Source organism: Henriciella marina, from assembly GCF_027213945.1.
Lineage (GTDB): Bacteria > Pseudomonadota > Alphaproteobacteria > Caulobacterales > Hyphomonadaceae > Henriciella > Henriciella marina_A.
In genome coordinates this window covers 55,923-166,640 of sequence record NZ_JAPWGW010000004.1, presented here as the reverse complement: position 1 = coordinate 166,640, position 110,718 = coordinate 55,923, and the positions used below count along the sequence as shown (strand labels likewise).

The 110,718-nt window shown below is 59.4% G+C and carries 115 protein-coding genes (2 of these 115 running past the window's edge); 62 read left to right on the top strand and 53 right to left on the bottom strand.

Features of this window, described 5'->3' with window-relative positions:
- Positions 1 to 1,017, top strand: partial view of a DEAD/DEAH box helicase gene (locus O4G74_RS12785; protein ID WP_269403000.1) — the 3' portion only. It extends 525 nt beyond the left edge of the window; 1,017 of the gene's 1,542 nt are visible here — the last part of the coding sequence; its start codon lies off the left edge, out of view; its stop codon occupies positions 1,015 to 1,017.
- Between the two features lie 6 nt (positions 1,018 to 1,023).
- On the opposite strand, the gene O4G74_RS12780 is transcribed toward O4G74_RS12785, so the two are convergent.
- Positions 1,024 to 2,130, bottom strand: coding sequence for a sensor histidine kinase (locus tag O4G74_RS12780; RefSeq protein WP_269402999.1), 1,107 nt, complete (start codon positions 2,128 to 2,130; stop codon positions 1,024 to 1,026).
- Between the two features lie 142 nt (positions 2,131 to 2,272).
- Complete coding sequence (locus O4G74_RS12775) at positions 2,273 to 3,706, bottom strand: coniferyl aldehyde dehydrogenase (protein WP_269402998.1); 1,434 nt, start codon at positions 3,704 to 3,706, stop codon at positions 2,273 to 2,275.
- Between the two features lie 141 nt (positions 3,707 to 3,847).
- Between O4G74_RS12775 and O4G74_RS12770 the strand changes: the two genes are divergently transcribed.
- The gene (locus O4G74_RS12770) at positions 3,848 to 4,636 is read left to right on the top strand and encodes an enoyl-CoA hydratase/isomerase (protein WP_269402997.1); all 789 of its coding nucleotides are present in this window, start codon (positions 3,848 to 3,850) and stop codon (positions 4,634 to 4,636) included.
- A gap of 7 nt (positions 4,637 to 4,643) precedes the next feature.
- Here O4G74_RS12770 and O4G74_RS12765 read toward each other — a convergent pair whose 3' ends face one another.
- Genes O4G74_RS12765 through O4G74_RS12755 form a run of 3 tightly spaced genes read right to left on the bottom strand, consistent with a single transcriptional unit; the run spans position 4,644 to position 7,349 of the window.
- Entirely contained in the window at positions 4,644 to 4,919 is a 276-nt protein-coding gene (locus O4G74_RS12765; RefSeq protein WP_269402996.1) for a DUF3253 domain-containing protein, read from the bottom strand.
- Positions 4,916 to 6,154 (bottom strand): serine hydrolase domain-containing protein, encoded by a 1,239-nt coding sequence (locus O4G74_RS12760; protein ID WP_269402995.1) that lies wholly within the window; start codon positions 6,152 to 6,154, stop codon positions 4,916 to 4,918. The genes O4G74_RS12765 and O4G74_RS12760 overlap by 4 nt, the downstream gene beginning before the upstream one ends.
- 34 nt (positions 6,155 to 6,188) lie before the next feature.
- On the bottom strand, positions 6,189 to 7,349 hold the full coding sequence (locus O4G74_RS12755; RefSeq protein WP_269402994.1) for an acyl-CoA dehydrogenase family protein: 1,161 nt from the start codon (positions 7,347 to 7,349) through the stop codon (positions 6,189 to 6,191).
- A 134-nt stretch (positions 7,350 to 7,483) separates the two neighbouring features.
- Between O4G74_RS12755 and O4G74_RS12750 the strand changes: the two genes are divergently transcribed.
- Complete coding sequence (locus O4G74_RS12750; RefSeq protein WP_269402993.1) at positions 7,484 to 7,918, top strand: PaaI family thioesterase; 435 nt, start codon at positions 7,484 to 7,486, stop codon at positions 7,916 to 7,918.
- On the opposite strand, the gene O4G74_RS12745 is transcribed toward O4G74_RS12750, so the two are convergent.
- Together O4G74_RS12745 and O4G74_RS12740 are read right to left on the bottom strand one after the other, a co-directional pair.
- The gene (locus tag O4G74_RS12745; RefSeq protein ID WP_269402992.1) at positions 7,912 to 9,084 is read right to left on the bottom strand and encodes an acyl-CoA dehydrogenase family protein; all 1,173 of its coding nucleotides are present in this window, start codon (positions 9,082 to 9,084) and stop codon (positions 7,912 to 7,914) included. The two genes, O4G74_RS12750 and O4G74_RS12745, sit on opposite strands and share 7 nt — an antisense overlap.
- Positions 9,085 to 9,157: 73 nt before the next feature.
- Positions 9,158 to 10,225 (bottom strand): FAD-dependent oxidoreductase, encoded by a 1,068-nt coding sequence (locus O4G74_RS12740; RefSeq protein ID WP_269402991.1) that lies wholly within the window; start codon positions 10,223 to 10,225, stop codon positions 9,158 to 9,160.
- A gap of 135 nt (positions 10,226 to 10,360) precedes the next feature.
- On the opposite strand from O4G74_RS12740, the gene O4G74_RS12735 reads away from it, so the two are divergent.
- The 5 genes from O4G74_RS12735 to O4G74_RS12715 all read left to right on the top strand — a co-directional run bounded on the left by O4G74_RS12735 (position 10,361) and on the right by O4G74_RS12715 (position 16,427).
- A complete protein-coding gene (locus tag O4G74_RS12735) occupies positions 10,361 to 11,476 on the top strand; it encodes an extracellular solute-binding protein (RefSeq protein WP_269402990.1) in 1,116 nt (371 codons plus the stop codon).
- A gap of 9 nt (positions 11,477 to 11,485) precedes the next feature.
- The gene (locus O4G74_RS12730; protein WP_269402989.1) at positions 11,486 to 13,108 is read left to right on the top strand and encodes an ABC transporter permease; all 1,623 of its coding nucleotides are present in this window, start codon (positions 11,486 to 11,488) and stop codon (positions 13,106 to 13,108) included.
- Positions 13,105 to 14,109, top strand: a complete 1,005-nt coding sequence (locus O4G74_RS12725; RefSeq protein ID WP_269402988.1) for an ABC transporter ATP-binding protein — start codon at positions 13,105 to 13,107, stop codon at positions 14,107 to 14,109. Before O4G74_RS12730 ends, O4G74_RS12725 begins: the two co-directional genes overlap by 4 nt.
- A gap of 99 nt (positions 14,110 to 14,208) precedes the next feature.
- Positions 14,209 to 15,570, top strand: a complete 1,362-nt coding sequence (locus tag O4G74_RS12720; RefSeq protein ID WP_269402987.1) for a M48 family metalloprotease — start codon at positions 14,209 to 14,211, stop codon at positions 15,568 to 15,570.
- Between the two features lie 107 nt (positions 15,571 to 15,677).
- Positions 15,678 to 16,427 (top strand): thioredoxin domain-containing protein, encoded by a 750-nt coding sequence (locus O4G74_RS12715; RefSeq protein WP_269402986.1) that lies wholly within the window; start codon positions 15,678 to 15,680, stop codon positions 16,425 to 16,427.
- A gap of 1 nt (position 16,428) precedes the next feature.
- Here the strand turns inward: O4G74_RS12715 and O4G74_RS12710 are convergent, their stop codons facing one another.
- From O4G74_RS12710 to thiS, 3 genes are all read right to left on the bottom strand, one after another.
- Positions 16,429 to 17,202 carry a thiazole synthase gene (locus tag O4G74_RS12710; protein WP_269402985.1) on the bottom strand — a complete coding sequence of 258 codons (774 nt, stop codon included), beginning with the start codon at positions 17,200 to 17,202 and terminating at the stop codon, positions 16,429 to 16,431.
- A gap of 66 nt (positions 17,203 to 17,268) precedes the next feature.
- Entirely contained in the window at positions 17,269 to 17,766 is a 498-nt protein-coding gene (locus O4G74_RS12705; RefSeq protein WP_269402984.1) for an SRPBCC family protein, read from the bottom strand.
- Positions 17,767 to 17,841: 75 nt separating this feature from the next.
- On the bottom strand, positions 17,842 to 18,042 hold the full coding sequence (thiS, locus tag O4G74_RS12700; protein ID WP_269402983.1) for a sulfur carrier protein ThiS: 201 nt from the start codon (positions 18,040 to 18,042) through the stop codon (positions 17,842 to 17,844).
- 63 nt (positions 18,043 to 18,105) lie between these two features.
- Here thiS and O4G74_RS12695 point away from each other — a divergent pair, with 63 nt between their 5' ends.
- From O4G74_RS12695 to aat, 4 genes are read left to right on the top strand one after another with little or no spacing between them, the layout of a single operon-like run.
- Entirely contained in the window at positions 18,106 to 18,537 is a 432-nt protein-coding gene (locus O4G74_RS12695) for a type II 3-dehydroquinate dehydratase (RefSeq protein ID WP_269402982.1), read from the top strand.
- A gap of 14 nt (positions 18,538 to 18,551) precedes the next feature.
- Positions 18,552 to 19,022 carry an acetyl-CoA carboxylase biotin carboxyl carrier protein gene (gene accB / locus O4G74_RS12690; protein WP_269402981.1) on the top strand — a complete coding sequence of 157 codons (471 nt, stop codon included), beginning with the start codon at positions 18,552 to 18,554 and terminating at the stop codon, positions 19,020 to 19,022.
- Between the two features lie 10 nt (positions 19,023 to 19,032).
- Positions 19,033 to 20,373, top strand: a complete 1,341-nt coding sequence (gene accC / locus O4G74_RS12685) for an acetyl-CoA carboxylase biotin carboxylase subunit (RefSeq protein ID WP_269402980.1) — start codon at positions 19,033 to 19,035, stop codon at positions 20,371 to 20,373.
- 24 nt (positions 20,374 to 20,397) lie between these two features.
- A complete protein-coding gene (gene aat / locus O4G74_RS12680; protein WP_269402979.1) occupies positions 20,398 to 21,066 on the top strand; it encodes a leucyl/phenylalanyl-tRNA--protein transferase in 669 nt (222 codons plus the stop codon).
- On the opposite strand, the gene O4G74_RS12675 is transcribed toward aat, so the two are convergent.
- Genes O4G74_RS12675 through O4G74_RS12665 form a run of 3 tightly spaced genes read right to left on the bottom strand, consistent with a single transcriptional unit; the run spans position 20,991 to position 22,607 of the window.
- Entirely contained in the window at positions 20,991 to 21,596 is a 606-nt protein-coding gene (locus O4G74_RS12675; protein ID WP_269402978.1) for a DUF2155 domain-containing protein, read from the bottom strand. The two genes, aat and O4G74_RS12675, sit on opposite strands and share 76 nt — an antisense overlap.
- The gene (locus O4G74_RS12670; RefSeq protein WP_269402977.1) at positions 21,593 to 22,225 is read right to left on the bottom strand and encodes an MlaD family protein; all 633 of its coding nucleotides are present in this window, start codon (positions 22,223 to 22,225) and stop codon (positions 21,593 to 21,595) included. The genes O4G74_RS12675 and O4G74_RS12670 overlap by 4 nt, the downstream gene beginning before the upstream one ends.
- Complete coding sequence (locus O4G74_RS12665; protein WP_269402976.1) at positions 22,218 to 22,607, bottom strand: NADH:ubiquinone oxidoreductase subunit NDUFA12; 390 nt, start codon at positions 22,605 to 22,607, stop codon at positions 22,218 to 22,220. The genes O4G74_RS12670 and O4G74_RS12665 overlap by 8 nt, the downstream gene beginning before the upstream one ends.
- Positions 22,608 to 22,773: 166 nt before the next feature.
- Here O4G74_RS12665 and O4G74_RS12660 point away from each other — a divergent pair, with 166 nt between their 5' ends.
- The 3 genes from O4G74_RS12660 (at position 22,774) to O4G74_RS12650 (ending at position 26,471) form a co-directional block, all read left to right on the top strand.
- Positions 22,774 to 25,053 (top strand): hypothetical protein, encoded by a 2,280-nt coding sequence (locus O4G74_RS12660; protein ID WP_269402975.1) that lies wholly within the window; start codon positions 22,774 to 22,776, stop codon positions 25,051 to 25,053.
- Between the two features lie 68 nt (positions 25,054 to 25,121).
- Positions 25,122 to 25,610 carry a pentapeptide repeat-containing protein gene (locus tag O4G74_RS12655; RefSeq protein ID WP_269402974.1) on the top strand — a complete coding sequence of 163 codons (489 nt, stop codon included), beginning with the start codon at positions 25,122 to 25,124 and terminating at the stop codon, positions 25,608 to 25,610.
- Between the two features lie 234 nt (positions 25,611 to 25,844).
- Positions 25,845 to 26,471, top strand: coding sequence for a pentapeptide repeat-containing protein (locus O4G74_RS12650; RefSeq protein WP_269402973.1), 627 nt, complete (start codon positions 25,845 to 25,847; stop codon positions 26,469 to 26,471).
- 64 nt (positions 26,472 to 26,535) lie between these two features.
- Here O4G74_RS12650 and aspS read toward each other — a convergent pair whose 3' ends face one another.
- Positions 26,536 to 28,371, bottom strand: a complete 1,836-nt coding sequence (gene aspS, locus O4G74_RS12645; RefSeq protein ID WP_269402972.1) for an aspartate--tRNA ligase — start codon at positions 28,369 to 28,371, stop codon at positions 26,536 to 26,538.
- 88 nt (positions 28,372 to 28,459) lie between these two features.
- Between aspS and rnd the strand changes: the two genes are divergently transcribed.
- Positions 28,460 to 29,632, top strand: coding sequence for a ribonuclease D (rnd, locus tag O4G74_RS12640; protein WP_269402971.1), 1,173 nt, complete (start codon positions 28,460 to 28,462; stop codon positions 29,630 to 29,632).
- Between the two features lie 6 nt (positions 29,633 to 29,638).
- Here rnd and O4G74_RS12635 read toward each other — a convergent pair whose 3' ends face one another.
- The 4 genes from O4G74_RS12635 to O4G74_RS12620 are packed head-to-tail and all read right to left on the bottom strand — an operon-like array spanning position 29,639 to position 35,102.
- Positions 29,639 to 31,147: a Ppx/GppA phosphatase family protein gene (locus O4G74_RS12635; RefSeq protein ID WP_269402970.1), complete on the bottom strand. Its 1,509-nt coding sequence runs from the start codon at positions 31,145 to 31,147 to the stop codon at positions 29,639 to 29,641.
- Positions 31,144 to 33,342 carry an RNA degradosome polyphosphate kinase gene (locus O4G74_RS12630; protein WP_269402969.1) on the bottom strand — a complete coding sequence of 733 codons (2,199 nt, stop codon included), beginning with the start codon at positions 33,340 to 33,342 and terminating at the stop codon, positions 31,144 to 31,146. The genes O4G74_RS12635 and O4G74_RS12630 overlap by 4 nt, the downstream gene beginning before the upstream one ends.
- A gap of 27 nt (positions 33,343 to 33,369) precedes the next feature.
- Positions 33,370 to 34,080 carry an HdaA/DnaA family protein gene (locus O4G74_RS12625; protein ID WP_269402968.1) on the bottom strand — a complete coding sequence of 237 codons (711 nt, stop codon included), beginning with the start codon at positions 34,078 to 34,080 and terminating at the stop codon, positions 33,370 to 33,372.
- A 5-nt stretch (positions 34,081 to 34,085) separates the two neighbouring features.
- On the bottom strand, positions 34,086 to 35,102 hold the full coding sequence (locus O4G74_RS12620; RefSeq protein ID WP_269402967.1) for a hypothetical protein: 1,017 nt from the start codon (positions 35,100 to 35,102) through the stop codon (positions 34,086 to 34,088).
- Positions 35,103 to 35,213: 111 nt separating this feature from the next.
- Between O4G74_RS12620 and purM the strand changes: the two genes are divergently transcribed.
- Both purM and purN read left to right on the top strand, forming a co-directional pair.
- Positions 35,214 to 36,239: a phosphoribosylformylglycinamidine cyclo-ligase gene (purM, locus tag O4G74_RS12615; RefSeq protein WP_269402966.1), complete on the top strand. Its 1,026-nt coding sequence runs from the start codon at positions 35,214 to 35,216 to the stop codon at positions 36,237 to 36,239.
- The gene (gene purN / locus O4G74_RS12610; RefSeq protein ID WP_269402965.1) at positions 36,236 to 36,829 is read left to right on the top strand and encodes a phosphoribosylglycinamide formyltransferase; all 594 of its coding nucleotides are present in this window, start codon (positions 36,236 to 36,238) and stop codon (positions 36,827 to 36,829) included. The genes purM and purN overlap by 4 nt, the downstream gene beginning before the upstream one ends.
- On the opposite strand, the gene O4G74_RS12605 is transcribed toward purN, so the two are convergent.
- Together O4G74_RS12605 and ndk are read right to left on the bottom strand one after the other, a co-directional pair.
- On the bottom strand, positions 36,807 to 37,247 hold the full coding sequence (locus O4G74_RS12605; RefSeq protein ID WP_269402964.1) for a BLUF domain-containing protein: 441 nt from the start codon (positions 37,245 to 37,247) through the stop codon (positions 36,807 to 36,809). The two genes, purN and O4G74_RS12605, sit on opposite strands and share 23 nt — an antisense overlap.
- A gap of 128 nt (positions 37,248 to 37,375) precedes the next feature.
- A complete protein-coding gene (ndk, locus tag O4G74_RS12600) occupies positions 37,376 to 37,798 on the bottom strand; it encodes a nucleoside-diphosphate kinase (protein ID WP_269402963.1) in 423 nt (140 codons plus the stop codon).
- A gap of 147 nt (positions 37,799 to 37,945) precedes the next feature.
- Here ndk and O4G74_RS12595 point away from each other — a divergent pair, with 147 nt between their 5' ends.
- Positions 37,946 to 38,134, top strand: coding sequence for a hypothetical protein (locus tag O4G74_RS12595; protein WP_147371859.1), 189 nt, complete (start codon positions 37,946 to 37,948; stop codon positions 38,132 to 38,134).
- On the opposite strand, the gene O4G74_RS12590 is transcribed toward O4G74_RS12595, so the two are convergent.
- Together O4G74_RS12590 and O4G74_RS12585 are read right to left on the bottom strand one after the other, a co-directional pair.
- On the bottom strand, positions 38,131 to 38,601 hold the full coding sequence (locus O4G74_RS12590; RefSeq protein WP_269402962.1) for a DNA polymerase III subunit chi: 471 nt from the start codon (positions 38,599 to 38,601) through the stop codon (positions 38,131 to 38,133). The two genes, O4G74_RS12595 and O4G74_RS12590, sit on opposite strands and share 4 nt — an antisense overlap.
- 2 nt (positions 38,602 to 38,603) lie before the next feature.
- Positions 38,604 to 40,070 carry a leucyl aminopeptidase gene (locus tag O4G74_RS12585; protein WP_269402961.1) on the bottom strand — a complete coding sequence of 489 codons (1,467 nt, stop codon included), beginning with the start codon at positions 40,068 to 40,070 and terminating at the stop codon, positions 38,604 to 38,606.
- Positions 40,071 to 40,167: 97 nt separating this feature from the next.
- On the opposite strand from O4G74_RS12585, the gene O4G74_RS12580 reads away from it, so the two are divergent.
- The 8 genes from O4G74_RS12580 to O4G74_RS12545 all read left to right on the top strand — a co-directional run bounded on the left by O4G74_RS12580 (position 40,168) and on the right by O4G74_RS12545 (position 49,213).
- A complete protein-coding gene (locus tag O4G74_RS12580; protein WP_269402960.1) occupies positions 40,168 to 41,283 on the top strand; it encodes an LptF/LptG family permease in 1,116 nt (371 codons plus the stop codon).
- A complete protein-coding gene (gene lptG / locus O4G74_RS12575) occupies positions 41,283 to 42,401 on the top strand; it encodes an LPS export ABC transporter permease LptG (RefSeq protein WP_269402959.1) in 1,119 nt (372 codons plus the stop codon). Before O4G74_RS12580 ends, lptG begins: the two co-directional genes overlap by 1 nt.
- A 70-nt stretch (positions 42,402 to 42,471) precedes the next feature.
- Positions 42,472 to 45,054, top strand: a complete 2,583-nt coding sequence (gene topA, locus O4G74_RS12570) for a type I DNA topoisomerase (protein ID WP_269402958.1) — start codon at positions 42,472 to 42,474, stop codon at positions 45,052 to 45,054.
- Between the two features lie 104 nt (positions 45,055 to 45,158).
- Positions 45,159 to 45,290, top strand: coding sequence for a hypothetical protein (locus tag O4G74_RS12565; protein WP_269402957.1), 132 nt, complete (start codon positions 45,159 to 45,161; stop codon positions 45,288 to 45,290).
- Positions 45,291 to 45,352: 62 nt separating this feature from the next.
- The gene (gene rnr, locus O4G74_RS12560) at positions 45,353 to 47,620 is read left to right on the top strand and encodes a ribonuclease R (RefSeq protein ID WP_269402956.1); all 2,268 of its coding nucleotides are present in this window, start codon (positions 45,353 to 45,355) and stop codon (positions 47,618 to 47,620) included.
- A complete protein-coding gene (locus O4G74_RS12555; protein ID WP_269402955.1) occupies positions 47,620 to 48,348 on the top strand; it encodes an NUDIX hydrolase in 729 nt (242 codons plus the stop codon). Before rnr ends, O4G74_RS12555 begins: the two co-directional genes overlap by 1 nt.
- A 103-nt stretch (positions 48,349 to 48,451) precedes the next feature.
- Positions 48,452 to 48,619, top strand: a complete 168-nt coding sequence (rpmG, locus tag O4G74_RS12550; RefSeq protein WP_269402954.1) for a 50S ribosomal protein L33 — start codon at positions 48,452 to 48,454, stop codon at positions 48,617 to 48,619.
- Positions 48,620 to 48,748: 129 nt separating this feature from the next.
- Positions 48,749 to 49,213: a universal stress protein gene (locus O4G74_RS12545; RefSeq protein WP_269402953.1), complete on the top strand. Its 465-nt coding sequence runs from the start codon at positions 48,749 to 48,751 to the stop codon at positions 49,211 to 49,213.
- 21 nt (positions 49,214 to 49,234) lie between these two features.
- On the opposite strand, the gene O4G74_RS12540 is transcribed toward O4G74_RS12545, so the two are convergent.
- Both O4G74_RS12540 and O4G74_RS12535 read right to left on the bottom strand, forming a co-directional pair.
- Positions 49,235 to 50,605: a PleD family two-component system response regulator gene (locus tag O4G74_RS12540; protein WP_269402952.1), complete on the bottom strand. Its 1,371-nt coding sequence runs from the start codon at positions 50,603 to 50,605 to the stop codon at positions 49,235 to 49,237.
- Positions 50,602 to 50,994 carry a response regulator gene (locus O4G74_RS12535; RefSeq protein WP_269402951.1) on the bottom strand — a complete coding sequence of 131 codons (393 nt, stop codon included), beginning with the start codon at positions 50,992 to 50,994 and terminating at the stop codon, positions 50,602 to 50,604. Before O4G74_RS12535 ends, O4G74_RS12540 begins: the two co-directional genes overlap by 4 nt.
- Before the next feature lie 110 nt (positions 50,995 to 51,104).
- Here O4G74_RS12535 and O4G74_RS12530 point away from each other — a divergent pair, with 110 nt between their 5' ends.
- The 6 genes from O4G74_RS12530 (at position 51,105) to O4G74_RS12505 (ending at position 55,850) form a co-directional block, all read left to right on the top strand.
- Positions 51,105 to 52,400 carry a DNA polymerase IV gene (locus O4G74_RS12530; protein WP_269402950.1) on the top strand — a complete coding sequence of 432 codons (1,296 nt, stop codon included), beginning with the start codon at positions 51,105 to 51,107 and terminating at the stop codon, positions 52,398 to 52,400.
- Positions 52,401 to 52,473: 73 nt separating this feature from the next.
- On the top strand, positions 52,474 to 52,935 hold the full coding sequence (locus tag O4G74_RS12525) for a RidA family protein (protein ID WP_269402949.1): 462 nt from the start codon (positions 52,474 to 52,476) through the stop codon (positions 52,933 to 52,935).
- Positions 52,936 to 52,943: 8 nt separating this feature from the next.
- Positions 52,944 to 53,669 (top strand): glycerophosphodiester phosphodiesterase family protein, encoded by a 726-nt coding sequence (locus tag O4G74_RS12520; protein ID WP_269402948.1) that lies wholly within the window; start codon positions 52,944 to 52,946, stop codon positions 53,667 to 53,669.
- Between the two features lie 15 nt (positions 53,670 to 53,684).
- Positions 53,685 to 54,848: a GNAT family N-acetyltransferase gene (locus tag O4G74_RS12515; protein ID WP_269402947.1), complete on the top strand. Its 1,164-nt coding sequence runs from the start codon at positions 53,685 to 53,687 to the stop codon at positions 54,846 to 54,848.
- A complete protein-coding gene (locus O4G74_RS12510; protein ID WP_269402946.1) occupies positions 54,845 to 55,441 on the top strand; it encodes a hypothetical protein in 597 nt (198 codons plus the stop codon). The genes O4G74_RS12515 and O4G74_RS12510 overlap by 4 nt, the downstream gene beginning before the upstream one ends.
- Positions 55,416 to 55,850: an HIT family protein gene (locus O4G74_RS12505; protein WP_269402945.1), complete on the top strand. Its 435-nt coding sequence runs from the start codon at positions 55,416 to 55,418 to the stop codon at positions 55,848 to 55,850. Before O4G74_RS12510 ends, O4G74_RS12505 begins: the two co-directional genes overlap by 26 nt.
- Before the next feature lie 159 nt (positions 55,851 to 56,009).
- Here the strand turns inward: O4G74_RS12505 and gatB are convergent, their stop codons facing one another.
- The 5 genes from gatB to gatA form a co-directional block, all read right to left on the bottom strand.
- Positions 56,010 to 57,521: an Asp-tRNA(Asn)/Glu-tRNA(Gln) amidotransferase subunit GatB gene (gatB, locus tag O4G74_RS12500; RefSeq protein WP_269402944.1), complete on the bottom strand. Its 1,512-nt coding sequence runs from the start codon at positions 57,519 to 57,521 to the stop codon at positions 56,010 to 56,012.
- A gap of 78 nt (positions 57,522 to 57,599) precedes the next feature.
- Positions 57,600 to 57,944, bottom strand: coding sequence for a hypothetical protein (locus O4G74_RS12495; RefSeq protein WP_269402943.1), 345 nt, complete (start codon positions 57,942 to 57,944; stop codon positions 57,600 to 57,602).
- A gap of 155 nt (positions 57,945 to 58,099) precedes the next feature.
- Positions 58,100 to 58,414: a hypothetical protein gene (locus O4G74_RS12490; RefSeq protein ID WP_269402942.1), complete on the bottom strand. Its 315-nt coding sequence runs from the start codon at positions 58,412 to 58,414 to the stop codon at positions 58,100 to 58,102.
- Positions 58,415 to 58,472: 58 nt separating this feature from the next.
- Entirely contained in the window at positions 58,473 to 58,730 is a 258-nt protein-coding gene (locus O4G74_RS12485; protein ID WP_269402941.1) for a hypothetical protein, read from the bottom strand.
- A gap of 10 nt (positions 58,731 to 58,740) precedes the next feature.
- Positions 58,741 to 60,213 carry an Asp-tRNA(Asn)/Glu-tRNA(Gln) amidotransferase subunit GatA gene (gene gatA / locus O4G74_RS12480; RefSeq protein ID WP_269402940.1) on the bottom strand — a complete coding sequence of 491 codons (1,473 nt, stop codon included), beginning with the start codon at positions 60,211 to 60,213 and terminating at the stop codon, positions 58,741 to 58,743.
- Positions 60,214 to 60,380: 167 nt separating this feature from the next.
- Between gatA and O4G74_RS12475 the strand changes: the two genes are divergently transcribed.
- On the top strand, positions 60,381 to 60,830 hold the full coding sequence (locus O4G74_RS12475; RefSeq protein WP_269402939.1) for a DUF6491 family protein: 450 nt from the start codon (positions 60,381 to 60,383) through the stop codon (positions 60,828 to 60,830).
- A 145-nt stretch (positions 60,831 to 60,975) separates the two neighbouring features.
- Entirely contained in the window at positions 60,976 to 61,416 is a 441-nt protein-coding gene (locus O4G74_RS12470; protein ID WP_269402938.1) for a DUF6491 family protein, read from the top strand.
- 58 nt (positions 61,417 to 61,474) lie between these two features.
- Here the strand turns inward: O4G74_RS12470 and gatC are convergent, their stop codons facing one another.
- Complete coding sequence (gene gatC, locus O4G74_RS12465; RefSeq protein ID WP_269402937.1) at positions 61,475 to 61,762, bottom strand: Asp-tRNA(Asn)/Glu-tRNA(Gln) amidotransferase subunit GatC; 288 nt, start codon at positions 61,760 to 61,762, stop codon at positions 61,475 to 61,477.
- Between the two features lie 79 nt (positions 61,763 to 61,841).
- Between gatC and ruvX the strand changes: the two genes are divergently transcribed.
- From ruvX to O4G74_RS12445, 4 genes are read left to right on the top strand one after another with little or no spacing between them, the layout of a single operon-like run.
- Positions 61,842 to 62,300, top strand: coding sequence for a Holliday junction resolvase RuvX (ruvX, locus tag O4G74_RS12460; protein WP_269402936.1), 459 nt, complete (start codon positions 61,842 to 61,844; stop codon positions 62,298 to 62,300).
- A complete protein-coding gene (locus O4G74_RS12455) occupies positions 62,297 to 63,223 on the top strand; it encodes an AEC family transporter (RefSeq protein WP_269402935.1) in 927 nt (308 codons plus the stop codon). Before ruvX ends, O4G74_RS12455 begins: the two co-directional genes overlap by 4 nt.
- Before the next feature lie 54 nt (positions 63,224 to 63,277).
- Positions 63,278 to 64,225: an aspartate carbamoyltransferase catalytic subunit gene (locus O4G74_RS12450; RefSeq protein ID WP_269402934.1), complete on the top strand. Its 948-nt coding sequence runs from the start codon at positions 63,278 to 63,280 to the stop codon at positions 64,223 to 64,225.
- Positions 64,222 to 65,493 (top strand): dihydroorotase, encoded by a 1,272-nt coding sequence (locus O4G74_RS12445; RefSeq protein WP_269402933.1) that lies wholly within the window; start codon positions 64,222 to 64,224, stop codon positions 65,491 to 65,493. Before O4G74_RS12450 ends, O4G74_RS12445 begins: the two co-directional genes overlap by 4 nt.
- Positions 65,494 to 65,496: 3 nt before the next feature.
- Here the strand turns inward: O4G74_RS12445 and O4G74_RS12440 are convergent, their stop codons facing one another.
- A complete protein-coding gene (locus O4G74_RS12440; RefSeq protein WP_269402932.1) occupies positions 65,497 to 66,075 on the bottom strand; it encodes a TetR/AcrR family transcriptional regulator in 579 nt (192 codons plus the stop codon).
- Between the two features lie 136 nt (positions 66,076 to 66,211).
- On the opposite strand from O4G74_RS12440, the gene plsY reads away from it, so the two are divergent.
- From plsY to rsmA, 6 genes are all read left to right on the top strand, one after another.
- On the top strand, positions 66,212 to 66,823 hold the full coding sequence (plsY, locus tag O4G74_RS12435) for a glycerol-3-phosphate 1-O-acyltransferase PlsY (RefSeq protein ID WP_269402931.1): 612 nt from the start codon (positions 66,212 to 66,214) through the stop codon (positions 66,821 to 66,823).
- On the top strand, positions 66,820 to 67,893 hold the full coding sequence (gene dprA / locus O4G74_RS12430) for a DNA-processing protein DprA (RefSeq protein ID WP_269402930.1): 1,074 nt from the start codon (positions 66,820 to 66,822) through the stop codon (positions 67,891 to 67,893). The genes plsY and dprA overlap by 4 nt, the downstream gene beginning before the upstream one ends.
- Before the next feature lie 132 nt (positions 67,894 to 68,025).
- Positions 68,026 to 70,233 carry an LPS-assembly protein LptD gene (locus O4G74_RS12425; protein WP_269402929.1) on the top strand — a complete coding sequence of 736 codons (2,208 nt, stop codon included), beginning with the start codon at positions 68,026 to 68,028 and terminating at the stop codon, positions 70,231 to 70,233.
- 120 nt (positions 70,234 to 70,353) lie between these two features.
- Positions 70,354 to 71,598: a peptidylprolyl isomerase gene (locus tag O4G74_RS12420; protein WP_269402928.1), complete on the top strand. Its 1,245-nt coding sequence runs from the start codon at positions 70,354 to 70,356 to the stop codon at positions 71,596 to 71,598.
- A gap of 15 nt (positions 71,599 to 71,613) precedes the next feature.
- On the top strand, positions 71,614 to 72,624 hold the full coding sequence (gene pdxA, locus O4G74_RS12415; RefSeq protein WP_269402927.1) for a 4-hydroxythreonine-4-phosphate dehydrogenase PdxA: 1,011 nt from the start codon (positions 71,614 to 71,616) through the stop codon (positions 72,622 to 72,624).
- The gene (rsmA, locus tag O4G74_RS12410) at positions 72,614 to 73,450 is read left to right on the top strand and encodes a 16S rRNA (adenine(1518)-N(6)/adenine(1519)-N(6))-dimethyltransferase RsmA (protein WP_269402926.1); all 837 of its coding nucleotides are present in this window, start codon (positions 72,614 to 72,616) and stop codon (positions 73,448 to 73,450) included. Before pdxA ends, rsmA begins: the two co-directional genes overlap by 11 nt.
- A 6-nt stretch (positions 73,451 to 73,456) precedes the next feature.
- Here rsmA and O4G74_RS12405 read toward each other — a convergent pair whose 3' ends face one another.
- The 8 genes from O4G74_RS12405 to fabD form a co-directional block, all read right to left on the bottom strand.
- Positions 73,457 to 74,383 (bottom strand): class 1 fructose-bisphosphatase, encoded by a 927-nt coding sequence (locus O4G74_RS12405; protein WP_269402925.1) that lies wholly within the window; start codon positions 74,381 to 74,383, stop codon positions 73,457 to 73,459.
- Positions 74,384 to 74,436: 53 nt separating this feature from the next.
- A complete protein-coding gene (gene gmk / locus O4G74_RS12400; protein ID WP_269402924.1) occupies positions 74,437 to 75,090 on the bottom strand; it encodes a guanylate kinase in 654 nt (217 codons plus the stop codon).
- Positions 75,080 to 75,946: a YicC/YloC family endoribonuclease gene (locus O4G74_RS12395; RefSeq protein WP_269402923.1), complete on the bottom strand. Its 867-nt coding sequence runs from the start codon at positions 75,944 to 75,946 to the stop codon at positions 75,080 to 75,082. Before O4G74_RS12395 ends, gmk begins: the two co-directional genes overlap by 11 nt.
- A gap of 17 nt (positions 75,947 to 75,963) precedes the next feature.
- On the bottom strand, positions 75,964 to 77,001 hold the full coding sequence (gene mltG, locus O4G74_RS12390; RefSeq protein ID WP_269402922.1) for an endolytic transglycosylase MltG: 1,038 nt from the start codon (positions 76,999 to 77,001) through the stop codon (positions 75,964 to 75,966).
- Positions 77,002 to 77,060: 59 nt separating this feature from the next.
- Complete coding sequence (gene fabF, locus O4G74_RS12385; RefSeq protein WP_269402921.1) at positions 77,061 to 78,350, bottom strand: beta-ketoacyl-ACP synthase II; 1,290 nt, start codon at positions 78,348 to 78,350, stop codon at positions 77,061 to 77,063.
- Between the two features lie 12 nt (positions 78,351 to 78,362).
- Positions 78,363 to 78,599, bottom strand: coding sequence for an acyl carrier protein (locus O4G74_RS12380; protein WP_119380175.1), 237 nt, complete (start codon positions 78,597 to 78,599; stop codon positions 78,363 to 78,365).
- Positions 78,600 to 78,706: 107 nt separating this feature from the next.
- Complete coding sequence (fabG, locus tag O4G74_RS12375; RefSeq protein WP_269402920.1) at positions 78,707 to 79,447, bottom strand: 3-oxoacyl-[acyl-carrier-protein] reductase; 741 nt, start codon at positions 79,445 to 79,447, stop codon at positions 78,707 to 78,709.
- Positions 79,448 to 79,510: 63 nt separating this feature from the next.
- Positions 79,511 to 80,455 carry an ACP S-malonyltransferase gene (gene fabD / locus O4G74_RS12370; protein ID WP_269402919.1) on the bottom strand — a complete coding sequence of 315 codons (945 nt, stop codon included), beginning with the start codon at positions 80,453 to 80,455 and terminating at the stop codon, positions 79,511 to 79,513.
- A 137-nt stretch (positions 80,456 to 80,592) separates the two neighbouring features.
- Here fabD and O4G74_RS12365 point away from each other — a divergent pair, with 137 nt between their 5' ends.
- The 8 genes from O4G74_RS12365 (at position 80,593) to O4G74_RS12330 (ending at position 87,220) form a co-directional block, all read left to right on the top strand.
- Complete coding sequence (locus tag O4G74_RS12365) at positions 80,593 to 81,417, top strand: isocitrate lyase/PEP mutase family protein (RefSeq protein WP_269402918.1); 825 nt, start codon at positions 80,593 to 80,595, stop codon at positions 81,415 to 81,417.
- 168 nt (positions 81,418 to 81,585) lie between these two features.
- Positions 81,586 to 81,921 (top strand): 30S ribosomal protein S6, encoded by a 336-nt coding sequence (rpsF, locus tag O4G74_RS12360; RefSeq protein WP_119454120.1) that lies wholly within the window; start codon positions 81,586 to 81,588, stop codon positions 81,919 to 81,921.
- Between the two features lie 12 nt (positions 81,922 to 81,933).
- A complete protein-coding gene (rpsR, locus tag O4G74_RS12355) occupies positions 81,934 to 82,206 on the top strand; it encodes a 30S ribosomal protein S18 (RefSeq protein WP_269402916.1) in 273 nt (90 codons plus the stop codon).
- A gap of 12 nt (positions 82,207 to 82,218) precedes the next feature.
- Positions 82,219 to 82,812: a 50S ribosomal protein L9 gene (gene rplI, locus O4G74_RS12350; protein WP_269402915.1), complete on the top strand. Its 594-nt coding sequence runs from the start codon at positions 82,219 to 82,221 to the stop codon at positions 82,810 to 82,812.
- A gap of 259 nt (positions 82,813 to 83,071) precedes the next feature.
- Positions 83,072 to 84,559: a replicative DNA helicase gene (locus O4G74_RS12345; protein WP_269402914.1), complete on the top strand. Its 1,488-nt coding sequence runs from the start codon at positions 83,072 to 83,074 to the stop codon at positions 84,557 to 84,559.
- A gap of 42 nt (positions 84,560 to 84,601) precedes the next feature.
- Positions 84,602 to 85,663, top strand: coding sequence for an alanine racemase (gene alr, locus O4G74_RS12340; protein WP_269402913.1), 1,062 nt, complete (start codon positions 84,602 to 84,604; stop codon positions 85,661 to 85,663).
- Positions 85,641 to 86,456, top strand: coding sequence for an MlaE family ABC transporter permease (locus O4G74_RS12335; RefSeq protein WP_269402912.1), 816 nt, complete (start codon positions 85,641 to 85,643; stop codon positions 86,454 to 86,456). Before alr ends, O4G74_RS12335 begins: the two co-directional genes overlap by 23 nt.
- Positions 86,456 to 87,220: an ABC transporter ATP-binding protein gene (locus tag O4G74_RS12330; protein WP_269402911.1), complete on the top strand. Its 765-nt coding sequence runs from the start codon at positions 86,456 to 86,458 to the stop codon at positions 87,218 to 87,220. The genes O4G74_RS12335 and O4G74_RS12330 overlap by 1 nt, the downstream gene beginning before the upstream one ends.
- Here the strand turns inward: O4G74_RS12330 and O4G74_RS12325 are convergent.
- Both O4G74_RS12325 and O4G74_RS12320 read right to left on the bottom strand, forming a co-directional pair.
- Complete coding sequence (locus O4G74_RS12325; RefSeq protein WP_269402910.1) at positions 87,217 to 88,413, bottom strand: TIGR03862 family flavoprotein; 1,197 nt, start codon at positions 88,411 to 88,413, stop codon at positions 87,217 to 87,219. The genes O4G74_RS12330 and O4G74_RS12325 overlap by 4 nt on opposite strands.
- Positions 88,414 to 88,537: 124 nt before the next feature.
- Positions 88,538 to 88,867: a UrcA family protein gene (locus O4G74_RS12320; RefSeq protein ID WP_269402909.1), complete on the bottom strand. Its 330-nt coding sequence runs from the start codon at positions 88,865 to 88,867 to the stop codon at positions 88,538 to 88,540.
- Positions 88,868 to 89,026: 159 nt separating this feature from the next.
- On the opposite strand from O4G74_RS12320, the gene radA reads away from it, so the two are divergent.
- Genes radA through O4G74_RS12300 form a run of 4 tightly spaced genes read left to right on the top strand, consistent with a single transcriptional unit; the run spans position 89,027 to position 93,145 of the window.
- On the top strand, positions 89,027 to 90,403 hold the full coding sequence (gene radA, locus O4G74_RS12315; protein ID WP_269402908.1) for a DNA repair protein RadA: 1,377 nt from the start codon (positions 89,027 to 89,029) through the stop codon (positions 90,401 to 90,403).
- Positions 90,400 to 90,924, top strand: a complete 525-nt coding sequence (locus tag O4G74_RS12310) for a CvpA family protein (protein WP_269402907.1) — start codon at positions 90,400 to 90,402, stop codon at positions 90,922 to 90,924. The genes radA and O4G74_RS12310 overlap by 4 nt, the downstream gene beginning before the upstream one ends.
- 53 nt (positions 90,925 to 90,977) lie before the next feature.
- The gene (gene purF / locus O4G74_RS12305; RefSeq protein ID WP_269402906.1) at positions 90,978 to 92,417 is read left to right on the top strand and encodes an amidophosphoribosyltransferase; all 1,440 of its coding nucleotides are present in this window, start codon (positions 90,978 to 90,980) and stop codon (positions 92,415 to 92,417) included.
- A 29-nt stretch (positions 92,418 to 92,446) separates the two neighbouring features.
- Positions 92,447 to 93,145, top strand: coding sequence for an SDR family NAD(P)-dependent oxidoreductase (locus O4G74_RS12300; RefSeq protein ID WP_269402905.1), 699 nt, complete (start codon positions 92,447 to 92,449; stop codon positions 93,143 to 93,145).
- A 6-nt stretch (positions 93,146 to 93,151) separates the two neighbouring features.
- Here the strand turns inward: O4G74_RS12300 and der are convergent, their stop codons facing one another.
- The 5 genes from der to O4G74_RS12275 all read right to left on the bottom strand — a co-directional run bounded on the left by der (position 93,152) and on the right by O4G74_RS12275 (position 98,518).
- The gene (gene der, locus O4G74_RS12295; protein ID WP_269402904.1) at positions 93,152 to 94,732 is read right to left on the bottom strand and encodes a ribosome biogenesis GTPase Der; all 1,581 of its coding nucleotides are present in this window, start codon (positions 94,730 to 94,732) and stop codon (positions 93,152 to 93,154) included.
- Between the two features lie 61 nt (positions 94,733 to 94,793).
- Positions 94,794 to 96,137 (bottom strand): PQQ-binding-like beta-propeller repeat protein, encoded by a 1,344-nt coding sequence (locus O4G74_RS12290; RefSeq protein WP_269402903.1) that lies wholly within the window; start codon positions 96,135 to 96,137, stop codon positions 94,794 to 94,796.
- Complete coding sequence (locus O4G74_RS12285) at positions 96,134 to 96,889, bottom strand: hypothetical protein (protein WP_269402902.1); 756 nt, start codon at positions 96,887 to 96,889, stop codon at positions 96,134 to 96,136. Before O4G74_RS12285 ends, O4G74_RS12290 begins: the two co-directional genes overlap by 4 nt.
- 89 nt (positions 96,890 to 96,978) lie before the next feature.
- Entirely contained in the window at positions 96,979 to 97,824 is an 846-nt protein-coding gene (panB, locus tag O4G74_RS12280) for a 3-methyl-2-oxobutanoate hydroxymethyltransferase (protein ID WP_269402901.1), read from the bottom strand.
- Positions 97,825 to 97,924: 100 nt separating this feature from the next.
- Positions 97,925 to 98,518 carry an NnrU family protein gene (locus tag O4G74_RS12275; RefSeq protein WP_269402900.1) on the bottom strand — a complete coding sequence of 198 codons (594 nt, stop codon included), beginning with the start codon at positions 98,516 to 98,518 and terminating at the stop codon, positions 97,925 to 97,927.
- A 127-nt stretch (positions 98,519 to 98,645) separates the two neighbouring features.
- Between O4G74_RS12275 and O4G74_RS12270 the strand changes: the two genes are divergently transcribed.
- Complete coding sequence (locus O4G74_RS12270; RefSeq protein ID WP_269402899.1) at positions 98,646 to 99,848, top strand: FAD-dependent monooxygenase; 1,203 nt, start codon at positions 98,646 to 98,648, stop codon at positions 99,846 to 99,848.
- Here O4G74_RS12270 and O4G74_RS12265 read toward each other — a convergent pair.
- Positions 99,829 to 100,827: an NADPH:quinone oxidoreductase family protein gene (locus tag O4G74_RS12265; protein WP_269402898.1), complete on the bottom strand. Its 999-nt coding sequence runs from the start codon at positions 100,825 to 100,827 to the stop codon at positions 99,829 to 99,831. The two genes, O4G74_RS12270 and O4G74_RS12265, sit on opposite strands and share 20 nt — an antisense overlap.
- A gap of 151 nt (positions 100,828 to 100,978) precedes the next feature.
- Here O4G74_RS12265 and O4G74_RS12260 point away from each other — a divergent pair, with 151 nt between their 5' ends.
- A complete protein-coding gene (locus O4G74_RS12260; protein WP_269402897.1) occupies positions 100,979 to 101,524 on the top strand; it encodes a prepilin peptidase in 546 nt (181 codons plus the stop codon).
- A 57-nt stretch (positions 101,525 to 101,581) separates the two neighbouring features.
- Here O4G74_RS12260 and O4G74_RS12255 read toward each other — a convergent pair whose 3' ends face one another.
- On the bottom strand, positions 101,582 to 103,642 hold the full coding sequence (locus O4G74_RS12255) for a catalase (protein WP_269402896.1): 2,061 nt from the start codon (positions 103,640 to 103,642) through the stop codon (positions 101,582 to 101,584).
- A 216-nt stretch (positions 103,643 to 103,858) separates the two neighbouring features.
- Here O4G74_RS12255 and O4G74_RS12250 point away from each other — a divergent pair, with 216 nt between their 5' ends.
- Positions 103,859 to 104,098 carry a hypothetical protein gene (locus tag O4G74_RS12250; RefSeq protein WP_269402895.1) on the top strand — a complete coding sequence of 80 codons (240 nt, stop codon included), beginning with the start codon at positions 103,859 to 103,861 and terminating at the stop codon, positions 104,096 to 104,098.
- 34 nt (positions 104,099 to 104,132) lie between these two features.
- Here O4G74_RS12250 and O4G74_RS12245 read toward each other — a convergent pair whose 3' ends face one another.
- Together O4G74_RS12245 and guaA are read right to left on the bottom strand one after the other, a co-directional pair.
- Positions 104,133 to 105,023 carry a formyltransferase family protein gene (locus O4G74_RS12245; RefSeq protein ID WP_269402894.1) on the bottom strand — a complete coding sequence of 297 codons (891 nt, stop codon included), beginning with the start codon at positions 105,021 to 105,023 and terminating at the stop codon, positions 104,133 to 104,135.
- A 50-nt stretch (positions 105,024 to 105,073) separates the two neighbouring features.
- Positions 105,074 to 106,657 carry a glutamine-hydrolyzing GMP synthase gene (gene guaA / locus O4G74_RS12240; protein WP_269402893.1) on the bottom strand — a complete coding sequence of 528 codons (1,584 nt, stop codon included), beginning with the start codon at positions 106,655 to 106,657 and terminating at the stop codon, positions 105,074 to 105,076.
- A gap of 76 nt (positions 106,658 to 106,733) precedes the next feature.
- Between guaA and O4G74_RS12235 the strand changes: the two genes are divergently transcribed.
- Both O4G74_RS12235 and O4G74_RS12230 read left to right on the top strand, forming a co-directional pair.
- The gene (locus O4G74_RS12235; protein ID WP_269402892.1) at positions 106,734 to 107,924 is read left to right on the top strand and encodes an aspartyl/asparaginyl beta-hydroxylase domain-containing protein; all 1,191 of its coding nucleotides are present in this window, start codon (positions 106,734 to 106,736) and stop codon (positions 107,922 to 107,924) included.
- A gap of 171 nt (positions 107,925 to 108,095) precedes the next feature.
- Complete coding sequence (locus tag O4G74_RS12230) at positions 108,096 to 109,058, top strand: hypothetical protein (protein ID WP_269402891.1); 963 nt, start codon at positions 108,096 to 108,098, stop codon at positions 109,056 to 109,058.
- Here O4G74_RS12230 and O4G74_RS12225 read toward each other — a convergent pair.
- The 3 genes in view from O4G74_RS12225 to O4G74_RS12215 are tightly spaced (at most 35 nt apart) and all read right to left on the bottom strand, a layout consistent with a single transcriptional unit that may run on beyond the window.
- The gene (locus tag O4G74_RS12225; protein WP_269402890.1) at positions 109,055 to 109,495 is read right to left on the bottom strand and encodes a hypothetical protein; all 441 of its coding nucleotides are present in this window, start codon (positions 109,493 to 109,495) and stop codon (positions 109,055 to 109,057) included. The genes O4G74_RS12230 and O4G74_RS12225 overlap by 4 nt on opposite strands.
- Positions 109,495 to 110,013, bottom strand: a complete 519-nt coding sequence (locus O4G74_RS12220; protein ID WP_269402889.1) for a hypothetical protein — start codon at positions 110,011 to 110,013, stop codon at positions 109,495 to 109,497. The genes O4G74_RS12225 and O4G74_RS12220 overlap by 1 nt, the downstream gene beginning before the upstream one ends.
- 35 nt (positions 110,014 to 110,048) lie before the next feature.
- Positions 110,049 to 110,718: the 3' portion of an RsmB/NOP family class I SAM-dependent RNA methyltransferase gene (locus O4G74_RS12215; RefSeq protein WP_269402888.1), read on the bottom strand. 638 nt of this gene lie beyond the right edge of the window; the window shows 670 of its 1,308 coding nt (coding positions 639-1,308); its start codon lies beyond the right edge, outside the window — the gene reads right to left on this strand; its stop codon occupies positions 110,049 to 110,051.

The window sequence follows — 110,718 nt, the reverse complement described above, 5'->3', positions numbered from 1 at the left end:
GACATCGAGAAAATCTGCGCGCTCTTGCCGCCGCGTCGCCAGACGCTCCTTTTCTCGGCGACCATGCCGCCTGAAATCAACAAGCTCGCCCAACGTTTCCAGAAAGACCCGATGAAGGTGGAAGTTGCGCGTCAGGCCCAGACGGCAGAGACGATCACGCAATACGTGGTGAAGCTCTCGCGTAATGATGACAAGGCAAAGCGCACGGCCCTGCGCCGCATTATCGAGGCGCGCGATGTGAAAAACGGCATCGTGTTCTGTAACCGCAAGCGCAATGTCGACATCGTAACGAAGTCTCTGAACAAGCACGGCTTCGATGCAGCCGCTATTCATGGCGACCTGCCACAAGCTTACCGGACCCAGACGCTGGACCGTTTCCGCGATGGTGATCTCAAGCTGCTTGTCGCTTCGGACGTTGCCGCACGCGGTCTCGACGTGCCGGCCGTCAGCCACGTCTTCAATTACGCGCCCCCTCCGAAAGATGAGGATTATGTGCACCGCATCGGTCGCACCGGCCGCGCCGGCCGCGAGGGCGAAAGCGTGACGATCGTGACGCCAGAGGATGAGCAGTCCTGGGAAGGCGTGCTGAAACTTATCGATCAGGAGGTCAAAGTTCTCGAACTGCCTGGTCTGGACGAAGAAATCGAAAATCTGCCTGAAGATGCGGGCGGCCGCAGCCGCGCTCGCGGACGTGGCAGAAGCCGCGATGGAAGCAGTGGACGTGGCGGCCGTAGCAGCGGTGGTCGCGGGCGTTCGCGCGGCGGCGACAAGTCGCAAGCCGAAGAGGCAGCGCCTGAGAAGCAGGAAGCCAAGAGCGATGCCGCGCCGGTAAAGAAAAGCGCACCGAAAGAAGAGCGCAAGGATGAGCGCCCAGTAAAGGAAGCCAAGCCGCGCAATTCGCGGTCATCGTCGCGCGGCGGCCGTTCGAACAAGACGGACAAGTCGGACAAGCTGCAACCCGCGTCCGACGGCGTGCGCGGCTTCGGCAACGATGTTCCGGATTTCCTGAAGCGCTAGACCGGCCTAAGCGAGGCGGTTTTTCTGCCAGTGATCGAGGGGATCGTTCTGCGGTGAGGCTGGCAGCCCTAGTGCGGAGCGCTTCCCCTCTTCGGCCCGCGCGAAACTGATTGTAAATCTAGTGCCAAGCGGTCCTGTTTCCCGCTCGACTGTTGCGTCGAGGCTATGGGTCAGGCTGCTCACGATCATGGTGCCGATACCATTGCGGCTATCGGGGTCTGTATCCTCCATGCCGATCCCGTCATCTTCCACGCTGACGAGCACGCGGTCGTCATCGCAGCATTCCATGACAAGGTTGATCCGCCCGGCAGCCCGGCCCTGGAACGCGTACTTGCAGGCATTGATCAAAAGCTCGGTAACAGCAAGACAAAGCGAAACTGCCTGGCTGACTGCAAGGATGACAACGCCTTTCTTGCGCGTTTTGAGGACAATGTTCTGCTGGGCCGAAAAGGTTTCGACAATCTGCTTGCAGAGATCTGGCAGAAGAAAGGAGCAATCCACCCAGTCATGAGTGCCGAGCTCGTACAGGCTGCGATGGGTTGCGGTGATGACGTCAATACGCCGGCGCGCGGCATCCAGAGCATCGCGTGCGTCAGGATCCTCCAGGGTGCGCATATGCATGGTGACCAGTGAGGAGACGACCTGAAGGCTGTTTCTCACGCGGTGATTGACCTCGTAAAGCAGCGTTTCCTTCACCTCCAGCGCTTCCTTGAGCTTGTGCTCGGCATGATAACGCGCCGTCTCGTCTCGCATTGTCAGAACGGACGCAACCTGATTGCCATCCTTGCCAAAGATCGGCTGGGCTGTACCAACGGCAATGACAATCGAGCCGTCAGGCCTGCGAACTTTCCATGGCGCATCTACGACCACGCGCGCCTCCTTAACCGCGAGGCTAAGAGGAAGCTTTTCAGGCGGATAGGGGTCCTCATCGAGCGTAAGCAGCGCGTAGCTGTCACTATAGTCGTCCGGAGAGACATCAAGTTCGCTGCGACCGTGAATTATTTCGGCTGCGCGGTTGACCAGAACGATCTTGCCGTCCTTGTCGGCGAGGATGATGCCCTCCCCGAGCTGATCAAGAACGGCGAGCCGGATTTTCTCTCGATTGTGCTCCAAGCGCCGGGATCCTTTTGCAAGTTCCGTGAAATAGAACAGCTTCCGGCACAAATGGAATAGCGAAACTACCTGAGCGCGCAAAAACAGGCCGGAATCCCTCATCCGGCCTATCTGAGCTTAATGTCAGGCCGTGGCGGCCAGGCTATTTCTTGAGACGTCCGGCGACCAGCTTGCGGTACTTTTCGCCATATGGCGGCCGTGCGATCGCCATCAGGTCGGGCCCGACCTGCGTGTAGACCGACTTGCGGTGGCTGAACTCACGGAAACCATCGACGCCATGATAGCTGCCCATGCCGGAGGGACCGACGCCGCCAAATGGAAGGTCTTCCTGAGCGACGTGGAAGATGACGTCATTTACCGTGACGCCACCTGATGTCGTGTTGTTCAGCACATGCTCACGTTCATCTGCGTCCTGACCGAAATAGTAGAGACCGAGTGGGCGCGGATGGGCATTGATGTAATCGACCGCTTCCTGGGTTGAGCCATAGGTCTTGATCGGCAGGATCGGCCCGAAGATTTCATCCTGCATGACCTTCATGTCGTCGGTTGGATCGACGATGATGGTCGGCGGAATCTTGTGATATGGCTGCTGGGTGAGGTCTTCCTGCTTGGGGTTGAGGTTGACGACTTCAGCGCCTTTGGAGCGCGCATCCTCAATATAGCCATTCAAGCGCTCAAAATGGCGCTGGTTTACGACCGACGTGTAGTCGTCATTGTCCTTGATGCCCGACGGGAACATGCTTTCGACCGAAGCGCTGGCCGCTTTGATGAAGTCTTGCGTCTTGTTCTTCGGCACAAAGGCATAGTCTGGCGCAAGGCAGATCTGCCCCGCGTTCAGCGTCTTGCCTGCCATGATCCGCTTGGCAGCCTTTTCGAGGTCAGCAGATTCGCCGAGAATGACGGGCGACTTGCCGCCCAACTCCAGCGTCAGCGGCACGAGATTGTCCGCAGCAGCCCGCATGACGTGGTAGGCGATGGAGGTCGCGCCAGTGAAGAGGAGATGGTCGAAAGCGAGCTTCGAGAAAGCGGCGCCAACATCCGGCCCACCAGTCACGACTGCAACTTCTTCTTCGGAGTAGTACTCAGCGAAGAGCTGTTTCATCAGTTCGGACGTGCGCTCGGTAAATTCCGACGGTTTGATCATTGTGCGGTTGCCAGCGGCGAAGACGCCAGCGAGCGGCGTGAATGTCAGGTTCACCGGGAAATTCCACGGGCTGATCACGCCGATCACGCCTTTTGGCTGATACTGGATGCGGGCTTTGGCGCCGAACAGGCCGAGGGGGAAGTCGGTCGAGCGCTTCTCGGGCTTCATCCAGGTTTTGACGTGCTTTTTCGCGTGCTTCAGCGCGCCTATGGAGCCCGCAATATCAGTGAAGTTCGACTGGTCGACCGAACGGTGGCCGAAGTCTTCGCGCATCGCCTCATTCAGCTTGTCGCCATGGGTCGCGAGAAGGTCGATCGACCGGTCGAGCCAGTCGATACGCTTTTCGAGCGAAGGGATACCATCGCGCAGGTGCGCGGCTTTCTGTTTTGCGAGGATCGTACCGAGTTCGCCTGCGCCGCCTTCAAGAGCCATGATTTCCTCCTAACCCAAGTGATTTGAATACAGTGTACCGGAAGTGGCGACCTTTCCAAAGATTGCCCCGGCGTCACGGTTTTTGCGGCTTTCACAGCGCGCTACAGTCGCCAGCAAATCTCTAGAGGAGGAAGAGTCGCGATGAGCTTTGAGAAGATCACCTACGAGGTCCAGGATGATATCGCGGTCATCGCGTTCAACGACCCGAAGACCATGAATGCTGCCGGCGTCGATACGATCGACGAATTGAGCCTGGCGCTGGAGAAGGCAGGCGATGAGGCACGCTGCACGATCATTACCGGCAATGGCCGCGGCTTTTGCTCAGGGGCGAACCTGTCGGGCAATATGGGCGGCGGAAAGTCCGAGCGAAAGCCCGATGCAGGCCGTGAACTGGACCGCGCTTATAACCCGTTCATCAAGGCAATCCGCACACATCCTCACCCGGTCATCACGGCTGTGAACGGCGCGGCAGCGGGCGTTGGATGCTCCATCGCGCTGGCTGGTGACTTCATTGTGGCGGCCGAGAGCGCCTATTTTCTCCAGGCCTTCCGCCGCATCGGCCTCGTGCCGGATGGTGGCTCTACCTATCTGCTGACCCGCGCCATCGGCCGGGCTCGCGCTATGGAGATGACGCTTTTTGGTGAGAAGATCCCTGCCGCGCAGGCCATGGAATGGGGCCTCGTAAATCGCGTGGTTTCCGACGACAGCCTGCTGGACGAAGCGAAAAAATACGCAAAGCAGCTTGCCGATGGCCCGACCACGGCGCTGGCCTTGATCCGCGATCTGGTCTGGCAGGCCGAAGACAATGACTTCGACAACCAGCTTCAGGCCGAACGTTTTGCACAGCGCACGGCTGGCCGCTCACCGGACTTTGCAGAGGGCGTGAAGGCCTTCCTGGAAAAGCGTCCGGCAGACTTCAAGAAAGTCTAGGCCGCCACTATTCCGTACCCGGAAATCCGAGCCGGTAGACACCCTTGAAGTCATGGGGGTCTACCGGCTTTCCTTTTCTGTAGATCGAGATCTGCCCTGCATCGGCGAGCTTTACCGCTCGCACGCGGATCTCGCCCATGAGTTGCTGCCAGTTCTCATCACGCTTGGCGCGTGCAACTTCTGACGGACAGACGGTTTTGTCTGCGCCGCGTTCATTCACCAGCTCGACGATCAGCTCATCGAGCGAGGCCTTCTGGCGCCGCTTGCGGTCGTCCTCGCTCACCACTCGATGGCTGCGTAGGCAAGCTGCTGGAATTGCGGACGCAAGGGATAGCAGCCTGACGGGATCATCTGGGTCGCCTGAATCGCGATCATTTCTTCTTCATAATCGATCCAGAAGAAGGTGTTGGCGAGACCGCCCCAGCTGAACGTACCGACAGAACCGGGCTGCATGGAATCAGCGACATTGACGATCGTGCTGCCGCCAAGGCCGAAACCGTTCCCTTCCATCCGGGCTTCGGAGAAGGTCTTGTCGCCCATCTGCTTGATTGTGCGATTGTCCGGAAGGTGGTTCATGCGCATGAACTCAACCGTCTTTGGACTGAGCAGCCGGGTGCCGTGCAAAGAGCCGCCGTGGAGCAGCATGAGACAGAACTGGTGATAGTCCCGCAACGTAGACACCAGCCCCCCGCCCGCATTTAGTAGCGGAGGCTGGTGCCGATAGGCGCGCGACGCCTCACCCTTGCCATCGCTTTCGCTGATCTTGCCTGTCTGCGGGTCGCGCGAATAACAGGCCATGAGGCGATGTATCTTCTCTTTCGGTACGAAAAAGTCGGTATCGGCCATGCCGAGCGGCTCGAATATCCGTTCACGGAAGAACTCATCGAGCTTCATTCCCGAGGCCACTTCGACCACGCGGCCGAGCACGTCAGTGGAGTGGCTATAGTTCCAGCGCGTGCCGGGCGAGAAGAGAAGTGGCAGCTTTGCCAGCCTCTTGCACATTTCTTCGAGGCTTTCATCTGGACGCGCAATCTTCTCACGCCGATAGAGAGCATCGACTTCATGCTGCATCAGGAAACCGTAGGTCAGGCCAGATGTGTGCGTGAAGAGATCCCGGATTTCCATGGGACGCAGCGGCTTGCGGGTCTCATAATCATCAATGGTCCCCTTCACCCACATCTCAGTGTCTGCGAATTCCGGGATGTAGTTGTGGACCGGTTGATCGAGACGGATCTTGCTTTCTTCGAACAGCATCATCGCCGCGACCGACGTGATCGGCTTCGTCATCGAATAGATGCGGAAGATGGTGTCGGGGCCAATTGGATCACCGCCACCGAGCTCATCGCGGCCGCGATACGCTTCGTGAACGATCTGACCATTGCGCGAGACCAGCGTCGCCACACAAGGCAACTTGCCGGTATCCAGATAATTGTCTGCGAAAAACTCCGGGATCCGGTTCAGCCGCACTTCGCTCAGGCCAACATCTGATGCCTGGATACCATCTTCATTCACTGACATTGTGTCCGCTTCCTTCTGGCGTTTGTGGCCGACCCTAGAGTTGGTCGGCCTGCGCTGCCCGTTTCAGCTCTCGCGCGATGATGATCTGCTGAATCTGGCTGGTGCCTTCGTACAGACGGAAAATGCGGGCGTCACGGTAAAACCGCTCAATTCCATAATCGGTGATATAGCCAGCCCCGCCAAACACCTGAACGGCCCGGTCCGCTACTTTGCCGTTTGCTTCGGTCGCGAACAGCTTGGCTGACGAAGCGAGTATGGTGACATTCTCACCTGCATCACGCCGGCGTGCCGCATCCATGATCATGCAACGCGCAGCATAGGTTTCAGCCTGGCTGTCAGCGAGCAGTGCCTGGATAAGCTGATGATCAATGATCGGCTTACCGCCCTGAACGCGCTCACTGGCATAGGTCACCATCTCCTTGATCAGGCGTTCGGACATGCCGGTGGCCACGGCTGAGATGTGAAGCCGGCCCTTGTCCAGCACACTCATGGCAACCTTGAAGCCCTCGCCTTCCTCGCCGATCAGGTTCTCGACCGGCACGCGCGCATTCTCAAAGATGACGTCGCAGACATGGGCGCCCTGCTGGCCCATCTTTTTCTCTGGCTGTCCAACGCTGACGCCGGGGGTATTACGTTCAACCACGAACGCCGACACGCCTTTGGGGCCTTTCACGTCTGGCGCGGTGCGCGCCATCACCGTGAACAGATCAGCCTTGTTGGCATTGGTGATATAGCGTTTCGTGCCATTCAGGACGTAGTGATCGCCGTCGCGGATAGCTTTCGTTGTCAGGCTACCAGCGTCGGAACCCGCGCCCGGCTCTGTCAGCGCGAAACTGGAAATGAGGTCGCCCGCCGCGATGCCCGGTAGCCATTTGTCTTTCTGGGCTGGCGTACCAAACAGGACGAGCGCCTGCGAGCCGATACCGATATTGGTGCCCGCAACAGAGCGGAAGGCCGGAGAGGTCCGGCCCAGTTCCAGCGCGACGAGACATTCGGTCTCCATGTCGAGGCCAAGTCCGCCAAATTCTTCAGGTACGGCGAGACCGAACAGGCCAAGCTGCTTCATCTCGTCGACGATTTCCTGCGGTACCTCGTCGGTCTCACCGACCTGGTTTTCCAGAGGAATGCATTTTTCGGTCACGAAACGGCGCACCTGGTCAATCAGCGCCTGACGGATTTCGGCATCAAAAGCCATGTCTCTTCTCCCATTCGGTTTCGGGTCAACATAGGCTTTGGGGGGAGTTCTGTCGAAGGGCAAGGCCCGCGTCGCTTGGCAGCAGGCATCAAGCGCGTTTAGGAGGGGCACAGAAGAAGTTTGCGGAGGAAAAGATGGCGGCTGAAGTAGTGAAGGATGGAGAGTTCAAAGGTTGGTCAACCTGGCGCGAAGAGCCATTCGAGTTTGAAACGGCCGGCCCTTTCTACTTTCGCGTTGATGATCAAGGCCCAGTTGCCGCTTTCCGGGCTGAACGCAAACACATGAATATGGGCGGGGTCGTCCATGGCGGCTGCCTTATGGCTTTCGCCGACTTTTCCCTGTTCGCGATCGCACACGAACATCTGGAAGGCGAGTACGGCGTGACCGTCGCCTTTACGTCCGAATTTCTGTCAGGGCCTGCTGAGGGCGCCTATATCGAAGCACGCGGCGAAGTCCTGCGGTCGGGCCGCAACCTCACCTTCGTGCGCGGCCTGATAACGGGCGACGGCAAGGCCTGCCTGAACTTTTCAGGTACGATCATGCGCCGCCCGATAAGACCGGATCAGTAGCTTTTGGGCAGGCCGAGCACGCGCTCGGCGATGAAATTGAGGATCATCTCGCGGCTGACAGGTGCGATGCGGGCGAGCATGGCTTCGCGCATGTAGCGCTCAACGTGATACTCCTTGGCGTAACCCATGCCGCCATGGCTAAGGACCGCCGTCTCACAGGCCTTGAAGCCGGCTTCGGTGCCAAGCAGCTTGGCGGCGTTTGCTTCGGCGCCGCAGTCAACACCCTGATCGTAGAGGCCGGCCGCTTTATAGGCCAGAAGCTCTGCGGCTTTCAGCTCAGCCCAGCGCTGGGCAAGCGGGTGCTGGATGCCCTGATTCTGGCCGATTGGGCGGCCGAATACGACGCGCTCCTTGGCATAGGTTGTTGCCCGCTCAAGCGCAGCAAAGCCAAGCCCGATCGATTCGACCGCAAACAGTACACGTTCCGGGTTCAGACCTTGGAGGAGGTATTTGAACCCGGCGCCCTCTTCGCCGATCAGATGCTCTTTCGGCACTTCGAGGCCGTCGATGTAAAGCATGTTACATTCGACAGCCTTGCGGCCCATTTTTGGAATAGGCTTAGCGTCAATCTTGCCGCGGTCGAGGTCCGTGTAGAAGAGCGACAGGCCGAGATAAGGCTTGGAGCATTCTTCTTTGGGGGTGGTACGCGCAATGATGAGGATCTTGTCAGCGCGCTGCGCGCCGGTCGTCCAGATCTTACGGCCATTGATCGTGTAGCCGGAATTCGTCCGTTCGGCCTTGGTTTCGAGGCTCGAGGTGTCGAGGCCTGAGTTCGGCTCAGTCACAGCGAAACACATCTTCTCCTGGCCGGAGATGATCTTCGGCAGGTTTTCCTGCTTCTGCTCCGCATTGCCGAACTTTTCGAGCGGCTTGGGGCCGAAGATATTGAGGTGAATGGCAGAAGCGCCGGAATATCCAGCGCCGGAGCGTGTGACCGCCTGCATGACGAGCGCAGCTTCGGTGAGGCCCAGACCTGCCCCACCATATTCTTCCGGGAATGCGACGCCGAGCCAGCCACCTTCTGCCATGGCGTTGCAGAACTCTTCGGGCCAGTCGCCAGTCTCATCCGTTTTGGCCCAGTAATCCTCACCGAACTGGCTGCAGGTCTTCTCGACCGCGTCCTTGATGGCAAGCTGGTCTTCGGTCATTTCGCCTATTGAATGCATATCTCTCTTCCTCCTCGAACCGGCCTGTCTAAACACGCTGCGGTCGTTTGAACCAGTGTCACGCCGTCGCGCCTTATCCGGGCGCCGGTGCGAATACGCTGAAAGCGCTTTCGTAGTTAAGTCCTTCGACCTGATCGGCAATCAGCTTCGCAGTCGCAGGCGCCAGCAAGACGCCGTTCCTGTAATGGGCCGTCGCGATAAACTCCCGGGCAGTTTTCGGCCCGACCAGCGGGCGCTCAACCGGCCCAAGCGGGCGAAAACCTGCCCAATGCTCCAGCCGGTTTGCCGCGGCGAGTTGCGGTAGAATACGCGCCGCTTCCTCATGAAGCAGATCGGCAATAGACGGGTCTATGCCCTTTCCCTTGAAATCAGGCTCCGTCGTCGCGCCAATAATCGTACGGTCCGCCTTTGGTACGATGTATCGCGCGCCGAAACGCAGAACGTTAGCCGGCTGCCCTGGAACTGGGCTCAGAGAAATCGCCTGACCTTTTACTTCGGTCTTCGACCCGGTCTCTGCAGTCCCGCGCGCCCATATGATGGTATCGAAGGTCTTGCCGGTCAGCGCTTCCATCTCATCGTGCGATGAAACGGCGGACGTTATCACCCTGCCTTCTGCCGAAAAGTGACGACGAAGGGCGCCGATGACGCGGCGATTGTCGACCTGCGTATCATCCGGTAATTGAAGACCGCTCATAACTGAGGACGAAAGACCGTGCTGATTCTGAAGCGTCCTGCCCGACAAGCGCTGACAAGCACGGCCAAGGTCGCAAAGCAGATCTGCCAGAGCGTCCAGACGTGCCTGCTCTTCGGTATTCCGGGCGAGTGCGAGCGTCGGCGCGTTGGAGAGCGCGACAGGGCTGCCGGTTTGCAGCTTGATCAGTTTCGCAAAGCCGGACCAAAGCCTGGCACTCTCGAAGCAGAATGCTGCAAACGCGCTATCTACCGGTCCCGATTGCAGCATAAGTTCGTAAGCTGGCGCAATCATGCCGGCCGCGGCCCAGCCGGTCGACATTTCTGCTGGCCGTGGGTCAAACAGAGTGACGTCATGACCGCGCGCAGACAGTTCCAGCGCGCAGCTAAGACCGATCAGGCCTGCACCAGCGACGGCAATTGTCTGCGACGGGACGCGCTTTGAGGTCATATCTGCTTTCTAGGCAAAGCCGCCTGCCCCGCTCAAGCAGAGCGCCGCACAAGAAGCGCGACAGATTGACTTGATCGCGGACTGGCTGACGGCAGCTAGTTGCGATTGGTTCTCATTTGTGTTTTAGCCAAGACCATGAAAACGACGATGAAAACAATTGCGAGCATCAGCTTCACGGCTCTGCTCGTCGCGTGTTCCGATGGCGGCACGGCACCGGCCGCATTGGATGATGGAACGCTGTCTGATGCCGCAGTGGAAAGCGGCGAGACAACTGTGAGCATGGAAGCTGGCAGTAACGGCACGCTGAACATCTATTCCGCCCGTCACTACGATTCCGACAAGCTGATGTACGAAGCGTTTGAAGACCAGACCGGTATTCGCGTGCGCTTCCGCGAGGCTGGCGCCAACCAGCTCCTGGAAACAATGCGCGCAGAGGGCGAGAACAGCCCTGCCGACCTGATTATCGCTTCTGATGCAGGCGCCCTCTGGCGCTTCAAGGATGCCGGGCTCACCCAGCCCCTGCCAGAAGGCGAGTTTGAACAGCATATCCCTGAACGCCTGATCGAACCCGGTCGCCAGTGGGTCGGCCTCGCCCGCCGTATTCGCGGCGTCGCCTATGACCCCGAGCGTATCAGCCCTGATCAGGTCGATGAATGGCAGGACCTTGCTGATCCGTCGCTCGAGGGCGAGATCTGTGTGCGCTCTTCCACCAACATCTACAATCTGTCGCTGATGGCAGAGATGATCGAAAAGTGGGGCGCCGAAGACGCGCAATCCTGGGCTGACGCGGTCGTCGCCAACATGGCACGCACGCCGCAAGGCGGCGATACTGATCAGGTCGAAGCGGTCGCCGCTGGCCTCTGCTCGGTCGCGATCACGAACCATTACTACTGGGTACGTATGACGCAGAGCGGTTCGGATGCGACCCGCGAAGCGGCTGCGGCGACAAAGCTTGCATTTCCAAGCTTTGGCGAGGGCGAAGGCATTCATGTGAACATCACAGGCGTCGCCATGGCCGCTAATGCCCAGAACAATGACGAAGCGATGCAATTCGTCGACTATCTGTTGTCCGCCGATGGCCAGCACCGCCTTGTCGACGAAACAAAGGAAATCCCTGTCATCGAAGATGTGACGTGGCCGCAAGGCCTGGACGCCATTCCTGAATTCGAGGACAGCGACACCCCGCTGGATACGTTTGGTGAGCGCCAGTCCCAAGCCCAGCGCATCTATGACGAGGCTGGCTGGAACTAGCGCCCCGTCATGCAGGCCATCAAGGCATCTTCATTCCATCTGCCGCGACTGAACCCGGTTGCGCTGATCACGCTGGCCGCCGCCAGCTTGATCGGTGCGCCGGTCGCGATCGCGATTTTCACCGGTGTCATTGGCGGCGGCGGGGATGCCTGGCTGCATATCGTTTCAACGCAGCTGCTCGGCTATACGATGACCACGCTGGCAGTCATCGGCCTAACCGCTGCGCTGATCCTGCTGTTTGCCGTGCCGACAGCATGGTTTGTCAGCCTGAACGAATTTCCCGGCCGCGGCTTTTTTGAGTGGGCGCTGATCCTGCCGCTGGCCGCGCCCGGCTATGTGCTTGCCTATGCCTGGGCGGACGCGGCCGATGTTGCGGGGCCGATCCAGTCGGCGCTGCGCGATGTGACGGGTCTTTCAGCACGCGATTACTGGTTCCCGAGTGTCTATTCTATTCCGGGCCTGTCTTTCGTCATGGCAAGCGCCCTGTTTCCATATGCCTATCTGACCGCCCGGGCAGCTTTCTCTAATCTGTCCCTGTGCACGATGGAGGCTGCCCGCAGCCTTGGGGCATCGCCGCGCAGACTGTTCCTCAACGTCGCCCTTCCAGCGGCCCGCCCAGCGATATTTGCAGGACTTGCCTTAGCCCTGATGGAAACAGCCGCCGACTATGGCGCGGCAAGCTATCTAGGCGTGCAGACCTTGAGCGTAGGTATCTTCCGCGCCTGGCACAGCTTTAGTGAGCCAGCCGTTGCGGCGCGCCTTGCCGTCCTGCTCATCCTGATCGCATTCGGCCTGCAGTTCATTGAACGCATGGCCCGCGGACGCGGCGGCATTCAGCAGACGGCGACGCGCTGGCGCACGCCTCGGCGTCAGAAACTCGGCCCGGTCGCGGGCTGGGGGGTCGCGATTGGCTGTACGCTGGTATTGGTGCTGAGCTTCGTTATTCCGGTAAGCCGCCTGATCTGGGTCAGCACGGAAACAGGTCTCGGCCAGGGACAGATCGTCAGACCATTCCTGAACTCTCTTACGCTCGCCCTCGCCGGGTCCGCATTTGCATTTGTCCTGGCGCTGACCATCACGATTGGCGCACGTCAAAATCGCTTTAGCCAGTTCATCGGGCGATTTGCTGCGGGCGCCGGCTATGCAGCGCCCGGTATCGTGCTGGCGCTTGGCGCCTTGTTCATCCTGTCGTGGACAGGCTTTTCCGTCGCCGGGCCGGCCGCGCTGATCTTCCTCGTCTGGATCTATGCAAGCCGCTTTACGGCCGCTGGCGCAGAACCACTGAATGCGGCTTTCTCGCGGGCGCCGGCAAGTCTGGGGAATGCAGCGCGCAGCCTTGGCGCAAGCCGTTTCCAGCGCCTTGTGCGAGTTGATTTGCCAGTCGCCATGTCCGGAGCCTCGGCCGCGGCGATCATACTTTTCGTCGAGACGCTCAAAGAATTGCCCGCAACGCTGATGCTACGCCCATTCAACTGGGACACGCTGGCGGTTCAGGCTTTCGCCTATGCCTCTGATGAGCGCCTCGCAGCGGCGACACTTCCATCGCTTCTCATCACCGCAGCAGGACTTGGCCCTGTTGTTCTCCTGTCATTGCAGCTAACACGTGCCGGTCAATCAAGGGCGGCTGGATGAGCAAGCTTCAACCAATTCATGCGCGCGGCGTTACCCGCCGCTACGATGGCCGTGCCGTCGTGCAAGACGCGTCGCTGACACTTGAGCCCGGGAAGATCACGGCGCTTCTCGGCCAGTCGGGGGCTGGGAAGTCGACCCTGCTGCGCCTGTTTGCTGGTCTTGAGCCGCTCGATGCCGGCGAAATTCTACATGGCGACGTGGCTGTCTCCAGCCTGTCCAAACATGTGCCAGCAGAAGAACGCCAGATCGGCCTGATCTTTCAGGACTTCGCGCTGTTCCCGCACCTGAACGCGATTGACAATGTCGGCTTCGGGCTGGTTCGTCAGAACAAAGACAAGCGACGCGAAACTGCGCGCCACTGGCTGGACCGGCTTGGCCTTTCACACCGCGCCAAAGCCTATCCACATGAATTGTCCGGCGGTGAACAGCAACGCGTGTCCATCGCGCGGGCGCTTGCAGCACAGCCCGTTGCAATCCTCATGGATGAACCATTTTCCGGCCTTGACGTGACCCTGAAATCGGAAGTCCGCCGGACGGCGCTCGCCGCAGTGGCCGAAGCGGGTAGTCCTGCCCTTCTGGTCACCCATGACGCATCAGAAGCCATGCGGGCAGCAGACCGCATAGCCGTGATGTCTGACGGCGTTATCCTGCAGGAAGATACTCCGGAGAAACTCTACCTCGAGCCTGTCAGTATGGCCGTCGCGCGCGCGCTTGGCCCGTTGCGGTCAGTGCGCCGCAATGCCCTGCCCGAGAAGTGGCAGGCAAAGGTCCCACTGGCGGAAACCTATTGCCTTCGCCCCGAAGCGGTACGTCTCGATCCAGCGGGCGACGCAATGCTGGAGGTCGTCGCGGCGCAGCGGACGTCTTCTCTCATAGAGATTGAACTCAAGCTCACTGAGACAGAGACAATTCACGCTCTTGCACTTGGCCCGTTTACGCCGGGCCCCGGAGACAAGCTTGCCGTGTCACTCGCCCCGGAATTTGTCTTCGCCGCCCGGTAGTTCTGCAACTGTCTGACATTTCAGCAAGCTGAGGCTGCTGGCCTCGCCAAAGCCGCAATCATCCCATAGGCTTCACCCCTGAATAAGAGGCGAGGGTCCATGCCGACACGTTTTCTGAGAGGCGCACTTGTTGCAGCGCTCACGGCTGCTGCTGCGATGACAGCTTCAGCACAAAGCCTGATACGCGATGCGGAGATCGAGACGACGCTACGCAACTGGACCGACCCGATCCTTGAGGTGGCCGGTCTCGACCCTGACGATGTTGGCCTCTACATCATCAACGATCCTGACCTGAACGCTTTCGTGGCAAATGGTCAGCGCATTCACCTCCATACCGGGCTTCTTATCGCAGCCGATACGCCCGGGCAGATCAAGGGCGTGATCGCCCACGAGACTTGTCATATTGCCTGCGGTCACAGCATTTCGCGCTCTAGAGCGGCAAATGTCGCGAGCCGACCGGCACTCATTTCCATTGGTCTGGGTGTGCTTGCAATGGCTGCGGGCGCGGGTGACGCCGGCGCAGCGCTGATTGCAAGCTCCCAACAGTTTGCGGCGCTCAATTTTTTCGTCCACACCCGCGCCGAAGAAGCGACGGCAGATGCGGCTGCCGTGTCCTATCTCGCACAGCTTGGACAGTCGCCCTCTGGCATCGTTGACTTCTTCGACAAGTACCGCGTTCAGGAAGTGCTGTCGGAATCACGCCGCTATCCCTACTTCCGGTCTCACCCACTCGCTTCTGACCGGATCAGGACGACGCGTGCGCTGGCTGAAGATACCGGCCTCATGGATGTCGAACCTAACCCGCAGACTGTACGCGAATTCGAGTTGATGCAGGCAAAGCTGATCGGCTTTCTGGAGCCGCTGGCCCGCGTCTATCAGAAGTATCCGCGCACCGACGAAAGTGAACCGGCACGTTATGCCCGTGCGATCGCGGCCATGCAGTCCTCCGACATGACATCTGCACTGAGCGAGATCGATTCTCTGCTCAAAGAATTTCCGGAGAACCCATATTATTGGGAGCTAAAAGGACAGGCGCTGTTCGAAATGGGCCGCGCAGCTGAATCGGTCGAACCACATGCGAAGTCCCTAGAATATCTTCCGGGCCACCCGCTTCTGCTGATCAATTATGGACGCTCACTGATCGCGCGAGCCGAACCAGGCGATCTGGAAGCTGGCGAGGAAGCCCTGCGCGATGCGCTGATCAGCGAGCCGGACAATTCCTTCGCCTGGAACCAGCTTGCATCTGCTCTGGAGAAACAAGGGCGGCGGGCAGAGGCCGAACTCGCGACGGCAGAGTCAGCCTATCATATCGGTGACTATCAACGCGCACACATCTTTGCGCGCAGGGCTATTGAAGACCTTGAAGAAGGTACGTCTGAAGCGCGGCGTGCAAATGATATTCGGAACGTCACAGACCCCGCCCTCCCGGAGAATCAGGATTACTGGCGCCGCCGCGGCTAGATCGAAGATCACGCGATTGTCAGTTCCTTGCCTGCTCACGTGTTGAGACAAACTCAATGAAATGCAGATAACGAAACGCACTGAACAGTATTGATACAGGACGAGACATGACCCTCAAACTGGCCCCGCTGGCCGCATTCTCCCTCCTTGCCTTCACGCCTGCCTGTGCACAGCAGGACAGTAGCGCACCTCAAAATCGCGAGGAGATTGAGGAGATCGTGCGCGACTACATTCTGGAAAATCCGGAGATCATTGAGCAGGCGATCATCAAATTGCAGCAGCGCGCCGACGCACAGGAGGCCGAATCCTCACGTCAGGCGATCGCGTCCGCCACGGCAGAGCTTTACGAGAGCGAGGCCGACTATTCGGTTGGTCCGGATGATGCGCCAGTAACGATGGTTGAGTTTTTCGATTATCGCTGCGGTTACTGCAAGCGCTCCATGGAGTGGACGATGAACATCCCTGAGGCCTATGACGGTAAGGTCCGTGTGATTTTCAAGGAGTTTCCAATTCTTTCTCCGGAGAGCGAAAAAGCCGCCCTCGCAGCGCTCGCAGCGGGTGAACAGGGTCTGTACGCCGAAATGCACCGTGAGCTCATGGAACTCGACAATTCCAGCGGTTTCACGCCGGATGAGATCGATGCTGCTGCAGAGCGCGCAGGTGTCGATGTCGCTCGCATGCGTGCCGACATGGGCTCAGTGCGCCTTCAGAAGGTCGTTGCAGACAACAAGATGCTAGCCCGCCGCGTGGGTATCGACGGCACACCGGCATTCCTTGTCGGCGACCAGCTCGTTTCCGGTGCGAACCGGTCTGCGGTGACGCAAATGCTGGACGCCGCGGTCGCGCGCGAAAGCTAGGCTAGATCAGACCCGCAAGTGGCGAGGATGGGTCAGCGTAGCGCTTACGGCCCATCCGACCCGCCAGATAAGCTTCGCGGCCAGCAATAACGGCATGCTTCATGGCGCGCGCCATGCGGACTGGATCCTTGGCCTCTGCGATGGCGGTGTTCATCAGGACGCCGTCGCAACCAAGCTCCATTGCCATCGCCGCATCCGACGCGGTGCCGACCCCTGCATCGACGATCACCGGCACGCGCGCCTGCTCAACGATGAGCCGGATATTGAGCGGGTTCTGGATACCGAGGCCCGAGCCGATTAGAGAGCCGAGCGGCATGATTGCGCAGCAACCCGCCTCTTCCAGCTTGCGGGCATAGACCGGGTCATCAGAGCAATAAACCATGACCTGGAAGCCATCAGCGATCAGGGCCCTTGCCGCGCTCAGCGTTTCTTCCATATCAGGATAAAGCGTCTTCTGGTCCGAAAGCACTTCAAGCTTCACGAGATCCCAACCGCCTGCTTCGCGCGCCAGGCGAAGCGTGCGAACGGCGTCGTCGGCCGTAAAGCAACCCGCCGTGTTCGGAAGATAGGTGTACTTGTCCGGCGAGACATGGTCCTGTAGCCGGTCCTCATCTTTATTGGACAGGTTCACGCGCCTTAGGGCGACCGTGACCATCTCCGCGCCAGCTGCCTCAGCAGCTTCAGCGTTCTGGGCGTAGGACTTGTACTTGCCGGTGCCGATGATGAGGCGCGACTGGAATTCGCGCCCGGCGATCTTGAGCGTATCGTCTGTCATGGTGAGCTAGGTATGTGACAAGCAGGCCCAAAGCTAGGGGGACGGATGTCAGAACTGGTATGCAGCTCAGGAAAGGCCAAACTTCGCCGGATTATCGCGAATAAAGGCTTCGAGATGTGGCAGCCCCTTCTTGATACCTGACGACATCTGGCCCGAGATGAGAGGCCCGAGAATGAGGGGTGCCCTGGCCCGGAAGCGCCAGTCCAGACGACAACCGCCCGGCGTATTCACCAGTTGATAGTCCTCGACGCACGCTTTCAGAGGAAGCGTTGATTTATCGAAGCGGAACGCCATGCGTTTATTGTCTTCCCAAGCGAAGAAGACCTCTTCGACGGCCTGCTCACCAATCCAGACCGTGCGTGTCGTGCCAACGGCGAATGGTTCGGGCGAAGTCCACTCGACTTTTGTAATCGGCAGCCACTTGGTCCAGGTATCGCCATCAAGCAGCGCCTTCCAGACGACCTCACGAGGGAATGGAAACTCATGCCTTACGAGTTTGGTCTTGGATGCGTCTGCGATGAACTCTTCACCGACTTCCTCATGCTTCTTCAGTTTCTTCGCCATCGCGCGCTCCTTGACTGTCAGTGTTGGGGCCTAGCACCGCTCTTGGGCAGCTAAAAGGCAGGCCCTTGGGGAAGGTCAGCCGCCGCCGACAAATTGAACAACTTCGAGCCGGTCACCGGGCTGAAGCACCGTCTGATCATGCAATGACTTCGGGACGATTTCCCGATTGCGCTCGATTGCAACGCCGCGTGGATCATCGGTCAGCTTCGCAACGAGGTGCGAGAGACTTGCGCCATCCGCAATCTCAAATTCATCGCCGTTCACGAACACTTTCATCTGGCGCTCTCCTCTTAGGTTCAATGGCTTGCCATGCGCGGGAAACGCGCGCAAACGGAAGCCATGACCAAGCCGATTTATGTCCTTAACGGACCGAATCTCAACCTTCTGGGCACACGTGAACCGGAAATCTACGGGTACGACACGCTCGCAGACATCGAATCACGTCTTCGCCAGAAAGCGGGCGATCACGTGCTGGAGTTCCGCCAGACAAATAGCGAAGGTCAGCTGGTCGACTGGGTGCAGGAGGCGTCTCGCGAAGCAAGCTGCCTGATCCTGAATGCAGGCGCATATACACATACCTCTGTCGCGCTGCATGATGCCTTGCGCGCTTGCACCGCTCCTCTGATTGAGGTTCACCTGTCAAACCCGGCGGCGCGTGAAGCGTTTCGCCAGACAAATTATGTGGCTTCCGCAGCCGTGGCTTCGATTGCAGGGCTTGGTCCGCATGGTTATGAAGTCGCACTCGAAGCTGCGATAAGAATGAAAGCTTGAGGACACAAAATCTGATGAGCACCGCAAAGAACAGCCTCGACACCGGCCTGGTCCGGGAACTCGCCGCCATCCTCCGGGATGCAGACCTTGGCGAGGTTGAAGTCGAGCACGACGGCCTTCGTATTCGGGTCAGCAAGGCAAGCCCGATGCAGGCTCCGGCACCCGTCCAGTATGCAGCAGCGCCTGCCCCCGCCGCGGCACCAGCATCGCCTGCAGCTGCAGCGCCGGCTCCGGCCGCTGCCCCAGTTTCTGCAAATGCCGTCACCAGCCCAATGGTCGGAACCGTCTACCTGTCGCCAGAGCCTGGCTCGAAAGCCTTCATCCAGGTCGGCGACAAGGTGAAGAAGGGCGACACGCTGATGCTTGTCGAGGCCATGAAGACGTTTAACCCCGTCGAGGCACCGCAGGCCGGCACCGTGAAGGAAATTATCGTGCAGGACGCCCAGCCTGTGGAGTTCGGCGAACCGCTGATCGTCATCGAGTGAGGCAAGCGGCATGATCGAGAAAGTCCTTATCGCCAACCGGGGCGAAATCGCCCTGCGCATTCACCGGGCCTGTAAGGAAATGGGCATCGCCACTGTTGTGGTGCACTCGGAAGCAGACCGGGATGCAATGGCAGTCCGTCTCGCCGACGAGAGCGTCTGCATAGGCCCGGCGCCGTCTTCCGAAAGCTATCTGAAGAAGTCACGCATTCTCGCCGCCGCAGAGATCACGAATGCCGACGCCATCCATCCCGGTTATGGTTTTCTCTCGGAGAACGCCCAGTTCGCCGAGATGGTCGAAGCTCACGGGCTGAAGTTCATCGGACCAAAAGCGCAGCACATCCGTACAATGGGCGACAAGATCGCCGCCAAGCAGGCGATGATCGATGCCGGCGTGCCCGTCGTGCCGGGCTCCGATGGCGGCGTGAACAGCATTGGTGACGCAAAAAAGATCGCCAAGAAGATTGGCTATCCGGTCCTCATCAAGGCCGCGGCAGGCGGTGGTGGCCGCGGCATGCGTGTTGCCAAGACTGAAAAAGAACTTGAAAGCGCCATCCGCGCTGCAAAGACCGAGGCGCGCTCTGCTTTTGGCGATGACGCTGTCTATCTCGAAAAATATCTCGGCACACCGCGCCATATCGAGATTCAGGTGATCGCAGACAGCCATGGCAATGTCGCCCACCTCTGGGAGCGCGACTGCTCGCTGCAGCGCCGTCACCAGAAAGTGTTCGAGGAAGCGCCATCCCCTGCCCTCAATCAGGCCCAGCGCGAAGAAATCGGCAACATCGTAGCCCGCGCTGTCGAGAAGCTCGGCTATCTCGGCGCAGGCACGATGGAATTCCTCTATGAGGATGGCAACTTCTACTTCATCGAGATGAACACCCGTCTGCAGGTGGAGCATCCGGTGACAGAGATGATCACTGGCATCGACCTTGTGCGCGAACAGATCCGCATCGCGGACGGCAAGAAGCTTTCCTTTACACAGGAAGATGTCCTGCTGGTTGGCCATGCTATCGAGTGCAGAATCAACGCTGAGCACCCCGAAACGTTCGCGCCGTCACCTGGAACAATCACCGACTTCCATGCGCCGGGTGGGCCGGATGTGCGGCTCGATAGCGCTGCTTATGCTGGTTACAAGATCCCGCCGAATTATGACAGCCTGATCGGCAAGTTGATCGTTCATGGCCGCACGCGGAACGAATGCATCATGCGCCTTCGCCGCGCTCTCGATGAGATGGTGGTCGGCGGCGTTCATACGACTCTGCCGCTGCATCAGCGTCTCGTAGAGGCTCAGGACGTTGTGGACGGCAATTACGATATTCACTGGCTGGAGCGCTTCCTCGCAGCCAAATAGGCGGCTCCAGAGAACGCTGGATATATGTCAGACCGATTCGATGCGGACATGCTGCTCGACTGCTATCGGCAGGGCGTTTTTCCCATGGCCGATTCGCGCGAGGATATGAATCTGTTCCTGATCTCTCCGGAGATCAGGGGCGTCCTGCCGCTCAAGGGATTTCATGTACCAAGGCGACTGCGAAAGACGGTTCGCAAGGATCCTTACCGCGTAACAGTCGACCAAGCCTTCAGCCGGGTCATGGAAGGCTGCGCTGAAGATACGTCTGATCGGCCAACCACCTGGATCAATGTCCCCATCCAGAACCTTTACAGTTCGCTGCACAAACGCGGTTATGCCCATTCGATCGAGTGCTGGAATGGTGAAAGTGACCTGGTCGGAGGGCTTTATGGCGTATCGCTCGGCGCCGCGTTTTTCGGCGAGAGCATGTTCTCCCGCGCAACCGACGCATCAAAGATCGCGCTGGTCCACCTCGTCGCTCGGCTGATCGCTGGTGGCTACGAGCTGCTGGATGCCCAGTTTCACAACCCACACCTTGAGCAATTCGGCCTGCTCGAAATGAAGAAGGCAGAGTTCATGAAGCGCCTTGAAGCGGCGCTATCGCAGGAAGGCGACTTCTATTCGTCAGGAACGACCGGCGAGGACAGGCTATCGGGCGAAGGCTGCCTGCACCTGATTACCCACACATCATAGACAGGGTGTTCGAGTGCGCTGAGGCCCGGCGTCGACGCGAACATCCAGCCTGAAAATAGCGGTCCAGCGGGTTCATCTTCGCTTTCTGTCACAGACGGGGACTCGTCAGGTGCCCCGGTAGCGCGCATTTCCGCCCGCACTTCAGAGGCGAGGCGCGGCTCTGTCAGCGTATTTGTCTCAACGTAGTCTGCTTCCATAATCTGTAGAAAGGCAGCGCTCTCTGGCGGTTCTTCCGGGGGGGTCTGGAAACAGACCTTCAGATCAATCTCGAGGACGCCGAAGACAATCGGTTCCCCGACCTCAATTTCAAAGTCAACAGACCGGCCAGTGATCTTGTCGAGTGCCCGCAGCGTCGCCATCTGCTCCTGCGAGTAGGTCGGAGAGCTGCTCGCCTGCTCTTCTTCCTCAAGCGCGCCATCCTCAGCCGCACGAGCATCGGCGGCGCCTTCGTCAAGATTCGAACCTTCCTGCGCTGCAGCCCCGCTCAGGGTCAGCGCGGCCATGGCTGCGGTGCAGAAAAGGCGCTTCACTCTGTTTCTCCTGCCGGTTCATCTTCGGTGTCGCTGACCGAACAATTCGATTGGGGAGATTCTGTGTTCACATCGCCATCATCTGCAGGCGAGCCCATCGGGTCATCGTAAGATCCGGATGCCGGCGAGGAGCTATCATCGTCTCCGCTGCCGCTCGCGAATGAAGCCATGAGCGTCAGAAGGTCGACGCTGCCCTGAGTGTACAGGATTTCGCCGCAACCGCTCTCGCCGAAAAGCTCCTCGCCTTGTGGGCATGGTTCGATCTGGCCAAAACCGGATGCTGGCTCGAGGTTGATGTAGCTTCCGCCCAGAAGTCCCTCTGACTGTATTCGAGCGGTCGTGCCATCATCGAGCGGGACAAGGTCACGCGAAATCGCCAGAGTCACCAACGCTTCTGCGCGCTCTGTATTCAACCGGATATTGCGCACCGTGCCGACTTTCACGCCAGCCATGCTGACTTCGGTGCCGACATTGATGCCTTTGGCGCTGTTGAAGCGTGCACCGAGTTCTACAGTACCGGATGAGGCCTCCGCCCGGTCTGTGCCATTACCAATGGCAAACCACATGAAAACAGCGGCGACACCCAGAACGGCGGCGCCAATGATTGTTTCGAGAGCGGATTCACGCATCTGGGGTCCAGGCCTCATAGTCGGCATCAGCCTTGCGGCGGTTTCCGCCCTCGCTGAGTGCGCCCTTCGGACGGTAGGCGAACAGGGTGCCCGTCATGTTTGGTTTGTGATCTCTTTCCCAGCTGCGGCGATCAAGCGGCTTTTGCGTCGGCGGCTCATCCAGCGTGTGGTGCAGCCATCCATGCCAATCGGCAGGCACTTTTGAGGGCTCCGCAAGCCCTTTGTAAACCACGTAGCGGCGATTGCGGCGTTCGATAGAAACCTTGCGGTCTTCGTAGTACGTGTTGCCATAATCATCGGTGCCGACATAGTTGCTGCGGCGTTTGATGTCGAACAGGCCGCCAAGCGTGACGCCATTCCACCAGGTGAAGAGTTTGAGCATGTCGCGATCCTGAAACTTCTGTGCGCAATCTGGAATATGGAGCAGGTCCTGCGGCGAATCCAGTTATGGATCGGCTCACAATATATGTAACGGGCCGTCAAGCCTTCTGCATCACCCGTCAGGGCATGAAGACGACCGGCCGAACCCGACGCGAGAGAAAGACGATATGAGCCGACAGCAGCATGCAGACAAGGTGTTCCGTGATGCAATGCAGTCAGGGCGTGTAAGTCCGATCCTGCCCCTGGACACGCTCGTTCTGCTACCGCAACGGCGTTTTGCCGCAGACGGCACAACTGCCCTCCGTGAGGCAATGGACGCCCGTACGAGTGAGCGGCTGGAGAAGGAAACGCGACTGGGCCTGGCGGACCTTGTTGAACAACTCGGCGTCGCGCCAAAAAATGCAGAGCTGGCCGAAGCACTGAATGGAGGTCTTCCTGCACAGATGATCGAAGCGGGAATCACCCACCCTGCCGGATTTCCGGGGCTGGAGCGCTGGCTGAGGCGAAGCGCAATGTCTACTGATGAGCAGATGCCGGTTGGTCTTGAGGCATCTCAATACGTTGAGGTTCCGACACTGGCGGACCACGCGCTTGATGAAGGAATAAGCCTCAGCATCTGGCCAGTCCCCATGCCTTCAGGCGACTTACCGGCCTGCGCCCTCGATGTCTCTGCGTTCGTATCGGCCAAAGGACTGGAAGTGGGCCTTCTGCACGACACACTTTCAGCCCTACCGGGCATGGTCGCCAACGAAACCGTCATGGTCGTTCTGCACGGCGTTGCGGCGGGTGCACTGGCTCTCGGAGCGAGTGATGAAGCTTCGTTTGCGCTTAAGGGCCGCGCTCTTTGTGAGGCGCTGGCCTGTCTCGTGTCCGGCTGGGCGCTGTCGAATGATACGGCAGAGCTGCTTGGCGCGAGCATGGATGACTTTAAACCTGTCAAAGGCTTGAGCCTTGCAGCCATGCCGCTCCGCGCGAGTGACGAAACGGAATTTGTTCCCGCAAGTGATGGTCTGTCAGGCGAAATCGCGCTTGTGCAGGCGGCTGAAGAAGCCGGCGCGATCGCATTGCCAGCGGCGATCACTGCCATGCTGCGGCTTTCAACTGAGGCCGCAGACGAGCTGCACGAAGCGCTTGATGCTGGTTGCGATCTCGACAGGCTGGACGGCATCGATAGTGAAGCGCTCAAGGCTCGCGGTTTCTCCGGCGAAGCGGTTATCCGCGTGCGAAATGCGCTGAAGGAAGGTCTGCCACTGGGCGCCGCCTTCTCGCGCTGGGTGCTTGGCGATGATGTCATAGCTTCGCGCCTCAAGCTTGCGCCCGAAAGCTTCGACACAGATGGACGCCCACTCTTACGCATGATCGGCTTCTCCGATGATGAAATTTCCGCGGCCGATGCGGCGGTCAGTGGCGCGTCAGAAAAGATCGCGCGCGAAGTCCTCTCGAAGCACGGCATTACGCTTCCCGATCCCCGCGCGTTCGAATTTGCCGTTGCGGCGCCATTGGCGGCCAGCGGCGCACTCGTCTGCATTGATGCCAGCGCGTGGGACGAGCATGCCGACCGCACCGCGGCACTGGAAGCCGACATTGCGCTCTATCTTCGGGTGCGTGACCGTGGCGAAGACGGGGCTGCATCTGACAGGATGAACGCCATCATGGAGCTCGCCGAGGACCTAAACGCTGAAGAGGACCGGGCGATAACGCAAGCGAGCCTTGGCGCCGACAGTTTCGACGAAACTGGAAAGCCTGCGCGCCGCACACGCCTGCCGGATCGGCGTAAGGGCTATATCCAGAAATCCACGGTTGGTGGCCATAAGGTCTACCTGCACACGGGCGAATTTGCAGATGGCGCCCTCGGTGAGATCTTTATCGACATGCACAAGGAAGGGGCCGCCTTCCGCTCGCTGATGAACAATTTCGCAATCGCCGTGTCGCTCGGCCTGCAGTATGGCGTGCCTCTCGACGAATATGTCGATGCCTTCGTCTTTACCCGGTTTGAGCCAGCCGGCGAAGTGACCGGCAATGACCGCATCACGAAGGCGACCTCCATCCTCGATTATATCTTCCGTGAGCTCGCCATCTCCTACCTTGGACGCGCCGACCTTGCAGAGCTTGGCGAGGATGTCAGCCATGACGGGCTTGGCCGTGGCTTGAAGGACGGGACCCGCGAAGGGCCACAGCCCCTGCCAGATGAAGCCGTACAGTTCATCTCACGCGGCTTTTCCCGCGGCCAGCTTCCGGACAATATCGTCATTCTGGAGCGCAAGCGCGCAGAGCGCGATGAAGCCGCGTCAACTGCAGAACTCGACAAGGACGACGATGCAGAAGACTATCTTGGCGACCCGTGCCCGAACTGTTCGAGCTTCACCCTGATGGCGACAGGCGACGAACGTGTGGCCCATTGCGCCACCTGTAATGAGCCAACGCGGTCTGAATCCGGATTCAACTAAGTGGGGAATCTGGCAGCGAGATTGCGTGAGAGCCGGGTAAGTTCAAATCCCAACTCCACAGGTGTGCCATGCTGAAACATTTCCTGATCGCTTTCGCGTTTGCCGCCCTCGCCTTGCCTTCCACCGCACAGAATGCGGGCGAAATCGCGAAGGTTCTCAACGGCCAGTCCTGCCCCGGATGCAACCTCTTTCAGGCAGATCTTGCCTATCTTGATATCGCTAATATCAACGTTTCCGGTGCCCGCCTCCGTCAGAGCGACATGCAGCTGTCCACGTTCGACAACTGGAATCTGCGCGGCACGAACCTGTCAGTCACGAATATGTTCGGCGTGCGCTTCAACTCTTCGAACTTCTCCAATGCGAACCTTGAGAGCGCGACGCTGGTAGGCGGCTATTTCGGCTCTTCCAATTTTTCTGGAGCGCGTCTTGCCGGAGCAAATCTTTCCGGCGCGGACCTTCATCTTGCCAGGGGGCTGACCCAGGCACAGCTGAGTCAAGCTTGCGGCGATCAAGCCACGCGCCTGCCTGCTGGACTGAGCATTCCGAGGTGCGGCTAGAGAGACACACCCCAGCGTCCGTTTACAGTCATTACCGGGAATTCAGTTCAAAGCTGGCGCTGGACCTCGTAAAAATATCGCATGCTTAGATTTCGTCGCATGTCCGTTATTCTGGCACTTGCCGCTTGCGGGGTCGCATCCGGTGCAGCGAGCGCTCAATCAAAGTCGACGCGCGTTTCCTGGGCGCCGTCTTACGGCGGCTCCTGCGTGAGCTGTGATCTCCGCGGACGCAATATGTCCGGCGGAGACATTTCGGCAGCTCACTACCCCAAAGCCAACGTATCGGGCGCCTTCCTGCGCGGGACGCGTGCTCTCAATATCGACCTGTCCGATGCCATGGCGAAGGGTACGGATTTCCGCCGGGCAACGCTTGATGGATCAAGACTTTCGAACACCCAGTTCGAAGGCTCGCGCTTTGAGCGGGCCAGCCTGCTGAATGTGAATCTTTCAGGAGCTTCGCTTTCTGACACTCATCTCACAGGCGCGCACTTTGGCGTAGCGACGGCGACAGGGACAAATTTTTCGCGTGCGAGGGCATCTGGAACAGATTTTTCCGGCGCCAATCTGACTGGCGCCATCTTCGAGGGCGCAATCCTGCGGGAGGCGCAGTTCAACAACGCCATCCTGAACGGGACCTCGTTTGCGAATGCTGACCTGCATGGAGCCCGACTGACCAATATCCGCCTGATCAAGGTCAGCTTCGAAGGCGCGACCGGCCTGGAGAGCACCATCTTTGAAGGTAGCTGCGCGGGCGAAGAGACTAACGTCCCGGCAGGCATTGCACTCCTCTCCTGCCAGGCTGTTCGTCTCCCGGGAGATGAAGAGCTTCGCGGCGGCCTGTTTCAGACAGCCGGACAGTAAAAAAAACGCCCTCTGAATAGTCAGAGGGCGTCTCTCAATCTCTTTGCATTTAGCCGGCCCGCCTTCAGTCCTTCTTGGCCTGCGGCGCGAGACGGATATTAAGCTCGCGAAGCTGCTTGTCGTCCACTGGGGAAGGTGCCTGCATCATCAGGTCGCGAGCCTGCTGGTTCATCGGAAACAGCGTGACGTCGCGCAGATTGTCGACTTCAGCGAGCAGCATGACGATACGGTCAACGCCCGGTGCGATACCACCGTGCGGCGGCGCGCCATAGCGGAACGCGTTGAGCATGCCGCCAAACTCTGCCTCGACCACGTCGGCACCATAGCCAGCGAGCTCAAACGCTTTCAGCATGATATCAGGCCGGTGGTTCCGGATCGCGCCAGAGGACAGCTCCACGCCATTGCAGACGATGTCGTACTGGAAAGCTTTCAGATCGAGCTGCTTCTCAACCGTATCGGCCTGCTCCAGTGCTTCCATACCACCTTGCGGCATGGAGAACGGGTTGTGCGAGAAGTCGATCTTCTTGTTGTCTTCGTCCCACTCATACATCGGGAAATCGACGATCCAGCAGAACTTGAAGATACCTTGCTCAATCAGCTCCAGCTCTTCGCCAACCTTGTTCCGGGCAGCACCCGCCAGCTTGTAGGCGGCGTCGTGGTTGCCTGCAGAGAAGAAGATGCCGTCACCAGCGCCGAGGCCGAGTTGGTCAAGGAAAGCTGCAAGGTGATCGGCGTCAAAGTTCTTCAGGACCGGGTCCTGGCTGTCAACACCACCGCCATCGGCTTCTTTGAGCCGCGCATAGCCAAGGCCGGGCGCCTGCATTTCCTTCTTCGCCCACTTGTCGAGGTCGTCAAAGAATTTGCGAGACTTCTGCTCAGCCGCTTTCGGCGCCGGAATAGCGATAACCTTACCGCCGCCTGCGATAATCTTGGCGAAGATCGAAAAGCCCGTCTTGCTGTCATCAGCAAAGACGTCCGTGACGTCGGCAAGCTCGATCGGGTTGCGCAGGTCCGGCTTGTCAGAGCCGTATTTCGCCATGGCTTCAGCATATGGAATGCGCGGGAACGGACCTTCCGGCATGGTGCGGCCCTTGCCCTGCCAGTCTGCGAACTCCTCGAAGACGCCGCGCATCACAGGTTCGATCGCCTGGAAGACGTCTTCCTGCTCAACGAAGCTCATCTCGATGTCGAGCTGGTAAAACTCGCCAGGGGAGCGGTCGGCGCGCGCATCCTCGTCGCGGAAACACGGCGCGATCTGGAAATAACGGTCGAAACCGGACACCATGAGGAGCTGCTTGAACTGCTGGGGTGCCTGAGGCAGGGCGTAGAATTCACCGGGGTGCAGACGCGACGGCACGAGGAAGTCACGTGCGCCTTCCGGGCTTGAAGCCGTGAGGATCGGCGTCTGGTATTCGGTGAAGCCCTGCTCAATCATGCGGCGGCGGAGGCTCGCAATGATTTGGCTGCGCAGGATCATGTTCTTGTGAAGCGTCTCACGGCGGAGATCGAGATAGCGATGCTTTAGACGGATGTCTTCGGGATAGTCAGGCTCAGCGAAGACTGGCAGTGGCAGTTTGGCCGCAGCGCTTTCGATGACCAGCGTCTCGGCTGGCAGTTCGATCTCGCCCGTCGGCAGTTCCGAGTTCACGGCTTCGGCGTCGCGCGCAATCACCTCCCCGGTAACCGTCAGCACGCTTTCGGCAGTCGCGCGCTTGGCGTCTTCGTAGAAGGCTGCATTCGGGTAAACCACAACCTGCGTCAGGCCATAATGGTCGCGCAGATCGATGAACAGGGCGCCAGCATGCTCGCGGCGGCGGTGCAGCCAGCCAGAAAGTTTTACCGTGGCGCCAACATCAGACTTGGTGAGTTCGCCGCAGGTATGGGTGCGGTAAGCGTGCATTCTCTCACTCCGAGGATTCTTGAGGCCTGAGAGGATTTGTGAACCTTCCCCTCGCCATTGTTGTGCGGATGCGATACGCGTGCGCGCCATGACTGACAAGACGCTGACGCCGATTACACAGCAGGAAGAGCTGCAAAAGTTCTGCGATTCGCTTTCGGCGAGCGATTTCATCTGTGTCGATACCGAGTTTCATCGCGAAACGACGTTCTGGCCCGAGCTATGCCTTATCCAGGCCTCCGCGCCCGGCGTGGAAGGCGTTATTGACCCCAAAGCAGATGGTATCGATCTCGACCCCTTCCTTGATCTTCTAGCTGACACGTCGCGCGTGAAAGTTTTTCACGCTGCGAGGCAAGACATGGAGATCTTCAACAAGCTGATCGGCACACCCCCTGCCCCGGTTTTCGATACGCAGATCGCGGCGATGGCACTCGGCCTCGGTGATTCCATCTCCTACGACAATCTGATCCAGCGCGTCCTTCGTCGGCAAATCGACAAATCGAGCCAGTTCACTGACTGGAAGCGTCGTCCCCTATCGGACAAACAGCTCGCCTATGCGCTTGGTGACGTGACCCATCTGCGTGACGCCTATCTCTGGATGCGCGATGAACTCGAACAGCGAGGCCGTATGGAGTGGATTGCCGAAGAGATGGGCAGCCTCTCCGAGCCGGCCCTCTACGACACCGACCCAAAGAATGCCTGGCAGCGACTGAAAATCCGCAAGACGCACAAGGAATATCTTGCTGTGTTCGCATCGGTCGCCGAATGGCGTGAGCGTCAGGCCCAGACGTTGGACAGACCGCGCCGGCGCATCCTGAAAGATGACGCCATTCAGGAAATTGCTGATCAGAAACCAAAATCTGAAGAGCAGTTCGACAGACTTCGTGCCGTGCCTAAAGGCTTTATCCGGTCACGAAATGCCGACGGGCTGCTGCAGACCGTCGAAAACGCGCTGGCCGATCCTGACGCCTACGCCCCGCCTGCACCGCCGCGCAAGCAGAACCCTCAAACACCTGCCGGTGCCCCGGAAATGCTGAAAGTCCTGCTGAAGTATGTAAGCGAGGATAGTGACGTGGTTCCGCGCCTCATCGCGAACGCGGCCGACATAGAGCGGATCGCGCGCGGCGAGACCGATAAGGACATTCCGGCGCTAACAGGCTGGCGTTATGAGGTCTTCGGTCAGAAGGCGCGCGCCCTGCTCACAGGCAAACTCGCCCTTTCGTTCGAGAATGGACAGGTTCGGCTTTTCGAACCGAAAAGCTGAGACGAACTAGTCAGCCTGTTCGGCTGTTAGGATCTGCGCATCGAGATCCACGAAGGTGGCCAGCTGCTCGAACCGCTTCTTTACTGTGCCAGAGATCATGTCCTCACTGCCTGGCTGTACCTCCAGGACAAGTTTCGACTTGGAAGCCTTCAACTTCACTTGTTTGAGAAGTGGTGCCGAGCGCCCGGAATAAACCGCGCCAAGCCGCATCGCCGCCCCCATGATACGGGCGAGCTGGTCATCAGATTCTAATCCAAGTCGCGCGAACGGCTTCGGTCTCTGAAACTTGTGTGTGTAGCGTGCGCCCGTCGCATGCGCGAGAAGCACGCGCTCATCATGCGTGATACCGCGAATGGGTGAGCGCAGGATCAGGTAATAGGCCATGTCGGCCCGGTGATCGGGATGGAACCGTCCGCCACAATCAGCCATCAGGCAGGCGGCGCGGAAAAGGCGCTGGCGGGCATGCGAGCGCGGCAGGACTGGCTTTATAAACTGGTACAAAGCCTCCCCGAAAGCCATCTGGGATGCTTCCAGCCTAAGGAATGCGATCGTTCCGTCGATAAGTGCATCGCCAAACGGCTCGCGCATCGTTTCGAAAAGCAGCTTTTCGCCCCGGTCGAACAGAACGCCCTCCCGCAAGCCATTTGCGGAAATGAGGACTTCCTTGAGCCTGCCCGCATCGAAAACTTCATCGAGAACGAGTGCGGCATGAATTATCGTGTCGTACCGGCGCCCGACGAGGCTGGATATGCGGCTCGCCAATTCTTTGTCCCGCTGGGTCGCAAGCACCGTGCGCACGACTGAGCGGATCGCCGGACCCGTCATCCTGTAACCATGCAGGATAGCAAGCGGATACGCCTTGATATCCATATGAATGCTTGCAAGCGCGCGCCACGAGCCGCCCACTGCATAAAGTCGGCGATGTCCCTGATTCAGGAGCTCCGAGGACTTCAGGACCTTTCGAATGGCTTTGCGTCGTTCGGCCGGCTTGGCTTCATCTCCGTGCGGCATGGAGAACGGGCCAAGCTTATGGGTCTCGCCCTGTCCGTCCTGCCCGGCTGCAGAAATTGGCTGGAATTCGAGGCTGGATCCGCCAAGGTCGCCGACCAGTCCCTCTGGCTGGTCGAACCCTGTACGCACGCCAAGGGCCGATAGACGGCCCTCTTCTGGCCCTGGAAGAATACGAAGACGCGCACCGAGTTCGGTCGCGGCCATGCGCGCAAACTCCGGCCCGTCTTCGGCGTCCCGCACAGCTGCTGTCGCCACAGCCGTCACCTGCGTTACGCCGAGGCCGGTCAGGATAGCACGATAGCGCCGAATGGCGGCAACAGCCTCAACGACCCCTTCCGGAGACAGCCGTCCAGTCTCTGGCAGGCCGCGTCCCAGCCCGGCCAGAACCTTTTCATTGAAGTATGGAAGCGCCGCTGCGCCGGTGACCTCGTAGATTACGAGCCGAACGGAGTTAGAGCCGATATCGACAACGGCAGCTTTTTCAGGCTGCAGCGCTAGCCTCATTTAGAGCCCCGCTTTTTCGGCGCGAGTCTGGGTGGGATCGACACGACCAACGCATTGCCGCGTCCGGATAGCGATGGGTTCTCCATGAAGTATCGGTGAGCGCTGAAGCCCTTGCCGCGTTCTGGTGGGCGGAGGCGATGAAACTCACCATCCCCGTCCATTTCCCAGCTTTGTTCGTCGTCATTAAGGTTGGCAGTCATGATCTGGTTCAACACCTGACGGTGTACAGTTGGGTTTTCTACTGGCACCAGCGCTTCAACGCGGCGCTTCAGGTTGCGCTGCATCCAGTCTGCTGACGAAATCCAGACCTTGGCCCGGGCCGATGGCAGATTTTCGCCGTTGGCAAAGCAAACGATCCGGGAATGTTCAAGGAAGCGACCAATCAGACTTTTGACCTGTATGTTTTCGGATAGCCCAGGCACGCCGGGGCGTAAGCAGCATATACCGCGCACAACAAGGACGATGGGCACGCCAGCCTGGCTGGCACGGTAGAGCGCATCAATGACGTCCCCGTCGACCAGCGAGTTCATCTTTGCCCAGACTCCGCTTGGTTTTCCTGCTTTCGCATTTTCAGCTTCCTGATCAATCATATCGATCAGGTAGGACTCGAGTGTGCGCGGCGACATCGCGATCTTTTCGAAATCTGGCGCGTTTTCAGGAGGTTCACGGTACGCCGTGATATAGTTGAACAGCTTGTTTGCGTCACGGCCGAGGGCCGGGTCCGAGGTAAAGAGCGACAGGTCTGTATAAATTCGGGCCGTCACCGGATGGTAGTTGCCCGTACCAAAGTGCGTATAGGACACCAGCTTGCCGCCTTCCCGCCGCACCACCAGCGAAACCTTTGCATGGGTTTTGTAATCCAGAAAACCATACACGACCTGAACGCCAGCCCGTTCCAGGTCGCGGGCAAGGCGCAGATTGGTTTCTTCATCGAAGCGCGCCTTGATCTCAACAAGGGCGGTGACGTTCTTGCCCATCTCGGCAGCTTCCTGAAGCGCCGCCACGATGGGAGAGTTTAGCGTAGTGCGATAGAGGGTCTGCTTGATTGCAACGACGTCCGGATCTATCGCGGCCTGGCGAATGAACTGGATGACGACATCAAATGATTCGTACGGATGGTGGACGACGAAGTCTTTCGCCTTGATCGCCGCAAAGCAGTCACCGCCCATTTCACGGATGCGCTCAGGGTAACGCGGTTCATACGGTTTGAACTGCAGGTCCATCCTGTCTTTGACGATCAGTTCCGACAGGTTTTTCATGCCAAGCAGGCCATGAAGGATCATTACGTCGCGAGGTTCAGAACCGATCTCGCGTGTGATGAACTTCTCGAGTTCTTCAGGCGCGTCACCATCGATATGAATGCGTACAATCCGCCCACGCCGACGCTGTTTCAGAAGAATTTCGAACTCGTGGATGAGATCTTCTGCTTCTTCCTCAATCTCGATATCGCTGTCGCGCACGATACGGAATACGCAGTGCCCCAGCGAACGATACCCGGGAAAAAGCATGTCCATGAAAGTTGCGATTACACTTTCAAGGCGCACAAAACGTATCGACTGCCTGTTCCGGTCCGGCAGGCGAATGAAGCGCGGTGAGAATGCCGGCATGGGCACGAGCCCGACCATCGCCTCGCCGGAATTCTCAGGCGCAAGCTGGAACGCAACGGCAAAGCCCAAGTTCGGGATGAATGGGAATGGGTGCGCCGGGTCGACGGCCTGCGGCGTCAACATCGGGAAGATGTGGCTCTCAAAGTGATCGCGAAGCCAGCCAAGATCGGTTTTGGTAAGCTCGCCGATCTTTTTTACTTCTATTTTCTCTTGGTCAAGCAGCGTGCGAAGCTCCCGCCAGCAAGCCTGCTGCGACTCCATCAGCTTGGCCGACTGTGTTTCAATGGCCTCAAGCTGTTGCGACGGGATCATGCCGTCCTGACTGGTGCGCACGACACCGGCCCGAAGCTGCTCGCGCAAACCCGCATATCGGACCATAAAGAATTCATCGAGATTGTTCGCCGAGATCGACAGGAAACGAAGGCGCTCAAGCAAGGGATGAGAGACATTGTGCGCCTCTTCCAGCACGCGCTCGTTGAATTTCAACCAGGACAGCTCTCTGTTCAGAAAGCGCTGGGGCTGCGTAATCAAGGACTTCGCAAGCCGCACTGACGTTTTAGCCTCGGGCCTTGTTTCGGTCGTGCTCATCGACTGCCTCTCGTATGCCCTATCTATCTAGTCTTCAAATAGCGGGCGCGTGCCGTCCATCTCGTCCAGTATTTCCCGGGCGAGAGGCACCGTTACCTCACGCCCATCACTCAATTCGTGAAGATTTTCCACGAAGTTTTCAATGGCCGCATAGCTGCGCTCGAGCCGGATGATCAGATAGGACTCTACTTCATCCGGCAGCTTCAGATAGCGGCGTTTCATTGCAGCCCTGAGACGGATCGACATCATTTCATCATCGGGCGGCCCAAGCTCGATCAGTGTCATTGCGCTGAGCCGCGACTGAAGGTCCGGTAAGCGCGTGCGCCAACGCGCTGGTGGCAACCGTCCTGTCAAAAGTAATGAACCACCATGACTGGCAGAGAGATTTATGAGCGATAGGAGGTTGTCATCATTTTCAACGAGGTCAGCGCGGTCGACAGCAACAGGTGTACGCGCGATTGAATCGATCCTCTTGTGTGAGAGCTTGGAAAGCGCCTTCGCGCCCAGCATCGAACCACCGGCCAGCTCACACCAGGCCTGAGCAGCCGTCGTAAGGCCAGAGAGCTCATCGCCGACCAGACAGAAAGCGGCTGTCCGCCAGTCGGGCCAGCGTTTCAGGAGCGCAAGCGCAGTCCTGTTGGCATCAGTAACCGCCAGCGTGTCCAGCGTATGCCCCTGGCCCGGGAATTCGAACTTGAGCTGACGGCTCTTCCGTGGGGGATGGTCCGTGCGTGACACCAGGACTAGCTCGGCGCGCGCGTTACCGCTGAGGTCATCACCCAGCCCAAATCATCGGCGTCGGCCATAAGGCCGCGCTCGCGCAGGCTAGAGATGAACTTTTCACGCTCACCAGCATACGCGAATCGCACGACGGCGCCCTGACGGGAAAGGCCGACAATCTCGAACCCGAACACGAGCGGCGAACGCGCCAGCGCGCTTCTCAGCGAATTCCATTCAGGGAGCGAGGTAAAGAGCACAGTCGCCTCTACCGGCGTACGTTCACCGGAGCGGATGATTGCTGAACGCTTCCATACAGTGTCGAGCAAATCGGCAGCGTTTTCTGCGGCCGCCTCTAGCGTCGCAGAAGAACCGGTTGTGCCGAGATCGGTTTCACCGGCTGCGGTCACGCTAATAAGGCGGACCCGGTAGCTACCCGCATCGCCAAGCAGTTCAGCCTTGATCGCGCGGCGGGCATTTGCCGCCATGACATCGCCCTGCAATTCCTGCCATGCCGAGGACGACGTGGCCGAGGTGCCGCGTGAAGTTTCAAACGGCGCCAGGCGTCCGCGCGAGGAATTTGGCCAGGCGGAATTCCATGCAACCGCGTTCGCGGAGCTACGCACCGGGAATACGACGGATTTCGGCGCGAGTTGGTCAATATACGGAATGGACCGCTCATCAAGGAATTCGCGTACATTGGTCGGATTGTAGACCACTGCGAGTTTTCCGACGTATTTGCCGCCACCGCGTTCTTCCTCTTCGACATCCACCGCTACGGCCAGCCGGTTTGCCAGTGCCCCACTGACAGCGCCTGAGGACAACTTGCCCGAGCGGTCTTCTGGCAGGGTGAGGCGCTCAAAAAGCCGGTAGGCACCTTTCACCCGTGCGGAGGCAAACGCCTCCTGCTGGGCCTGGATCACGCTGCCAGCGGTTTCCTCGACTTCGATCTCACGGATCGTGTAGATATCGCGCAGCTGGGCCGCCGCCGTGCCTGCCATGAAGAATACCACAGCAAACATCACAAGGATTCGTCTGGTCATTTGGTCGCCTTTCCGACTCCGGTTGGAAATGTCCTTAGCAAGGCCGTTGGCACGATGGAACCGCCATGTCCGGCTGGCCGAATATTCATCCACATGGTAACGCGCTTCCCCATGACTTCAAAAGACAAACCCTCCCTCTCCTATAAGGACGCAGGTGTCGACATTGAGGCGGGCGAACGCCTCGTCGATGCGATCTCTCCATTGGCCAAGGCTACACGCCGTGCAGGCGTTATGGGCGGCCTTGGCGGCTTCGGCGCGCTGTTCGACCTGAAGAAGGAGAACTGGAAGGATCCGATTCTGGTTTCGGGCACCGACGGCGTTGGCACAAAGCTCATGCTGGCCTTCGAAACCGGCATCCACAACACGGTCGGGATCGACCTCGTTGCCATGTGCGCGAACGACGTGCTGGCGCAGGGTGCAGAGCCGCTTTTCTTTCTGGACTATTTCGCCTGCGGCAAGCTCGATCCGGGTATTGCCGAGGCCGTAATTTCGGGGATCGCTGAAGGCTGCAGACAGGCCGGGTGCGCGCTGGTTGGTGGTGAGACTGCCGAGATGCCGGGCATGTATCCACCGGGCCACTACGACCTTGCAGGTTTCGTCGTCGGCGCCGTTGAACGTGAGAATGTCCTGCCTCGCTTTGCTGAAATGAAAGCCGGTGATGTCCTGATCGGGATCGCCTCCTCTGGCCCACACTCGAACGGCTACTCGCTCATCCGCCGGATTGTGGAGCGCACAGGGTTAAAGTGGGATGCAACGGCACCGTTCAGCAATAAGCCCCTCGGCGAGGCTCTGCTCACACCGACCCGCCTCTACTCGCATGCAGCCCTGCCGCTCATCCGCAATGAGCGAATCAAGGGCCTTGCCCACATCACGGGCGGCGGCCTGACCGAGAACGTGCCTCGCATGCTGCCGGATGACCTGACCGCGCGTTTCGACCGGGCGTCATGGCTCCTGCCAGATATTTTCCGCTGGCTGCAGGAAGAAGGCAACGTCGCCGAGGACGAGATGCATCGCACATTCAATATGGGAATCGGTCTCGTCTTCGCCGTCTCACCCGATCAGGCAGAGCGCGCGATCGCAGACCTTCAAGCCGTCGGCGAGAACCCGGTTGTAATTGGTGATCTCGTCCCCGCATGACCCGGCTCAATCTCGGCATCCTGATTTCAGGTCGCGGCTCAAATATGGAGAGCCTTTTCAACGCCTCTATTGATGAAGCGTACCCGGCAAAGCCAAGACTGGTGATCGCGAACAAGGAAGGTGCGCCGGGGCTTGAGACGGCCAAACGCTTCGGCGTCGAAGCTGCGCTCATTCCGCACAAGCAGTACAAGGACCGCCGTGCCTTTGAGGAAGCGCTTCATGAAACGCTGACGCAGCACGAGATCGACATCATCGCGCTAGCCGGGTTCATGCGCGTGCTGACGCCATGGTTTGTCGGCAAATGGGAAGGCCGGATGGTGAATATCCACCCGTCGCTTCTTCCCGCCTATCCGGGTCTTGATACCCATGCCCGCGCTATTGAGGCAGGCGACAGCGAAGCGGGCTGCACGGTGCATTGGGTCAGTGAAGGCGTCGATGAGGGCGCAATTATCGGACAGTCCCGCGTGCCGGTGAAGGCCGGCGATACGCCGGATAGCCTTGCCGCACGCGTCCTGATTGCCGAGCACGAGCTTTATCCGCGCGCGCTCGCCGACGCATGCAGGATGATTACTGCACCGTCAGCGCGCTGAAGCTCTCGAGTAGCGCCCGAAGGTAGACATCCATGGCCCAGCGGTCGGAATCGGTTGGCTTTTTCGCAAGCCGCGTCGCACATTCGACGATGTCGGCCATCTGACGAACCTGCCCGCGCTCAAGATCACGTCCAGCCCGATAAGCGAGCGGCCAGCCCGTGAACATCCGGCCCGGCACGTCATCATGGAAGATCACCTGACAGTTTTCGTGGCGCCAGTCCCGCCGGATGCGAGCATAGCAATCGCGAACGGCAGCCTCGTCGCCTTCAATCACATGCAAACAGAGCTGGTCCTGATGGATCAGCAGACCGGTGATTGATGCCTCGCGATTATGGTCGCGCGCAGCGGCAAGCATGTCGTACAGCGCATCATCGCGCAGCGACGGGCGGGCTTTCGACAGATAGATTAAACGTTTCATCCGCGCGGATCCTCCAGGCTCAGACGAATCAACTATTGCGCGATAATGGTTAATTTGCGTTTACCAAATGAAAAGAGCCCTCCCGCCGAAGACGAGAGGGCTCCCAATTCATCGATGCTGACGGGCGACTAGCCTGCGATGTCAGCCTCGGAGAAGAACTGGCGGATCTCGATCGCAGCGTTCTCTTCGCTGTCGGAGCCGTGAACCGAGTTCTCACCGATCGACTTTGCGTATAGCTTGCGGATCGTGCCCTCTTCGGCGTCTGCCGGGTTGGTTGCGCCCATGACATCGCGGTACGCTTTCACGGCGTTCTCACCTTCGAGGACCTGAACGACGACTGGACCGGAGGTCATGAAGTCAACGAGCTCACCAAAGAATGGGCGCTCTTTGTGGACGCCGTAGAAGCGCTCGGCTTGCGCGCGGGTCATCTGGATACGGCGCTGGCCGATGATGCGCAGGCCAGCCTTCTCGATGACAGCGTTGACAGCACCGGTCAGGTTACGCTCGGTCGCGTCCGGCTTGATGATCGAAAATGTGCGTTGGATAGCCATGAATGGCTCCTTCAATAGTCTTGCTTTGGGTGAAACTCTCGCGCGGCCTATAGCGAGCAGGCCGCAGTCGGGCAACTCCTGCTGACAGACTGGGCTTCAGCCACTAGAGTCTGGCAGGATTGCCACTTGAGAAGGGGACTACGGCCCATGACCGGTATTTTGAGATTGATGATCGCGCTGGCTGTACTGATTTCGGCAGTCTACGCGCTGATCTGGCTCTGGACCGGCACCATTCCCGCCTACGGCGCAGAGATCATGGGGACGCTCGGCATCCTCACCGTCGTCTCGCTCATCATCCTACTGATTTCGAGGCCGAACAGCCCACCAAAGGCCTAGCCAGCCTCTTTCCAGCCGCCCTGCTCTGTCTGCTGGAAGTAGCGTGTGGTGAGCCCTGCATCCGACGCCGCCTTGTACATCTTGCGTGCCTTGTTGCGCACCGGCGTGTCGCCATCATCGAACATGACCATGCAGCGGGTATAGGACGCGTCGACCGCCATGTCGGCACCGTCCATCAACAGCGCAACGGCAGCCTCGTTCAGGTTGTCGGGCTTTTCAGCAATCAGGACTGGCTGGCGAGCCGGATCAAGACCCGCCGCTTCAGCCTGGCCATGCGGCAGGAAACTCTGGTCGTCATATGTCCATAGGGCCGCATCAAGCGCCCCGCGGCGGCGGATATCAGGGCTGACGGCGAGTACGCGCCAGCCCCGCTCCAGACATTTCTCAAGGAGTGGGCCAGCCGCCTGCTCAAGCGTGGTCCGCTTGAGATGGTAGAACCACCATTCAGGTTTGCTGGCCGTGTCCAAGTCTAGCCCTCGTAATTGTCGGCGACCCAACGATCGAGCAGGCGCGGGCCGTAGCCAGATGCCCAGCTCGGGTCGAGCGGCGACTTCTCGGTCTCGACCCAGGCAACGCCTGCAATGTCGAGGTGGGTCCAGGCCTGACCTTCATTGATGAAGCGCTTCAGGAACTGCGCCGCCGTGATGGAGCCGGCAGACTTGCCGCCAATATTCTTCATGTCGGCAAATTGCGACTTAAGCTGGCGATCATATTCCGGACCAATCGGCAGGCGCCAGACGCGCTCGCCTTCAGCAAGGCCGGCCTTGGTCAACTGGTCTGCCATTTCGTCATTGTCGGTGAACAGACCGGCATGATGATGGCCGAGCGAGACAACGATCGCGCCGGTGAGCGTTGCGAGATCGACGATGGATTTCGGCTTGAACTCTTTCTGGGCGTACCAGAGCACGTCGGCCAAAACGAGACGGCCTTCGGCGTCGGTGTTCTGAACTTCGATCGTCTGACCGGAGGCCGATGTGAGGATATCGCCCGGACGAATGGCATTGCCATCAGGCATGTTTTCCACGAGGCCAACCAGACCGACGACGTTTGCCTTGGCCTTGCGCTTGGCGAGCGAGAGCATGGCGCCGGTGACGGCTGCTGCGCCGCCCATATCGCCGCGCATCGCTTCCATTCCCGGCCCAGGCTTCAGCGAGATGCCGCCCGTGTCGAAGCACACGCCCTTGCCGCAAAGAGCCACTGGCGCGTCGCCTTCATTGCCGCCCATCCACTTCATAATGGCGAGCTTGGATTCCTTGACGGAGCCCTGCCCGACGCCGAGCAGTGAACCCATGCCAAGGGCTTCCATTTCCTTTTCACCGAGCACCTCGACTTCGAGACCATGTTTCTCGAGTTCCTTGATGCGATCGGCAAAGCTTGCCGGATAGAGAATATTTGGCGGAAGGTTCATCAGGTCTCTCGCCATGAACGTACCATCAGCGGCTGCGTCGAGAGGTGCCCATTTGTCCGCGGCAGCTGAAGCGTCGCCGGTGACGAGCGTGAAGGTCTCGAGGCTCGGCTTGTCATCATCCTTCAGTTTCGTGAAGTAATGGTCGAAGCGATAGGAGGCGAGCTTCGCCCCAATCGCGACGCGCGCCGCAAACTCAGCGTCATCGGCATATAGAGCGAGCGATTTGAAGCCGCTGCCAGCCTGACTTTTGACGAGCAGCGCGCCGATCTTCTCCTGAGCGCGGGCGTCGCGGTCCGCTGGCTTGCCACCACCGATCAGGACGGCGCGGCGGGCAGACGCCCCTTTCGGCAGGACAACGACAGCTGTCTGGCCATGCTTGCCGGTAAAGCGCTTCTGCTCGAGCGCCTCGCTCAAAAGGCCGCCGCTTGATTCGTCCAGCGATGCGGCTGCGCCCGGCAGGCCACCGTCCTGATCGACAACAAATGCGACAATTTCGGTTTCTGCTTGTTCAGCGAATGTGATTTTCATGAATAAACTCCGTTTGACGCAAAAACTAAGCATCGACGCGCGCCAATCAACTCGCTAGGCAGGGCCACGCACACAAAAAACTGTTTTCCAAGGCGCTATGAAACGCATTCAGAGCTATCTTTTCAGACAAGTGTTTCGCTCTGTCTTGATTATTGTCGGCGGCCTGACGCTTCTGGCAATCTTGGCGCAAGGCCTTTCACAGACTGATATCATTGTAGAAAACCGCCAGTCGGCGCTCACATACTTCACCATTGTTGCGCTAGGCGCCCCACAGGTCATTGCACTTCTTACGCCGCTGGCCGTGTTCGTCGCTACAATCTGGTCTCTCAACAAGCTGCACCGCGATAATGAGGTCGTGGTCGCAGGCGCGGCCGGGATGACGCGCTGGGATATCGCCTCTCCCATTCTCCGGCTTGCCGTGCTCGCTGCCATCGTCCACCTCGGCGTGAATCTGTGGGTTCAGCCGTCCGCCCAGCGCGTGTTGCGGGAAACTGTTCAGGATGCGCGTACTGATCTTGCCACGTCACTGGTCCGCCCAGGCCAGTTCACGACCGCCGGCGAGGGCCTCACGGTCTTCGCGCGTGAGTCACGCGGCGGTGACCTCATCGGCGTGCTGATTTCTGACAATCGCGCGACCGAAACCGATTCGCGTGATTACCTTGCCCAACGTGGCCGCTTCGTAGAGGTCGATGGCGTACCGAGTATAATTATGTGGGAAGGCCAGATCCATCAGATCGACGAGAATGGCGCCCTGTCTGTATTGAACTTCGACCAGTCGACATTCGACCTGACGCCATTCGTAGATGACAATGCCGCCGTCGTTCTGAAGGCGTCCGACCGTTATCTCCATGAACTCCTGTACATCGACACGACTAGTTATCAGGAGTTGCAGGACCAAGAAGCCTTCCTGTCCGAAGCCAATGCCCGCCTGACGACACCGCTCGTCTCGATCGCAATGGCTCTCATTGCAGTGATGGCGGTGCTTGGCGGCGATTTCAGTCGGCGGGGTTATTCCAGACGTATTGCTTTCGCCACGGGCGGCGCACTTTTGCTCGTAATCGTCCAGCTTGTCGTGCAATCTGCGAGCCGTAGCAGTATTGGCGCCAATGTCGCCCAGTGGCTTGTTCCCCTCGGGACGACGGCCGTGCTTGCGCTCATCTTCTTCAAGTGGCGGCTTTCCGTCCCGTCACGCACTCTGGGAGCGGCACGCTGATGTTCATGACCCGCATCCAGAGATATATAATCTGGCAGCTCCTCAGCGGGCTAGCCCTAGTACTGGCTATCTTCACTGCAACGATCATGCTGGTCGATGTGGTCGAACAGCTTCGTACCGTCGGCGGCGATGTCAGCCTCTCTCCGCTGGAAGCTGTCGGCCTGTCTTTCATGAAACTGCCGGGCCTTATCGAGCAGACCCTGCCCTTCGCCGTCCTTGTAGCGGCCATGATCGCCTATAACCGTCTGAACACACGATCTGAGCTTTCAGTTATCCGGGCCAGTGGCTTGTCAGCCTGGGAGTTTCTGGCTCCTGTCATGGTGATCGCGGTGGCGCTTGGCCTGTTTTCCATGATGGTGCTCAATCCGCTCGGCGCGCGACTTTCCAGCCAGTTCGAACAGTCTCGCAATTCCATCCTGATTACCGGGGGCGTTCGCGTTGATTCGAGCCGGGAGGACGTCTGGCTGCGTCAGGGTGATGGCAACTCCCAGATCGTTATCAGCGCCCAGTCGGTCGATGAGACTGGTCAGGTGTTTCAGGACGTGAAGATGATCGAGGAAAGCCGCGTCTTCCAGGACGGCCGCCCCACCGACCGCCATGAGTTTGTCCGTCGGATCGACGCCGAGCGGGCGCGTATCACCGATGGCTTCTGGCAGATTGAGAACCTTGTCGAGAACCTCCCCGGTCGCTCCCCTGAGCGGATGGAGACGCTCGCCATTCCGACAGATCTCGATCCAGACCGGCTGCTCGACCGTTTCACCTCGCCCAATACAATCGGCTTCTGGCGGCTCCCCGGTTTCATTCATCAAACCAGTCAGGCTGGCCTCGACTCTTCCCGGTTCAAGGTTCGCCTCTACGGGCTGACGGCCATGCCGCTTTTCTTTGCCGCGATGGGTCTTATCGGCGCCCTTGTATGCCTGCGTATGTCACGCCTCGGCGGGACGAGCCGCTTGGTCGCAACGGGCGCGCTGGCTGCAGCTGGCGTCTTTTTTATAATGCAGTTCTCATCCAGTCTTGGCGCGTCGGGTGCGCTGCCGCCGCTTATAGCGGCTTGGGCACCTGCGGTCTTCGCGCTCTTTGCTAGCCTCGCAGTGCTCGCATACCGCGAAGACGGATGAGAAGCCGCGGACCTGTTGACACTGGCCGCCACCGCACACAAGTTCCGCCGCGCTCTGGAGGTCACCCTATATGAAAGTTGTCGTTGTCGAGTCGCCGGCAAAAGCGAAGACGATCAACAAGTATCTTGGCAAGGACTACAAGGTTTTCGCCTCGTACGGCCATGTCCGTGATCTTCCGTCGAAGGATGGCTCTGTTGATCCTGACAATGACTTCGAGATGGTCTGGCAGGCTGACTCCAAATCTGCGAGCCGTATTCGCGACATCGCCGAAGCGACCAAGTCGGCGGACAAGCTCATTCTTGCGACTGACCCTGATCGCGAAGGCGAAGCGATCAGCTGGCACCTTCTGGAAGCGCTGGAAAAACGTAAGGCGCTAAAAGGCATCCCCGTTGAGCGGGTCGTCTTCAACGCGATCACCAAGAATGCGGTGACCACCGCGATGGAACAACCGCGCGAGATCGACCAGGAACTGGTCGATGCCTATCTCGCCCGCCGCGCGCTTGATTACCTTGTTGGCTTCAACCTCTCGCCGGTTCTCTGGCGCAAGCTTCCAGGCTCTCGATCTGCTGGCCGCGTGCAGTCGGTCGCACTACGGATCATCTGCCAGCGCGAACTGGAAATTGAGACCTTCCAGCCGCAGGAGTACTGGTCGATCGAGGGGGACTTGCGCGCCAATGATGGCACGAGCTTCAAGGCGCGCCTGCACGCTCTGGACGGCGACAATCTCAAAAAGTTCTCGCTTCCCGATGAGAAGAGCGCAACGGCGGCACTCGAAGCGGTGAAGGTCGGCGGCTACACCGTCAGCTCTGTTGAATCGAAGCCGGTCAAACGCAATCCGCCGCCGCCATTCATTACCTCGACCCTGCAGCAGGAAGCCTCTCGCAAGCTTGGCTTTACCGCCAAGCGTACGATGGGCGCCGCGCAGAAGCTCTACGAGGAAGGTCGCATCACCTATATGCGAACCGACGGCATCAATATGGCCGAAGAGGCCTACCATGCTTCCCGCAAGCAGATCGAAAGCGACTATGGCGCCCGCTACCTACCGGAGAAGCCGCGGCGCTATTCTTCGAAGGCGAAGAATGCGCAGGAAGCCCACGAGGCAATCCGCCCAACCGATTTCTCCATCCGCCCGGAAGAGTATCGCGGCGATGGCGACCTGAAAAAGCTCTACACGCTTATCTGGCGCCGCGCTGTCGCCTCCCAGATGGAAGCGGCCGTTTTTGAACGCACCACTCTCGATTTCATGTCGAAGGACAACCGCGCCCAGCTTCGGGCGACCGGTCAGGTCGTCCAGTTTGATGGCTTCATCAAGCTCTACACTGAAGGGCGGGATGATGGGGACGAAGACGAGGACGCCGAGGGCCGTCTGCCAAAGATGAAGGAAAGCGATCACGCCGACCTGATTGAGGCTAAGTCCGACCAGCACTTCACCCAACCGCCGCCCCGCTTCACCGAAGCCTCACTTGTGAAGCGCCTTGAGGAGCTCGGCATCGGTCGCCCCTCGACCTATGCGTCCACCCTGTCGACGCTGGAAGACCGCGATTATGTTCGCCTCGAAAAGAAGCAGCTGATTCCTGAGGACAAGGGCCGTCTGGTCACCGCCTTCCTCGAAAACTTCTTCGCCCGCTATGTTGAGTATGACTTTACCGCAGAGCTTGAAGAGCAGTTAGACGTTATTTCCGATGGCAAGCTGGACTGGAAGGCTTTCCTTCGTGAGTTCTGGGTCCAGTTTCAGGCTGCTATTGCCGAAACAAAAGAGCTTCGCGTTTCCAACGTCCTCGACGCGCTGAACGAGGCGCTCGGTCCATACGTCTTCCCCAAGACAGACGAGAACGGCAATCCGAAAGAGAATCCGCGCGAGTGTCCACTTTGCGGCGAAGGTGAGCTCTCATTGAAGCTTGGCCGGCACGGCGCCTTTGTTGGTTGCTCGCGCTACCCGGACTGCAAGTTTACCCGTCCCTTCTCTGCCGACAGTGAGCAGGAAGGTGCTATCAATCCCGAAGGCGAAGAGCTCGGTCTGCACCCGGAAACGGGCGAACCGGTCTTCCTCAAGACAGGCCGCTTCGGTCCCTATGTGGAGATGGCCGCTGGCGGAGAAGACAAGCCGAAGCGAACCAGCGTGCCGAAGGGGTGGGAGCCCAAATCACTGACGCTTGAGCAGGGCGTGAAGCTCTTGTCGCTGCCGCGCGATGTGGGTGAGCATCCTGACGATGGCGAAATGATTCGCGCCAATCTTGGCCGATACGGTCCTTATGTGCAGCACCAACGCACCTTCGCAAATGTTCAGACGATCGAGGAATTGTTCGACATTGGCCTTAACCGCGCCGTGACGCTGATTGAGGACAAGAAGGCCAAACGCGGCGGTGGACGCGGCGCGACGCCGCTCAAGGAACTTGGCAAACACCCGGCCGACGAGGAACCGATCCACGTGTATGAAGGCCGCTATGGCCCCTATGTGAAGCACAAGAAGACGAACGCGACCCTGCCCAAGGACGTCACACCCGATAAGGTAACGTTGGAGCAGGCCGTCGAGCTGATTGAAGCCAAGGCGAAAAAGCCCGCCAAGAAAAAGGCACCGGCAAAGAAGAAGCCTGCCGCAAAGAAAAAACCAGCAGTGAAGAAGACGGCGAAGGCAAAAAGCGATGACGCTTAAGCGGTTGAATCGCTTTACAATCTGTACTGCCGACACAGATGTAGATCAGTAACTCAACTCTTGGTACGGGCGATTGCCCGTGCCCACATGACAGGATGCTGAAGATGACCGAACCGAAACTGCAGGAAGAAGAAGCACGCCAGGGTGAAACCGGAAAAGGCGTGCGCTATGTGCTGATAATCTCCACCGCCGCTGCGGCGATTGCACTGGGCCTTATCCTAGCCTTCGTCATTTGACTACAGCTCTGCGCCCTGAATGAAAAACGGGCAAACCGCGCAGAATCCCTTATATGGGGGCCATGAGTTTTCCCGATAGAGAAACAGTTCTCAAATTTATCGCCGACAATCCTTCAGCCACTACGAAGCAGGAAATTGCGCGTGGGCTGAAGGTCAAAGGTCGTGAACGCCAGACATTACGCCAGGTCCTCAAGGACCTCGAGAATGACGGCACCCTGGAGCGCACCGCCAAACGGGCCTGGGCCAAGACCGACACACCTCCACCTACTGGCGTCATTGTCTTTGAAGAAATAGCATCCGATGGTGAGCTAATGGGGCGCAGCGTTGGACGCGAAGGTGCCTTCGGCCCGCCCATTCGTTATGCGGGCTATAGCGGCCGCACCAAAGGCCCTGCCCCCGGTGTCGGCGACAAGGGCCTCGCACGTATCAATGAGGCGAATGGCGAATATCACGCCAAACTTCTGAAACTATTTGAAAAGCGCGACGAGGAAACGTCGCTAACCGGGCGCTTTGAGAAGACGCCCCGGGGTGGTCGCGTCGTATCGGCCAGCCGCAAGGACAAGCGGACCTTTCTCATCGACGGCACCGACGCAAAGGGCGCTGAAGATGGCGACCTCGTCACGGCCATGCCGAAGCCGGGCAAACCAAACGGTCCAGCATTCGGGGTAGTTACAGAAATCATTGGGCGCATGGACGATCCGCGCGCGGCCTCCCTGCTCGCCATTCACGGCCATGATATACCGGTGGAGTTCCCCAAGGACGTTCTCAATGAAGCCCAGACGATAAAGCCGCTGGATAGCCCGCGCGAGGATCTGACCCATATCCCGCTCATCACGATCGATCCGCACGATGCCCGCGACCATGATGACGCCGTGCATGCCGAAAAGCTAAAGGATGGGTGGAAGGTCATCGTCGCGATTGCTGACGTTGCCGCCTATGTGAGGCCCGGCACTGCCCTTGATCGAGAGGCTCAGAAACGTGGCAACTCCACCTACTTCCCTGACCGGGTCGTGCCAATGTTGCCCTTTGAGCTTTCAGCTGACGCCTGTTCGCTCGTCGATAATGAGGACCGCCCGTGCATGGCGGTCGAGCTGACGTTCGACAGATCCGGCTCGAAACGCTCGCACCGCTTCATCCGCGGCACGATGAGGTCCCACGCAAAACTCTCCTATGAAGAGGCTCAGGCCGCTATCGACGGAAAGACTGGCGGCGAAGGCGAGAAATGGCTGGAGCCTGTCCTGAAACCTCTCTGGGGGGCCTATGAAGCGCTGGGGGAAGCTCGCGCTCTGCGTGCACCTCTCGCCCTAGACCTGCCGGAAAAGCGCGTGGAGATCAACGAAGACGGCAAGGTGACCGGCATCATCGAGAAAGAACGCTTTGACGCGCACAAGCTGATCGAGGAGTTCATGATCCAGGCCAATGTGGCCGCCGCAGAGACGCTGGAAAAGGTCGGCTCTCCCCTCCTCTACCGCGTGCATGACCAACCTTCCGATTCGAAGCTCGCTGCGCTCTCAGACTTCCTGCAGACACTGGACATCAAATGGCCGCTGGGTGAGCGCGCCCAGACCCATCGCTTCAACCGTCTACTGAACGATCATGCCGATGGCGAACATGCCGGCACCATATCTGAGATTGTACTCCGGTCGCAGGCGCAGGCTGTCTACTCCCCCGAAAACAACGGGCATTTCGGCCTCAATTTGACGAAGTATGCACATTTCACTTCGCCCATTCGCCGATACAGCGACCTGATCGTCCACCGGGCCCTCATTTCATCACTTGGGATGGGAGAGGATGGTCTGACTAAGGAAATGGCTGCGTCTCTGGAAGATATTGCGAGCCATCTCGTGGATACCGAGCGTCGCTCCATGGCCGCTGAGCGCGAAGCGACGGATCGCTATCTCGCCCTGTACCTCGCAGACAAGGTCGGTGCCGAATTCGAGGGACGCATTACGGGTGTCACGCCTGCTGGTCTGTTTATCCGGCTCGGTAGTACGGGCGCTGACGGCTTCTCGCCAATATCCAAACTGTCCGATGACTATTGGGTCCACGATGACGGGGCGATGGCGCTCATTGCGCGCGGATCCGGCAAACGCTTCGAGATGGGCCAGGTTGTGACGGTTGAACTTGCTGAAGTCACGCCGCTTCAGGGCGGTCTTCTGCTCAAGGTGCTTTCTCCTCCCCGGCCGCGGAAACCTGGCGAAAAGCCGCCCTCCTCGCGCGGGGGCAGGTCTGGTCCGCCGGGTCGCTCGCGTGGCAAGATGTCCAAAGCGCGCAAGAAGACGCGTCAGAAAGCCTCCCATAAAAAGGGAGCCAAGGGAGGAAAGAGCTGATGTCCCGAAAACTCGGCACAGCCTTCGACAAGGAAGGGGACGGCGACGTAATCCAGACGGACCGGCCAACGCCCCGCCCCAAGGACGCTGCAACGCTCATATTGGTCCGACGCGATCAGGCCCAGCCCCGACTGCTCATGGGGAAACGCTCGGGCCGACACACTTTCATGCCGGACAAGTATGTATTCCCTGGCGGGCGCGTCGACACCGCAGACGGACGCGTGCCTTCGCTCAGCGAATTGCGAGAAACGGAACACCAAAAGGTGGCGCACAAGACGCGACGCAAGCCGCGCGCGTTCGGGCTAACCGCGATTCGCGAAACATTCGAGGAAACCGGCCTTATCGTCGGACGTGCCAGCGAATTTCCCGGCAGACCTGCTACGGACTGGCAGAAATATGCAGATCAGGGCGCGGCGCCGTGCCTTCAGGGCTTCACCATGATCGGTCGCGCGATTACCCCGCCCTATCGGCCAAAGCGCTTTGATGCGCGCTTCTTCATGGCCGAGGCGGAAGATGTCCTGATCGATGAGCGCCCCGCTGTGGACGGCGCTGAGCTGCATGACCTTCAGTGGGTGACTCTTTCGGACGCGCTGACACTCGATCTGCCTAATGTGACGCGTTTCATGCTGGGTGAGATCGATGAGCGACTGAAGCAGAAGGATGTAGGCCAGTTGCGGCCGCCATTCCTACGCTGGACAGCCGGCGGCCACTCGCAGGACCGCATCTGACATCTCGTCCGGCGCCCCCCTGCGGACAGGCGCTTGACTTTACTCAGCCACCCCTCCATTAAGCGCCCTTCGATTTCTCAGAACACTCGCGAGAGCAACCGTCATGGCAAAGCCGACAACCATCAAGATTCGCCTGAACTCGACTGCCGGGACGGGCTTTTTCTACGTCACGAAAAAGAACCCCCGCAACATCACCGAAAAGATGGTGATGCGGAAATACGACCCAGTCGTGAAGAAGCACGTCGAATTCAAGGAAGGCAAGATCAAGTAAGATCTTTCCGAATACGACTTACGAACGAGCCGGGCCCTGTGTCCGGCTTTTTCTTTGGCGTTAGGTAATTGCGCTTATGGACCCTAAGCCTGTCTCAGTTGTTATATGACTGAAGACAGGAGGTGTTCCATGGCTCTCGAATTCAACAAGGTTATCGCCGTCATCGACATTGATGACCACCTTGCACCCATCATCATGCAGACTGCAGAATCGCTGACCGCCGCGTCTGGCGAGTTGCATGCGATCGATTCCAACCCATTCATTACGACCTTTGAGTCTCCTTACGCAGCAGGCGCGATCGAGGCCGACTCGAAAGCTCATCAGGCCGATGCTGAAAGGCGCCAGGAAGCGATGGAAGCACTTTCAGCCAAGCACGCCGCAAATGCGACCGTGGCCGTTCTAGACGGCGACCCGTCACGCGATGCCGCAAGCTATGCGAAAAAGATCGACGCAGACCTGATCGTCATCGGGTCACATCAGAAAACATGGTGGAAGCGGCTGCTTCTAGGTTCTGAAAGCTCTGACATGCTGCGTGAGGCGCCTTGCGCAGTCTTCGTGGTCACTGAGGCCTACACGAAGCGCCTCAAGGCATAAGCGCAAACGCTTAGCCGCCAATCAGGCGGCCAGACTTTTTACCTGGTTGCGACCGGCCGACTTGGCCTTGTAAAGCGCATCATCGGCGCGGCGCATCATGTCGGCGATCGTATCTTCGTCACCCTGGAACGTCGCCACGCCAGCGCTCACCGTGACCTCGAGCGCGCTGGAACTACGGGTTCCGCCATCGAATGCCTCAGCCGCAATTGCGCGGCGAATACGTTCAGCCGCTGAACAGGCAAGATCGCCGCCTGTCTCAGGCATTATGACGAGGAACTCTTCGCCCCCCGGACGACAGACAATATCCTTGGGCCGGACGTTCGCCATGATACGTTCGGCGAACTCTTTCAGGACGCGGTCGCCTGCTTCATGACCGTAGACGTCATTCACCTTCTTGAAGTGGTCGATATCGACTGACACAACTGAAAGCGGTGTGCCGCCCATGGAAGAACGCTTCATCCACAGGCTGAGCTGGTTGTTCATGTAGCGGCGATTGTAGAGACCGGTGAGCTGATCGATGACCGACAGTTCGAGCCCACGATCCACACGGTTTCGAAGGATTTCGACATAACGCGACCGGCGTGTCTGTGTGCGGATGCGTGCAAGAAGTTCCTCAACGGCCAGAGGCTGTTGAATGACATCGCTTGCGCCAAGTTCCAGAGCCCGCCCAGCCAACTCAACGTCACGCTCATCAACCGTTACAATGATGGAAAGCGCACGCGTCGCATCATTTGTACGCAAATGGGCACAAAGTCGGAGCGGATCGTACCCCTGATTGCTCAACCCCAAGAGGACCACATCCAGCTTTTCGTTGCCAGACTTCTTGAGGCCGTCCGCTTCCTCTAGCGTGAAGACACTGTGTCCTGCTCGCTCAAGCGGCTCGCGCAGGCGTTTGACATTGTAAGGGCTGGTATCAACGACCAGCACATTCACAGGACGGTTTAAGGTGGACGCCTCGTCCTCATTGAACGCGCCAATCTTGACGCCGCTGGCTTCGCGCTGGCGCAGTTCAGTCGTGACGGCATTGTAGCGTATCAGCGCGCTGAGCCGAGACATTAGTGCAAAATCGTCGACCGGCTTTGTAAGGAAATCGTCAGCGCCGGCATCGAGGCCGCGCACGCGGTCAGCCGTTTCACTAAGCGCTGTCAGCATGACGACAGGAATATGGGCGGTCTCCGGAGAAGCCTTGAGCTGGCGGCAGACTTCATAGCCATCCATGCCGGGCATCATGACATCAAGCAGGATGATCTCCGGCGAAGAGCTATGCGCGACTTCGATCGCCTGAGGACCATTTTCAGCGAGGAGGACCGAGTAGTACTTTGCTTCCAGCTTGGCCTGCATCAAGCGCCGGTTCGCCAGAATATCGTCGACAACAAGGATACGCGCGCTCATGCGGCCTGCCTGTCTGAAATCAGACCATCAACAGTCGAGCGAAATGAGCGCATCTGGATCGGCTTTGAAAGGTAGGCTTCGCAGCCTGCTTCGCGAACCAGCTTCTCATCTGCGCGCATGGCAAATGCGGTGACAGCCAGGACAGGAATAGAGGCGATCGTCTCGTCATCCTTGATCCAGCGCGTAATATCGAGGCCGGAAACGTCAGGTAGCTGAATGTCCATGACGATGAGCGCGGGTTTATGCTCCCGGGCGAGTTCTACAGCGCGGGCCCCGTCGCGGCATTGCAGCGTGTCGTACCCAAAAGCATCAAGCAGGTCACAGAACAGGCGCATGTTCAGTTCGTTGTCCTCGACAACGAGTACCTTTTTGCGTGCGCCGCCAGTCATGCCTCTGTTTAGCCCCCCAAAACTGAACAATTCATCAAGAATACTCTTACCCATAAGAGTCTTAAGCTATGTTTTAATTCCTCATACGAACTTGCCGGACACCCCAGAACATGAGAAGAACATTCATGGCGTCGCTGTGCCGTGACTGCTCGGCAGTCCATTCAGAAAAAGTGTCGCAATGTCGGTCCTGTAGCAGCGATCGGATCATTTTCCATGCCCGGCTCGAGCAACTCAGTGTTGCGCATATCGACTGTGACGCATTCTATGCCGCCATAGAAAAAAGAGACAATCCGGAGATACGGAATCGCCCGGTTATCGTAGGTGGCGGCCAACGCGGTGTCGTAGCGACTTGCTGCTATATTGCCCGGCTCGACGGCGTCCGCTCCGCCATGCCGATGTTCAAGGCGCTCAAAGCATGTCCAAATGCAGTGGTCGTGCGCCCGGACTTCCGCAAGTATTCAGCCGCTTCCCGCGAGATCAGGCAAAAGCTCGAAGCACTCAGCCCGATGGTGCAGATGGTGAGCATCGATGAAGGCTATATAGACCTCTCCGGAACCCAGCGCCTCCATTCACATCTGCCGGCCGCCCTTCTCGCCACACTGGCTCGGGACATAGAAAGAGATCTGAAAATAACGATATCGATCGGCCTGTCTGAGAACCGCTTCCTCGCAAAGATGGCGAGCGAGATGGACAAGCCGCGCGGCTTCGCAGCCGTCTCCCGGTCTGACGCCAAGGATATCCTCGGTCCGATGCCGGTGAGCGCGATACATGGTGTCGGACCAGCTTTCGCATCCCGCCTGTCGAAGGCTGGCCTGAACCTGATCAGTGACGTCCAGCGCCGCGAAAGAGCTGACATGATGCGCAAATATGGTGAAAGCGGCCAGCACCTCTGGGACCGGGCGCATGGGATAGACAATCGCCGCGTCACGCCTGATCGGGAACGAAAATCAGTCTCTTCAGAACGCACCTTCAATAGTGATATCTCTGACCCGCAGACGCTCGATGACAGGCTTTGGTCCGTCTGCGAAGAGACCGCGACCCGGGCCAAGGCACATGGTGTGGCGGGCTATGTCGTCACCCTGAAGCTCAAGACGAAGACTTTCCGCAGCCTGACGCGCAACGTGACACTCTCTGAGCCTACACAGCTTGCCCAGACGCTGTTTCGCGTGGCTCGCCCACTGCTACAGCGTGAAACGGCGGGTACCACCGCCTACCGGCTGATCGGGATCGGCATTTCAGACCTGCACCCGGCTGGCCACGACCAGGTCGATCTTGTCGATCCGGGGGTTGCCAAGCGCGCAGCGGCCGAACGTGCGATGGACGAAGCGCGTGGCAAATTCGGGGACCAGGCGGTGCAGACCGGACGGGCTATGCGACTGGATCGCCGAAAAAGCACGCCCGACTGAACCTCGCCTTGCCCGGTGCCAAGGCATATGTCTAAGAGGGGTCGCGCACAACAACTATCGGAGTCGCCCTTCCATGAGCACACCTGAAGCCCGCCTGATCAATCTCGGCATCACGCTCCCGGAGCCTATGAAGGCGGTCGCCAACTACGTGCCCTTTGTCATTTCCGGACAGCATCTTTTCGTTTCCGGACAGGTCAGCTCCACCCCGGACGGACTAGTGACAGGTCGCCTCGGTGAAACCATGGACCTCCCCGCGGGCCAGGAAGCAGCGCGCCGTTGTGGCATCAACCTGCTGGCTCAGTGCAAGGCGGCGTTAGGAGATCTTTCAAGAGTTACTCGCGTGGTGAAACTCGGCGGATTCGTGAACGCCCATCCGTTGTTCACCGACATCCCGCAGGTCATCAATGGCTGCTCGGACCTGATGGTTGATGTTTTCGGAGATGCCGGACGCCATGCCCGCTCAGCCGTGGCATGTCCGACCCTGCCCCTCGGCGTCGCGGTGGAAATTGACGGGATTTTTGAAATTGCGAATTGAGGAACGATTTGGCTGAACGGTTCAATCTGCTCGACTACCACTATGCCCATCGCGGACTTTGGTCTGCGGACGCCTATCCAGAGAACAGCCTGGAAGCGATCCTGGCTGCTGGCGGCGGCGGTATAGGCTGTGAGCTCGATGTTCGGCCAGCTGCGTGTGGTACGCCCGTCGTGTTCCATGATGCGGTACTCGACAGAATGACCGAAGCCGAGGGCCTTGTCGCCAATCACTCGGCCGAAGACCTCACCCAGCTGACCCTGAAGAGTAATGGCACCTTTGCGACGCTCGATCAGGTTCTCGATGCCTGGACTGCTGATACACCTCTTCTCATCGAAATGAAGATTGATGGCGAAACTGACGCCGAGGGGTTTGCTGGTCTCGTCGCAGAACGTGTCGAGGCGTTCAAAGGCCCGGCGGCCTTGATGAGCTTTAGCCGCCGCGCCGTTTCTGCGATCCCGCCCAGCGTCATGAAAGGGGCGCTGATCCTGCCCAGCCGGATGTCACAGGACATCACGCTTCAGGCGCTCGTCAGTACATCTGCCGCCCTGATGCCTGATTTTATCGCGGCACACTGGTCCGATGCCCGAGATGCGCAGATGACCGCGACAGACTATGGACTTCCCGTCGCCGTCTGGACCGTGGACACGGCCGACCGCGCGGAGGAGCTAAAGTCGCTTCTCGTTGCTCAGATCTTTGAAGGTTTCGATCCCGCCTTTGTCAGGCTGGAGGCGTGAGCTAGATCCCGTTTCATGGATGAACCCCGCCTGGAAATTCGACTGATTCACAGCCTCGATGAGGTCAACGCAGACGAATGGAACGCGGTCGCCAACCCGCCAGGCGAGCCCTATGACCCCTTCCTGAGCTGGCAGTTCCTGCAGGCCATGGAAGAAAGCGGCGCCGCATCGCCGGAAACCGGGTGGGCCCCGCATCACGTCATCGTGCAAAAGGCCGGACAAGGCCTTTGCGGCGCGATGCCACTTTATCTCAAATCCCATTCCCAGGGTGAGTTTGTCTTCGACCATAGCTGGGCAGACGCTTATGAGCGCGCTGGCGGCCACTATTATCCAAAACTTCTCTCTGCCGTCCCTTTCACGCCCGTCACGGGGCGCCGCCGCCTCGTGCGGCCGGGCCCGGATGCGACGCAGATCTCAGATGCGCTTCTCGGCGCGGCGGTAAAGATCGCCGCCGATAACGACATCTCCTCGCTCCACATCAATTTCCTCACCGGCGAAGACGCCCTGCGGCTGGAAACGGCAGGCCTGCTGGTGCGCACCGACCAGCAATTCCACTGGCACAATGATGGCTATGAGAGCTTCGACGACTTTCTGGCGGTCCTCTCCTCCTCCAAGCGCAAGAACCTCCGCAAGGAACGGCATAAGGCACAGGAAGGCCTGACATTCCGTCACATCACCGGGAATGAGATCACCGAAGATCATTGGGATGTCTTCTACGAGTTTTACCTCGATACCGGCGCGCGCAAATGGGGCACGCCCTATCTCAAGCGCGAAACCTTCTCCCTGCTGGGCGAGCGGCTGGCAGACCACATCCTGCTGATCTTCGCCGAAGAGGACGGCCACCCGATCGCGGGCGCCCTCAACATGATTGGCGGCGACAGACTTCTGGGGCGCTACTGGGGCACCGTCTCCCCCCGGCCGATGCTTCACTTCGAGACCTGCTATTATCAGGCGATCGATTTTGCCATTGCGCGCGGCCTCAAGACGGTCGAGGCAGGCGCCCAAGGCGGCCACAAGCTCGCGCGCGGCTACGTGCCTGAAACGACCTATTCAGCTCACTGGATCGCCCATGAGGGCCTAGCCAGCGCTGTGGAGGAATATCTCGGACGCGAACGCCAGATGGTTGAAAGGGAAGCTGACTTTCTACGTGAGAGAACGCCGTTTAAGAAAGACGGATGACTTCGCTCGTCACGATACGGCGCTGTGCGACGCTTCAGGAGGCCCTCGTCTGTAAGGGTTTGCTGGAAGCCAACGGCATCCACGCCATTGTCGAAAACTACCACCACGCATCGAATGACTGGTTGCTCATTCCCGGTCTTGGAGGTGCCCGCGTCGCCGTCCCATCCACCGATGTCGAGACCGCGCATGATGTGATCAGGAGGAGCGCCCAGGATGGCGCTGACCTGCTCGAAGAGAAATTCGGCGCTTATGAAACACCGCAGCGCTATGGCGTCATAGCTCTCTGGTACATGATCCTGCACCAGTTTCAGGTCGCCCTCTTTCTGTGGGTGTGTTTCTTCTACGTGCTCCTGAAATTTCTGGATGCTGTCCTGCCAAGCCACTGGTTCGTATCGAAGGCCCCGACCATCGAGCGAGACTGGACGCCCGAAGTATCTGCCGGAAGCTGGAACCCGATTACAATGAGCGGCTGGAACATTGAAGGCTCCCTGTTTGTTATTGTGATCATCCTTGTCTTCGTGGCCGACCGGCTGATAAAGCCAAGGACAGACACCAGAGATGAGGCCCATGACCCTCCACGGCACCTACGATAAAGACAATATTTTCGCTAAAATGCTACGCGGCGAGATGCCCTGCGTGAAAGTCTTCGAGGATGACGTCGCTCTCGCCTTCATGGACATCTTTCCTCAGACGACAGGCCACACGCTCGTCATCCCAAAGGACGTAAAGGCGCGCAACTTCCTTGAGCTAAAGCCTAAGAAAATTGGCCCTTATATGGAGCGCGTCCAGACGGTCGCGAAGGCAGTGGAAAAGGCGCTAGAGCCCGATGGGCTTCGTATCCTGCAATTCAACGGCGCGCCCGCTGGCCAGACGGTCTACCACCTCCACTTCCACATCCTGCCCATCATGGAAGGCCAGACCGGACGCCCTCATGCGAGCGGCGAACCAGCGGACACTGAAGAGTTGAAAGCACTCGCCGACAAGATTGCTGCTTACCTCTAGGAAAGCACGCCATTAGCAGCGTCGCTTTCGATGAGTGCAACTCATCTGAGAGTCCAGCTCCTGCTCTCTCGGCAATGGCTATCGCGACAGGTACAGGCTAGCCCGTCCAACCGCGAGCCCGCCCCAAGGTGAGGCGCATAACCGAAAGTCGTTGTAAAGCTAAAGACCCAGCTTCTGCTTCAGGATTTGATTGACCGCGCCCGGATTCGCCTTGCCGCCCGACGCTTTCATCACCTGCCCGACGAACCAGCCCATGGCTTTTGGCTTTTCCTTCACCGAAGCGGCCTGCTCCGGGTTCTCGGCAATGATCTGGTCCACGATCGCTTCAATGGCGCCAGTATCAGTCACCTGTTTCAGGCCGTGCCTCTCGACGATATCGCCCGGATTGCCCTCGCCATCGATCATGCGGGCAAAAACGTCTTTCGCGATCTTGCCTGAGATCGTGTCATTGGAGATGAGGTCTACGAGTTCGCCGAGCTGAGCGGCTGAAACGGGGCTCGCTGCCAGCTCGAGGTCTTCGCGGTTCAGATAGCCAAACAGTTCCTGGCTGACCCAGTTTGCTGCAAGCTTCGCATCGCGCCCTTTGGCGACCGCTTCGAAAAACTCTGCGCGTTCGCTGTCGGCGGTCAGAACGCCGGCATCATAGCGCGAGAGGCCGTACTCACTTTCAAAACGAGCGCGCTTGTCGTCCGGCAACTCCGGAAGGTTCGCCTTGATATTCTCGATGAAGAGGTCATCGAACTCGAGCGGCAGGAGGTCCGGGTCCGGGAAGTAGCGATAGTCGTGCGCGTCTTCCTTGGAACGCATGGAGCGCGTCTCGCCCTTGTTCGGATCAAACAGACGGGTTTCCTGATCAACCTTGCCGCCGCTTTCGAGGATCTCGATCTGGCGGCGTGCTTCGTACTCGATCGCTGCCTGGATAAAGCGGAACGAGTTCATGTTCTTGATCTCGCAACGTGTGCCGAGATGGCTGAAGTCGCCGGTCTCGCGAAACTTCTCATAGCCGCCAGGCTTGCACACGGAAACATTAACGTCCGCACGCAGATTGCCCTTCTCCATGTCACCGTCACAGGTGCCGAGAGCGACCACGATGGATTTGAGCTTCTTGACGTAAGCCGCTGCTTCCAATGGTGTTCTTACGTCCGGCTTGGAAACGATTTCCATCAGGGCAACGCCAGAGCGATTGAGGTCCACATAGGTCGCCGTCGGGTCCATATCGTGGATCGACTTGCCCGCATCCTGCTCAAGGTGAAGGCGTTCAATCCGTACAGGGAAGGAATAGGCCGGGTCGCCATGAGCTGGCTCTACATCAACCTCGATCTCGCCCTCGCCCACGATTGGGTGGTCGAACTGGCTGATCTGATAGCCCTGCGGAAGATCCGGATAGAAATAATTCTTGCGGTCAAAACGCGACCATTTGTTGATTTTCGCCTTCAGGCCGAGGCCCGTGCGTACCGCCTGTTCAACACACTTCTTGTTGATGACCGGCAGCATGCCTGGCATCGCCGCATCAACGAGCGAAACATTGCAGTTCGGGTCCGCGCCAAACTCGGTCGAAGCACCAGAAAAGAGCTTCGCTTCGGACGCAACCTGCGCATGGACTTCGAGCCCCATCACAAGTTCCCAGTCTCCGGTGTCGCCTTTCAGCGTATAGGTCGGCCGCTCGCTCATTTCGCGTGGTCCTTCAAGCAGTTTCTGCTTGCTACATAACGGGCGAATAGTCCCCGTGCCACCCCGAATTGCGGCTAGTCAGAGGCCGAATTTGCGGTCGAGGCTGAGCGTATCTTCTTCACGGAAAGCGAGCAGGATGAGCGTGCCAGCGAAAACGGCGAGTGAGGGAAAAAACAGAACCTGCCGGGAGCTTTCATCAAGCAGGTAGAGCCCTAGCGGATCGAGGATGTACTTCCAGATTACAAGAATCCCAAACCCAAGGATAACCGCCTGGGCCGGATAGACATATCTGCGAAAAAGGCCGACCACCACGGCAAGGCCGATCACCACTTGAAGGATACCCCAAGGAAGCTGCAACCAGTCCATGCTGACCGTGCCGCCATAATATTTGTCGGAAACACCGACGGCTGCAGCGGGCGACATGATCTTGATGAGCCCCCCAGATCACGAGCAACAGGCCCGTACCAGCGCGCATCAATAGTAGGGAAATGGATTTCATGGCTCAGCCTCCAGACTAGAGCCCTAAGTGGGCTGGGCGGGGCTGAACCTCAAATCTCGATTTCGTTCCTGGGCAGGGCTTATTTGCCCAGTTTCTTATGCGCGGCCGCAACGCGTGCCTTCCGGGCCGCCATCCGGTCTTTGACGTTGGCACTGAGACGGCTCGGCGTCTCGGCTTCTTCAGCCTTTCGTTCACGGCGATACTGGATCCGCTCGACAAAGATCGCACCGCGCAGCGAGATATAGAGCGCAGCGACGACGGCCGCGAGCCAGTACATCCGCGTGCGTGGATGGAACGGATTCACCCCGTTATACCACGCCATCAACAGGATCAGCAGGACCATGAAGGCAAATGCAAGGACGGCGTAAAGCGCGGTTCTGGTTTTTCTCGACATGTTGACCTTCTAGCATTCGCCCACTGAGGCCGTCACGCTCACAGATGCGTTACAAAGCTCATTCGCGCTTATTCCATCCATCGGCGATGGGCAGCAGAGGCAACAGCACCAGAAAGAGTGCGAACAGAAACAGGGTGGCAGGCACCGCAACGCCCTTCGGCCCATCCGTTGCCGACTGCACTGTCGCTGCATGAATACCAAGCCCCGCAAGCAATGCCGCGAGCGGCCAGCGAACCGCGCGAGAGCGCAGCAGTCTCAGAGAGAACAGGCCGGTTGTGCTCTTTTCGAGAAGGTTGCGGTGGCCACGCGTCGACATGGCCGCCAGCCTACCACCACTTATGAGGTTTCGCCACGAAGCCGGCCGCTTCCTCAATCGCACCGGCTACGCGGAAGCAGGACGCCTCATCCAATGCCTTGCCGATCACCTGGAGGCCAAGCGGAAGGCCCTGACTATCCAGCGCTGCTGGCACCGAGATGCCTGGCAGGCCGGCAAGGTTTGCTGTGACGGTGAAGATGTCGTTGAGGTACATCTGCACCGGATCGGCCTTCTCGCCATACGCAAAGGCGGCCGACGGACAGGTCGGCGTCAGGAGCGCATCACACTTCTCGTATGCCTCAATGAAATCATTGAGGATTTTCGTGCGAACCTTTTGCGCGCGCAAGTAGTACGCATCGTAATAGCCGGACGAAAGCACATAGGTGCCGATCATCAGGCGGCGCTGCACTTCTGCGCCAAACCCCTCAGAGCGGGTGCCCTCATAGGTGCCCACCAGATTGTCGCCCTGAACGCGTGTGCCATAGCGCATGCCGTCATAGCGCGCGAGGTTCGAAGAGGCCTCTGCCGGTGCGACGATGTAGTAGGCTGGCAGCGCGTATCTCGTGTGCGGCAGAGACACGTCGACAATCTCGGCGCCCTGCTCTTGCAGCCATTTGATCCCCTGCGCCCAAAGTGCCTCAATTTCTTCAGGCATGTTGTCGACGCGATATTCCTTCGGAATGCCGATCTTCATGCCTTTGACACCCTGCTTGACGCTTTCGCGCCAGGCCGGAACAGGTTCTGGTAGAGAGGTCGAATCCTTGGCATCGTGGCCGCACATGGCTTCAAGCAGGATGGCGCTGTCCTCGACCGTCTTGGCGATCGGGCCTGCCTGATCGAGCGAGGACGCAAACGCGACCATGCCATAGCGGCTCGCGCGGCCATAGGTCGGCTTGATACCGACAGTGCCCGTGAAGCTTGCAGGCTGGCGAATGGAGCCGCCCGTGTCCGACGCCGTGGCACCAAGGCAAAGGTCAGCCGCAACAGCCGCCGCAGAGCCACCCGAAGAACCGCCCGGAGTCAAATTCTGGTTAGAGCCTTCACGGCGCCACGGGTTTGCAGGCGGGCCGAACCGCGAGGTCTCGTTCGACGAGCCCATGGCGAACTCATCCATGTTGAGCTTGCCGAGCATGACCGCGCCGCGGTCCCAGAGTTGCTGGGTTACGGTCGACTCATAAGTCGGCGTGAATTCGCCCAGAATGTTCGAACATGCGGTAGTACGCACATCCTTGGTGCAATAAAGGTCCTTTACGCCAAGCGGTGCGCCCTCCAGCGCCTTCGCCTCGCCCGCCGCGATCCGAGCGTCCGCTGCGTCTGCCATTTCCAGCGCCTTCTCCGGCGTCTTCACGACATAGGCGTTCAGTGTGTCGTTCGATGCCTCGATCTCCTTGATGAAAGCCTCGGTCAGTTCACGCGATGAGAAGGCCTTGGCAGACAGCCCATCGAGGGCCGCAGCGAGTGTAAGTTTCGTGAGGTCGGTCATCTGGCAAGGATCCACAAGAATAGGTTTGCGCCTTCGTATGCTGGCCGGGCTGGAGAGTTCAAGCCCCGTTGACTGAAACGACGCATTTGAACTGGAGGCGCTACTCAGTCGTTGAGTTGCAATATAGACTGCGCACTCTCGCGCCAGTTGCAGATCGGAGGAAACACATGACCCGCACGAAACTTCTATTCGCCCTTCCGGCCACCGCCCTGTTTGCCCTCGCCGCCTGCACCTCGCAGCCGGATGCTGGGAACGACGAGCCCGAAGCCTGGCGAACGGACGCTCGCCTTGGCGAAAAGGTCGACAGGGTCTGCTTTGCGTCGAATATTGACAGCTTCCGGATGGCAACCCGCAACAGCGTTATCGTCGAAGAAGGCGTGAATGACGAATACCTGATCGAAACAGTGGGTAGCTGTTATGACCTTGGTGGCGCAAATTCGCTCAGCTTCGACACTTTTCCCGGTGCAAGCTGCGTTAGGAAGGGTGATTCGATCTACGCCTATGACAGTGCATTCGGACCCGACCGGACAGATATTCCACCAGCACGCTGCCCGATCAGAGGCATTTATGAGTGGAACGAGGACGCAGCTGAAGACGCTGACGACGAACAGGAATAGCTATCCGCAGGCCGGTTCAGACTTGGACTTTCCTTTAAGCCAGATCAAACGCTTTGCGTATCCGCTTTGATACTCGCCAACTCTGGTATACACTAGCGGTTGAGCGCAAGCTTTTTGCAGCTCTTGAGCGATGAGGAGTTATCCCATGAAGATCTTCGCAATGATCGGCGCAGCAAGTGCTGCAGCAACCATGTTTGGAGTTACGGCAATTGCTGAAACGCCGAATGCGGGACCAGATGACTATCTCAGCGATGTGCGCCTTGGCGAACAAGTCGACCGCATCTGCTTCCGAGACCAGATCAATGACTTCCGAGAGGGAACCTCAATGACGGTCATCGCGGAGCGAGGTGTGAAGGACTACCTAATCGAAACAACCGAAGAGTGTGATGAGCTCAATGGTGCGCAGACCGTTGTTCTGGACGGCACGTTTGCGGGCGGGCGGTGCGTCACAACTCGTGATCGCATATCCGCATCCCAAAGCTATTTTGGAAGCGATGCGAGCAATGCTGCCTATCTGTGCCGCATCAAGGCGATCTATGAATGGAACGAAGACGCGCTGAGCGCTGACGTCGCTTCAATCGACTGACGCCAGCGCGACGTCTGCCAGAGAAGCCCGCGACCCACTCCGGCCCTGCGGGCTTTTCTTATTCGACTGACTTCGGAACGACGAAGAAACCGTCTTCACTCTTTGGCGCGTTTGCCAGCACCTGACCTTGTATGTTGCCGTCGGTGACGACGTCATCGCGCATCGGCAGCGTCGCATCGACGACAGAGGTCATCGGCTCGACACCGTCGACATCAACCTCGTTCAGCTGCTCGATCCAGCCCATGATGGAGGTGAGCTCGTTGGCCAGCGGTTCGAGACGGTCCTCGCTCACGGCAATGCGCGACAGGCGGGCTACCTTGCGGACATCTTCCTTCGTGACACTCATGAGCGGGTCTCCAATCGACAGAACCGTGCGATACGCGCTAGGCAGGGCAAATTCAAGAGAAGGGGGCACAGAGCCTCACATGGCGACCATCGACCTGTTCGATTTACCGCAAAGCGGCCCGCTTGTCGGCATTGACCCTGGCTCGAAGACGCTGGGCATCGCCGCCTGCGACGCTGGCCGCCTGATCGCCTCTCCCGTCGAGACCATTAAAAAGGGCCGCAAGCTTGGCCCATCCCTCGACCGATTGTTTGACATCATCGACCAGAGAAAAACGGTCGGCATCGTCATGGGCCTGCCGCTCAACATGGATGGCAGTGAGGGTCCGCGCGCTCAGTCGGCACGCGCCCTCGCGCGTAATATCATGGCGCGCCGCGACATTCCTATCGCCTTTCAGGACGAGCGTCTGTCCAGCAGCGAAGCCGAGCGCGCCATGATTGCAGGCGACCTGTCCCGCGCCCGCCGCGCAGAACTTATCGATGCCTCGGCCGCCGCAATCATCCTTCAGACGGCCATCGACAGGCTGGCGAACGCTTCATGAGCGCGTTCCTTTCAGCGCTCGTTCCGGTCATTCTAATAGTCGCGCTCGGGCGGTTTCTGGGCTGGCGCAAAACAATCACTGACGATGGCTGGCGCGCTATTGAACGCCTCGCCTATGTCGTCCTCTTTCCCGCCCTGATCATTCGCGCACTGGCCAACGCGCCCTTTGAGGAAGCGCCTTGGGCGCTCATGGCCTTGCTCAGCGCCGCCCAATGCCTGCTCGGCGCGTTCGGCCTGTTGGCGCGCCGCTGGCCGGGCATAAGGCGCCCGGGAATCGGCTCTATCATCCAGTCCAATGTCCGCTGGAACACTTTTGTCGCCCTCTCCATTGCCAGCGCCCTATTCGGCGATGAAGGCCTCGCCCTCGTTTCTATCGCTGCGGCCGCCATGATCCCGGCTGCTAATGTCCTCAGCGTCGCTGCACTCACCAGCCACGCCGAACGCGAAGGCCTGCCAAAGCGAAACCCGGTCAAGGAACTCCTGCGCAACCCGCTCATCATCGCCTGCGCGGTGGGTAGTCTTCTCGCTGCGCTCAACATCGAAATCCCTCCCCTCCTCGACCTCACCATAGATCTTCTTGGGCAAGGCACGATCGCACTTGGCTTGCTCGCCGCCGGTGCTGGCATGGATATCGCCGCCCTTGGCCGCTCGGGACTCAAGACCGTCACCTGGTCGCTCGTGCGCCTCATCGGATTGCCGGTACTCGCCATAGGCGGTGCGCTCCTCCTTGGCATCAGTGGCACGCCGCTCGCCATTGCGGTCATCAGCTCATCGGTGCCAACAGCGACCAGCTCTTATATTCTGGCGCGCCAACTTGGCGGTGACGCACCGCTTGCCGCGAATCTCATCGCGATGCAGACGGTACTTTCACTCATCACCATGCCGGTCATCTGGTTCGCCTGTCTCAGCTTCGGGCTGTTCTAGGCCTTGCGGGGGGCTGAAATCGCGCCTAAACCGCCGAAAATCGAAAGGCAGCGCATGTCCATTCCGGGCTACAGCTACAAGTTTGATCACAAGCATCTATTGAGCATTGAGGACCTGTCCCGGCTCGATATCGAACATATTCTTGATCTGTCCGAAGAGTTTGCAGAGGCAACGCGCGCCGGCCGCAGGCCAGATCCGCACCTCAAGGACATGACGGTCATCAATCTCTTTTTTGAGAATTCGACCCGGACCATGTCCAGCTTCGAGATCGCGGCCAGACGCCTTGGTGCAGACGTCGTGGCGATGCCCATCGCCCAGTCCAGCGTCAAGAAAGGTGAGACGCTGATCGACACGGCAATGACGCTCAACGCGATGTCTCCCGACGCCATCGTGATCCGCCACTCAGCCTCGGGTGGGGTGAAACTCCTTTCCCGAAAGGTAGACTGCGCGGTCATCAATGCCGGTGACGGCACCCATCAGCATCCAACGCAGGGATTGCTGGACACGCTGACCATCCGGCGCACCAAGGGCCGGGTCGAAGGGCTGAAGGTCACTATTTGCGGCGACATCCTGCACTCGCGTGTTGCACGCTCTACGACACTGGCCCTGCACCTGCTTGGCGCAGAGATTACCCTCTGCGGGCCAGCAACACTTCTGCCATCTGGGACCGAGCACTGGGGCGCCGCCCGCACCACGCACAACTTCGATGACGCCATAGAAGGCGCCGACGTCGTCATGATGCTGCGTCTGCAGATGGAGCGCATGAACGGCGCCTACCTGCCGAGCCAGCGCGAATATTTCCGAAATTTTGGTCTCACCAGAGAGCGCCTTGCTCGCGCTGCCAGCGACGCAACCGTCATGCATCCGGGCCCGATGAACCGTGGCATCGAAATCGAAAGCGCGATCGCTGATGGAGACCGCTCTGTTATCACCCAGCAGGTCGAAATGGGGGTCGCGGTTCGCGAGGCTGTGTTGAAACTGCTCGCCGGGAGACGCGTATGAGCCGGACTCTGATCACGAATGCTCGTCTCCTCTGCCCGGCGTCCGGACGGGATGAGACGGGAAGCCTTCTCATCGAGGATGGCAAAATCGCTGCCATCGGCGACATTGCTGGCGAAGCCGACACGCTGATTGACGCGTCGGGCTTGTGCCTCGCGCCCGGTCTCGTGGATCTTCGCGTGAAGACCGGCGAACCCGGCGGTGAACAGCGCGAAACGCTCGAGACTGCTTCACGCGCGGCTGTATCTGGAGGAGTGACGAGCATGGTCGTCATGCCGGACACCGAACCCGTCATTGATGATGTCGCCCTCGTTCAGTTCATCACGAACCGCGGCCGCGAAACATCAAAGACCCGTATCTACCCAGCCGGCGCGTTGACCATCGGCCTGGAGGGCCAGGCCATGTCAGAAATCAGTCTGATGCAGGGCTCAGGCGCGGTCTTCTTCACAAATGGCGACTGGCCAGTCGGGGACACATCAGTCCTGCGGCGTACGATGGCTTATGCCGCCAGCTGCAATGTCATGGTCTCAAGCCGCGCCGATACCTATGCCTTGTCAGCACGGGGCGTCATGAATACAGGCGCCCGGGCTGCGCGCATGGGCCTATCCGGCCTGCCGCGCGAAGCGGAATGGATTGGCCTATCGCGCGACCTGTTTCTTGCCGAGGCAACTGGCTGCAGGCTCCTCGTCGATCAGGTATCCACCGCACGCAGCCTCGAAATCATCCGCGAGGCCCGCGATCGCGGCGTGGAAGTCTATGTCAGCGTCGCAGCCCATCATCTCTTCTTCAATGAGACCGACGTCGGCGACTATCTTACCTACTGCAAGGTCAATCCACCTTTCCGGAATGAGGACGACAGGCAAGCGCTCATTGATGCTCTGGCTGCCGGCGAAATCGATGCCGTCGTTTCCGCGCATGACCCACAGCCACCGGAAGAAAAACGTCTTCCCTTTGGCGAAGCCGCCTTTGGCGCGGCCGGGCTCGAAACAGTGCTGTCGGCGCTTCTCGTCCTGGTTCAGGATGAGCGGCTCAACCTGCTCGACGCGCTGCGCCCGGTGACGGCGTCACCCGCAAGTCTCATTGGCGTACCGCAAGGCCGTCTGGTTGAGGGATTGCCTGCTGACCTCATCCTGTTTGACCCGGACAAGCCCTGGCACTGTGAGCGTGAAAATCTGCTCTCGCGATCTCTGAACTCGCCTTTCGATGGGCGCCGCATGGTCGGCCGGGTCATGCACACCATCATAGAGGGCGAAACCGTCTTCCAGAGATAGACGTCAGAAGTCGAGGAGAGACAGGAGTTCGCCCTCAACCTCGACAAGGTCGACCGAAAGCCCGCGCGACAACACGTCGAACTCGATCCCCCGGCAGTAGCGAACAAGCCGGCTCGCCGACATATCAGGATATTGATCTCCCAGCCGCCGAAGCGCTTCATAAAACTGGGCAGGCAACAATTCTGCCCACGCTGCAACTTCCTGCTGCAGAAGCTCATCGCGCTGCGCATAGGCGATCATTGCATATTCGATGCGCGCGAGGTCAGCTCGCTCCGGTGAAGTCGCAATCAGCATCATAAGGAACTGTACGATATCGTGTGATGATCGCAGCGGCTTGGCCTCAAGCGCTTCGACCAACCCCGCCTCATAATCGGCCATATAAAGCCGGAAGGCGTCAGACAGCAGCGCGTCTATGGTGTCGAAATGATAGGTAATGGTCCCGGGCGAGACGTCGGCCTCTGCCGATACCAGCCTGTGCGTGATCCGGTCTGCGCCCCAGTCGGGGATCAGGTCCAGTGTCGCCTGAAGGATCTTCTCCCGGGCAGGCAAAATCTGAACGGTGTCACTGTCAGCTGTCATCATCGCCCAATCCTATAGTAATCAACGGCAAAGCGATGGTTAAAGCCATTCGCGCGTTTCGCACTGCGTCTTGACCTCACACAAAGACACGCACACAAAACCCCTCCCCGCCGCTAACATCCTGTCAGGAAACATTCTTATGGACGGCATCGCCTTCATTATCGCGGCCCTCGGCGGCTACCTTCTCGGTTCGATCCCGTTCGGCCTCTTCATTACACGCGCAGCCGGCCTTGGCGACATTCGTGAAATCGGTTCCGGCAATATCGGCGCGACCAATGTCCTGCGCACGGGCCGGAAGGATCTGGCACTCGCCACGCTCCTCCTCGATAGCTTCAAGGCGGGCCTCGCCATCGTTGGTTTCGCCCTCGTCTTCGGCGACCGGAATGTCGGCCTGATCGCGGGCGTCTTTGCGTTCATCGGCCACTGCTACCCGATCTGGCTCCGCTTCAAGGGCGGCAAGGGCGTCGCGACCTATGCAGGCTTGCTTTTGTTCGCTTCCTGGAAAGGCTTCCTGATTGCCGCGCCGATCTGGCTGGCCGTGTTTTTCCTCTCGCGCATTTCGTCACTGGCAGCCCTCACAGCGGCGACGCTGGTGCCTGTCGGAGCCTGGCTGCTCGGAGAGACACAGTTCGCCGTCGGTGTCCTCGTCGTGCTGAGTGCCCTCGTGTTCTGGACCCATCGCGCCAACCTCAAGCGCCTCCTATCTGGTACCGAACCGAAGTTCGGACAGAAGAAGAAAGACACCGCTTGAGCGCCGGCTATAGAGACGAGCAGCGCGTCTACTGGCTTGCCCTGGCCCGTGCGCCGCAGGTCGGGCCCGTCACTTTCTTTCAGCTTCTGGCGAAGTATGGTTCGCCCCAAGAGGCCGTCGAACGCGCAGGAATTCGCGCCAGTCTTGATTCGGCGCGCCGCGAACTGGACGATGCCGCGCAGCTAGGGGCGACGGTGCTCCTGTCTGAGGATGAGGCCTACCCAGCAGGTCTTCGCGAACTGTCGCCGCCACCGCCTGTCCTTACAGTTCTTGGTGATATCAGCTTGCTTGAGCGCCCCGCGATTGCCCTTGTCGGCGCACGCGATGCTTCGGCGGCCGGTCGCAAGATTGCGCGCGAACTGGCCGCCTCGCTTGGCAAGGCGGGCCTTGTAATTGCATCAGGTCTGGCGCGCGGCATTGATGGCGAAGCCCATCAGGCAGCACTTCCCACAGGCACGATTGCGGTGCTCGCGGGCGGCGTCGACCAGATCTACCCGCCCCAGCACGAAGCGCTTTATCATGAAATCGTGAGTAACGGGCTGGTTGTGTCGGAACGCGCTTTCGGCCGGCGTGCGACGGCGCAAGACTTTCCTCGCCGAAACCGTATCATCACTGGGCTCGCAGTTGGCACCGTCGTGGTCGAAGCGACCGAGCGTTCAGGTTCACTTATCTCAGCGCGTATGGCTGGTGAACAGGGCCGCGAAGTCATGGCTGTCCCCGGCTCGCCGCTGGACAGGCGCGCAGCCGGCACCAATCGCTTGCTACGTGAAGGCGCAACACTGGTGCGCCACGCTGAAGATGCACTCGAAGCAGTCGCCTCGCAGATCGAAGACACTACGGTAAGGTTCCACCCAACCCTGCCCTTCGACCCGCCTGACAATTCCGGGGCAGGCGATGATGATGGCCTCACAGAGAGGATCGTCGAAGCCCTCTCTCCGACACCGCTGCCGATCGCAGACATCGCCCGTGCCACCGGTTGCACAGCGAGGCAGTGCGCCGCGCGGTTGATGGAACTTGAACTGGAAGGCCGCGCCTTGACCCATGCGGGTGGACTAGCTTCGCGGGTATAGTTAATAGCTTCGCTGTACAAATCAGCCAGAAAGTCAGGAAAGTCCCTTTCACGCTGGTTAGAAGTGTAGACCTGTACCGGGACTGCGCTTATGCGAATTCAAGGAAACCTGTTCGTATCGAGGGGAGGCGAGATGGCCAGTTTGAAGATTTCTCTTGCGTCATTGCTAGTCGCCACCGCTGCGCTTCCAGCCCTCGCGCAGGAACCGGAAACAAAGGAAGTTTCCGCTCAGGATGACACCGTTGCCGAAGAGCGTGTGATCCTTGATGCAGACAATGCCTACGTCCTTGAAGATGAGAATTTGGTCGTCGCTGAGGGCAATGTGCGCGCCGAATATGGCGAGCGCGTCCTCACCGCAGACCGGTTGACCTATAATCGCGAAACCGGACGTGTTCGCGCGCAAGGCAACATCGTTATTACTGAGCCTGATGGCACCGAGCGTTTTGCCGAAGAAATCGAAACGGATTCCCGTCTGGTCGACGGCTTTGCGACAGGCTTTTCAATCCGCACACCAGAGGGTGAGTCCGCTGCCGCAAATACGGCTGAACGCCGTAACGAAACAATCACTGAACTGGACCGTGCTGTTTTCACTGCGTGTGAACTCTGTGAAGGCCAGACGACCCCAACATGGTCCATCCGTGCGCGCAAAGCCGTTCTCAACGAAGACACCGGCATGTTCACCTATCGGGACGCCGTGTTCGAAATTGCGGGCGTTCCCGTCGCCTATTTCCCTTATTTCGCCCACCCGGACCCACAGTCCGAACGCCGATCGGGTTTTCTTGTCCCGCGCTTCGGTGCCTCGACGAAGTATGGTGCTTTCCTTCAGCCACGCTATTATTGGGCAATCTCGCCCTATCAAGACCTCGTCGTCGCGCCGGCCTTCTACACCAAGATCGATCCGCGCCTGGAATTCGACTATCGCAAGCGCTTCTATAGCGGCGACGTGAACATGAACTTCAGCTTCACAAACGAAGCGCGCTTCGACGACGATGGTGAGCGGCTCAATAACAAGGCGTTCCGCGGACACTTCTTTGCTGACGGCCGTTTCCGCATTTCCGAGGACTGGGACTGGGGTTTTGCGGTCGAGGAAGCCAGCGACGACCTCTACACCGACCGCTATGACGTCGATGGCGAGAATGATCGCCGTGGCATCTATTACAGCCAGCCTAAAACGCTTCTCTCGCAGCTCTACACGCAGGGCCAGACGAAAAACTGGTATGTCGACGCCTCGGTCCAGACGTTCGATAACCTGCAGGCTCAAGGTATCGCCGAGGACCGCATCGCGGACGTTCTGCCTCTGATCAACTCACAGTATGATGTGGACTTCGGCAAGTATGGCTTCCTCAGCCTTACCGGTTCTGCCGCATTCCTCGAGCGTGTCGAAGGCGCCGACAGCCGCCGCGCCTCTGCCGGCGCGAATTGGTCGACCCAGCGCATCATACCGGGCGGCCTTATCGTGGAGCCCTTCGCGGAAGCGCGTTTTGACTATTACGACGTGAATGATTTTCCGACGGTTGATGAAAGCACCACTATTTCGCGTGCGCTCGGATCGACAGGCGTCAAGCTTTCGATGCCCTTCTACCGTCCCGGCCGCAATGTCGACCTGCTGGTCGAGCCTATCGTCATGGGTGCGATTTCATCCGGCAGCCCGAATGATGAGCAGATACCCGTGGAGGATGGCGCGTTCTATGAACTCGACACTTCCTCATTGTTCGATGCGAATGCGCAGGCGGGCTATGACCTGTACGAAGGCGACAAGAAGCTTGGCGCCGGCATCTCAGCGACGGCGCGCTGGAAAAACGGATTCGAAATTTCGGGTCTTGTCGGCCGCCGTTGGCGCAGCGAAGCAGATCCGGCCTTCGACGTGCCGAGCAACCTCGATGGTACGGTGAGTGACTGGCTGGTCAGCGCGTCTGTCGAGTTCAATGACTATTTCAGCATCGACACCAAGCTGCGGCTTGACGATGACACGCTCGACATCAACCGTCTTGATACCGCGCTCAATATCGACATTGAAGATTTCGCCCGGACAAAGGCGATCTACTACCGGCTCGATGAGAGCATCGCGCGATCAGGCGTCCGCCAGGAAGGCCTCTTCCTGCTTGGTGAAGTCTTCGTGCGGGATAACATTCTCATTCTGTTCGAACTTCAGCGGGAGTTTGAGCAGAACCTCAATATTCGCCAGGGCTTCGGCATAGGGTATGAAGACGAATGCTCACGCTTCGAACTCGTCTACGAACGCCAGGGCACACAAAACCGCGAACTTGGCCCGTCGGAATCGATTGTGTTCCGCTTTGGCTTCAAGACAATCGGTGAATTGGGGTCCCGCAATTTCGACTAGTCCGTCCCGGGCAACCACCAGTCTGACTGAGTGCACACCGTTGCGCGTGCTCTGATGCTGGGTATGCTTCGCATGGGCAAGGGAACAGCACTGTCTACCGCGTCACCTTGGAGGTTTGCGATGATGAAAACACTTATGGCGTCCGCGCTTGTAGCCGCTACTGCCAGCTCTCTTTCAGCGCCTGCCATGGCGCAGAGCGAAACGCAGACGATCGAGGGCATCGTCGCGATCGTGAACGATCAGCCGATCTCCTATAGCGATGTGCGAGAGCGCGGCAGCCTCCTGCTGCTTACGCTGGGTGCACAGCAACCGACTCAACAGCAGATCCAGCAGGTGACGTCGCAGGCTCTGGATGAGCTGATCGACGAAAAGCTGCAACTTCAGGAAGCGGCCGAGTATGAGGTTGAAGTCTCCGAGGATGACATCAATCGCGCCATCGCCGACATGGCGCGCCAGTCAGGTCTCGACCGGGACGGCCTCGTAAATGTTCTGCTGCAATCCGGCGTGAATCCGACCAGCCTGGAAGAGCAAATGCGCGCAGAGATCGCTTGGCGCCGCATCATGGGTGGTCTCTATGGCTCGCGTATTCGCATCTCACGCAACCAGATTGACGAAGCTATCGAGCAACAGCGGAATGCGCTGACGCAGGTTCAGTACAACCTCGACGAAATCTTTCTCTACGCACCAACCGAGCAGGACAAGGCGCAGGCGCTGCAAGGTGCAGGAACCATTCTGGAGCAACTCGAGGCCGGTGCCCCCTTCTCGCTTGCTGCCCAACGACTGTCTTCGGCACCTACGTCCGCAGCTGGCGGTGATATGGGCTGGGTGGCGCTCGATGACATCGACCCTGAAGTTGCAGAAGCCGTTCGCAATATGAGCGGCCCTGGCATCTCCGAGCCGATTACCGTGTCCGACGGTATCTACCTCATCAACTACAAGGCCAAGCGCGACCCGAACGAACTTGAGACCCGTGTTGACCTGGTGCGTCTTGCCGTCGTCGACGGATCAGAAGACGCGCTTCGCGACGCAGCGAGCCAGGCGAATAGCTGTCAGACCGCAATCGAAGCCGCGGATGCTGACCCTAATCTCAGCGCCAATGAGCTGACCGATATTCGCGTCGAGGATCTTGGCGCCGAAGGTCAGAACATGATCAGCGAAGTGTCAGTTGGCCAGCCGACCCAGGTCTTTGCGACCTCCGGCACCCTCGCAGTAATGTATGTCTGCGACCGTCGTCAGTCTGGGGCCGCCGTTCCGACCCGCGAAGAGATGGAAGACCGTCTGTTCGGGCGTGAACTTCAGATGATCTCCCAGCGTTCACTCCGCAATCTGCGCCGCGAAGCTACGATCATCCAGCGCGGCAGCTAACAGTCCGGATATCCCATGGCCAATTCTGAGGACCTGCCGCTCGCCGTTACCATGGGCGACCCGGCCGGCTGCGGGCCACAAATTACACTGCGAGCCTGGAAAACGCTTTCTGCAGAATCTGGCGTCACCCCATTCTATGTAACGGGTGATCCAGCCATCTTTGGAAACGCGGCTGCTGTCATCGATCACCCCGCGGACGCAGCACGCCTGTTTGCCGACAAGCTCCCTGTCCTGCCGCTGGGAACTGACCTACCCCGTTTCTCGGCGGGGACGCCCGACAGCGGCTTGGCAGCGGGCATTGTCGAAAGCATCGACCGCGCCATGGCCGACACATTTGCAGGTCATGCCGGCGGGGTTGTCACCAATCCGATCTCTAAATCAGTCCTGTATTCGGCCGGCTTTCGCCATCCAGGCCACACTGAATACCTTGCTGAGCTCTGTGAAGCGCATACTGGTCAACCGAGCCCGCCAGTCATGATGCTCGTTGGGGGCGGCCTCAGGGTCGCGCTTGCAACCATCCACGTGCCGCTGATGCGTGTCCTGGACCATCTGACTTCAACGTCTCTTGAATTGGTGATCCGGATTACGGCGCAGGCCATGCAGCGCGATTTCGGTATCGGCATGCCGCGCATCGGGCTCACGGGCCTCAATCCGCATGCAGGCGAAAGTGGGACAATCGGGCTGGAGGAGCGTGACATAATCAACCCCGTCGCAGACCGACTTCGCGCCGATGGCATTGATGTTTCCAACGCACGTCCTGCCGACACAATATTCGCAGAAACACTGGATGGCCGTTTCGACGCGGTTATCGCCATGACGCACGATCAGGGGCTCATACCGGTAAAGACGCTCGACATCTGGGGCGGGGTAAATACGACACTTGGTTTGCCAATCATCCGCACCAGCCCGGATCATGGCACGGCCTATGACGCCGCTGCTGCGAATACCGCACGACCCGACAGCCTGATCGCTGCCATTCGCCTTGCCAGCGAGATGGCCGCACAGAGGGCCCGCCATGACGGATGAACTGCCAAGACTTACCGAAGCCCCTGCCCGCAAGGCGCTCGGCCAACATTTCCTGTTCGACCCGGATATCTTGCGGCGCACAGCGCTTGCAGCTGGTCCCGTGAAGGGCCGCACAATAATAGAAGTCGGCCCTGGCCCGGGAGGACTAACGCGCGCCTTGCTCAATGAAGGTGCCGCGAAACTCATCTGCGTCGAGGCCGATGAGCGGTTTGCCGTCGCACTTGAAACATGGCCCGAAGCGGTCGATGGCCGCCTCCGCGTTTACCAGCGCGATGCCCGAAAAATAAACTGGACCACCATTATCGAAGAGTCCGGCGGCAGCATGCCTGCGATGATCGTCGCCAACCTTCCCTATAATGTCGGCACGCCGCTTCTCGTCGACTGGCTCAAGACCGGAGACTGGCGCGGTGAAATGGCGCTTATGTTCCAGAAGGAAGTGGCTGAACGCATCGTCGCTGGCCCCGGCACGCCACATTATGGCCGCCTGGCCGTTCTCACACATGCCGTTTGCGACGCTCATATCGCCTTCACGCTGCCGCCCGGCGCCTTCCGCCCACCGCCCAGGGTGGACAGTGCGGTCGCAGTCCTCACGCCGCTCCAGCCGGACAAGCGATTCGCTGATCTTGAAACGCTTGAAAAAGTATCGACCGCCGCTTTCGGTCAGCGCCGCAAGATGCTGCGGGCCAGTTTGAAAGCGCTTGCCAAGACCCGTGGGATCGACGCAACCGAGTGGCTGGAGAGCTGCAATATCGATCCGACTGCACGCGCCGAGACACTGACGCAGGACGAGTTCAGGGCGCTGGCCGAAAGGCTCGCAAGCGCCTGATGGTCCCTAGTCGTCGGCCGGACCTGCTTTTCTGGCGGCTTCGACAGCGGCAATCTTGCTCTTCTCGCCGATGAAGACTGGGGTCTTTTGGTGGAGCTTTTCCACGGGCATATCCAGAATCGACTGCTCACCATTCGTCGAAGCACCACCCATCGCCTGGATTACGAACGCCATCGGAATGGCTTCGTAGACGAGGCGAAGCTTGCCTTCTTCATAGCCCTTGATGTTCGCTGACGGGTAAGCAAACAGGCCGCCCTGTAACACCATGCGCTTCATGTCCGACACCATGGAGGCATACCAGCGCATATTGTGCGGCTTTACGGTACCGCCCTTGGTGTCCAGCAGGCTTGCATAATGACGCTGTAGCCACTTCGGCCAGACGGTCTGGTTCTGTCCGTTGATCGCGAGAACGTCTGCGGAGGGCAAGCCGCCTTCAATCGGCATGACCGTCCACTCAGCGCCGTCGAACATGCCTTTGTAGACCTTGTCACCATCAGCAAAATAGGCCTCAAGGTTCATGCCAAAGACAAAGAACCCGCCGCTGACAATGTTCTTTCCATTGAAGTCAGCGTCGATTTCAGCGTTCTTGAAGATTGCGAAAATCGCGCCGGAAGGAATGCCGACAAGCGCCGACTTCGATCCGTCCAGAGGATCCAGTGCGACGCTGTACGGCCCGTCAGAGATCTTGTTCAAGCCGGGGCGTTCTTCTGACACGACATAGCGGACATTGCCGTCTGTCTTTAGCGCATTGAAGAAGGCTTCATCTGCGATGACGTCCAGCTCGATCTGATCGTCACCAGATTCATTGCTTGATGTCGCAAACTTAAGCCCGGCCCCTTTCTTCAATTCGGCATAGATCTCTTCGGACGCTGAAAAAAGCGCTGCATAGATGCCGTCCAGAGCGGGTGTGCTGCTATTGAAGTTGGTGGTCATGGATTGGCTCTCGCCCCCTGAAATGGAATGGTGTTCTTACGGCCTGTGCGCGATCACGCTTCGCCCATCAACTCGCGCACATGGTCTTCAAGGCTAAGCTGACGCAGACGCTTCAGACGCTCAACCAGAAGGATGCGCTTCAGTCTCTGATAGGCTATTTCAAGGTCGTCATTGACGATCGCATAGTCATAGCGGCGCCAGTGACGCATTTCGGCTTTCGCATCCCGCATGCGGCGCTCGACGATCTCATCGGTTGAACCCGGCCGGGCTGCGAGGCGCGATTTCAAGGCTTCGATGCTTGGCGGCAGGATGAAGACTGAAACGACGTCCCGCGGCATCTGGTCATGCAGTGCGTCCGCGCCTTGCCAGTCGACATCGAAAAGCACGTCATGGCCGGATGAAAGCAATGCCTCGGTATCAGCGCGCGGCGTCCCATAGAGATTGTCGAAGACCAGTGCCCATTCCAGAAATTCGCGCTGCGCGATCATCGTGCGGAACTCGTCGACAGACTTGAAGTGATAGTCCTTGCCATCAACCTCACCCGGTCGCTCTGGCCGAGTCGTAGCAGAAACCGACAGTTTGATGTCGGAGAATTCTTCCATCAGCTTCTTGCAAAGCGTGGTCTTGCCCGCGCCGGATGGAGAAGAAATGACGAGCATCAGGCCCCTGCGCTCGCCCTCGTCTTTTGGATGGCCGCTATTCGACATTTGCTGCCTGCTCCTTGAACTGATCTACGAGGCCTTTGAGCGCGAGTCCCGCATTCGTCAAATCGAGGCTGGCAGACTTTGAGCAGAGTGTGTTGGCCTCGCGGTTGAACTCCTGCGACAGGAAGTCGAGTTTGCGACCAATAGGGCCGCCCTGTTCCAACAGCCCACGAGCACTTTCTATATGGGCGCGCAGACGGTCGAGCTCTTCACGTACGTCCGCCTTCGCAACAGACAGGGCTATCTCTGCAGCAAGGCGTTCGCCATCAACCTTGTCGCCGGCCTCTAGCTCAGCAAGCTGCTTCTCCAAGCGTGCCTTCAGAAGCTTTGGCTGGTCACCTGCGAGCGCTTCAGCCTGCGCAACGCCGCGCTGCATCTCATCAAGATAGTCGCTCAGCATGTTCTTGAGGGCCTGTCCCTCTTCAAGGCGCGCTGTGTTGAGCTGACCGATGAGTTCATCACCGCCCGCTCGAAGCGCTAAAACAACTTCATCGCTAGCGACAGCACGTGTAGAGCTCTGGCCTGTTTCCACCACACCCTTGATGCCCATAAGGGACGCAATGGCCCCACGATCGGCCGCGTGACCAGAGGCCTTTTCGAAGTCGCGCAGAAGCTGCTGTAGCACATCATGATTTACGCTGAGCGTCTCGGCACCGCCTGCGACCTCAATCCTCAGACCAATCTGGAGATTCCCTCGGGCGAACAATTTGGAAGCCGTCTGCTTGACCGCGCGTTCGACCTCTTCGAACCCACCTGGTACGTTCACGCGCACATCCAGCGAGCGACCATTGACGCTCTTGGCCTCAAACGCCCAGCTGCCCCAGTCCGCCTCGCCAGTTACTCTGGCGAACCCTGTCATTGAAGAGACTTGCGCACTCACTCCTGACCTCGCTCACGCGCGATCTCGCGGCGTTCATACGCGCGGTAAGCCGCAACGTTACGATTGTGCTCGGACAGAGTTTCCGCAAATGCGTGGCCACCCGTCCCATCCGCAACGAAGAAAATGTAATCGGTTTCCGGCGGGTCCAGCACAGCAGCAATTGCGTCTAGTCCCGGATTGCAGATCGGGGTTTTCGGCAGGCCATCGATCTCGTAGGTGTTCCAGTCGGTGACCCGGTCCAGTTCAGAACGATACAGCGTACGACGCACACGTTTTCCGTTCAGCGTTCGATAGAGTGGCTCACCACGTGAGACGCCATAAATGACCGTGGGGTCGCTTTCGAGACGCATACCGCGCCGCAGGCGATTGGTGAAAAGACCAGCCACCAGGGGTCGCTCCTCGGCGCTACCAGTTTCTTTCTCAACCACGGAAGCAAGAATGACCGCCTCCTCAATCGTGGAAATTGGAAGATCATCGGCTCTTTGCGGCCAGAGCTCTTCGAGCAGGTCATCCTGAGCTTTCTCCATCCGCTCGATCATTGATGTGCGCGATTTGTCTGCGGAGAAGATATACGTATCCGGCAGAAGCGTGCCCTCGGCGATCTCGCGTTCCGGCATATCGCCTTCCAGTTCCGGATGGTTCTCGACGATACGCAGGACCTGCGCCGTCGTCAGGCCTTCAGGCACGGTAAGCCGGTACGTGATGACATCGCCGGAAACCAGCAACTCCATGATGCTGGCAATGCTTGCGCGCGGCGGAATAGCATACTCGCCAACCTTGAGACCGGCTTGCTGCTCCGAGAGCCGCGCATGCAGTTTCATGATATCAGCATTTGAAATGACGCCTTGGGTTTCCAGACGCTGAGCAACGCCGCCGACATGGTCACCCTGGCGCACTTCAAACACAGCGCTTTCTGCGTGCGGTCCCGGTTCGCTGATTTCGTTCTGCAGCCAGAACCAGCCGCCAATAGCCCCAACTGCGCCGAGGCCAGCCAGCACGAATCCAATCGCCAGAAGCGCCTTGATGAACCGCATATCTACTCCCCCATGATACAGGCTGACTTTACCTTGCCTGAGCTTTTTCGCTTAGGGAACTAGTCAGCCTGTTTGAGGATGAGGCACGCATTGGTGCCACCAAAACCGAACGAGTTGGACATGGCTGCACGAACCTTGCCCTTCTTGGCCTTGTGCGGAATGAGATCGATTTCCGTCTCAACGCTTGGATTATCCAGATTGAGCGTCGGCGGCATGACCTGATCACGCAGCGCCAGCGCACAGAATGCGCTCTCGATCGCCCCTGCCGCCCCAAGAAGGTGGCCAACGGCAGACTTTGTGGAGGATAGGGACAGATTTTTCGCATGCTCACCGAACAGTCGCTCGACTGCACCGATTTCGCCTTCGTCACCCTTCGGCGTCGAGGTGCCGTGCGTGTTGACGTAATCGATGTCGGTCACATCAAGGCCGGAATTATCCAGCGCCATTTTCATGGCGCGATAACCGCCCTCGGAGCCTTCTGCAGGTGCCGTGATATGATAGGCATCGCCGGTCAGGCCATAGCCTGCGACTTCCGCATAGATCTTCGCACCACGCGCCTTTGCGTGCTCATACTCTTCGAGCATCACGATTGCGGCGCCTTCGCCCATCACAAACCCGTCCCGGTCCTTGTCATAAGGTCGGGAGGCTTTTTCTGGCGTGTCGTTGAAGTTAGTTGACATGGCTTTCGCCGCGCAGAAGCCGGCAATGCCGATTTCGCAGATCACAGCTTCCGAGCCGCCAGCCAGCATCAGGTCGGCGTCGCCATACTGGATGAGGCGAGCCGAGTCGCCGATGGCATGCGCACCAGTCGCACAGGCCGTCACCACAGAGTGGTTCGGCCCCTTGAACCCGTGGCGGATAGAGACCTGGCCGGAAGCGAGGTTGATCAGTGCTGACGGAATGAAGAATGGGCTCACACGACGCGCACCCTGGGTGTGCAGTGTGATGGCCGTGTCGTAGATGGACTGGAGGCCGCCAATTCCAGAGCCGATCAGAACGCCTGTGCGCTCCTTCTGCTCGTCGGTTTCAGCTTTCCAGCCGGAATCCTCTACACATTCGTCGGCTGCTGCGAGCGCATATAGAATGAACTCGTCGATGCGGCGGCGCTCTTTTGCGCTCGCCGCCTTGTCCGGATCGAATGAGTGAGGATCGTCGGCACTGCCGCCGCCGCGGCCGGTGCCGTCATTCCAAGGTACCTGGCAAGCGATCTTGCAAGGCACGTCCTTTGTATCAAACAGATCGATAGGACCTGCTCCAGACTTGCCTGCGAGCAAACGCTCCCACGTGGCCTCGCGTCCGCTAGCTAGCGGAGAAACGAGACCAATCCCGGTAATGACGACACGGCGCATCAGCTAACCCTCTTAAGAGACGTGAGCCTTGATGTGGGTGACAGCGTCACCAACAGTACGGATGTTCTCCTGAACGTCGTCAGGGATTTCGATGTTGAATTCTTCTTCGAAAGCCATGACCAGCTCGACCAGGTCCAGGGAGTCTGCGCCGAGATCGTCGATGAAGCTCGCCGATTCCGTCACCTTGTCCGCTTCAACGTCGAGATTCTCGACAACGATCTTTTTAACACGCTCGAAAACGTCAGACATGGAAAACCTCTCTCATAATGTCTGATAGGAAGACTATTTGTCTTGGGTTGCCCGTTAGCACACTGATAAAGAGAACGCCAAGGGCTGCAACTGTTGGGCACCCTCGTTCAGATCATCGCCATGCCGCCATTCACGTGCAGTGTCTGGCCTGTAACATAGGACGCTTCTGACGAAGCAAGATAGACCGCAGCCGAGGCAATATCACTGCCCTGGCCGAGCTTTCCTGAGGGAATCTGGCCAAGAAGCGCCTCTTTCTGCGCATCCGGAAGAACATCCGTCATCGGTGATTCGATAAAGCCGGGCGCGATACAGTTCGCGGTAATGCCGCGGCTTGCGACTTCCTGTGCGAGCGCCTTGGTGAAGCCGATCATGCCAGCCTTGGACGCGCAGTAATTCGCCTGTCCTGGATTGCCGGTCACGCCAACGATGGACGTGATCCCGATTATGCGGCCATGGCGGCGCTTCATCATACCCCGCACGACCGATTTTGTGAGCCGGTAGTAAGAGCCGAGATTGACGTTCATCACATCATCAAAGTCTTCAGGCTTCATCTGCATGAGCAGCTTGTCGCGCGTGATGCCTGCATTGGCGACCAGGATGTCGAGCGGGCTGCCTGCAGCTTCTTCGGCGCGGCTGACAAGGCTGTCGACAGATTCAGCGTCGGAAAGGTTGGCCGTGACGACAAAACCTTCGCCCGGAAGGCCAGAACGCACCTCTTCCAGAACGCCTTCACGCGTCCCGGACAGGGCAACTTTTGCTCCTGCTTCAGACAGGGCTTTCGCAATTGCGCTGCCAATGCCACCGGAGGCCCCGGTTACCAGCGCTGTGCGTCCGCTGAGATCAAACATGCGGCTCGTCCTTCCTTGCTTGCGGCTTCTGCCGTCTCGTTCTCGGTTTCGACCCTTGTCGCCTTAGCCGAGACGCTTAGCAACCGATTCTATGTCTTCAGGGGTGCCCAGTGTCAGCCCCTCAATTTCCTTGGCCGTGCGCCGGTTCATGACGCTAAGCACTTTTCCGGCGCCCGCCTCAACTGTCAGTTCAATGCCCTGAGATGCCATGAACTCAACGCTCTCGCGCCAGCGGACCTGACCGCAGACCTGCTCAATCAGGTGCTGCCGGATCGCCACGGGGTCCGACGTCGGCTCTGCGGTGACATTGGAAATTACGGGCACGCACGGCGCCTTGATCTCGATCTCTGACAGCGCCTTCATCATTTCATCGGCGGCAGGCTGCATCATTGAGCAGTGGAATGGCGCGCTTACCGGCAGCATCATTGCCTTCTTGATGCCGACACCACCCGTTTTGGAAGCCGCGAGTTCGACAGCGGCCCTTGAGCCGGAAATGACGATCTGCCCCGGCGCATTATCATTGGCGACTTCACAGATGCCGCCCTCAGCCCGGCCAAGCTCACAGACCGCGACCGCCTGCTCCGGCGTTGCGCCGAGCAGTGCAGCCATCGCGCCTTCACCCGGTGGCACGGCGGCCTGCATGGCATTCCCACGAATGCGCAGGATGCGCGCTGCATCGGCGAGTTCGATGGCGCCGCTTGCGGCCAGCGCGGAATATTCACCAAGTGAATGGCCTGCCACGAACGCCGCCTTGTCTGGGCCAATGCCGTGTGTCTGCAGCGCTCGGATCGCAGCAACGCTAACGGCCATAAGGGCTGGCTGCGTGTTCGCCGTCAGCTTCAGTTCCGCTTCATCACCTTCCCAGATCAGTTGGGACAGGTCCTGCTGAAGCGCAGCGTCCACCGTCTCGAAAACTTCCCGTGCCTCGGGATAGGCAGTGGCAAGGTCCTTGCCCATGCCGATGAACTGACTGCCCTGTCCGGGGAAAATCAACGCGAACTTGGTCATGCGGTTCGGCCCTTCTGATGAATCTCGTTCTTATGCGGCGCTTTGCTAGAAGCCCCTATGGCAATGCGCAAGTATCGGGTGGAGTCGAACCGCGCCTTGCGCCATCGCTGAGTGGGCACAACGAAAGAGACCAGGCAATGACTGACCAGCATCGAAAAGCCGAAGCGTTTCAGGCCCTTCAGCGCGAAGGCTGCTTCATCATTCCGAACCCATGGGATGTGGGGTCTGCCAAGATCCTTCAGGGCATGGGACTTAAAGCACTCGCTACCACAAGCGCAGGTTTCGCCACCTCGCTTGGCCTTCAGGACTATGAAGTCACGCGCGACATGGTGCTCGCTCATGCAAAGGCGTTGTGCGATGCTACAAAGATCCCGGTCACGGCCGATCTGGAGAATGGCTTCGGCGACGCTCCAGACACCTGCGCTGAGACGATCAGACTCGCAGCTGAAGCCGGGCTCGTCGGAGGTTCGGTCGAAGATTTCAGCTCGGAACTTGGCGAGCAATACGATCTGGAGCAATCGCGCGATCGCGTTGCGGCCGCTGCCGAGGCCGCGAGATCCCTGCCCTTCCGTTTTACGCTTACGGCCCGAGCTGAAAACTTCTTCACGGGCCTGCCTGACCTCGCCGACACCATCCGCCGGCTTCAGGCCTATCAGGAGGCCGGGGCTGACGTACTCTATGCGCCAGGCCTTCGATCCCTGGAAGACATCCGTTCGGTGCTGGCGTCCATTGATCGACCGCTCAACGTTCTGATGGGCCCCTTCGATGGTTTTGTATCCGTCGCAGATCTCGCTGCGCTTGGAATACGTCGCATCAGCCTTGGGTCGAGCCTGTCAAACGCCGCGCACGGCGCCTTGGTCAGAGCTGGACGCGAACTTCTGGAGACTGGCACCTTCGGATATGCAAAGGATGGCGTGGACGGTACGGAACTGGCGGCCATCATGACGCCCGACAACGCCTGACACGACTGGGCTTCGCGCCTTGATTTTACCTGCAGAGTGGGCTTTAAGCCGCCTCTTCACACGGGGTGCGGTCCTGGTGTCCGGAATGAGCCGGATATGCAGGGGCCATCGCCGGAACGTCTTCCCGCGTTCCAGCGCCGCATTCTGAACTCCAAGGGAAAGACCAACATGGCACTTTATGAACACGTGCTGATCTCGCGTCCGGACATCTCGCCTGCCCAGGTCGAGAGCCAGATCGAAGAGCTTGGCCAATGGCTGGAAAGCCAGGGCGCAAAGGTCGGCAAGACCGAATACTGGGGTCTGCGCAACCTCTCCTACCCGATCAACAAGCAGCGCAAGGGACACTACTCCCTGCTCAACATCGACGGCCCAGCAGCCGCCGTTCACGAGCTCGAGCGCCGTCACCGTATCTCCGACGACGTCATCCGTTACATGACGATCAAGGTCGAAGAGCTGGACGAAGAGCCGTCCCCGATGATGGGTCGCAAGGGCCGCAAGGACTAGGGAGCGAGAGTTATGTCTTCAGAAAACAATCACGGTGATATCAACATCACCAACATCCCTGCTCGGCGTACATTCAACCGCCGCCGCAAGGTCGATCCGTTCTCGGGCCAAGGCGCCCCTGCGATCGACTACAAGGATGTGAAACTGCTGCAGCGCTACATCTCCGAGAAGGGCAAGATTGTCCCGTCACGGATCACTGCAGTGAACGTCAAGAACCAGCGTAAGCTTGCCCGCGCCATCAAGCGCGCCCGCATGCTCGCGCTTCTGCCATTCACCGTTAAGTAGGAGGACTGACACATGGACATCATCCTTCTTGAACGCGTCGAAAACCTTGGCGAGCTTGGCGAAGAAGTCACTGTGAAGAACGGCTTTGCCCGTAACTTCCTGCTGCCACGTGGCAAGGCGCTGATCGCAAACGATCGTAACCGCGCCCGTTTCGCCGCAGAGCGTGACCTCATCGAGAAGCGCAACGCAGACGCACGCGAAGAAGCCGCCCAGACAGGCAACAGCCTCGACGGCGCAGAAATCGTGCTCATCCGCCAGTCTTCCGACACCGGCAACCTTTACGGTTCCGTCTCGACCCGCGACATCGTCGATGCGCTGGCTGAGAAAGACTTCAAGGTCCGCCGCGGTCAGATCAAGCTCGACCAGCCGATCAAGACCATCGGCATCTACGAGCTCGGCATCCGGCTTCACGCGGAAGTCCTCGTAGACATCACCGTGAACGTCGCCCGCTCAATGGAAGAAGCTGAGCGTCAGGCAGCAGGCGAGAACGTCATCGAGACGATCCACGCTGAACAACAAGGCGCCGCAGCCGAGCAATCTGCTGAACTGGCTGAAGCCAGCGCAGAGCGCGAGGAAGCAACTCGCGAAGCTCCTGAAGAGGAGTAGGCTTCCGGGCGTCTTGCGCCAGACCTTGATCAAGGCCGTGCCCTCCGGGTGCGGCCTTTTTCTTTGACCCTCCAAGCGCTCGGTCTGAATGTTTGCGCACCCGACGAAACCGCGAATCACGTGGCTCCGAATCGGTGTATTCCACAGAACTCATCTGAGCTGTGGACGATGTCTGTTTCTATGTAAGTCAAGCCTGCAATCTTTCCCCACTCAGGCGTAAAGTTAACCCATCGGTAAGAACCTTTTCGGGGACACGCGCATGAACGATATGTCCAACACGCCCAAGTCGGTCGAAGCACCGCACAATCTGTCGGCTGAAGCCGGCGTGCTCGGGGCGATTCTCTATGACAATAATGCGTTCCAGCGTGTCGCGGACATTCTGCGCGCCACCGACTTCTATTCCATCCCTCACCAGGAGATCTTCGAAGTCTGCTCGACCATGATCCAGGGCGGCCGTGTGGCCGACGGCATCACGCTGCGCGAGCACTTCGAGAAAGCCGACAAGCTTCAGGAAATCGGCGGCGCGTCCTATCTCGCAGAGTTGCTCGATTCGGCCGCCTTCGGTCCTGAAATCACCGACTATGCGCGCATGATCCGCGACTTCGCCATGCGCCGAGATTTGATCGACATCGGCGCGACGGTCCAGCACCGTGCCTTCAAGCCGGAGCCAGAAGAAGACGGTGACAAGCAGCTTGAGCTCGCCGAACGCCAACTCTTCGATCTGGCTGACCGGGGCTCTTCCGGCCGGGGCTTTCACTCTTTTTCGACCGCCCTGAAAGAGTCGCTTGCCATGGCAGAGGCGGCCTTCAAACGGGATGGAAAGATTGCCGGTGTCGCTTCCCAGCTTGACGATCTCGACACGATGCTTGGCGGCTTCCACAAGTCTGACCTCGTCATTCTCGCGGGTCGTCCCTCCATGGGCAAGACGACGCTCGCGACCAATATCGCGTTCAATGCGGCGCAGGCCTGTCGACGCGAAGCCCAGCCCGACGGGTCAAAGAAAACCGTCGAAGGCGCTGTTGTTGCTTTCTTTTCTCTCGAAATGTCGTGTGAGCAACTTGCCACCCGTATCATCGCAGACCGAACCGGCCTCAATGCCCACCACATCCGTCAGGGCGACCTCGACGCCAGCGACTTCGAAAAGATCCGCCAGGCCACCGAGGAACTTCAGAACCTGCCACTTTATATCGATGACCAGGGCGGCATCTCTATCAGCCAGCTCGCCGCGCGCGCCCGGCGTCTGAAACGCACCAGTGGCCTCGACATGGTCGTGATCGACTATCTTCAGCTTCTGACCTCAACGACTGGCAAAGCCAGCGACTCCCGTGTTCAGGAGATCACGCAGATCACGATGGGTCTCAAGGCGCTCGCCAAGGAGCTGAACGTCCCCGTCATTGCCCTCTCCCAGCTCTCGCGTCAGGTCGAGCAGCGCGAGGACAAACGCCCGCAACTCTCCGACCTTCGCGAGTCCGGCTCCATTGAGCAGGACGCCGACGTCGTCATGTTCGTCTACCGCGAGTCCTATTATCTTGAGCGGACCGAACCCCAATCCGGCGGCGAGGATCCGGCATCTGCGGAAAAATGGACCAAGTGGCGTCAGCGCATGGATGAGGTCCTCGGCACCGCTGAGGTCATCATTGGCAAACAGCGTCATGGCCCGATTGGGCGCGTCACGCTCGCCTTCGACGCGAATACGACCCGCTTCGGCAATCTGAAACGTCAGCAGCCGGAACCGGACTTCGGCTAGAATGGGTTGCCGCATAGCCGCGCGGCGGACTATGCCGCATCAATGAGTTTCAGTCCCCGCGCCCGCGTGCATCTTCAGAACATCGTCGCCAACTGGCGCACGATCGATGCACTCGTCCCTGAGAGTAAAGCCGGCGCCGTCGTCAAAGCGAATGCCTATGGCCACGGCGTCGCCCGGGTTGCGCGCGCCCTGCACGAGGCTGGATGCCGGACTTTCTTCGTCGCCTATGTCGAAGAAGGCGCAGAGCTCCGCAATGCCATACGCGCTGATGCGACCATTCTTGCATTCAATGGTGCAGACCCCTGTGACGCAGACCTCGTCCGCGCTCACCGGGTTACACCCGTCCTGAACGCCTTGCCAGCCATCAGGGATTGGCTCGCGCTCTCCGATGCGCCTGACTATGCGGTTCACATAGACACAGGCATGAACCGGCTTGGCGTGCGGATGGAAGACGTTTCTGGGCTTGCAGGCCTCACGGCCTGCAGGCCGCCAGTACATGTCATGTCGCATCTGGTTGATTCCGATGACCGCTCGCGCGCCATCAACGTCGAACAACTCGCGCGCTTCAAGGACGCCGCATCGCACTTCCCTCACGCCCGCAAGAGCTTCGCCAATACGGGCGGGTGCTTCATGGGGCGGGATTACGGGTTCGATATCGTGCGCCCAGGTATCGGCCTCTATGGTGGCGGGCCTCCGCTGCCCGACGGCATCGAGCTAAAGCCTGGCATGACACTGGAAGCTCCTATCCTGACGGTACAGTCCGTCCAGCCGGGCGAGACGGTAGGGTATGGCGCGACACATACCTTCGATACGGCGCGAACGCTGGCGACTGTGGCGCTTGGTTACGGGGATGGATTTCTGCGCGCGGCAGGCAACAAAGGCTTCGCTTCACTAGGCGGCATAGTATGCCCGATCGTCGGCCGGGTCTCGATGGATCTCATTACGATCGACGTCACACAGGCAGCGGACCTTGCAAAGCCGGGAGCATTCGCCCAATTCATCGGAGCGGAGGTCCTGCTCGAAGAGCAGGCCAGACGCGCCGGCACGGTCGGCTACGAATTAGTAACAGGACTGGGCCATCGTGTCAGACGCATCTACGACTAAATCCGGCGGTATTCCCAATCCGCTCGCCTGGATCGGGCGCGGTACACTTGCGCTTTTCGCAGAGATTGGCCGCCTGTCGCTTTTCTCCGGGCGCACGGCCCTGTCTGCCCTGATCCCACCCTGGAACCTTACCCAGCTGTGGAAGCAGATCATTGCGATTGGCTTCTATTCCCTGCCAGTCGTCGGCCTGTCCGCCGTCTTTATCGGCGCAGCCCTCGCCCTCAACATCTATACCGGCGGCAATCGCTTCGGCGCTGAACAGTTCGTTCCGAACATCGTCGTCCTCGGCATCACGCGCGAGCTTGGCGCGACGATCACTGGCCTGATGCTGGCCGGCCGTGTGACCGCTGGAATCGCCGCAGAGATCGGTGCCATGAAGGTGACCGAGCAGATCGATGCGTTGAAGACGCTTTCTGCCAACCCGTTCCGCTATCTATATGCGCCGCGTTTCCTCGCTGCCGCACTCACCCTGCCAATCCTGGTGCTGATCGCCGACATAATCGGCGTTATGGGCGGCTGGCTCGTCAGCGTCTATGCGCTCGACTTCGATTCCACGACCTATCTGCGCAATACTATCGACTTCCTCACCATGGAAGATGTCGTCGTCGGCCTGATCAAGGCAGTCATCTTTGGCATGGTGATCGCGCTGATGGGTTGCTATCAAGGCTCGAAGTCGTCGGCTGGCGCGACAGGCGTGGGGCGTGCGGCCACGCTTTCCATGGTTGGCGCTGCAGTCCTTGTGCTTGCTGCCAACTATATCCTCTCTACCTTCTTCGTGCAGATCGGTATTTGATGACGCAGCCTATTCTCGAACTCAAAGGCGTCCAGAAAGGCTTCGGCTCGAACCATGTCCTGCGCGGCGTCGACATTGATGTCGCCCCCGGCCGTTCTCTCGTGGTGCTTGGCGGGTCGGGCTCCGGCAAGTCAGTCATGCTCAAGAACGCGCTTGGCCTGATGACACCGGACGCCGGTAAGATCCTGTTTGACGGCAAAGACGTGACCAAGGATCAGGGCAAAGCCCGTGAGGCCATGCGGTCCCGCGTCGGCATGCTGTTCCAGTCCGGCGCCCTGTTCGACTCCCTCACAGTCTGGGAAAATGTCGCCTTCCGTCTGCTCAACGCAGACGGGATGAAGCGCACTGATGCCAAGGAGCAGGCTGTCGAGACTTTGAAGAAGGTTCGCCTCGGTGCGTCTGTCGCCGACCTTCGCCCAGCCGAGATATCAGGCGGCATGCAGAAGCGCGTCGCCCTCGCCCGCGCCATCATCACAGAACCGGATCTCATTTTTTTCGACGAGCCGACCACGGGGCTTGACCCGATTACGGCCGACGCGATCAATGATCTCATCATCGAACAGGTGAAAGCGCTGGGCGCCGCTGCGGTGACGATCACCCATGACATGGCGTCCGCCCGCAAGGTCGCCGACGAGATTGCCATGCTGTTTGAAGGCAAGATCATCTGGCGCGGCCCGGCCAGCGAAATTGACCGGTCCGGCAATGATCATGTCGACCAGTTCGTCCACGGCCGCGCCGACGGGCCGATCCAGCCTGCGCTTTAATGACCTGCTGCGGCCCTGCCCGCCGCCCGGCCCATCGCAAGGCAAGCTGTCAGCAGATACCCCCCGGTTGGTGCATCCCAGGCGACCATTTCCCCAGCGCAGTAGACCCCCGGCAGTGCTTTCAACATCAAGTGATCGTCAAGCGCGCTCCACGACACGCCACCCGCCGTCGAAATGGCCTCATCCATCGGCACCGGTCCATCCACGCGAACTGGCAACGACTTCAGAGACCTGGCGAGGTCACCCGCCTCGGCTGGTAGCACGCCCCGCGCAATTTCGTTGACGAGCGCAATCTTCGTGCGATCAAGACGCGCCGACTTGCGTAGTCGGTTGGAGCTGGAGTCTTTCGGGTTCGCAGCAGCCAGTCGTCTTGTCAGTATATCCATATCAACATCCGGCAGCAGATCGACCTCAAGTGTTGCTCCCCCCCTAGCGCTAATCTGGCCTATGAGATTCGGCGAAAGCGGGTAAATTGCCCCGCTCTCAATACCTCTGTTTGTGATGATCACATCGCCCTGAGCAGACTGGTCGCCAACCGACAGCCGCACCCCCTTCAGCGGTGCCCCCTCGAACCCATTAAGCAATCGTTCTGACCAGCTGACTTCGAAGCCGCAATTGGAAGGCTGGAACGGCTCTAGCTCGACACCTTTGGCCGCCAGCAGATCTGCCCAGGCCCCATCCGAGCCAAGTCGCGACCAGCTCGCACCACCGAGTGTCAGTATGACCGCATCAGCCTCCAGCCTCACCTCTTTCTCAGGCGTCGCAAACACCAACGCCCCGGTCTCATCCCATCCCTGCCAGCAATGGCGCACATGAAGGCGAGCGCCGTCCCTCTGTAGCCGCACCAACCATGCCCGCAGCAGTGGTGAGGCCTTCATCATCACCGGAAACACCCGGCCAGAGCTTCCCTTGAAGCTTTCAATCCCAAGACCGGTCATCCAACGCTCGACATCGCTAGGCCCGAACGCTTCGATCATGTCGGCCAGACGCGCATCCGGCGCGCGGTAGCGAGACCGGAAAAGCGCCGCCTCTTCGCTATGAGAAATGTTCAGCCCACTCTTGCCTGCCATGAGGAATTTGCGAGCAACACTTGGCATGGCGTCATAGATCGATACCTGCGCCCCTGCTTCAATAGCGGCTTCCGCAGCCATGAGACCTGCCGGTCCGGCGCCAATGATCGCTATATGCTTCACACCGCTTCTCTAGCCAGCGCTGGAGCGCCTTGCCAGTGGCGCTGGCGTAAACCTTACGCCCGAAAGCAGAACGGCCGGCACCTTGGTCAGGGCCGGCCGAACTATTACAAAGGGTCATGTCCCTTTAGCCTTCAGATGTCGTCTTGGCCTCGGCGACGCGCTCGGCTTTCGGGAAAACCCGTCCCATGGCATCCTTGATGGCCGCATCGACGCAGATGGCCGTGGCGCGCTGGTAGGCCAATGGCTGCGGGCCGCTGCGGGCAAGGCAGGCATGTTTTGCGGCGCGTTCGATCCGGCTCTCCACCTTGGCGCGGCCTTCTGGCGTAGAGAGGTCAAGGCCTGAGATATCGGCTTCAACGGAGTTCGCAGGCAAGGTGCTGCCAGCGAAAGCCGGGGCGGCAAATCCAGCGCAGACGGTAAGAGCGATTGCGGTGATAACGTTTCTGGTTTTCATTTTATGGGTCCTTCTCTTTTGTTGTTATTGACCCTGTCCCTGTTCGATACCATTAGCATGATTATTGATATTCGATAATTAATTTATCGTAATTCGATATGTCGCCTTCCGGCAAAAGTCGCTTCACCCTCGCTCCCCGACAGGCTAGGTCTGTTCCCCATGGCTAAAGCGAACACCGTCTTCACCTGTCAGTCCTGCGGCGCCGTCCATCCAAAATGGTCAGGGCGCTGCGACGCCTGCGGTGAGTGGAACACACTGGTCGAGGAGACATCATCAGCAGCGCCTGGCGGTCTGGCCGCGCCAAAGTCATCCTCCCGCAAAGCAGGCAAGGCTGAGTTTACCACGCTCAACGCAGTCGAAGACGCCCCCACCCGCCACCTTATCGGCGTCGATGAGCTGGACCGCGTCTTTGGCGGCGGCGTCGTTCCCTCCTCTGCCACGCTGATCGGGGGCGACCCGGGCATCGGCAAGTCGACCCTTCTCCTCCAAGTTGCTGCGCGTCTCGCCCGCAATGGCCTGTCCACCGTCTATGTCTCGGGCGAAGAAGCCGCCGCTCAGATCCAGGACCGGGCCCGCAGGCTGAAAGTCTCCGAAAGCCCTGTAGAACTCGCGACCGAAACCGACCTTAGAAAGGTCATGTCCGCACTCAAATCTGCCAATCCGGACTTCGTCGTCATCGATTCCATCCAGACCATGTGGTCCGACAGCCTCGAAGCAGCTCCCGGCTCTGTGGCGCAGGTCCGTGCCTGCGCGCAGGAGCTAACCCGCTGGGCAAAGAAGTCCGGCGCGGCGCTCATCCTCGTCGGTCACGTCACGAAGGAAGGCCAGATCGCAGGCCCCCGCGTCGTCGAGCACATGGTAGATACCGTCTTCTATTTCGAAGGCGAGCGCGGCCACCAGTTCCGCATCCTTCGCGCCGTGAAGAACCGTTTCGGCCCGACCGACGAGATCGGTATCTTCGAAATGCACCAGTATGGCCTCGCCCCGGCGCGTGAGCCGTCTGCCCTCTTCCTGTCCAATGAAGACGAGACATCTGGAGGCACGGCCGTATTTGCCGCCATGGAAGGGTCACGCCCTGTCCTTGCGGAAGTGCAGGCGCTGGTCGCCGCGTCCGCTTATGGTACGCCCCGGCGCAGCATTGTCGGCTGGGATACGAACCGCCTCGCCATGGTCCTTGCCGTACTCGAAGCGCGCTGTGGAGTCTCCTTGGCTGGGCGCGACGTCTACCTCTCGGTTGCAGGCGGCTATCGTATGGCAGAACCTGCAGGTGACCTCGCCGCCGCCGCCGCCCTCCTCACCTCGCTGGCAGACCGGCCACCACCCGAAAAGTCTGTCTTTTTCGGCGAAGTTGCCCTCTCTGGTGCCATCCGCCCCGTCGCGCGCATGGACCAGCGCCTGAAAGAAGCGCGGCGCCTTGGTTTCAAGAGCGCATTCGTCCCCGAAGGCAGCACCGGATCGTTTGAAGGGTTGACCGTGAAGCCGCTATCGCGCCTATCTGATCTGGTAGATTTAATAGGTCCGGACCCAGAGCCATGATGGACGCCATTACAGCCTTTGATGCAATCGTGGTCGTTCTTCTGATCCTGTCCACGCTGATGGCGTTTGCGCGCGGCTTCATGAGAGAGCTCGCAACGCTCGGTGCGTTCATCGCTGCGCTCGCTGCGGCGTATTTCGCAAACAAGTATCTGCATGCCGCGTTTACGCGTTTTCTGCCCGGGGACACCGCACCTTGGCTGCCTAGCCTGATCCTGTTCCTCGCCTTCTTCCTGTTGGTCTACGTAATTGTCGCCTGGTTTGGCGCGAACCTTTCTCGCTCCATTCAGGGCGTTGAGGGCATCGGACTTCTCGACCGCGTGACGGGGGCCGCATTCGGCTTTATTCGCGGCGCCGTAATCCTTGTATTCTTTGTGTTTCTCCTGCGCATGGCGCTGGATCAGGACCGCATTCCGGAATGGATCCGCACCGCCCAATCCTACTCTCTGCTGGAAAGCGGCGCTGATTATGTCGCCGAAAGCGCGCCAGAACTCGCCCGCAGCCCTGCAGCCGCCCAACCTTGACGAATCTCAGTCCACGGCATATCTGCGCGCCATAGCAAGGCCGTGAGGTGTCGATGATCTGGGACCATGATGACGACAAGCCTCGCGAGGAATGCGGCATTGTAGGCGTCTTCAACCATCCGGAGGCGTCACTACTTGTCGCTCTCGGTCTTCACGCCCTCCAGCATCGCGGACAGGAAGCCTGTGGTATCACTACGTATGATGGTGAGAAGTTCCACAATGAGCGCCATATGGGCCTCGTCGGTGAAAGTTTCGGCGGTGACCTGACATCCCGCCTCCCCGGCAGCGCCGCCATTGGTCACAATCGTTATTCCACCGCTGGCAAGCCAGCGATGCGCAACATCCAGCCAATTTTCGCAGACCTCGCGAACACCGGCTTTGCGCTCGCTCATAATGGCAACCTGACCAATGCCGTGGCCCTCCGTAAGGAGCTTATCAATAAAGGCGCGATCTTCCAGTCGACCATGGACACTGAAGTGGTCCTGCAACTGGTCGCCCGGTCCGGTCGCCGCCTCATGCGCGAGCGCGTGATGGAAGCGCTACAGGCAGTCGAAGGCGGCTATGCATTTGTCGGGCTCACGAACAAGAAGCTGATCGGCGCACGCGACCCTGTGGGGCTGCGCCCGCTCGTCCTCGGCAAGATTGGCCAGGGCTGGGTCCTCGCCTCAGAGACATGCGCGCTCGACATGATCGGCGCCGAATTCATACGCGAAATTGAGAATGGCGAAGTCGTCATCATCAGCGAAGACGGCGTGGAGAGCTATCGTGCTTTCCCTGAGCGTCCGGAAAGCCCGTGCCTCTTCGAATACGTTTACTTCGCCCGTCCGGACAGCGTTGTTCAGGGGCGTAGCGTCTACCAGGTTCGACGCCGCATGGGCCACCAGCTTGCGCGCGAGAACCCCGCTGACGTAGACGTCATCGTCCCTGTACCCGATTCAGGCGTCCCCGCCGCGCTCGGCTTTTCGGAACAGAGCGGCGTTCCTTTCCAGCTGGGGATCATCCGCAGTCACTATGTCGGACGCACCTTTATTGAGCCAACCCAGCTTGGCCGCCAGAAATCAATCTCGAAGAAGCATTCTCCCAACAGGTCGGTGCTTGAAGGCAAACGCGTCCTTCTGGTCGATGACTCGATCGTGCGCGGCAACACCTCCAAGAAGATCGTCCAGATGGTACGCGATGCCGGCGCCAAGGAAGTCCACCTGCGCTCTGCAAGCCCGCCCATCGTGAACCCGGACTTCTACGGCATCGATATGCCGACCAAGGGCGAGCTTCTGGCGTCCAATAATTCACTGGAGCAGATGCGCAACTTTCTCAATGTGGAAACCCTCGGCTTCCTCTCTGTGGACGGCCTCTATGCCTCGATCGGCGTCAAGCGGGATATGTCCATGCCACAATTCTCAGATCACTGCTTCACAGGCTGCTATCCAACACGCCTGGTCGACCAGATGCAGGAAGAAGGCGGCAAGGACAGACAGCTTTCGCTGCTGGACTAGGACGGCCCTGACAGGCTAACCCGCCTCTCATGGACAAGCGTATTACATTCATCACCGGCGCATCGCGCGGCATCGGCAAAGCTGCTGCCCTCGAGCTCGCACGCCGCGGTCACCACATCGTTGCAGCTGCCCGCTCCAGGCTGGCGCTCGAAAAGCTTGACGATGAGATCAAGGCAGCGGGCGGCTCGGCCACACTGATCCCTATGGACCTGAAGGAAAAGAACGCTTTTGAAGCGGCGGGTCAGGCTCTCGCGACCAAGTTCGGGCGTATAGATGGGCTTCTTGGTAATGCAGGCGTTCTCGGCTCGCTCGGCCCCTTGCAGGCGGTTGGCCCGCGTAGCTTCGAAGAAACCATTGAGGTGAACCTAACGGCCAACTGGCGCCTCATCCGCGCCATGCACCCACTTCTTCAACGTGCACAGGCGCCGCGGGCCGTCTTTGTTTCATCTGGTGTCGTTCCCCGCCCACGCGCCTTCTGGGGCCCCTACCAGGCCTCCAAGATGGGTCTTGAAGGCCTCGCTTATGCGTGGGCTGATGAGAATGAGAAGATGCCGCTTCGAGTGAACATCTTTGACCCCGGCGCAACCCGCACCGGTATGCGCGCCGAAGCGATGCCGAGTGAGGACCCGATGACGCTTCCCACGCCTGAAGAGGTCGTTCAACAACTCGCGCCACTGCTTGAAGAAAGCGAAACACGTACGGGTCAGCGCATCAGCTTCACAAGCTGAGCAAAGCTAGCTGCGCTTGTTGATGCTGCGCGTCTTGCCCTTGCCGCGGCCGCTCGTCTTTTTCTGGTTCTGCGGCTTGTATTTGTCGCCATAGGGATTGGCGCTCTGGCGGACAAACAGCCTGATCGGCACGCCGGGCATGTCAAAGGCTTCGCGGATCCCGTTGGTGAGGAAGCGCTTGTACTGCTCTGGCATGTGCTCGGCGCGGGATGCCATCAACACGAAGGTTGGCGGACGCGCCTTCATCTGCGCCATGTAGCGCGGCTTGATCCGCTTGCCGTGCACCGAAGGCGGTGGGTGACGCTCTATTGTATAGCGAAGCCATCGGTTGAGATCGCCCGTCTTCACCCGCGCTGACCAGTCCTGATGGACCTTGGCGACGGCCGGCATGAACCGGTCCACCCGCTTGCCCGTAAGACCCGACAGCGTCACCACAGGCGCGCCGCGTGCATTCGGCAAGAGCACTTTGGCCATCTCAGATAGCTCACGCATCTTCTGGGCGTGATTGTCGACCGTGTCCCATTTGGAAATCACGAAGACAAGACCCCGGCCCTCACGCACAGCCAGGTCAGCGATCTGAAGATCCTGCTTCTCGAAGGCCTCATTCGCATCCATCACCAGCGCGATGATGTCCGCATATTTTAGCGAACGCACCGTTTCACCGGTCGACATGCGCTCTAGCTTTTCCTGGACCCTGGACTTTCGGCGAAGGCCGGCCGTATCAACCAGCTTCACCTTGCGGCCCTCATACATCCAGTCAACAGAAATGGAATCGCGTGTGATGCCTGCTTCCGGACCGGTCAGAAGGCGCTGTTCGCCCAGCATCTGATTGATCAGCGTCGACTTGCCGGCGTTTGGCCGCCCGACAATAGCCAGTTTGATAGGCCTTTTACGCGCTTCCTCGCGCGCTGCCAGTTGGGCCTCGGCCTCAGCCGCGTCATCAATACCCGCCGCTTCCAGCGCTGCATTCAGCTCCTCTTCGGTAAGGTTCGGATCATCAATGTCGATCTCGGCCATACGGTCGAGAATTTCGTCATCAAAGCCTTCGCCTTCTGCGGCATCTTCTTCAGCGAAGGCCGCCTCAAAGGCTTCCTCGCCCAAAGCCGTGCGGATGGCGCCGTAAAGGTCCCCCATACCCTCGCCATGGGCACCAGATAGTCCGACAGGATCTCCAAGACCAAGCCCCCAGGCCTCAGCAACGCCCACGTCGCCCTGTCGGCCTTCTGCCTTGTTGGCGGCAAGAACGATAGGCAGATCCGCGCGGCGCAGCAGGTCCGCAAACCGCTCATCCATCGGCGTGACACCATCGCGCGCATCGATCAGGAAGAGCGCAAGCTCTGCCTCACGGATGGCGATCTCGGTCTGCTGGCGCATTCGCGCTTCAAGCGAATCGTCTGTGACATCCTCAAATCCGGCCGTATCGATCAGGATAAGCGGAAGGTCCGCCAGCCTGCCCGGCGCTTCCTTGCGGTCGCGCGTAACGCCCGGCTGGTCGTCGACCAGCGCGAGCTGTTTTCCGGCAAGTCTGTTGAACAGCGTCGATTTCCCAACATTAGGGCGTCCGACGATGGCTATTTTCAACGGCATGCGCCGTCCTTTCGTGAAACCTGTCCTGACCGTTCAGGACACCGGCTGGTCTTGCGGTATCCTAGCGGATTGCGATCAGCCGCGCATCGTCCGTCAGGACGAAGACCTTGTCTCCAACCGAGATTGGTTCGAGATAGACCGGATCCTTCAATTCAAGCGACCCCGTACGCTCGCCCGTCTGCGGTGACAGTGCAATGACGGTGCCGCGGGAGGAGGCAACCAGAACCTGGTTCGATGCGATGATCGGCCCGGCATAGGAGATACGTCCGCGTTGTTTCTCCTGGCGTTCAAACTCGCGCAGTTGGGTCACCCAGAACACCTGCCCGGTCCCCGCATTGATCGCGGCCACTCGCCCGTCTGTGCCAGAGACAAAGAGGTATTGAGAGACGAGTGCAGGCGCCGAGGTGGATCCGATTGGCTGCACCCATACACGGTCGCCGCTGCGTCCATCAATCGCCGCCATGACGCCCGACTGGTTTGCCGCGAAGACGAGACCGTTCCCGATGACAGGGCGCGATGCAATGTCATTGATCGAGGAGATCGGGGTGAAACGGCCCGGTCGTGACAGCGCTTCGGTCCAGAGACGGCGACCATTCGCTGCCAGATAGGCAATGATCTCACCAGAGCTGTAAGGTGCGATCACGATGTCCTCGACAGCCGCCGGGCTCGAAGAACCAAGCACACGTGCCGTTTCGGCGATGGCCTGATCCGACCAGAGCACGCGGCCATCATCAAGATCGAGCGCGAAAAGCTCATTATTGTTCGACGAGACGAAAATGCGGCCATCATCAATCGTCGGCGCGCCGGTCATCGGCGCTTCCATATCGCGGCGCCAGATTTCACGGCCCGTGTCAGCGTCCAGTGCAGCGACGAAACCAAAGCCGCTCGCCACGATCAGGCGTCCCGATGAATAGGCAAGACCGGAACCGATGCCGCGCTTGTCACGGTCATTGCCGGACTCCAGCTCGCGCCGCCAAAGGCGGGAACCATTCGACAGGTTGAACGCGCGCACTGTCTGGCGGGCATCGACAACGAAAATCGCTGTTTCACTCGCCACTGGCGGTGTGGTCAGCGCACCATTACGGTCAGTGCCCCGACCAGCATCAACAGACCAGGCTATTTCGAGATCTGCTGCGGCGGCCACATGGCCAGCCGATTTGACCGGACGCGAGCCAGCTTCAGGCCAGCTTGCCAGTTGGGTAGCCGCGGGAAGCGTGATTGTCTGGGTCGCGAGCGCGGGATCAGCCTCGATCGTCTCGTCGCCGAGCACCATCTCAATGCGCCCCTCTTTCTCTTCAGCGGTGAGGCGCTGCTCTTCAGCGCGCAGATTACTGAAATAGGAGCAGGCTGACAAACTCATGGCGAGCGTGCCGAGCATGGCTGCCCGAAAGGTCAAATTCATCATTCTGGCTGGTCTCCGTCGCTGGAAGCGGCATCGCCTGCTTCCGGAATGTCGTCAGTCTCAACTGTCTCTACAGGCGCCGTATCCTGCACTGTTTCGCTATTTTCAGTCGCTACAGCCTGCGTCGGCAGCACTACGAGCGCACGCACGGCCCGCTGGGACACGCCCTCCGGCACGTTCGCAAGGAAGCGTAATTCGTTAAAAACCTGCCGGGCATATTCAGTGTCGCCCTCTTGCGCGGCTTTCGACGCGATCAGCTCAAGAGCGAGCGCACCAAACTCGCTTTCTTCCTCAGGCAGTGTACCAAGATAGGCTTCAAGTTCGGCCCGGCTTGCCGTCTGCGATTTCAGATAGGCGGCCTTCATCAAGGACATCTTGCCGATAGGTGTTTCAGAGTTGGCCGCAAGCTCAAGTGCGCCGATGGCCGCCTCGCGGTCAGCATTCCCTGCAAGACGGGTCTGCGCCAGAAAGTTCGCGGCCAGCGGCGCAATCTCATCGCCGGACTGAGCAAGATTGCCGAAGCCGGTTGTCGCCGTCTGGTAGTCCTCTTCGGCCAGCGCGCGGTCTGCCTGTTCGAAAGACGCAGACTGCGCTTCGAGGTTCTGCGAACGCTGACTTTGAAGATACTCATTCAGCGCGACACCACCGATCAGGAGGCCCGCAGCAATATAGGCGAAGACGCCATACTTCTTCCAGAGGCGCGCCGCCTTGTCCTGGCGCAGGCCTTCTTCAACTTCCTCAAAGATATCAGCCAATTGGCCTACTCCACTGGATAATGGGCATCAAATCAGCGCGCACCCTAACCGGGGTGCCTTCCTGCGGCAACGCGCGATAACTGTTTCATCTACCCTTTCGGCAGATTCGCCTTGCCGCCACCTGATAGCTTGTAGGTTTCCGCTTCTGCAGGAAAGGTGCGCGCGCGCACATCACGGGCATATGCTTTCACAGATTTGGCGATCTCGGACTGAAGGTCGCCATAACGTCGAACGAATTTCGGCGTCCAGTCGAAGATACCCAGCATGTCCTGCGTCACCAGGATCTGCCCATCACAGGAAGCTGATGCACCGATGCCAATCGTCGGGATTGAAAGCGTCTTCGTGATCTTATCGGCGAGGTCTTCGGCGACGCCTTCAATCACGATCGCAAAGGCGCCTGCCTCTTCTGCGGCGCGTGCCTCTTCCATGACGCGTTCACGCTCTGCATCATCGCGGCCCTGGGCCTTGAAGCCGCCAACGACGTTGATCGCCTGCGGGCGGAGGCCAACATGCCCCATGACCGGCACGCCGCGCTCGACGAGGTGCTTGATCTGATGGGCGGCATAGGTTCCGCTCTCGATCTTCACCGCCTGACAGCCGGTTTCCTTCATGATGCGCGAGGCATTGAGGAAAGCCTGGTCAGCGCTCGTCTCATAAGAGCCGAAAGGCATGTCGACGACGACGAAAGCCCTGTCCGACCCGCGCATCACGGCTTGCCCGTGCAGGATCATCATCTCCATAGTGACACCCACCGTAGATGTCAGGCCGTGAACGACCATCCCCACACTGTCGCCCACCAGCAGCAGGTCGCAATAAGGGTCCATGATGGCCGCGGTCGGTGCATCATAGGCGGTCAGGCAGACAAGCGGCTCACCGGTCTTGGCGGCAATGATATCGCGGACGGTTTTGCGTCTGACTTGAGATTGTGCGGACACGGGCGCGCATCCTCCATGCTGAGAGTTCTGGCGCGTCTCCTAACAGAGCCGGGCCAGCAGCGCCAAGCACGAAACCGTAATGTAGTCGATAGAGCCGCGCCTAAGCTGCGCCCATGCCAGCGATGACAGGCCGACCAAAGAGCAGCGCATGCAGGCCGAAAATCATCGCGCCCCAGATCACAAGGCCGATGAGAAGCGCAATCATGTCGCTGGAAAGCGCCGTCTTCACATTATCCGGCAGGCCGGTTTCGCCGCGCTTTTTGACCATGATCCGGTCGAACACTGCATAGGCGAGGAAACTGCCGAACAGCAGAATCGAATTGAGCTCACCATTCGCCAGCAAATGCCCGATGGCCCAGATCTTCACGGCCACCAGCATGGGATGCTTCAGCGTCTTCTTGATGTGACCGGCCGGCAGATAGGCCGCCACGAGGACTGGCATCGCTATCAGTTGCAGGAGGATATTGAGGTGCGCGGTCCAGACAGGCGGCTGCCAGATAATCGCCGATGGCCGCGCCGCGCCATATCCCCAGACGATGAGAACGAAGCCGGCAATCGCAACCAGGCTATAAAGGCCCTTGAACGGCCCCGCCCCCATGCGCGCCTCGATCCGTGTCGCTGGCGCACGCGTGCGCACTGCCGAATAGACATGCAGCCCGAAGAATATAACCAGCCCCGCAACCAGATAGATCATATCCGCCTCCCCTGTTGGTCCTCATCATGACGCCAAACCAGTTGACCAGCAAGCAGATGTCGAACGCGGCAATCGGCCTTCGCACCGGCGCTTGCCCAATGCCGCGAGCAAAGCCATGACTGACAGGATGAGCAGTCAAAAACGTCATGCCGTTATCGCTGGCGGCGGCATAGGCGGCCTCACCGCCGCGCTATGTCTCGCCCGGCAGGGCTGGACGGTCGACCTGTTCGAGGCGGCCGCCAGCCTGACCGAGGTCGGCGCTGGCCTGCAGCTCAGCCCCAACGCCATGAAGGTCTTGGCCGCGCTTGGCCTGGCAGACCGGGTCGCAGAGCGCGGCTTTGCTCCAGAAGCGCTGGAGCTTCGTCTCGGCCGCTCTGGCCACCGCGCCTTTTCCGTCCCCGTCAACCAGCGCCCCTCGCCCGCCTGGGGCGCGCCCTACATCCACATCCACCGCGCTGACCTCATCGGTCTGCTGGCCGCAGCGGTGGACGCCAGCCCGCAGATCACAGTCCAACTCGGTGCACAGGCCACCGGGTACAAAGCCGAAAGCGGCCGCGCCGAACTTATCCTGGACGGTAAACCCGCCGCCGAAGGCGACGTCCTGATTGGCGCTGATGGTCTTCATTCGGCCATCCGCAAACAGATGCTTGGGGATATCCCTGCCCGCTTCACCGGCAATCTCGCCTGGCGTCTCACCGTGCCGATAGACCGGCTAAAAGCGCCGCCCCCGCCAACTGCCTGCGTCTGGGCAGGGCCCGGCCGCCATGCGGTCACCTACAGGCTGAGAGGCGGCACGCTCGCCAACTTCGTCGGCATTGTCGAACGCCATGACTGGCGCGGCGAAAGCTGGACAGAGCAAGGCACCAAGGACGAGGCGCTCAACGACTTCAGGGGATGGGACACCACGCTCACCGATCTCATCGACAAGGCTGACACCCATTATCGCTGGGCACTCTTTGACCGGGAGCCGCTCGGCACATGGAGCGACGGCCCGGTCACACTGCTTGGCGACGCCTGTCACCCCATGTTGCCCTTTCAGGCCCAGGGGGCGGCGCAGGCCATCGAGGACGCCTTCGTGCTGGCCGCGCAGCTTGGCGGCGACACGCCGGTGCCGGACGCCCTCGCCCGCTTTGAAGCCACGCGCAAGCCGCGCACCGCGCGCATACAGGCAGCCTCCCGCGCCAATATGAAGACCTTCCACAAACGCACGCCGCCCGCACAGCTCGCCGCCTACGGCCCGATGTGGCTGGCTGGCCATCTCCTGCCGGGCGTGGTCCGCTCACGCCTCGACTGGATCTACGGCCACGACGTTACAGCGACGGATCGATGATCACCCGCCCGACAACGCGGCGCTCTTCCATTTCGGCAAAGGCCGTCCGCCAATCATCCAGCGCATAGACCCCGTGGGCATGCGGTGTGACGGACTTCTCCTCGATCAGTTTCCAGACCGCTTCCATATTCTCACGCCCCTTTTCAGGGAACTGGCGGCCATACTCACCTGCCCGGACACCGACGACCGAGAACCCCTTGATTAGCGGCATGTTCACCTTGATCTCGGGGATGCGTCCGGACGCAAAGCCGACCACCAGAAGCCGGCCGTTAAAGGCGATACAGCGCACGCTCTCATCAAAGACATCGCCGCCGACCGGGTCATAGATCACGTCCGCGCCGCCGCCGGTGATCTCCTTCACCTTCTCGCGAAACCCGCCCGAATAATTGATGACGGCATCGGGTGAATATTTCTCCTCGATGATCTTCAGCTTGTCGTCCCGCGAGGCCGCCGCGATGACCTTCGCGCCGAGATGCTTGCCAAGGTCCACGGCCGCAAGGCCGACACCGCCTGCCGCGCCATGCACCAGCAGCCACTCGCCCGGCTGTATCTCGGCCCGCCGCACCAGTGACACATAGGCCGTCAGATAGGCCGATCCGACTGAGGCCGCCGCCGCGAAATCAAGGTGATCCGGTATCTTCCGCACTGTCTCGGCGCTGTAGCTATTATATTCGGCAAACGCGCCGCCAAGACGACTCGTCACCACGCGGTCTCCGACCGAAACACAGCTCACGCCATCGCCCAGCGCCGCGATCTCGCCCGCCACATCGCCGCCCGGAATGAAGGGCAGCGACGGTTTGTGCTGATAGCCGCCCTGCGTCATCAGAAGGTCCGGGAACCCCAGGCTCCCTGCCCGGATGCGCAGCAGGATTTCGCCCTTTGCAGGCGCGGGCACGTCAATCTCTCGAAGGTGCACGCCCTTATACTTCTCGCCCAGCTCCTCGACCTGAAGCGCTCTCATCTTGTCTGGTACGCTCATCTTCGCGCCTCCTCTCCTGCCGCTTGTTCTTACGGGTTATCTAGAGGCAGTTATCGGCCCCGGCCATTATGACGTGGCGGCGGGTTAGATAGACGTTCTCCCCCCCGCGCGCTCGCCACATGCGGCGAAAACGGATAGGGGCTGACGGAACATGCGCGCCGCCATCCTTCTCCTCTACGCCCTGTTGGCCCTTGCCGTCGCCGTCTCTGCATGGCTGTTCGCGCCGCCCGGCATGCTCATCCTGACGCTCGCTATGGGCGCGGTCCTTGTAACGCTCGCAATTATCGACTGGCGCACCTTCATCCTGCCGGACCCATTGAATGCGGTTCTCGCAGCCCTCGGCGTACTCATGGTCTGGCAGCACGCCCGCGCCGACTGGCTGGATCACCTCATCGGCGGCGTCGCAGGCTATCTGGTTCTTCTCGGGCTTGAGCTTTTCTACCGTCATGTCCGCGGCATTGACGCGCTTGGCCGCGGCGACGCGAAGCTTGCTGGCGCCCTCGGCCTCTGGCTCGCCTGGCAAGGCCTGCCGCTCCTTTTCCTGATCGCCGCCGCAAGCGGCCTCCTGGCGGTGCTGGTCTATGCAGGCCTGATGCGGCGGCAATTCACCACCGACACACCCATCGCCTTCGGCCCTTGGATCGCCCTCTCCGGCTGGATCTGCTGGCTGGCAGGCCCCGTTATATTGCCCGCATGAAAAATCCCGGCCCCTCAAGAGGCCGGGATTGATCTTTTTCACGAAGTGACGGGCGCTTTACGCGTCGCGATCCCACTTGCGGAGCTTGGGCAGCGCCTCCAGGAACCCGTCCATGCCGCCGTCGTCGAGCCGGAAGCAGCCATCGTCGAGTTTGCCCATGACGCCGGCTACCTTGAGCAGTGGTTCTGCGCCTTCAGTCAGGCCGATGAACTTGCCGTGCGCCATCGCATCAGTGACGAAATCACGTGCGGGCGGGAGATCAGCAAGCGTGTTCGCGCCCTCTTCGGACAGAACCAGCGCGACGGCGTCATAGAGTATGGACGGCCCGCCATCAATCTTCTCGCCAGCCTCGATATGGCTCCCATCGCTTAGCTTGGCGCCGCCTACCTTGGGCGCAACGACCACAGTCAGGGCGCCAGCCTCTTCCATCGCATCCTGCAAAGCCTTCACCGTGCCGGCATCGCTACCATCCGCGACGAGGATGCCCAGCTTGCGGCCTTTGAAGTTCTTTGGACCATTCTTGATGATGCTGAGAGCATCGGACACTTTCAGATCGGTCTTTGTCTCACGCGCCGCCTTGGCAGGCTCTGGTAGTTCGAGCCCAAGTCCGTCTGCCACAGCCTCCGCCAGGTCTTCATGGATATTGCGAAGGTGAGACAGCATCCGCTTTCGAACGCGCATTTCCTGGCATTTTGACAGCTCGAAGGTCAGTGCATTGGCGATGTGGGTCTGCTCAATATCCGTCTGGCTAAGATAGAACTGGCGCGCCTGGCTGTAATGGTCGGCAAAGGTTTCCGATCGCGTGGCAACCTTTTGACCGCTTACTTCCTCGGGATAGTGGCGGTAGCCATTCGCTGGATCCTCACGCGGGCCACCTTCTTCGGTGCCCCAGCTGTTCGGTTCATAGTTTGCACGCCCCTTTGGATTGTGCATCGCCATGTGGCCGTCCTGCTGGAAATTGCGCATCGGGCATTGCGGCGCATTGATTGGAATGTGGGTAAAGTTCGGGCCGCCTAGGCGCTTCACCTGCGTGTCGAGGTAGGAGAAATTACGCCCCTGCAGAAGCGGATCATTCGAGAAGCCAATTCCCGGCACGACATTGTTCGTGCAGAAGGCGACCTGCTCTGTCTCGGCGAAGAAATTGTCGACCACCTTGTCGAGCACCAGTCGCCCGACAATCCGGACCGGCACCTCCTCTTCCGGAATGATCTTCGTCGCGTCGAGCACGTCAAAGTCAAACTTCTCCGCAAACTCCTCATCGAAAACCTGCAAGCCAAGTTCCCACTCAGGATAGTCACCCGTCTGGATCGCATCCCACAAATCGCGGCGGTGGAAATCCGGGTCAGCACCGTTGATCTTCAGCGCCTCATTCCAGACCACAGACTGAAGGCCCTGTTTGGGCTTCCAGTGGAATTTCACGAAGGTCGACTTGCCCTCGGCATTGATCAGCCGGAAGGTGTGTACGCCAAAGCCTTCCATGAATCGGAAGGAGCGCGGGATCGTCCGGTCGGACATGATCCACATCACCATATTCATCGATTCCGGCGACAGGGAGATGAAGTCCCAGAAATTGTCGTGCGCCGTTTGAGCCTGCGGGAAGCCGCGGTCGGGCGCCGGCTTGGCGGCGTGGATCAGGTCGGGGAACTTGATTGCGTCCTGGATGAAGAAGACGGGGATATTGTTGCCAACAAGGTCCCAGTTGCCTTCCTTGGTGTAGAATTTCGTCGCGAAGCCGCGCACATCACGGGCGACATCCGGCGAGCCCTTGTTCCCGGCAACCGTAGAGAAGCGAGTAAAGGTCGGCGTTTTCTCGCCCTTCTTGAATACTGCGGCGCGGGTCAGGTCGGAGAGGTCTTCAAGACACTCGAAAAACCCATGCGCTGCAAACCCACGCGCGTGAACGACACGTTCTGGAATGCGTTCATGATCGAAGTGGAAGATCTTCTCACGGAAATGAAAATCGTCCATCAGCATCGGGCCGCGCTCTCCGGCCTTGAGATGGTTTTGATCGTCTGACACAGCTACGCCGTGTTGGGTGGTTAGCGTGTCATACCCCTCTTCGGTTGTCTGATGTGGCGCACCATTGTCGTCGATCGGCAGATCGTTCTTCGTCGTCATGCTAATATCTCCGTGGATCCGAGCTGCTAAAAAGGCTCGCGCAGCGCGTAGTTCCGGCGCGCACACAGCTCAGCCGCGTGTCGAAGCGTAAATGCGACGCATACTTAACTGAGATTATCTTTTCAGAAGGATGAAGAACGCTCCGGCGCGGGTTTCGGAACGCAAGCCCGATCCAGCCTGTTTCTTCTGAAAGTTCGCTTCGGAAAGGGTAAAGTCATGAACGACCGCAAGGATGCACACACAAACAGGCATACTCTGGATAAGAAGGCCAAGCCGCGCACCACGTCGGCAACAGATGCGCAGATCGAACAGAAGAAGGCCGAGCGCCGCTCAGGTGAATTCCCGCTAGGCACCGCACCAAAAGACGATGATGTCGAACAGGCCGTCGAACGTACGAGCTGGGACAAGCTGAAGGCCGATCCCATCAACCGCGATAAGAAAGCAACTGAGGACTAGCGGCGGGCTTGATCGATCTCGTTAGGGATGTTCGCTAACAGAAACGGACGCGGAATGACGTCATCGGCAGGAAAGGCTCGCGCCCCGCGTCTGTCACCAACCACACATCGGTCAGTTCCAACATGCCGGCGCCGCAGATCACGGTGGGCCTTCCCTCCCGCATAAAGATGACCTTGCCGACATCGCGGATCTCGCAGTGCACGTCTTCAACGACCTCCACATTTTCGACGATGAGCTGATGCCCTTTTGACGTCCTGCATCGCGCGCCGAGATAGGGTGAGCCGACTGCGTCGACGAGGCGCTGTATTTCTTCAGCGCTCTTTGACCAGTCGATGGCATAGTCATCGTCGTCCCGCCAGATAGAATAGGTCGCGTTACCCTCTTTCTGAGGCACCCCGACGATTTCTTCGCCAGCTGCAATCCTAGCGGCGATACTTTCGGCGAGATCACAATAGTTTCGATTATTCAGCTCGATCGCATCGGCAATCTTGAGCGGATAGGTGACCGGGCTGGTCTGCTGGCCGATGATATGCCCGCGGTCATATTCGCTCGCGCCGAACAGGGCCGTGACGCCGATCTCTTTCTCACCATTGACCAGCATGTTCACCAGCGGCGCAAAACCCCGATAACGCGGCAGCGGCGAGTCGTGGAAAACGATCAGGCGCTCGACCGGATGTTTTATGAGCCACCGCCACGAGATCGCGAAGACATACTCATCGCCTCTCAGCTCCGGTTCTGCGCCCCTGAAGTCAAAGGCAATGCCCGCCGAACGACAATGCGCAGCAATCTCTTTGTTGAAATCATTCTCGATGTTGGAGTCCTTGCCGATCACGACGCGTTCGATCACTGCCGGATAGGTCGAGGTCAGGCGGCGAAGAACTTCAAAGCCCTTCTGCGTCATGATGTAGAGTACGGCGCTGCTCATCCTGTTCCCCTCCAGTCAATCAGCAAGTCTGGACCCTGATCGGGCAGGCCCTATTCCCACTCAATCGTGCCGGGTGGCTTGCTGGTCACGTCATAGACGACGCGGTTCACGCCCTTCACCTCATTGATGATGCGGGTCGCAACACGGCCAAGGAAGGCGTGGTCATAGGGATAATAATCCGCCGTCATGCCGTCAGTCGACGTCACCGCGCGCAGTGCCAGCACGGCCTCATAGGTGCGCTCATCGCCCATCACGCCAACCGTATTCACCGGCAGCAGCACTGAGAAAGCCTGCCAGATCTCATCATAGAGGCCGGCATTCTTGATCTCTTCGATATAGATCGCGTCCGCCTTGCGAAGCGTGTCGGCCTTCTCGCGCGTGATCTCCCCCGGAATACGGATCGCAAGGCCCGGGCCCGGAAATGGATGGCGACCGATAAAGCTCTGCGGCAGGCCAAGCTCGCGGCCCAGCGCGCGAACCTCATCCTTGAACAGCTCACGCAGCGGCTCGACCAGCTTCATATTCATCCGCTCTGGCAGGCCCCCAACATTGTGGTGGGACTTGATCGTGACAGATGGCCCGCCAATCGCAGAGACGCTTTCGATCACGTCCGGATAGAGCGTACCCTGCGCAAGGAAGTCCGCCCCGCCAATCTTCTTTGCCTCTTCCTCGAACACATCGATGAAGAGCCCGCCAATCGTCTTGCGCTTCTTCTCAGGGTCGGAAATCCCTTCGAGCGCGCCGAGAAAGGTCTCGCTCGCATCCACATGGACGAGCGGAATATTGTAGTGGTCGCGGAAGAGGCCGACGACCTCTTCGCTTTCATTGAGGCGCATCAGGCCATGGTCGACATAGACGCAGGTCAGCTGATCGCCGATCGCCTCATGGATCAGGACCGCAGCCACCGACGAATCCACGCCGCCTGAAAGACCGCAGATCACCTTGCCATCGCCAACCTGCTTGCGGATCTTCTCGATCGCTTCCTCGCGATACGCCGCCATCGTCCAGTCGCCGGAAAGCCCGGCGATCTTGTGCGTGAAATTGCGGAGCATGTCCCGGCCATGCACCGTATGCACGACTTCCGGGTGGAACTGCGTGCCATAGAAGCGGCGTTCGAGGTCCGCGATAATGGCGAGCGGCGCGCCCGGTGATTTCGCGATCACGCCAAAGCCCGGCGCCAGTTCAGCGACATGGTCGCCATGGCTCATCCAGACTTCTTCCTTGCCATCCTCGCCGCCGAACAGGCCTTCCAGCAGCTCGCTGTCGGTGACCTGCTCGATGAAGGCGCGGCCAAACTCACGGCTGGTGCCGCTTTCAACCTTGCCGCCAAGCTGCTGCATCATGACCTGCTGGCCATAGCAGATGCCCAGCACCGGTACGCCGCGCCCAAATACCGCCTGGTCCGCGCGCGGGCTGTTCTCCCAAGTGACGCTCGCAGGCCCGCCTGACAAAATGATCGCCTTGGGATCAAAACTGTCCAGGAACGCGCCGTCCACCTTGTTGAAGGGGTGGATTTCGCAATAGACGCCGCTTTCGCGCAGGCGCCGCGCAATCAGCTGGGTAACCTGTGAGCCGAAGTCGACAATCAGGACGTGCTCGTGCTTGTCTGCAACGGAATCGGGTGAACTGGCCATGCAGCCTCCTAACCGCTAATGGCGGGGGCTGGAAGGGCCAATGCGACCAGCCCATGCACCGGAAAGGACGTGCCGCATGACACAAGCCAGAGACTTCGCCGCACAAGGGATGCAGGCGCTTCAGCAACAGGACGGCCCTGCGGCTGAAACAGCATTGCAGCGCGCGATTGATCTTGGTTGGCCGGGTCCGGACATCTGGGTCGCGCTCTCCTTTGCCAAATCCCTGCAGGGCGACATGGCCGGGCGCGTCGCCTCGCTGGAGAAAGCCATACAGGTTGACCCTTCCAGCGTGCGCGCGCGGCTTCATTATGGTCAGGCGCTCGTTGGCTCTGGCAGGCCGAAGGATGCCGACGCGGCGTTCCGCAGAGGACTGGCAGACATCACCCCTCACCTCGTCCGGACGCAGGAAATCCACCAGCTCATCACGGCTGCAGAGACCTTCCTTGCTGGCCCCGGTGAGCAGACGGTCTCCCCTGCCGGTGAACTCGCAGACGCGCTCAACAAGTTCGCAAAAGATCATGATCTCGGCGCGGCGCCCGATGATGACCTCTTCCGCCAAAGCCTCGGCTTCCTGACGGGAAAGGCAACCTTCTACCCGTCCCAGCCCACGCGTTACTTCTATCCGGGCCTGCCCAACCGGCAATTCTACCCGCTGGACGGCTTCGGCTGGACAGATGCCCTGGCCGCCGAGACGGACACGATCCGCGGCGAGCTTGAAACCCTGCTTAGCGAAAAGGCGGCCGCCGAGGCTGGCTTCACCCCCTATGTCGAATCGGCTGGCCGCGAAGGCGCTGGCGTCTCCCACCCGCTGCTCGACAATCCCGACTGGAGCGCCTTCTACCTGATCAAACAGGGTCAGCGCATCGAGGAGAACATCGCGCGCTGCCCCAGGACATGGGCGGCCATCGAAGCCATCGGCGATGCCGTCAACCCGGCCCCCGCCCCCTCTGTCCTCTTCTCGCGCCTAGAGCCAGGCGCCGCCATTCCGCCCCATCACGGCCAGATCAATACAAGGCTCATCTGCCACCTGCCGATCATCCTGCCGGGCAATTGCGGCTTTCGAGTCGGTAATGAAACGCGCGAGTGGAAGGATGGACAGGTCTTCGTCTTCGATGACACGATCGAGCACGAAGCCTGGAACAACAGCGACAAGGCGCGCTACGTCCTCATCTTCGAAATCTGGCACCCGGACCTCTCAGAGCGCCAGCGCAATCTCATCACTGAGTTTTTCAGGCTGGGCCAGAGCCAGGTGGCTTCGTCAGGATAGGCGAGCCCCAACCCAAGCGTGCGCAAACTGATCGAAAACCGTTAACCATGCGAGTTTTCAAAACTTAAGGTTTGCGCTTCTTCTGCCTTGTTTTTGCACAACAGTTCATAAACCGTTTTCCGGTATATAAATAATGTGTTCGCAAGACGCCTGATAAACGCCGTCCTGATCATGATTGCAGGTGCAGGCGCAGCCTATGCCGACCCTACCTGCGGTTCGCTGACCCCTTTGCTGCGCACGGTCGATGCCGTCTACGAAATCGCTCACGAGCCGTCGCAGCGCGCCCAGATGCCATTTCTCGGCGAACTTGAGGCCGCCCTGAGCGACGTTTCGCTGATTGACCTTTATGGCGACATTAGCGCTGAAGAGCTTGATGTCGGCCAGACCGCCATGATCCTCTTCACGGGCGAGCTGAACATAGCCATGGAGCGACTATATGGCAGCGAAGGAGAAGCGGCGCTTCAACGTATCGAGCGCGGCGTACCCCGCCTTGTTCGGACCGAACTGGCGCGACTTCAGAAAGAACTCTCCTGCTCGGTCAGCGATATACTGAATGTAGAGCCGACCCTTCGTCCTCATGCAGAGAAGCTGGGAAGCATCGGTGATCCCGCGCGTGCGTCTGACAGTCTGCATTTTGAAAGTGAAAGCGCCATTCGTGCCTATAAAAGCTCAGCAAGGCAGCGCGCGCCACGCAATGCAAATTCGACCGGCGACAAACGCGGCAAGGCACTCGCATCACTTGGCTTTCCTCTATTGCTCACGCTTGGGTTGCTGGCTAGCGCAGCCTATTGGTGCCGCCCGCGCATTCGCCGCTGGAAAAAACGGGCAGAGCGGCATGTCTGCTATCGCAGTGTGCCAGTCCGCCTCGGCAGCGGCATCCACGATCTGACGATCGTCGACTTCAATATCGGCGGGCTTCGCATGAAGCATGACGGCAGGATATCACGGAAACGTCCGATCTCGTTCCAGCTCGGCGATATCTGGCTACGCGGCAATGTGGTCTGGACCAATGACTGCTATGCGGGCGTGCGTCTCTCCCGGCCACTTTCCGATACGCAGATCTCGGCGCTCTGTTTCAACACAAATCGGCAGAGGGCAGACTTGGATGCCGCGAAGGGTCTTGTTACCGCCTAGCGGTCTGAGAGGTCAGGCCTGACATTCTGCTCAATCCAGCTGACCTGCCTTGGGTGCAGGTGAAAGCTGATCTCTTCATCGGCCCGGCTCTTCAGCTCGACAAAACGGCGCAGCAGGCCTTTGCGTTCTTCAAGCGTGATGACGCTGCGCGGTATCGCCAGTACCGGGTGAGCCCAGCGAAACAGGATATGCGGCTTGAGCCACAGCGCATCTTCGCCGAACTCCGCCCAGAGCATGCCGCGATAATGCACACGGGGGAAACGCCCACGGCCCAGCGTGACCAGCATCAGCCGCTTACCCGAAAACGTCTCCGGCAGCTCCGATTGATAAACCCGAGCCAGTGTCCGCCAACCGCTTGCCCAGGACAGGAAAGACACGATCCCCACCCACACTGCCCCAAAGAAAATCGGGAAAGCGAGGACAATCAGCCAGACCATTATGCCGCTTCGTTCGCCGCAGGTGATGCCAGTGCCCGCTCACGAAATCGGTTCATCAGCGTCACCAGCTGCGAGCCGCGCACCTTGTAGGGCTCGGTCAGTCGCACCCTGCCATACATCAGGATACCTGACAGACGCGGCAGGGCCTTGCGCTTCTCCTCGGTCAGCTTGAACGCCACCTGACGCGAGGCGGGCATTCCCTTGCCGCCCGAATAATGGAGGCCGAACTCTGACACTTCAGACCAGCCGATCTTGCCGAGCGACTTGAACTCGCTCGATTCAAACCCGTCCCGGTCCAGTGTCAGCCAGCCATGCCTGAAAAGCGCAGCGCAAACGCCCACAAGCGTCGTCATTGAAAAGAAGACCGTCAGCCAGACGCTGATCTCTTCGGTGGGGCCATTGCCCGTCCAGTTGGAGAAGGCGAGCATAGCCGCGAGAAGCGCGCTCGCACTTGCCAGCACCAGATATTGCCGGTTCGTGGCGCGAAGATGGACAGTTTCTGGAAGCGGTTTCAACATGCGCCCATATCGCACTGATTCCAGCGCGCGCGCTATCAGCGGGCCTTGCGCATCACTGCAAAGAAAAAGCCGTCCGTGCCGGCCGTGCGCGGTGTAAGGCGGACCGACTTGCCGCCCTTCGCGCCCGCTTTGACTTTTGCCGCGCCCTCATCGGTCAGCAAGCCGGACGCAATCGCCGCATCGGCCGCGCTCTCCTCGGCGAACTCGGGATGCGCCGCGAGGAAGTCAGCAACCCGGTCCTCATCTTCCTCCTTCAGGAAAGAACACGTCGCATAGACCAGCCGCCCGCCCGGTTTCACAAAGGCAGACGCGGCCTCGATGATCTCGGTCTGCTCCTCGATCCGCTTGGCGAGCTGCTTGTTTTTCAGCCGCCACTTCGCATCCGGCCGCCGCCGCCAGGTGCCTGTCCCCGTGCATGGCGCATCGACAAAGACCACATCCATCTGGCCTTTAAGTGCCTCAAGCGCCTCAGGCTCTTTCGGATGGACCAGCTGCACATTGTGCGCGCCGGACCGCTTCAGCCGCGGGATCAGCGCAGATAGCCTGCGTCCATCAATATCATAGGCGTGGATCTGACCCTTGCCTTCCATCATCGCCGCCATGGCCAGCGTCTTGCCGCCGCCGCCCGCGCAATAGTCCAGCACCTGCTCGCCCGGCTTTGCATTCGCCGCCGCCGCCGCGATCTGCGAGCCCGCATCCTGCACC

Bases quoted from the DNA above. Each gene is read 5' to 3' on its own strand.
- O4G74_RS12775 (WP_269402998.1), bottom strand. From the start codon at position 3,706: ATGGCTCTTGAAGGCGGCGCAGGCGAACTCGGTACGATCCTCGCAAAA.
- O4G74_RS12770 (WP_269402997.1), top strand. From the start codon at position 3,848: ATGAGCTTTGAGAAGATCACCTACGAGGTCCAGGATGATATCGCGGTC.
- O4G74_RS12760 (WP_269402995.1), bottom strand. From the start codon at position 6,154: ATGTCAGTGAATGAAGATGGTATCCAGGCATCAGATGTTGGCCTGAGC.
- O4G74_RS12755 (WP_269402994.1), bottom strand. From the start codon at position 7,349: ATGGCTTTTGATGCCGAAATCCGTCAGGCGCTGATTGACCAGGTGCGC.
- O4G74_RS12750 (WP_269402993.1), top strand. From the start codon at position 7,484: ATGGCGGCTGAAGTAGTGAAGGATGGAGAGTTCAAAGGTTGGTCAACC.
- O4G74_RS12745 (WP_269402992.1), bottom strand. From the start codon at position 9,084: ATGCATTCAATAGGCGAAATGACCGAAGACCAGCTTGCCATCAAGGAC.
- O4G74_RS12740 (WP_269402991.1), bottom strand. From the start codon at position 10,225: ATGACCTCAAAGCGCGTCCCGTCGCAGACAATTGCCGTCGCTGGTGCA.
- O4G74_RS12735 (WP_269402990.1), top strand. From the start codon at position 10,361: ATGAAAACGACGATGAAAACAATTGCGAGCATCAGCTTCACGGCTCTG.
- O4G74_RS12730 (WP_269402989.1), top strand. From the start codon at position 11,486: ATGCAGGCCATCAAGGCATCTTCATTCCATCTGCCGCGACTGAACCCG.
- O4G74_RS12725 (WP_269402988.1), top strand. From the start codon at position 13,105: ATGAGCAAGCTTCAACCAATTCATGCGCGCGGCGTTACCCGCCGCTAC.
- O4G74_RS12720 (WP_269402987.1), top strand. From the start codon at position 14,209: ATGCCGACACGTTTTCTGAGAGGCGCACTTGTTGCAGCGCTCACGGCT.
- O4G74_RS12715 (WP_269402986.1), top strand. From the start codon at position 15,678: ATGACCCTCAAACTGGCCCCGCTGGCCGCATTCTCCCTCCTTGCCTTC.
- O4G74_RS12710 (WP_269402985.1), bottom strand. From the start codon at position 17,202: ATGACAGACGATACGCTCAAGATCGCCGGGCGCGAATTCCAGTCGCGC.
- O4G74_RS12705 (WP_269402984.1), bottom strand. From the start codon at position 17,766: ATGGCGAAGAAACTGAAGAAGCATGAGGAAGTCGGTGAAGAGTTCATC.
- thiS (WP_269402983.1), bottom strand. From the start codon at position 18,042: ATGAAAGTGTTCGTGAACGGCGATGAATTTGAGATTGCGGATGGCGCA.
- O4G74_RS12695 (WP_269402982.1), top strand. From the start codon at position 18,106: ATGACCAAGCCGATTTATGTCCTTAACGGACCGAATCTCAACCTTCTG.
- accB (WP_269402981.1), top strand. From the start codon at position 18,552: ATGAGCACCGCAAAGAACAGCCTCGACACCGGCCTGGTCCGGGAACTC.
- accC (WP_269402980.1), top strand. From the start codon at position 19,033: ATGATCGAGAAAGTCCTTATCGCCAACCGGGGCGAAATCGCCCTGCGC.
- aat (WP_269402979.1), top strand. From the start codon at position 20,398: ATGTCAGACCGATTCGATGCGGACATGCTGCTCGACTGCTATCGGCAG.
- O4G74_RS12670 (WP_269402977.1), bottom strand. From the start codon at position 22,225: ATGCGTGAATCCGCTCTCGAAACAATCATTGGCGCCGCCGTTCTGGGT.
- O4G74_RS12665 (WP_269402976.1), bottom strand. From the start codon at position 22,607: ATGCTCAAACTCTTCACCTGGTGGAATGGCGTCACGCTTGGCGGCCTG.
- O4G74_RS12660 (WP_269402975.1), top strand. From the start codon at position 22,774: ATGAGCCGACAGCAGCATGCAGACAAGGTGTTCCGTGATGCAATGCAG.
- O4G74_RS12655 (WP_269402974.1), top strand. From the start codon at position 25,122: ATGCTGAAACATTTCCTGATCGCTTTCGCGTTTGCCGCCCTCGCCTTG.
- O4G74_RS12650 (WP_269402973.1), top strand. From the start codon at position 25,845: ATGTCCGGCGGAGACATTTCGGCAGCTCACTACCCCAAAGCCAACGTA.
- aspS (WP_269402972.1), bottom strand. From the start codon at position 28,371: ATGCACGCTTACCGCACCCATACCTGCGGCGAACTCACCAAGTCTGAT.
- rnd (WP_269402971.1), top strand. From the start codon at position 28,460: ATGACTGACAAGACGCTGACGCCGATTACACAGCAGGAAGAGCTGCAA.
- O4G74_RS12635 (WP_269402970.1), bottom strand. From the start codon at position 31,147: ATGAGGCTAGCGCTGCAGCCTGAAAAAGCTGCCGTTGTCGATATCGGC.
- O4G74_RS12630 (WP_269402969.1), bottom strand. From the start codon at position 33,342: ATGAGCACGACCGAAACAAGGCCCGAGGCTAAAACGTCAGTGCGGCTT.
- O4G74_RS12620 (WP_269402967.1), bottom strand. From the start codon at position 35,102: ATGACCAGACGAATCCTTGTGATGTTTGCTGTGGTATTCTTCATGGCA.
- purM (WP_269402966.1), top strand. From the start codon at position 35,214: ATGACTTCAAAAGACAAACCCTCCCTCTCCTATAAGGACGCAGGTGTC.
- purN (WP_269402965.1), top strand. From the start codon at position 36,236: ATGACCCGGCTCAATCTCGGCATCCTGATTTCAGGTCGCGGCTCAAAT.
- O4G74_RS12605 (WP_269402964.1), bottom strand. From the start codon at position 37,247: ATGAAACGTTTAATCTATCTGTCGAAAGCCCGCCCGTCGCTGCGCGAT.
- ndk (WP_269402963.1), bottom strand. From the start codon at position 37,798: ATGGCTATCCAACGCACATTTTCGATCATCAAGCCGGACGCGACCGAG.
- O4G74_RS12595 (WP_147371859.1), top strand. From the start codon at position 37,946: ATGACCGGTATTTTGAGATTGATGATCGCGCTGGCTGTACTGATTTCG.
- O4G74_RS12585 (WP_269402961.1), bottom strand. From the start codon at position 40,070: ATGAAAATCACATTCGCTGAACAAGCAGAAACCGAAATTGTCGCATTT.
- O4G74_RS12580 (WP_269402960.1), top strand. From the start codon at position 40,168: ATGAAACGCATTCAGAGCTATCTTTTCAGACAAGTGTTTCGCTCTGTC.
- lptG (WP_269402959.1), top strand. From the start codon at position 41,283: ATGTTCATGACCCGCATCCAGAGATATATAATCTGGCAGCTCCTCAGC.
- topA (WP_269402958.1), top strand. From the start codon at position 42,472: ATGAAAGTTGTCGTTGTCGAGTCGCCGGCAAAAGCGAAGACGATCAAC.
- O4G74_RS12565 (WP_269402957.1), top strand. From the start codon at position 45,159: ATGACCGAACCGAAACTGCAGGAAGAAGAAGCACGCCAGGGTGAAACC.
- rnr (WP_269402956.1), top strand. From the start codon at position 45,353: ATGAGTTTTCCCGATAGAGAAACAGTTCTCAAATTTATCGCCGACAAT.
- O4G74_RS12555 (WP_269402955.1), top strand. From the start codon at position 47,620: ATGTCCCGAAAACTCGGCACAGCCTTCGACAAGGAAGGGGACGGCGAC.
- rpmG (WP_269402954.1), top strand. From the start codon at position 48,452: ATGGCAAAGCCGACAACCATCAAGATTCGCCTGAACTCGACTGCCGGG.
- O4G74_RS12545 (WP_269402953.1), top strand. From the start codon at position 48,749: ATGGCTCTCGAATTCAACAAGGTTATCGCCGTCATCGACATTGATGAC.
- O4G74_RS12540 (WP_269402952.1), bottom strand. From the start codon at position 50,605: ATGAGCGCGCGTATCCTTGTTGTCGACGATATTCTGGCGAACCGGCGC.
- O4G74_RS12535 (WP_269402951.1), bottom strand. From the start codon at position 50,994: ATGACTGGCGGCGCACGCAAAAAGGTACTCGTTGTCGAGGACAACGAA.
- O4G74_RS12530 (WP_269402950.1), top strand. From the start codon at position 51,105: ATGAGAAGAACATTCATGGCGTCGCTGTGCCGTGACTGCTCGGCAGTC.
- O4G74_RS12525 (WP_269402949.1), top strand. From the start codon at position 52,474: ATGAGCACACCTGAAGCCCGCCTGATCAATCTCGGCATCACGCTCCCG.
- O4G74_RS12515 (WP_269402947.1), top strand. From the start codon at position 53,685: ATGGATGAACCCCGCCTGGAAATTCGACTGATTCACAGCCTCGATGAG.
- O4G74_RS12510 (WP_269402946.1), top strand. From the start codon at position 54,845: ATGACTTCGCTCGTCACGATACGGCGCTGTGCGACGCTTCAGGAGGCC.
- O4G74_RS12505 (WP_269402945.1), top strand. From the start codon at position 55,416: ATGACCCTCCACGGCACCTACGATAAAGACAATATTTTCGCTAAAATG.
- gatB (WP_269402944.1), bottom strand. From the start codon at position 57,521: ATGAGCGAGCGGCCGACCTATACGCTGAAAGGCGACACCGGAGACTGG.
- O4G74_RS12495 (WP_269402943.1), bottom strand. From the start codon at position 57,944: ATGTCGCCCGCTGCAGCCGTCGGTGTTTCCGACAAATATTATGGCGGC.
- O4G74_RS12490 (WP_269402942.1), bottom strand. From the start codon at position 58,414: ATGTCGAGAAAAACCAGAACCGCGCTTTACGCCGTCCTTGCATTTGCC.
- O4G74_RS12485 (WP_269402941.1), bottom strand. From the start codon at position 58,730: ATGTCGACGCGTGGCCACCGCAACCTTCTCGAAAAGAGCACAACCGGC.
- gatA (WP_269402940.1), bottom strand. From the start codon at position 60,213: ATGACCGACCTCACGAAACTTACACTCGCTGCGGCCCTCGATGGGCTG.
- O4G74_RS12475 (WP_269402939.1), top strand. From the start codon at position 60,381: ATGACCCGCACGAAACTTCTATTCGCCCTTCCGGCCACCGCCCTGTTT.
- O4G74_RS12470 (WP_269402938.1), top strand. From the start codon at position 60,976: ATGAAGATCTTCGCAATGATCGGCGCAGCAAGTGCTGCAGCAACCATG.
- gatC (WP_269402937.1), bottom strand. From the start codon at position 61,762: ATGAGTGTCACGAAGGAAGATGTCCGCAAGGTAGCCCGCCTGTCGCGC.
- ruvX (WP_269402936.1), top strand. From the start codon at position 61,842: ATGGCGACCATCGACCTGTTCGATTTACCGCAAAGCGGCCCGCTTGTC.
- O4G74_RS12455 (WP_269402935.1), top strand. From the start codon at position 62,297: ATGAGCGCGTTCCTTTCAGCGCTCGTTCCGGTCATTCTAATAGTCGCG.
- O4G74_RS12450 (WP_269402934.1), top strand. From the start codon at position 63,278: ATGTCCATTCCGGGCTACAGCTACAAGTTTGATCACAAGCATCTATTG.
- O4G74_RS12445 (WP_269402933.1), top strand. From the start codon at position 64,222: ATGAGCCGGACTCTGATCACGAATGCTCGTCTCCTCTGCCCGGCGTCC.
- O4G74_RS12440 (WP_269402932.1), bottom strand. From the start codon at position 66,075: ATGATGACAGCTGACAGTGACACCGTTCAGATTTTGCCTGCCCGGGAG.
- plsY (WP_269402931.1), top strand. From the start codon at position 66,212: ATGGACGGCATCGCCTTCATTATCGCGGCCCTCGGCGGCTACCTTCTC.
- O4G74_RS12425 (WP_269402929.1), top strand. From the start codon at position 68,026: ATGGCCAGTTTGAAGATTTCTCTTGCGTCATTGCTAGTCGCCACCGCT.
- O4G74_RS12420 (WP_269402928.1), top strand. From the start codon at position 70,354: ATGATGAAAACACTTATGGCGTCCGCGCTTGTAGCCGCTACTGCCAGC.
- pdxA (WP_269402927.1), top strand. From the start codon at position 71,614: ATGGCCAATTCTGAGGACCTGCCGCTCGCCGTTACCATGGGCGACCCG.
- rsmA (WP_269402926.1), top strand. From the start codon at position 72,614: ATGACGGATGAACTGCCAAGACTTACCGAAGCCCCTGCCCGCAAGGCG.
- O4G74_RS12405 (WP_269402925.1), bottom strand. From the start codon at position 74,383: ATGACCACCAACTTCAATAGCAGCACACCCGCTCTGGACGGCATCTAT.
- gmk (WP_269402924.1), bottom strand. From the start codon at position 75,090: ATGTCGAATAGCGGCCATCCAAAAGACGAGGGCGAGCGCAGGGGCCTG.
- O4G74_RS12395 (WP_269402923.1), bottom strand. From the start codon at position 75,946: ATGACAGGGTTCGCCAGAGTAACTGGCGAGGCGGACTGGGGCAGCTGG.
- mltG (WP_269402922.1), bottom strand. From the start codon at position 77,001: ATGCGGTTCATCAAGGCGCTTCTGGCGATTGGATTCGTGCTGGCTGGC.
- fabF (WP_269402921.1), bottom strand. From the start codon at position 78,350: ATGCGCCGTGTCGTCATTACCGGGATTGGTCTCGTTTCTCCGCTAGCT.
- O4G74_RS12380 (WP_119380175.1), bottom strand. From the start codon at position 78,599: ATGTCTGACGTTTTCGAGCGTGTTAAAAAGATCGTTGTCGAGAATCTC.
- fabG (WP_269402920.1), bottom strand. From the start codon at position 79,447: ATGTTTGATCTCAGCGGACGCACAGCGCTGGTAACCGGGGCCTCCGGT.
- fabD (WP_269402919.1), bottom strand. From the start codon at position 80,455: ATGACCAAGTTCGCGTTGATTTTCCCCGGACAGGGCAGTCAGTTCATC.
- O4G74_RS12365 (WP_269402918.1), top strand. From the start codon at position 80,593: ATGACTGACCAGCATCGAAAAGCCGAAGCGTTTCAGGCCCTTCAGCGC.
- rpsF (WP_119454120.1), top strand. From the start codon at position 81,586: ATGGCACTTTATGAACACGTGCTGATCTCGCGTCCGGACATCTCGCCT.
- rpsR (WP_269402916.1), top strand. From the start codon at position 81,934: ATGTCTTCAGAAAACAATCACGGTGATATCAACATCACCAACATCCCT.
- rplI (WP_269402915.1), top strand. From the start codon at position 82,219: ATGGACATCATCCTTCTTGAACGCGTCGAAAACCTTGGCGAGCTTGGC.
- O4G74_RS12345 (WP_269402914.1), top strand. From the start codon at position 83,072: ATGAACGATATGTCCAACACGCCCAAGTCGGTCGAAGCACCGCACAAT.
- alr (WP_269402913.1), top strand. From the start codon at position 84,602: ATGAGTTTCAGTCCCCGCGCCCGCGTGCATCTTCAGAACATCGTCGCC.
- O4G74_RS12330 (WP_269402911.1), top strand. From the start codon at position 86,456: ATGACGCAGCCTATTCTCGAACTCAAAGGCGTCCAGAAAGGCTTCGGC.
- O4G74_RS12320 (WP_269402909.1), bottom strand. From the start codon at position 88,867: ATGAAAACCAGAAACGTTATCACCGCAATCGCTCTTACCGTCTGCGCT.
- radA (WP_269402908.1), top strand. From the start codon at position 89,027: ATGGCTAAAGCGAACACCGTCTTCACCTGTCAGTCCTGCGGCGCCGTC.
- O4G74_RS12310 (WP_269402907.1), top strand. From the start codon at position 90,400: ATGATGGACGCCATTACAGCCTTTGATGCAATCGTGGTCGTTCTTCTG.
- purF (WP_269402906.1), top strand. From the start codon at position 90,978: ATGATCTGGGACCATGATGACGACAAGCCTCGCGAGGAATGCGGCATT.
- O4G74_RS12300 (WP_269402905.1), top strand. From the start codon at position 92,447: ATGGACAAGCGTATTACATTCATCACCGGCGCATCGCGCGGCATCGGC.
- der (WP_269402904.1), bottom strand. From the start codon at position 94,732: ATGCCGTTGAAAATAGCCATCGTCGGACGCCCTAATGTTGGGAAATCG.
- O4G74_RS12290 (WP_269402903.1), bottom strand. From the start codon at position 96,137: ATGATGAATTTGACCTTTCGGGCAGCCATGCTCGGCACGCTCGCCATG.
- O4G74_RS12275 (WP_269402900.1), bottom strand. From the start codon at position 98,518: ATGATCTATCTGGTTGCGGGGCTGGTTATATTCTTCGGGCTGCATGTC.
- O4G74_RS12270 (WP_269402899.1), top strand. From the start codon at position 98,646: ATGAGCAGTCAAAAACGTCATGCCGTTATCGCTGGCGGCGGCATAGGC.
- O4G74_RS12265 (WP_269402898.1), bottom strand. From the start codon at position 100,827: ATGAGCGTACCAGACAAGATGAGAGCGCTTCAGGTCGAGGAGCTGGGC.
- O4G74_RS12260 (WP_269402897.1), top strand. From the start codon at position 100,979: ATGCGCGCCGCCATCCTTCTCCTCTACGCCCTGTTGGCCCTTGCCGTC.
- O4G74_RS12255 (WP_269402896.1), bottom strand. From the start codon at position 103,642: ATGACGACGAAGAACGATCTGCCGATCGACGACAATGGTGCGCCACAT.
- O4G74_RS12250 (WP_269402895.1), top strand. From the start codon at position 103,859: ATGAACGACCGCAAGGATGCACACACAAACAGGCATACTCTGGATAAG.
- O4G74_RS12245 (WP_269402894.1), bottom strand. From the start codon at position 105,023: ATGAGCAGCGCCGTACTCTACATCATGACGCAGAAGGGCTTTGAAGTT.
- guaA (WP_269402893.1), bottom strand. From the start codon at position 106,657: ATGGCCAGTTCACCCGATTCCGTTGCAGACAAGCACGAGCACGTCCTG.
- O4G74_RS12235 (WP_269402892.1), top strand. From the start codon at position 106,734: ATGACACAAGCCAGAGACTTCGCCGCACAAGGGATGCAGGCGCTTCAG.
- O4G74_RS12230 (WP_269402891.1), top strand. From the start codon at position 108,096: ATGATTGCAGGTGCAGGCGCAGCCTATGCCGACCCTACCTGCGGTTCG.
- O4G74_RS12225 (WP_269402890.1), bottom strand. From the start codon at position 109,495: ATGGTCTGGCTGATTGTCCTCGCTTTCCCGATTTTCTTTGGGGCAGTG.
- O4G74_RS12220 (WP_269402889.1), bottom strand. From the start codon at position 110,013: ATGTTGAAACCGCTTCCAGAAACTGTCCATCTTCGCGCCACGAACCGG.